105 protein-coding genes and 1 tRNA gene (2 of these 106 running past the window's edge) are annotated in these 114430 nt (G+C 67.9%); 55 read left to right on the forward strand and 51 right to left on the reverse strand.

Annotated features, from left to right (window positions below; all coding sequences use genetic code 11):
• From flgA to AB4083_RS12805, 4 genes are all read left to right on the forward strand, one after another.
• A protein-coding gene (gene flgA, locus AB4083_RS12790; RefSeq protein ID WP_441608221.1) for a flagellar basal body P-ring formation chaperone FlgA crosses the window boundary here: on the forward strand, nt 1–594 show its 3' portion. The gene continues 96 nt to the left of window position 1, outside the view; the window shows 594 of its 690 coding nt (coding positions 97–690); the start codon falls outside the window, past its left edge; it ends in the stop codon at nt 592–594.
• An 85-nt stretch (nt 595–679) separates the two neighbouring features.
• Nucleotides 680–988 (forward strand): flagellar biosynthesis anti-sigma factor FlgM, encoded by a 309-nt coding sequence (gene flgM, locus AB4083_RS12795; RefSeq protein ID WP_441608223.1) that lies wholly within the window; start codon nt 680–682, stop codon nt 986–988.
• The gene (locus tag AB4083_RS12800) at nt 985–1428 is read left to right on the forward strand and encodes a flagella synthesis protein FlgN (RefSeq protein WP_441608225.1); all 444 of its coding nucleotides are present in this window, start codon (nt 985–987) and stop codon (nt 1426–1428) included. Before flgM ends, AB4083_RS12800 begins: the two co-directional genes overlap by 4 nt.
• 95 nt (nt 1429–1523) lie before the next feature.
• Entirely contained in the window at nt 1524–2804 is a 1281-nt protein-coding gene (locus AB4083_RS12805) for an EAL and HDOD domain-containing protein (protein WP_441608227.1), read from the forward strand.
• A gap of 105 nt (nt 2805–2909) precedes the next feature.
• On the opposite strand, the gene glpK is transcribed toward AB4083_RS12805, so the two are convergent.
• From glpK to rsmD, 10 genes are all read right to left on the reverse strand, one after another.
• Entirely contained in the window at nt 2910–4409 is a 1500-nt protein-coding gene (glpK, locus tag AB4083_RS12810; RefSeq protein ID WP_441608228.1) for a glycerol kinase GlpK, read from the reverse strand.
• 12 nt (nt 4410–4421) lie between these two features.
• On the reverse strand, nt 4422–5270 hold the full coding sequence (locus tag AB4083_RS12815) for an MIP/aquaporin family protein (RefSeq protein WP_441608230.1): 849 nt from the start codon (nt 5268–5270) through the stop codon (nt 4422–4424).
• A 57-nt stretch (nt 5271–5327) separates the two neighbouring features.
• Entirely contained in the window at nt 5328–6827 is a 1500-nt protein-coding gene (gene glpD, locus AB4083_RS12820; protein WP_441608231.1) for a glycerol-3-phosphate dehydrogenase, read from the reverse strand.
• Nucleotides 6828–6858: 31 nt separating this feature from the next.
• A complete protein-coding gene (locus tag AB4083_RS12825; RefSeq protein WP_441608233.1) occupies nt 6859–7884 on the reverse strand; it encodes a TMEM43 family protein in 1026 nt (341 codons plus the stop codon).
• Nucleotides 7881–8735, reverse strand: coding sequence for an MBL fold metallo-hydrolase (locus AB4083_RS12830; protein ID WP_441608234.1), 855 nt, complete (start codon nt 8733–8735; stop codon nt 7881–7883). The genes AB4083_RS12825 and AB4083_RS12830 overlap by 4 nt, the downstream gene beginning before the upstream one ends.
• A gap of 72 nt (nt 8736–8807) precedes the next feature.
• Nucleotides 8808–10544 (reverse strand): gamma-glutamyltransferase, encoded by a 1737-nt coding sequence (gene ggt / locus AB4083_RS12835; RefSeq protein WP_441608235.1) that lies wholly within the window; start codon nt 10542–10544, stop codon nt 8808–8810.
• Complete coding sequence (locus tag AB4083_RS12840; protein ID WP_441608237.1) at nt 10541–10798, reverse strand: YfhL family 4Fe-4S dicluster ferredoxin; 258 nt, start codon at nt 10796–10798, stop codon at nt 10541–10543. Before AB4083_RS12840 ends, ggt begins: the two co-directional genes overlap by 4 nt.
• 129 nt (nt 10799–10927) lie before the next feature.
• On the reverse strand, nt 10928–11431 hold the full coding sequence (locus tag AB4083_RS12845; RefSeq protein WP_441608238.1) for a hypothetical protein: 504 nt from the start codon (nt 11429–11431) through the stop codon (nt 10928–10930).
• Nucleotides 11432–11596: 165 nt separating this feature from the next.
• Nucleotides 11597–12100: a pantetheine-phosphate adenylyltransferase gene (gene coaD / locus AB4083_RS12850; RefSeq protein ID WP_441608239.1), complete on the reverse strand. Its 504-nt coding sequence runs from the start codon at nt 12098–12100 to the stop codon at nt 11597–11599.
• Nucleotides 12101–12151: 51 nt separating this feature from the next.
• Entirely contained in the window at nt 12152–12712 is a 561-nt protein-coding gene (gene rsmD, locus AB4083_RS12855) for a 16S rRNA (guanine(966)-N(2))-methyltransferase RsmD (RefSeq protein WP_441608241.1), read from the reverse strand.
• A 104-nt stretch (nt 12713–12816) separates the two neighbouring features.
• Here rsmD and ftsY point away from each other — a divergent pair, with 104 nt between their 5' ends.
• The 11 genes from ftsY to AB4083_RS12910 all read left to right on the forward strand — a co-directional run bounded on the left by ftsY (nt 12817) and on the right by AB4083_RS12910 (nt 21041).
• Entirely contained in the window at nt 12817–13977 is a 1161-nt protein-coding gene (gene ftsY, locus AB4083_RS12860) for a signal recognition particle-docking protein FtsY (protein WP_441608243.1), read from the forward strand.
• A 15-nt stretch (nt 13978–13992) separates the two neighbouring features.
• Nucleotides 13993–15075: an AsmA family protein gene (locus AB4083_RS12865; RefSeq protein ID WP_441608244.1), complete on the forward strand. Its 1083-nt coding sequence runs from the start codon at nt 13993–13995 to the stop codon at nt 15073–15075.
• Complete coding sequence (gene mutY, locus AB4083_RS12870) at nt 15072–16118, forward strand: A/G-specific adenine glycosylase (protein WP_441608245.1); 1047 nt, start codon at nt 15072–15074, stop codon at nt 16116–16118. The genes AB4083_RS12865 and mutY overlap by 4 nt, the downstream gene beginning before the upstream one ends.
• Nucleotides 16119–16129: 11 nt before the next feature.
• A complete protein-coding gene (locus tag AB4083_RS12875; RefSeq protein WP_441608247.1) occupies nt 16130–16408 on the forward strand; it encodes an oxidative damage protection protein in 279 nt (92 codons plus the stop codon).
• Between the two features lie 73 nt (nt 16409–16481).
• A tRNA-Phe gene (locus AB4083_RS12880) sits at nt 16482–16557 on the forward strand.
• 294 nt (nt 16558–16851) lie between these two features.
• A complete protein-coding gene (locus AB4083_RS12885; RefSeq protein ID WP_441608249.1) occupies nt 16852–17028 on the forward strand; it encodes a type II toxin-antitoxin system HicA family toxin in 177 nt (58 codons plus the stop codon).
• Nucleotides 17029–17046: 18 nt separating this feature from the next.
• Nucleotides 17047–17475: a type II toxin-antitoxin system HicB family antitoxin gene (locus AB4083_RS12890; RefSeq protein WP_441608250.1), complete on the forward strand. Its 429-nt coding sequence runs from the start codon at nt 17047–17049 to the stop codon at nt 17473–17475.
• Between the two features lie 55 nt (nt 17476–17530).
• The gene (locus AB4083_RS12895) at nt 17531–17776 is read left to right on the forward strand and encodes a 2-hydroxyacyl-CoA dehydratase (protein WP_441608251.1); all 246 of its coding nucleotides are present in this window, start codon (nt 17531–17533) and stop codon (nt 17774–17776) included.
• A gap of 355 nt (nt 17777–18131) precedes the next feature.
• Complete coding sequence (locus tag AB4083_RS12900) at nt 18132–18560, forward strand: PepSY domain-containing protein (RefSeq protein WP_441608252.1); 429 nt, start codon at nt 18132–18134, stop codon at nt 18558–18560.
• A 373-nt stretch (nt 18561–18933) separates the two neighbouring features.
• Complete coding sequence (locus AB4083_RS12905) at nt 18934–20586, forward strand: M28 family metallopeptidase (protein WP_441608254.1); 1653 nt, start codon at nt 18934–18936, stop codon at nt 20584–20586.
• A gap of 248 nt (nt 20587–20834) precedes the next feature.
• Nucleotides 20835–21041, forward strand: a complete 207-nt coding sequence (locus AB4083_RS12910) for a hypothetical protein (protein WP_441608256.1) — start codon at nt 20835–20837, stop codon at nt 21039–21041.
• Between the two features lie 2 nt (nt 21042–21043).
• Here AB4083_RS12910 and ybaL read toward each other — a convergent pair whose 3' ends face one another.
• From ybaL to AB4083_RS12925, 3 genes are all read right to left on the reverse strand, one after another.
• Complete coding sequence (gene ybaL / locus AB4083_RS12915; RefSeq protein ID WP_441608258.1) at nt 21044–22702, reverse strand: YbaL family putative K(+) efflux transporter; 1659 nt, start codon at nt 22700–22702, stop codon at nt 21044–21046.
• A gap of 353 nt (nt 22703–23055) precedes the next feature.
• Nucleotides 23056–24867 (reverse strand): DNA helicase RecQ, encoded by a 1812-nt coding sequence (recQ, locus tag AB4083_RS12920; RefSeq protein WP_441608259.1) that lies wholly within the window; start codon nt 24865–24867, stop codon nt 23056–23058.
• A 96-nt stretch (nt 24868–24963) separates the two neighbouring features.
• Entirely contained in the window at nt 24964–25305 is a 342-nt protein-coding gene (locus AB4083_RS12925; RefSeq protein WP_441608261.1) for an MGMT family protein, read from the reverse strand.
• A 111-nt stretch (nt 25306–25416) separates the two neighbouring features.
• Between AB4083_RS12925 and AB4083_RS12930 the strand changes: the two genes are divergently transcribed.
• A complete protein-coding gene (locus AB4083_RS12930) occupies nt 25417–25821 on the forward strand; it encodes a hypothetical protein (protein WP_441608263.1) in 405 nt (134 codons plus the stop codon).
• A 15-nt stretch (nt 25822–25836) separates the two neighbouring features.
• On the opposite strand, the gene AB4083_RS12935 is transcribed toward AB4083_RS12930, so the two are convergent.
• Together AB4083_RS12935 and AB4083_RS12940 are read right to left on the reverse strand one after the other, a co-directional pair.
• Nucleotides 25837–26955, reverse strand: a complete 1119-nt coding sequence (locus AB4083_RS12935) for an anion permease (protein ID WP_441608264.1) — start codon at nt 26953–26955, stop codon at nt 25837–25839.
• A 10-nt stretch (nt 26956–26965) separates the two neighbouring features.
• Nucleotides 26966–27595, reverse strand: a complete 630-nt coding sequence (locus AB4083_RS12940; RefSeq protein ID WP_441608266.1) for a DUF47 domain-containing protein — start codon at nt 27593–27595, stop codon at nt 26966–26968.
• A 154-nt stretch (nt 27596–27749) separates the two neighbouring features.
• On the opposite strand from AB4083_RS12940, the gene AB4083_RS12945 reads away from it, so the two are divergent.
• Complete coding sequence (locus AB4083_RS12945) at nt 27750–29072, forward strand: hemolysin family protein (protein ID WP_441608268.1); 1323 nt, start codon at nt 27750–27752, stop codon at nt 29070–29072.
• Between the two features lie 6 nt (nt 29073–29078).
• Here AB4083_RS12945 and AB4083_RS12950 read toward each other — a convergent pair whose 3' ends face one another.
• Nucleotides 29079–29834 (reverse strand): RNA methyltransferase, encoded by a 756-nt coding sequence (locus AB4083_RS12950; RefSeq protein WP_441608269.1) that lies wholly within the window; start codon nt 29832–29834, stop codon nt 29079–29081.
• A 173-nt stretch (nt 29835–30007) separates the two neighbouring features.
• Between AB4083_RS12950 and AB4083_RS12955 the strand changes: the two genes are divergently transcribed.
• The gene (locus AB4083_RS12955) at nt 30008–30811 is read left to right on the forward strand and encodes an inositol monophosphatase family protein (protein WP_441608271.1); all 804 of its coding nucleotides are present in this window, start codon (nt 30008–30010) and stop codon (nt 30809–30811) included.
• 103 nt (nt 30812–30914) lie between these two features.
• Here the strand turns inward: AB4083_RS12955 and hda are convergent, their stop codons facing one another.
• The 4 genes from hda to AB4083_RS12975 form a co-directional block, all read right to left on the reverse strand.
• The gene (hda, locus tag AB4083_RS12960) at nt 30915–31625 is read right to left on the reverse strand and encodes a DnaA regulatory inactivator Hda (RefSeq protein WP_441608272.1); all 711 of its coding nucleotides are present in this window, start codon (nt 31623–31625) and stop codon (nt 30915–30917) included.
• Nucleotides 31622–32797 carry an AI-2E family transporter gene (locus AB4083_RS12965; RefSeq protein ID WP_441608273.1) on the reverse strand — a complete coding sequence of 392 codons (1176 nt, stop codon included), beginning with the start codon at nt 32795–32797 and terminating at the stop codon, nt 31622–31624. Before AB4083_RS12965 ends, hda begins: the two co-directional genes overlap by 4 nt.
• Before the next feature lie 88 nt (nt 32798–32885).
• Nucleotides 32886–33446, reverse strand: a complete 561-nt coding sequence (locus tag AB4083_RS12970) for a CDP-alcohol phosphatidyltransferase family protein (protein WP_441608275.1) — start codon at nt 33444–33446, stop codon at nt 32886–32888.
• 25 nt (nt 33447–33471) lie between these two features.
• Nucleotides 33472–34449, reverse strand: coding sequence for a DUF2066 domain-containing protein (locus AB4083_RS12975; RefSeq protein WP_441608277.1), 978 nt, complete (start codon nt 34447–34449; stop codon nt 33472–33474).
• Between the two features lie 94 nt (nt 34450–34543).
• Here AB4083_RS12975 and purM point away from each other — a divergent pair, with 94 nt between their 5' ends.
• The 3 genes from purM to AB4083_RS12990 all read left to right on the forward strand — a co-directional run bounded on the left by purM (nt 34544) and on the right by AB4083_RS12990 (nt 37066).
• Nucleotides 34544–35572: a phosphoribosylformylglycinamidine cyclo-ligase gene (gene purM, locus AB4083_RS12980; protein ID WP_441608278.1), complete on the forward strand. Its 1029-nt coding sequence runs from the start codon at nt 34544–34546 to the stop codon at nt 35570–35572.
• Between the two features lie 76 nt (nt 35573–35648).
• Nucleotides 35649–36314, forward strand: coding sequence for a phosphoribosylglycinamide formyltransferase (gene purN / locus AB4083_RS12985; protein ID WP_441608280.1), 666 nt, complete (start codon nt 35649–35651; stop codon nt 36312–36314).
• Nucleotides 36315–36352: 38 nt separating this feature from the next.
• Complete coding sequence (locus AB4083_RS12990; RefSeq protein WP_441608282.1) at nt 36353–37066, forward strand: DUF3108 domain-containing protein; 714 nt, start codon at nt 36353–36355, stop codon at nt 37064–37066.
• Nucleotides 37067–37143: 77 nt separating this feature from the next.
• Here AB4083_RS12990 and murA read toward each other — a convergent pair whose 3' ends face one another.
• Nucleotides 37144–38403, reverse strand: coding sequence for a UDP-N-acetylglucosamine 1-carboxyvinyltransferase (gene murA / locus AB4083_RS12995; RefSeq protein WP_441608283.1), 1260 nt, complete (start codon nt 38401–38403; stop codon nt 37144–37146).
• Between the two features lie 40 nt (nt 38404–38443).
• Entirely contained in the window at nt 38444–38683 is a 240-nt protein-coding gene (locus AB4083_RS13000; RefSeq protein WP_441608285.1) for a BolA family protein, read from the reverse strand.
• A gap of 248 nt (nt 38684–38931) precedes the next feature.
• Between AB4083_RS13000 and AB4083_RS13005 the strand changes: the two genes are divergently transcribed.
• The 12 genes from AB4083_RS13005 (at nt 38932) to ptsP (ending at nt 49190) form a co-directional block, all read left to right on the forward strand.
• Nucleotides 38932–39945 carry a KpsF/GutQ family sugar-phosphate isomerase gene (locus AB4083_RS13005; protein WP_441608286.1) on the forward strand — a complete coding sequence of 338 codons (1014 nt, stop codon included), beginning with the start codon at nt 38932–38934 and terminating at the stop codon, nt 39943–39945.
• 141 nt (nt 39946–40086) lie between these two features.
• The gene (locus tag AB4083_RS13010) at nt 40087–40632 is read left to right on the forward strand and encodes a KdsC family phosphatase (protein ID WP_441608288.1); all 546 of its coding nucleotides are present in this window, start codon (nt 40087–40089) and stop codon (nt 40630–40632) included.
• Nucleotides 40629–41231 (forward strand): LPS export ABC transporter periplasmic protein LptC, encoded by a 603-nt coding sequence (gene lptC / locus AB4083_RS13015; protein ID WP_441608289.1) that lies wholly within the window; start codon nt 40629–40631, stop codon nt 41229–41231. Before AB4083_RS13010 ends, lptC begins: the two co-directional genes overlap by 4 nt.
• 1 nt (nt 41232) lies before the next feature.
• Nucleotides 41233–41823: a lipopolysaccharide transport periplasmic protein LptA gene (gene lptA, locus AB4083_RS13020; protein WP_441608291.1), complete on the forward strand. Its 591-nt coding sequence runs from the start codon at nt 41233–41235 to the stop codon at nt 41821–41823.
• A gap of 3 nt (nt 41824–41826) precedes the next feature.
• A complete protein-coding gene (gene lptB / locus AB4083_RS13025; protein WP_441608292.1) occupies nt 41827–42546 on the forward strand; it encodes an LPS export ABC transporter ATP-binding protein in 720 nt (239 codons plus the stop codon).
• Nucleotides 42547–42697: 151 nt separating this feature from the next.
• Nucleotides 42698–44167 (forward strand): RNA polymerase factor sigma-54, encoded by a 1470-nt coding sequence (locus AB4083_RS13030; RefSeq protein ID WP_441608293.1) that lies wholly within the window; start codon nt 42698–42700, stop codon nt 44165–44167.
• Nucleotides 44168–44325: 158 nt separating this feature from the next.
• Entirely contained in the window at nt 44326–44652 is a 327-nt protein-coding gene (hpf, locus tag AB4083_RS13035; RefSeq protein ID WP_441608295.1) for a ribosome hibernation-promoting factor, HPF/YfiA family, read from the forward strand.
• A 154-nt stretch (nt 44653–44806) separates the two neighbouring features.
• Nucleotides 44807–45757 carry an HPr(Ser) kinase/phosphatase gene (gene hprK / locus AB4083_RS13040; RefSeq protein WP_441608296.1) on the forward strand — a complete coding sequence of 317 codons (951 nt, stop codon included), beginning with the start codon at nt 44807–44809 and terminating at the stop codon, nt 45755–45757.
• 5 nt (nt 45758–45762) lie between these two features.
• The gene (rapZ, locus tag AB4083_RS13045; RefSeq protein ID WP_167256616.1) at nt 45763–46665 is read left to right on the forward strand and encodes an RNase adapter RapZ; all 903 of its coding nucleotides are present in this window, start codon (nt 45763–45765) and stop codon (nt 46663–46665) included.
• Nucleotides 46666–46702: 37 nt separating this feature from the next.
• Complete coding sequence (locus AB4083_RS13050; RefSeq protein WP_167256615.1) at nt 46703–47095, forward strand: PTS sugar transporter subunit IIA; 393 nt, start codon at nt 46703–46705, stop codon at nt 47093–47095.
• The gene (locus AB4083_RS13055; RefSeq protein ID WP_441608298.1) at nt 47088–47357 is read left to right on the forward strand and encodes an HPr family phosphocarrier protein; all 270 of its coding nucleotides are present in this window, start codon (nt 47088–47090) and stop codon (nt 47355–47357) included. The genes AB4083_RS13050 and AB4083_RS13055 overlap by 8 nt, the downstream gene beginning before the upstream one ends.
• Before the next feature lie 102 nt (nt 47358–47459).
• Nucleotides 47460–49190, forward strand: a complete 1731-nt coding sequence (gene ptsP / locus AB4083_RS13060) for a phosphoenolpyruvate--protein phosphotransferase (protein WP_441608299.1) — start codon at nt 47460–47462, stop codon at nt 49188–49190.
• 104 nt (nt 49191–49294) lie between these two features.
• Here ptsP and AB4083_RS13065 read toward each other — a convergent pair whose 3' ends face one another.
• A complete protein-coding gene (locus AB4083_RS13065; RefSeq protein ID WP_214569598.1) occupies nt 49295–50176 on the reverse strand; it encodes a LysR family transcriptional regulator in 882 nt (293 codons plus the stop codon).
• 88 nt (nt 50177–50264) lie between these two features.
• Here AB4083_RS13065 and AB4083_RS13070 point away from each other — a divergent pair, with 88 nt between their 5' ends.
• Nucleotides 50265–51290: a YeiH family protein gene (locus AB4083_RS13070; protein WP_441608301.1), complete on the forward strand. Its 1026-nt coding sequence runs from the start codon at nt 50265–50267 to the stop codon at nt 51288–51290.
• Nucleotides 51291–51297: 7 nt separating this feature from the next.
• On the opposite strand, the gene tsaB is transcribed toward AB4083_RS13070, so the two are convergent.
• Nucleotides 51298–51987: a tRNA (adenosine(37)-N6)-threonylcarbamoyltransferase complex dimerization subunit type 1 TsaB gene (tsaB, locus tag AB4083_RS13075; RefSeq protein ID WP_441608303.1), complete on the reverse strand. Its 690-nt coding sequence runs from the start codon at nt 51985–51987 to the stop codon at nt 51298–51300.
• 222 nt (nt 51988–52209) lie between these two features.
• Between tsaB and AB4083_RS13080 the strand changes: the two genes are divergently transcribed.
• The 3 genes from AB4083_RS13080 to AB4083_RS13090 all read left to right on the forward strand — a co-directional run bounded on the left by AB4083_RS13080 (nt 52210) and on the right by AB4083_RS13090 (nt 54571).
• Nucleotides 52210–52641 carry a YciI family protein gene (locus tag AB4083_RS13080; protein WP_441608305.1) on the forward strand — a complete coding sequence of 144 codons (432 nt, stop codon included), beginning with the start codon at nt 52210–52212 and terminating at the stop codon, nt 52639–52641.
• Between the two features lie 31 nt (nt 52642–52672).
• Nucleotides 52673–53092, forward strand: coding sequence for a VOC family protein (locus AB4083_RS13085; protein ID WP_441608307.1), 420 nt, complete (start codon nt 52673–52675; stop codon nt 53090–53092).
• 219 nt (nt 53093–53311) lie between these two features.
• Complete coding sequence (locus tag AB4083_RS13090) at nt 53312–54571, forward strand: RNA polymerase sigma factor (RefSeq protein ID WP_441608309.1); 1260 nt, start codon at nt 53312–53314, stop codon at nt 54569–54571.
• A gap of 65 nt (nt 54572–54636) precedes the next feature.
• Here AB4083_RS13090 and AB4083_RS13095 read toward each other — a convergent pair whose 3' ends face one another.
• The 7 genes from AB4083_RS13095 to hrpA all read right to left on the reverse strand — a co-directional run bounded on the left by AB4083_RS13095 (nt 54637) and on the right by hrpA (nt 68993).
• Nucleotides 54637–56562 carry an ATP-dependent DNA helicase gene (locus tag AB4083_RS13095; RefSeq protein ID WP_441608311.1) on the reverse strand — a complete coding sequence of 642 codons (1926 nt, stop codon included), beginning with the start codon at nt 56560–56562 and terminating at the stop codon, nt 54637–54639.
• Nucleotides 56563–57132: 570 nt separating this feature from the next.
• Nucleotides 57133–57657, reverse strand: coding sequence for a tetratricopeptide repeat protein (locus tag AB4083_RS13100; protein WP_441608313.1), 525 nt, complete (start codon nt 57655–57657; stop codon nt 57133–57135).
• A 2-nt stretch (nt 57658–57659) separates the two neighbouring features.
• Nucleotides 57660–59981, reverse strand: a complete 2322-nt coding sequence (mrcB, locus tag AB4083_RS13105) for a penicillin-binding protein 1B (protein WP_441608315.1) — start codon at nt 59979–59981, stop codon at nt 57660–57662.
• Nucleotides 59982–60142: 161 nt separating this feature from the next.
• Nucleotides 60143–60988, reverse strand: a complete 846-nt coding sequence (locus AB4083_RS13110; RefSeq protein WP_441608317.1) for an SDR family oxidoreductase — start codon at nt 60986–60988, stop codon at nt 60143–60145.
• A gap of 11 nt (nt 60989–60999) precedes the next feature.
• Nucleotides 61000–62706 carry a hypothetical protein gene (locus tag AB4083_RS13115; RefSeq protein ID WP_441608319.1) on the reverse strand — a complete coding sequence of 569 codons (1707 nt, stop codon included), beginning with the start codon at nt 62704–62706 and terminating at the stop codon, nt 61000–61002.
• 87 nt (nt 62707–62793) lie between these two features.
• Nucleotides 62794–64929, reverse strand: coding sequence for a RelA/SpoT family protein (locus AB4083_RS13120; RefSeq protein ID WP_441608320.1), 2136 nt, complete (start codon nt 64927–64929; stop codon nt 62794–62796).
• A gap of 50 nt (nt 64930–64979) precedes the next feature.
• The gene (gene hrpA / locus AB4083_RS13125) at nt 64980–68993 is read right to left on the reverse strand and encodes an ATP-dependent RNA helicase HrpA (RefSeq protein WP_441608322.1); all 4014 of its coding nucleotides are present in this window, start codon (nt 68991–68993) and stop codon (nt 64980–64982) included.
• A 134-nt stretch (nt 68994–69127) separates the two neighbouring features.
• On the opposite strand from hrpA, the gene AB4083_RS13130 reads away from it, so the two are divergent.
• The 4 genes from AB4083_RS13130 (at nt 69128) to AB4083_RS13145 (ending at nt 78200) form a co-directional block, all read left to right on the forward strand.
• The gene (locus tag AB4083_RS13130) at nt 69128–69595 is read left to right on the forward strand and encodes a Dps family protein (RefSeq protein ID WP_441608323.1); all 468 of its coding nucleotides are present in this window, start codon (nt 69128–69130) and stop codon (nt 69593–69595) included.
• Nucleotides 69596–69866: 271 nt separating this feature from the next.
• Nucleotides 69867–72470 (forward strand): glycosyltransferase family 2 protein, encoded by a 2604-nt coding sequence (locus AB4083_RS13135; RefSeq protein WP_441608325.1) that lies wholly within the window; start codon nt 69867–69869, stop codon nt 72468–72470.
• A gap of 203 nt (nt 72471–72673) precedes the next feature.
• Entirely contained in the window at nt 72674–74440 is a 1767-nt protein-coding gene (locus tag AB4083_RS13140) for an autotransporter assembly complex protein TamA (protein ID WP_441608327.1), read from the forward strand.
• A 10-nt stretch (nt 74441–74450) separates the two neighbouring features.
• A complete protein-coding gene (locus AB4083_RS13145) occupies nt 74451–78200 on the forward strand; it encodes a translocation/assembly module TamB domain-containing protein (protein ID WP_441608329.1) in 3750 nt (1249 codons plus the stop codon).
• Between the two features lie 196 nt (nt 78201–78396).
• Here AB4083_RS13145 and AB4083_RS13150 read toward each other — a convergent pair whose 3' ends face one another.
• The gene (locus AB4083_RS13150) at nt 78397–79860 is read right to left on the reverse strand and encodes an MFS transporter (RefSeq protein WP_441608330.1); all 1464 of its coding nucleotides are present in this window, start codon (nt 79858–79860) and stop codon (nt 78397–78399) included.
• Nucleotides 79861–80165: 305 nt separating this feature from the next.
• Between AB4083_RS13150 and AB4083_RS13155 the strand changes: the two genes are divergently transcribed.
• Nucleotides 80166–83501 (forward strand): GH92 family glycosyl hydrolase, encoded by a 3336-nt coding sequence (locus AB4083_RS13155; RefSeq protein WP_441608331.1) that lies wholly within the window; start codon nt 80166–80168, stop codon nt 83499–83501.
• Nucleotides 83502–84141: 640 nt separating this feature from the next.
• Complete coding sequence (locus AB4083_RS13160) at nt 84142–84444, forward strand: hypothetical protein (RefSeq protein ID WP_441608333.1); 303 nt, start codon at nt 84142–84144, stop codon at nt 84442–84444.
• Nucleotides 84445–84754: 310 nt separating this feature from the next.
• Here AB4083_RS13160 and AB4083_RS13165 read toward each other — a convergent pair whose 3' ends face one another.
• The 3 genes from AB4083_RS13165 to AB4083_RS13175 all read right to left on the reverse strand — a co-directional run bounded on the left by AB4083_RS13165 (nt 84755) and on the right by AB4083_RS13175 (nt 87640).
• Complete coding sequence (locus tag AB4083_RS13165) at nt 84755–85786, reverse strand: NADP-dependent oxidoreductase (RefSeq protein ID WP_441608334.1); 1032 nt, start codon at nt 85784–85786, stop codon at nt 84755–84757.
• Between the two features lie 82 nt (nt 85787–85868).
• Entirely contained in the window at nt 85869–86471 is a 603-nt protein-coding gene (locus AB4083_RS13170) for a TetR/AcrR family transcriptional regulator (protein ID WP_441608336.1), read from the reverse strand.
• Between the two features lie 11 nt (nt 86472–86482).
• The gene (locus AB4083_RS13175; protein ID WP_441608337.1) at nt 86483–87640 is read right to left on the reverse strand and encodes an alpha/beta fold hydrolase; all 1158 of its coding nucleotides are present in this window, start codon (nt 87638–87640) and stop codon (nt 86483–86485) included.
• 312 nt (nt 87641–87952) lie between these two features.
• Here AB4083_RS13175 and AB4083_RS13180 point away from each other — a divergent pair, with 312 nt between their 5' ends.
• On the forward strand, nt 87953–90007 hold the full coding sequence (locus tag AB4083_RS13180; RefSeq protein ID WP_441608339.1) for a M13 family metallopeptidase: 2055 nt from the start codon (nt 87953–87955) through the stop codon (nt 90005–90007).
• A 380-nt stretch (nt 90008–90387) separates the two neighbouring features.
• Entirely contained in the window at nt 90388–90819 is a 432-nt protein-coding gene (locus AB4083_RS13185; RefSeq protein WP_441608341.1) for a universal stress protein, read from the forward strand.
• A 6-nt stretch (nt 90820–90825) separates the two neighbouring features.
• Here AB4083_RS13185 and AB4083_RS13190 read toward each other — a convergent pair whose 3' ends face one another.
• The gene (locus AB4083_RS13190) at nt 90826–91659 is read right to left on the reverse strand and encodes a helix-turn-helix domain-containing protein (RefSeq protein WP_441608342.1); all 834 of its coding nucleotides are present in this window, start codon (nt 91657–91659) and stop codon (nt 90826–90828) included.
• A gap of 160 nt (nt 91660–91819) precedes the next feature.
• On the opposite strand from AB4083_RS13190, the gene AB4083_RS13195 reads away from it, so the two are divergent.
• Both AB4083_RS13195 and AB4083_RS13200 read left to right on the forward strand, forming a co-directional pair.
• Nucleotides 91820–92815 (forward strand): alpha/beta fold hydrolase, encoded by a 996-nt coding sequence (locus AB4083_RS13195; RefSeq protein ID WP_441608344.1) that lies wholly within the window; start codon nt 91820–91822, stop codon nt 92813–92815.
• 88 nt (nt 92816–92903) lie between these two features.
• On the forward strand, nt 92904–93095 hold the full coding sequence (locus AB4083_RS13200; protein ID WP_441608345.1) for a hypothetical protein: 192 nt from the start codon (nt 92904–92906) through the stop codon (nt 93093–93095).
• Nucleotides 93096–93192: 97 nt separating this feature from the next.
• Here the strand turns inward: AB4083_RS13200 and AB4083_RS13205 are convergent, their stop codons facing one another.
• From AB4083_RS13205 to AB4083_RS13220, 4 genes are all read right to left on the reverse strand, one after another.
• A complete protein-coding gene (locus AB4083_RS13205) occupies nt 93193–93495 on the reverse strand; it encodes a DUF6881 domain-containing protein (protein ID WP_441608347.1) in 303 nt (100 codons plus the stop codon).
• Nucleotides 93496–93530: 35 nt separating this feature from the next.
• Nucleotides 93531–93788, reverse strand: coding sequence for a hypothetical protein (locus tag AB4083_RS13210; protein ID WP_441608348.1), 258 nt, complete (start codon nt 93786–93788; stop codon nt 93531–93533).
• Between the two features lie 9 nt (nt 93789–93797).
• Entirely contained in the window at nt 93798–94358 is a 561-nt protein-coding gene (locus tag AB4083_RS13215; protein WP_441608350.1) for a hypothetical protein, read from the reverse strand.
• A 520-nt stretch (nt 94359–94878) separates the two neighbouring features.
• Nucleotides 94879–95202 carry a hypothetical protein gene (locus AB4083_RS13220; RefSeq protein ID WP_441608352.1) on the reverse strand — a complete coding sequence of 108 codons (324 nt, stop codon included), beginning with the start codon at nt 95200–95202 and terminating at the stop codon, nt 94879–94881.
• A gap of 306 nt (nt 95203–95508) precedes the next feature.
• On the opposite strand from AB4083_RS13220, the gene AB4083_RS13225 reads away from it, so the two are divergent.
• Both AB4083_RS13225 and AB4083_RS13230 read left to right on the forward strand, forming a co-directional pair.
• Nucleotides 95509–95652, forward strand: coding sequence for a hypothetical protein (locus AB4083_RS13225; RefSeq protein WP_441608354.1), 144 nt, complete (start codon nt 95509–95511; stop codon nt 95650–95652).
• 220 nt (nt 95653–95872) lie between these two features.
• Nucleotides 95873–96382, forward strand: a complete 510-nt coding sequence (locus AB4083_RS13230) for a hypothetical protein (protein WP_441608355.1) — start codon at nt 95873–95875, stop codon at nt 96380–96382.
• Nucleotides 96383–96447: 65 nt separating this feature from the next.
• Here the strand turns inward: AB4083_RS13230 and AB4083_RS13235 are convergent, their stop codons facing one another.
• Nucleotides 96448–97419, reverse strand: a complete 972-nt coding sequence (locus AB4083_RS13235; RefSeq protein ID WP_441608357.1) for an MBL fold metallo-hydrolase — start codon at nt 97417–97419, stop codon at nt 96448–96450.
• Nucleotides 97420–97656: 237 nt separating this feature from the next.
• A complete protein-coding gene (locus AB4083_RS13240; RefSeq protein WP_441608359.1) occupies nt 97657–98517 on the reverse strand; it encodes a LysR substrate-binding domain-containing protein in 861 nt (286 codons plus the stop codon).
• A gap of 120 nt (nt 98518–98637) precedes the next feature.
• Here AB4083_RS13240 and AB4083_RS13245 point away from each other — a divergent pair, with 120 nt between their 5' ends.
• The 4 genes from AB4083_RS13245 to AB4083_RS13260 all read left to right on the forward strand — a co-directional run bounded on the left by AB4083_RS13245 (nt 98638) and on the right by AB4083_RS13260 (nt 102909).
• A complete protein-coding gene (locus AB4083_RS13245; protein ID WP_441608361.1) occupies nt 98638–99579 on the forward strand; it encodes an alpha/beta fold hydrolase in 942 nt (313 codons plus the stop codon).
• Between the two features lie 191 nt (nt 99580–99770).
• Nucleotides 99771–99914, forward strand: coding sequence for a hypothetical protein (locus AB4083_RS13250; RefSeq protein ID WP_441608362.1), 144 nt, complete (start codon nt 99771–99773; stop codon nt 99912–99914).
• Between the two features lie 59 nt (nt 99915–99973).
• Entirely contained in the window at nt 99974–100117 is a 144-nt protein-coding gene (locus AB4083_RS13255) for a hypothetical protein (protein WP_441608364.1), read from the forward strand.
• 263 nt (nt 100118–100380) lie between these two features.
• The gene (locus AB4083_RS13260; RefSeq protein WP_441608406.1) at nt 100381–102909 is read left to right on the forward strand and encodes a glycoside hydrolase family 3 C-terminal domain-containing protein; all 2529 of its coding nucleotides are present in this window, start codon (nt 100381–100383) and stop codon (nt 102907–102909) included.
• Between the two features lie 148 nt (nt 102910–103057).
• Here AB4083_RS13260 and AB4083_RS13265 read toward each other — a convergent pair whose 3' ends face one another.
• The 3 genes from AB4083_RS13265 to AB4083_RS13275 form a co-directional block, all read right to left on the reverse strand.
• On the reverse strand, nt 103058–104269 hold the full coding sequence (locus AB4083_RS13265; protein ID WP_441608365.1) for a diguanylate cyclase: 1212 nt from the start codon (nt 104267–104269) through the stop codon (nt 103058–103060).
• Between the two features lie 83 nt (nt 104270–104352).
• The gene (locus AB4083_RS13270) at nt 104353–104811 is read right to left on the reverse strand and encodes a GNAT family N-acetyltransferase (RefSeq protein ID WP_441608367.1); all 459 of its coding nucleotides are present in this window, start codon (nt 104809–104811) and stop codon (nt 104353–104355) included.
• A gap of 3 nt (nt 104812–104814) precedes the next feature.
• Nucleotides 104815–105612 carry a helix-turn-helix domain-containing protein gene (locus AB4083_RS13275; protein WP_441608369.1) on the reverse strand — a complete coding sequence of 266 codons (798 nt, stop codon included), beginning with the start codon at nt 105610–105612 and terminating at the stop codon, nt 104815–104817.
• Nucleotides 105613–105753: 141 nt separating this feature from the next.
• Between AB4083_RS13275 and AB4083_RS13280 the strand changes: the two genes are divergently transcribed.
• Together AB4083_RS13280 and AB4083_RS13285 are read left to right on the forward strand one after the other, a co-directional pair.
• Nucleotides 105754–106674, forward strand: a complete 921-nt coding sequence (locus AB4083_RS13280) for an NAD-dependent epimerase/dehydratase family protein (protein WP_441608371.1) — start codon at nt 105754–105756, stop codon at nt 106672–106674.
• A gap of 80 nt (nt 106675–106754) precedes the next feature.
• Nucleotides 106755–107498 (forward strand): N-acetylmuramoyl-L-alanine amidase, encoded by a 744-nt coding sequence (locus AB4083_RS13285; RefSeq protein ID WP_441608407.1) that lies wholly within the window; start codon nt 106755–106757, stop codon nt 107496–107498.
• A 90-nt stretch (nt 107499–107588) separates the two neighbouring features.
• Here the strand turns inward: AB4083_RS13285 and AB4083_RS13290 are convergent, their stop codons facing one another.
• From AB4083_RS13290 to AB4083_RS13315, 6 genes are all read right to left on the reverse strand, one after another.
• Entirely contained in the window at nt 107589–107990 is a 402-nt protein-coding gene (locus tag AB4083_RS13290; RefSeq protein WP_441608373.1) for an OsmC family protein, read from the reverse strand.
• Between the two features lie 14 nt (nt 107991–108004).
• On the reverse strand, nt 108005–109363 hold the full coding sequence (gene murD / locus AB4083_RS13295) for a UDP-N-acetylmuramoyl-L-alanine--D-glutamate ligase (protein WP_441608375.1): 1359 nt from the start codon (nt 109361–109363) through the stop codon (nt 108005–108007).
• A 9-nt stretch (nt 109364–109372) separates the two neighbouring features.
• Nucleotides 109373–110716 (reverse strand): UDP-N-acetyl-alpha-D-muramoyl-L-alanyl-L-glutamate epimerase, encoded by a 1344-nt coding sequence (murL, locus tag AB4083_RS13300; protein WP_441608376.1) that lies wholly within the window; start codon nt 110714–110716, stop codon nt 109373–109375.
• Complete coding sequence (locus tag AB4083_RS13305; protein ID WP_441608378.1) at nt 110713–111192, reverse strand: endonuclease domain-containing protein; 480 nt, start codon at nt 111190–111192, stop codon at nt 110713–110715. The genes murL and AB4083_RS13305 overlap by 4 nt, the downstream gene beginning before the upstream one ends.
• 98 nt (nt 111193–111290) lie before the next feature.
• On the reverse strand, nt 111291–113903 hold the full coding sequence (locus AB4083_RS13310; protein ID WP_441608380.1) for a bifunctional aspartate kinase/diaminopimelate decarboxylase: 2613 nt from the start codon (nt 113901–113903) through the stop codon (nt 111291–111293).
• 199 nt (nt 113904–114102) lie between these two features.
• Nucleotides 114103–114430 carry the 3' end of a fumarate hydratase gene (locus tag AB4083_RS13315; RefSeq protein WP_441608382.1) on the reverse strand. The gene runs 1187 nt beyond the window's last position, so 328 of the gene's 1515 nt are visible here — the last part of the coding sequence; its start codon lies beyond the right edge, outside the window — the gene reads right to left on this strand; it ends in the stop codon at nt 114103–114105.

Consider the following 114430-nt stretch of genomic DNA (forward strand, 5'->3'; position numbering starts at 1 on the left):
GAGCAATGGCTGCGCCAGCATTTCGAGCAGCCGGGCAACCGGGTGGTGGCCACGGCGGAGCCGGCGGATACGCGCCTGCAGCCGCCGACCTGCGCCCAGCCCTGGCAGGCCGCCCTGCCCGACGGCGCGCGCGCCGCGCCGCGCATGAGCGTGGAAGTGCGCTGCCCCAGCACCGGCTGGCGCATGCAGGTGCCGGTGAAACTGCAGCTGTTCCGCACCGTGCTGGTGGCCAATAAACCCTTGCAGCGCGGCGACGGCGTCACTGCCGCCGACGTGCGCGGCGAGGAGCGCGACGTCACCCGCCTGGGCTATGGCTATATCGATGGCCTGGACCAGCTTGCCGGCCGCCTGCTGTCGCGTCCGCTGGGCGCCGGCGCGGTGCTGGCGCCGGCCGCGTTCGGCGGCCGCCAGACCGTGCGCGCGGGCGACCGCGTGCAACTGATCGCCCGCCTGGACGGCATCGAGGTGCGCGCCTCCGGGGTGGCCCTGGGCGGCGGCGACACCGGCGCCCGCCTGCGCGTGCGCAACGACAGTTCCGGCCGCACCGTGGATGCCATGGTGCGCGACCCGGGCGTGGTCGAGGCCCTGCCATGACCGCGCCCGCCGACCCCGCTAAAGTTCACCCGCCCGCCGCCGATAACCGGTTTGAAGGGTCGACAAGCCCTCAAGGACACGCCTCATGAACACCACCATCACCTCCAATGGATTGCCGGTACTTCCGCAGGCCAAGGGCAACCAGAATGCCCAGGCCCAGGCCAGCCAGCCGGCGACCGAGGCTGCTCCCGCGGCCAAGGCGGACGACAGCGTGAAGCTCACCGAGTCGGCGCGCGCACTCACCGCGGCGCAGGGCGACAAGGCCCCGGCCATCGACACCAAGCGCGTGGAGCAGATCCGCGCGGCGATCGCCGACGGCAGCTACCGCGTCGACGCCGGCAAGATCGCCGACGGCCTGATCTCGATGGAAGGCCAGCTCAACGGCAAGCCATGAGTACCGACCTGCGCCACGAGATGGTCGACGCCTTCGACGCGGTACTCGGCGACATGCGCCAGACCGCGTCGCGGCTGACCGCCGCACTGGCCGCCGAGCGCGACGCGCTGGAGCGGGCCGATGCCGACGCGCTGCATCTCGCGGGGCAGGACAAGCAGACCCAGCTCGAACGCCTGGAACAACTGGACGCCGAGCGCCAGCAGCTCGCGCGCGCCATCGCCGCCACCACGCCCGCGCAGCGCGCGGCCTGGGACGGCGTGATGGCTGCGCTCACCGACTGCCAGCACGCCAACCAGAACAACGGCCAGATCGTCGGACAGCGCCTGCGCCAGGTGCGCCAGGCGCTGGCGGTACTGACCGGCGGCGCCGAATCGGGCGTGTACGGCCCGGGCGGCACCTTGCGCATCGATCACCGCTCGCTTTCATTGGCGGAAGCCTGAGCTTGAAACGCCCCACCTGAAGGACCTGCCGCACGCGGCGGGCGAACCCCCACGGCCCTGCCTTGAGCGCAGGTCCATCGCTGGCCGACGTCTCCATGACCGATACCGCTGTAGAAGCCGCCCAAGCCCAGGCCCAGGCCGCCGCCCTCGCCGGCACCGCCGCCAGCGCGCCGTTGCCGGTGGTGCGCATCCCGATGCTCGACCGCGATCGCCAGCTGATGGCGTACGAGCTGCTGCTGCAGGAAGACGGCGAAGACGAGCGCGCGCTCGGCCACCGTCTGCTCTCCACCATCATCGACGGCTCGGTCACTCAATGGGCGCGCGGCAACCGCGTGTTCGTGCGCCTGCCGGGCGAGCTGGTGCTGGAGCAGGCCGACCAGGTGCTGCGCCATCCGCGCATCGGCCTGGTGGTGTCGCCGCGCGCCGTCCACGACGTGCTGCTGCTCGAACGCCTGCGCCAGCTCTCGGCGCGCGGCTGCGCGCTGCTGCTCGATCTGGAAGGCGCCGCCAGCGACCTGCCCGGCGGCGACGAACTGCACGTGCTGCTGGACCTGGCGCGCTACGTGCGCCTGGACGCCAGCCGCCTCGACGAGGCCGCCCTGCGCGAGCGCTGCGAAGCGCTGCATGCGCGCGGGCTGCACGTGGTGGCCGGCCACGTCAACGATCACGACACCTGCAATCGCTGCATGGGCCTGCCGTTCGCCGGCATCCAGGGCCCCTACCTGCTGCGCCCCGAGAAAGTGGACATGCCGGTGCTCAGCGCCAACCGCCTCAGCGTGCTGCGCCTGCTGCGCGCGCTGGACGAGGACGGCAACGGCCCGGTCGAACTGGGCCAGATCATCCGCAACGACGTGATCCTCAGCTACAAGCTGCTGGGCTGCGTGAACTCGGCTTATTTCGCGCTGCCGCGCCAGCTGAAGTCGGTGGAGCAGGCGGCGATCTTCTTCGGCCTCACCCGCATGCGCAACTGGATCAGCACCATGGCGCTGAGCGGCATGGACGACCGCCCGCCGGAACTGCTGCGCGCCGCGCTGATCCGCGCGCATATGTGCGAGCAGCTGGCGCAGAGCCTGTCGCGCGAGCAGCGCGAGATGGCCTTCACCACCGGCCTGTTCTCGCTGCTGGAAAGCCTGATGTGCGCACCGATGGAACTGCTGCTGCAGCACCTGCCGCTGGCGCCGGATATCCGCTGCGCGCTGCTGGAGCAGCAAGGCCCGTTCGCGCCGCTGCTGGAACAGGTGCAGCGCTGGGAAGCCGGCGAGCTGCGCGGCGGAGAGGCTTCGCCGCAGCATATCCGGCGGATGGCGGCGGCGTATCTGGAGGCGATCCGCTGGGCGGATCATGTGCATTCGTTTGCGGAGCAGAAGCCGCATTGAGCAGCGTAGGTTGGGGTGAGCGCAGCGAACCCCAACGTCGTCGCCACGCATACACCTCGTTGGGGTTCGCCTTCGGCTCACCCCAACCTACGCCGGGTGCGGCCATCAATCCGGCGTGAACTCCATCGTCGCCCGCACCGCCTTCTTCCAACCGCGGTAGAGCTTCTCGCGCTGCTCCTGCGCCATCGCCGGCTTGAATTCCCGGTCCACCGCCCAACGCCGGGCGATCTCCTCGCGGCTCTGCCAGAAGCCCACCGCCAGCCCAGCCAGGTACGCCGCGCCCTGCGCCGTGGTTTCCTGCACCTTGGGCCGCAGCAGGGTCACGTCGAGAATGTCGGCCTGGAACTGCGCCATGAAATCGTTGGCGATGGCGCCGCCGTCGGCGCGCAGCTCCTTCAGCTCGATGCCCGAATCGCTCTGCATCGCTTCCAGTACGTCGCGGGTCTGGTAAGCCATCGATTCCAGCGCGGCGCGAATGAACTGCTCCTTGGTGGTGCCGCGCGACAGGCCGAACACCGCGCCCCGCACATCGCTGCGCCAGTACGGTGCGCCCAGGCCGACGAAGGCCGGCACGAAGTACACGCCTTCGCTGTCGCGCGCACGCTCGGCGTAGTCCTGCGAATCGCTGGCCTTGCCCAGCATGCGCAAGCCGTCGCGCAGCCACTGGATCACCGAGCCGGCTACGAAGATGCTGCCTTCCAGCGCGTATTCGACCTTGCCGTCGATGCCCCAGGCGATGGTGGTGAGCAGGCCGTTCTTCGACGCGACCGCCTTCTCGCCGGTGTTCATCAGCATGAAGCAGCCGGTGCCGTAGGTGTTCTTGGCCAGGCCCGGTTCGAAGCAGGCCTGGCCGAACAGCGCCGCCTGCTGGTCGCCGGCGATACCGGCGATCGGCACTTCGCGGCCGAAGAAATGCTTAGGCAAAGTCTGGCCGTAGATCTCGCTGGACGACTTCACCTGCGGCAGCATCGCGCGCGGGATGTCGAGCATCTTCAGCAGCTCGTCGTCCCATTGCCGCTGGTAGATGTCGTAGATCAGGGTGCGCGAGGCATTGGTGTAGTCGGTGACGTGCACCTTGCCGCCGGTCAGGTTCCAGATCAGCCAGGTATCGATGGTGCCGAACAGCAGCTCGCCGCGCTGCGCGCGCTCCTGCGCGCCGTCGACGTGATCGAGGATCCAGCGCACCTTGGTGCCGGCGAAATACGCGTCGATCAGCAGGCCGGTCTTGCTGCGCACCAGTTCGTCGTAGCCTTCCTGCTTCAGCCGCTCGCAGATCGCGGCGGTCTGGCGCGATTGCCACACGATGGCGTTGTGAATCGGCTGGCCGGTCTGCTTGTCCCACACCACCGTGGTCTCGCGCTGGTTGGTGATGCCGATGCCAGCGATGCGCGACGGATCCACGCCGGTCTGGTTGATCACCTCGGTCATGGTCACCAGCACGCTGGTCATGATCTCGCGCGGGTTGTGCTCCACCCAGCCCGGCTGCGGGAACACCTGCGGGAACTCGCGCTGCGCGGTGCCGACCACATGGCCGTCGTGGTCGAACAGGATGGTGCGCGAGCTGGTGGTGCCCTGGTCGATCGCCAGGATATAGGTCTTGTCCATGCAGCGCCCCGCTCAGGCCGAAGGGTTGGAAGGGGAAACCGGTTTGCCTTGCGCTTGCGCGATGCGCTCTTCTTCCAGCGCCCGCACGCGCGCCGGCAGGAACGGATGCACCAGCAGCTGGTACGCGCCGGCGCCGACCACGCCACCAAGCAATGGACCGACGATCGGCACCCACCAGTAGTTGTTCGGGCTGGGCAAGGCCGAGCTGCCCCAGCCGGCGAAGAAGGCGAACAGGCGCGGGCCGAAGTCGCGCGCGGGGTTGATCGCCCAGGCTTCGAGATAGCCCATCGAGGCGCCGATGGTGGCGACCAGCAGGCCGATCATCAGCGCGCCGGAATTGGCGCCGGGCGCGATCTCGTTGTAGCGCTCGGTGATGGCGAAGATGCCGAACAGCAGGAAGGCGGTGAGGATGACCTGGTCCAGCAGTGCATGCATCGGCGTGATCGCCAGCCCCGGATGGGTGAAGAACACGCCCGCCGCGCCGCCGGCTTCGCGGGTCAGGCCATGGGTCTGGTTGTAGTGATCGATCACCGGACCGAACAGCACGTAGACGATGCCCGCGCCGAGAAAAGCGCCGATCACTTGCGCGACCGTGTACGGCAATACCTTCTTCCATGGGAAGCCGCGGAACAGCGCCAGCGCCAAGGTCACCGCCGGGTTGGCATGCGTGCCGGAGATCGAAGCGGTGGCATAGATGGCGATAGTCACTGCCAGGCCCCAGGCGATGCACACGCCCCAGTAGGCGTTCTGGTAGGGACTGGGGTCGTACAGCACGTACATGCACGCTACCGAATCACCGAGGCCGATGATGATGAACATCGCCAGCGCTTCCGAAATCAATTCACCGATCGTTTGCCGCATGCCTTCCCTCTCCTGGAATGCACCGCGGCGTGCGCGCCGGGTGCGTGAATCGGAACCTCAGTGCGCGCCCGCCGCCTTGGCGAAGTAAGCGGCCAGTCGCGCCGCGCCATCCTCGCCGACATGCAGGCCCAGCTTGGTGCGCCGCCATAGCACGTCCTCGGCGCTGCTCGCCCATTCGTAGCGGCGCAGGTAATCCACTTCGCTGGCGTAGAGATCGGCGCCGAAATGCTCGCCCAGTTCGGCCAGCGCAGCCGCATCGCCGATCACGCGGACCGACTGGCTGCCGTAGGTATGCGCCAGCCGCCAGGCCATCGCCTCGCCCAGCCATGGCCGCGTCGCGCGCAACTGCTGCGCGAGGCCGGCGACGTCCTGGATATCGCCCCCGGGAAGCGGATGGCCCTTGCCGGTCCACGCCGGCTCGGTATTGCCGAGCAGGGGCGCCAGCTTGTTCACCGCTTCCTCGGCCAGCTTGCGAAACGTGGTGAGCTTGCCGCCGAACACATTCAGCAAAGGCGCGCCCTTGGCCGGCTCGATCTCCAGCAGATAGTCGCGCGTCACTTCCGAGGCCTTGCCGCTTTCGTCGTCGAGCAGCGGACGCACGCCGCTGTAGCTCCACACAACATCCGCCGGTGCGATGCTGCGCTTGAAATAGCGATTGACCGCATCGCACAGATACGACACCTCCTGCGCATCGATGCGCGGATGCGCCGGGTCGCCGCGATATTCGACGTCGGTGGTGCCGATCAGGGTGAACTCGCGCTCGTAGGGAATGGCGAACACGATGCGCCGGTCAGGTTGCTGGAAGATGTACGCGTAGCGATGCTCGTACAGCCGGGACACCACGATATGGCTGCCCTTGACCAGGCGCAGGCCGTGGTCGTGGCCTTCGGCGGTGACCTCGTCGAGGAAATCGACGGCCCACGGGCCGGTGGCATTGACCAGCGCGCGCGCCGCCACCTCGGTGACCTTGCCGTCCGCACCCTGCAGGCGCGCCAGCCAGCGCTCGCCGCTGCGCCGTGCGCTGACGCAGCGCGTATGCGTCATCACGCGCGCGCCGCGCTGCACCGCGTCCATCGCATTGAGCACGACCAGGCGCGCATCCTGCACCCAGGCATCGGAATAGACGAAGCCGGTCAGGAACTCCTCGCGCAAGGGCTGGCCGACCGCATGCCTGGACAGGCGTACGCGCCGCGAGCCGGGCAGGCTGCGGCGGCCCCGCTGCAGGTGGTCGTAGAGGAACAGGCCCAGCCGGATCATCCACGCCGGCCGCAGGTGCGACTGGTGCGGCAGCACGAAGCGCAGCGGCCAGATGATGTGCGGCGCCACGCGCAGCAGCACCTCGCGCTCGGCCAGCGCCTTGCCGACCAGGGCGAACTCGAACTGTTCCAGGTAGCGCAGGCCGCCGTGGATCAACTTGGTGCTGGCGCTGGAGGTATGCGCGGCGAGGTCGTCCTGCTCGCACAACCAGACGCTCAAGCCCCGGCCGACCGCATCGCGCGCGATGCCGGTGCCGTTGATGCCGCCGCCCACCACCAGAACATCGACTTGCTCCGTCATGCCTCGTCCCGTGTGCGGGGTGGATCAACGATTAATGCGCAGCCCTTGCGTGCAGGCGCCACACCACGATGGCCAGTCCGGCCACCGCCAGCACGAACCAGTACGCGCTGGCCTGCAGATCCTTGCCCAGCCACATCACTCCGGCTACGGCGCCGGCCAGCAGCACGCCGGCACCCAGCGCGATCAGCGGCGTGTGGTGGTCGGACATGCGGCTGCGCAACAGCAGGAAGATGCCCAGGCTGACCAGCAGCACGGCGAGGATCCGCCGCGCCACCGCGAACACCGGCGGCTCGGGCACGTCCGGCAATACGTCGATCAGGCGGCGGTCGCCGACCTGCACGTCGTAGCCCTTGCCGTCCGCCGCGTCGCTGGCGGGCACCAGCAGGTCGCCCTGCGGGCGCGCGAAGACCGTGAGCAGTTGCACCGGCACGGCTTCCCAGCTCACCCGCAGGTCGCCCAGGCGCGGGTGTTCGGGGCTGGAGCTGGTGACCAGGTAATCGCCGTAGCTGGAAAAACTGGCAGCGAGATTGGCCGGCAAGGCCTTCAGATCCGGGCCGACCAGATCGCCGCCGGGCAAGGCGTGCAGCAGCGCGGGCGCCAGCGCATAGCCGCCGACCTTCACCAGGCCGGCATCGAATTGCATGCCCTGGATCGGGAAGGCGCCGGGGTTGGCGTGGCCGGCGGGCTTTTCGAAACGGCTGGCGTCGAGCGGACGGTCGACCCAGTCCTGCTCGTAGTGCACGTCGGTGCCGACGCGTACTTCGCGCCACTGGAACATTTCCACGTGGCGCACCAGCACCGGCGTGGCCATGCGCTGGTTGAATTCGGGATCGAGCGGCGGCTCCACCACGTTGAGCTTGCCGCTGACGCGGACCATATAGCGGTCCTTGCCGATGTCCGGCCGCGCATCGCCCTGCACGTCCAGCACCTGGCCGCCATGGCGCTCGGCCGCGACGCGATGCTCGATGGCGGCCTGCTCGGTCATCGCCACCACGCCCAGGCCGGCCAGCACCAGCACCGCGCCGGCGAGGCCGGCGAGCCACTGCCGCGCGCTCACGGGCGCACCAGCCCGGCGACATCGCGCCGCTCGTCGGCGGTGCCGTAGCGGCCGCGCTCGTCGCGCACCACGCGCGCGATGGCGCAGTCGTGGTCGTGGGTGAAGAACAGTTCGATGCCGCGCGCGAGCTTGTCTTCGAGGAAGACCCGCTTCTCGTCGATGATTTCCTCGGGATAGCGGTCGTAGCCCATGGTGATCGGCAGGTGCACCCAGAAGCGTCCGGGGATCAGGTCGGCGCAGAACACCACGCCGCCCACTTCGGCCAGCATCAGCCCGGGCGTATGGCCGTCCGAATAACTGAAGCGCACCGACGCGCCCAGCGTCTGCGCATGTTCGCCTTCAACCAGCTCCAGCCGCCCGCTGTCCTGCAGCAGCGCCTGCAGTTCGGGAATGAACGAGGCACGGTCGCGCGGATGCGGCTGCTGCGCGCGGCGCCAGTGTTCGGCGCCCACCACATAAGTAGCCTTGGGGAACAGCAGGCTCGGCGGCTCGCCTTCTTCCCAGGCGGCGAGCAGGCCGCCGGCGTGGTCGAAGTGCAGGTGCGAGAGCACCACCACGTCGATGTCTGCATGCGACAAGCCGGCCTGCGCCAGCGATTCGAGCAGCACGTGGCGTTCTTCCACCACGCCGTAGCGTTCGCGCAGCGCGGGTTCGAAGAAGGCGCCGATGCCGGTTTCGAACAGCACGTTGCGGCCGTCCAGGCCCTTGGCCAGCAGGCAGCGGCAGGCCAGCGGAATACGGTTCTGTGCGTCCGGTGCGATCCAGCGCGACCACAGCGCCTTGGGAGCGTTGCCGAACATGGCGCCGCCGTCGAGCTGTTGCGAGTTACCGGTGAGCGACCACAACTGCATGGAAATCCCCTGCCCTGCCACTTGTCTTATGGCACCGGCGCGCGCCCCCTTTGCAGCGCGCCGGCGAACTGCTTACTGCACCTTGCCCAGGCCCGACGGACGGCGCGGATCGCTGGCCGCATCGAGCTTGCCGCTTTTCAGATCCCAGGTGACCACGTTCATATAGCCCCACGGCTGCCGCTGCTTGAGCGTATAGCCCATGCGGGTCAGCGCGTCGGTGGTGGCGGCGTCGAACACGCCTTCTTCCACATCCACGCGGTCCGGCATGTACTGGTGGTGGAAGCGCTTCTGGCCGGCGATGCCAAGTGCGTCCTTGCCGTCGATAAAGGCCATGATGCCTTCCAGCACCTGGGTGATGATGGTCGAACCGCCGGGCGAGCCGATCACGCCGATGCGGTCGGCGCCGAACACGATGCTCGGCGTCATCGACGACAGCATGCGCTTGCCCGGCTCCGGCGCGTTGGCGGCGCTGCCGAGCAGGCCGTAAACGTTGGGCTTGTTCGGCACCAGCGCGAAGTCGTCCATCTCGTCGTTGAGCAGCACGCCGGTGCCTTCGGCGACGAAGGTGGAACCGAGGGTGTAGTTCACCGTGAGCGTGACCGAAGCGATATTGCCTTCGCGGTCGATCACCGAGAAATGCGTGGTGTGCATGCCCGGATCGACACCGGTGCTGGCCGGCAGCATCGCCGAGGGCGTGGCCTTGTCCGGCAGGATGGTCTGGCGCAGGCCGGCCGCGTAGTAAGGCGACAGCAGCATGTCCAGCGGCATCTTTACGAAGTCCGGATCGCCCAGATAATCGTTGTGGTCGCGGAAGGCGCGGCGCATCGCCTCGATCACCAGATGCGTGCGGTGCGCGTCGTCCAGCTTGCCGAGGTCGAAGCCGGCGAGAATGTTGAGGATCTCGGCCACCGCCACGCCACCGGAGGACGGCGGCGGCGCGGTGACGATGCGGTAGCCGCGGTAGTCGACCACGATCGGCGCGCGCTCTTTCACCTGGTAGCTCTCCAGGTCCTTGGCGGTCCAGTGGCCGCCGGCAACCTGCACGGCGGCGACCAGCTTCTGCGCGACGTCGCCGCGATAGAAACCGTCGTGGCCTTTTTCGCCCAGCACTTCCAGCGTGCGGGCCTGGCCGGGATCGCGCCAGGTCGCGCCCTTGGCCGGCACCTTGCCGCCGGGCAGGAACTTGGCGGCGGAGGCGGGCCAGCGCCGGATGTCCTGCTGGCGTTCCTCGAGCGCATTGAGCAGGCGGCTGTCCGGTTCGAAGCCGTCGCGCGCCAGGCGCACGGCCGGCGCCAGCGATTCCTTCAGCGGCAGCTTGCCGTAGTGCCTGGCCAGCCAGGCCAGGCCGGCCGGCTCGCCGGGGATGCCGGCGGAGAGCGGGCCGTTCAAGGCGGCGTCGCGATTGGGCGAGCCATCGGCGTCGAGGTAGTCCTTGGCGTTCACCGCGGCCGGCGCGGTCTCGCGCGCGTCGATGAAGACCGCCTTGCCATCCGAGGCGCGATGCAGCACCGCCATGAAGCCGCCGCCGATGCCGGAGCTTTCCGGCTCCACCACCGACAACGCGGAGGCCACCGCGATCGCCGCGTCGAACGCGTTGCCGCCCTTGGCGATCACTTCGAGGCCGGCTTCGGTGGCATGGAAGTTGGCGCTGGCGATCGCGGCCTTGCCCGGCCCCTTTACGGCGGCAGGCGCTTTCGTTGCGGCGGGAGCGGTACGCGGACCATCGGCAAAAGCGGAGCCACTGACCAGCAGCAGGCCCAACAGCACGGCGCGGGCGCGCAGCGCCGGCCACATCACGGAAAACCTCATGCCTGCCCCTCTTTCATCAACTGGCGGTACTTGAGTTGAAGCTGGTCCTGCGTCTCGGTGTGCTCGGGGTCGACCAGGATGCATTCGACCGGGCAGACCTCGATGCATTGCGGTTCGTCATGATGCCCCACGCACTCCGTGCACAACGCCGGATCGATCACGTAGTACTCCTCGCCCAGCGAGATCGCCTTGTTCGGACAGACCGGTTCGCATACGTCGCAATTGACGCAGGTATCGAGGATTTTCAGGGACATCGCACGAGTGTACACGGTAGCGCCGGATGCCGCGGCGCAGCAATCGGCCCAAGACGCGGATTTCGCCCAAGAAAAAACCCGCGGCATGCGCATGCCGCGGGTTCTCGAAACGCCGGCTGTGGCCCGGGCTTACATCGCCACGAAGCGCAGCTTCGCGCCGGTCGGCTGCAGCGCGGTGGTGACGCGCGCCTCGTCGGCCTGGTCGCCGATGAACAGGATGATCACGTCCTTGAACGAACCCGGCTTGGCGTCCTTGAAGGCTTCGATGATCAGGTCGGCGGTCTTGGTCGATTCCGGACCGGCGAATACCAGCATATTGCCCGGCAGCACGCCGCGGGCGACGGTGTCCTGCACATTGGAGAGCTGGCGGTCGCGCTTGGCCTTGTCGTCGTCGCTGTCGCCGGCGTTGACCAGGTAGGGGTACGGGCGATCGGCGGTCATGCCCTGCATGTTCTTCTGCACGATCTGGCCGAGGTACGTGTTCCAGGCCTTGCCGTCGTTCGGATCGGTCGGCTTGGAAACCTGCGCGGTCTGCGCGGCGGCCTGGTTGGCGTTGTCGTCGCCGCCCTTGTCGCAGCCGGCAAGCGCCAGCGAGCCGAGCGCGATGGCGGCGAGGAGTGCGTACTTATGCATGGTGGTCACCCTGAGGTCTTGGATGGAGTCTTGGAAGTCTGGACGTGGATTCCCGGAAGACGGAACCCTCCGGCGCCGCCGACGGGAGCCGGCATGACTTGCCTGTCCCTGTCCGCAGGATGGCCGGGAGCATACACGAGCGCCCCCGGTGCAAACCACAGCGTTTCAGGCACGGCGCTGGCGCATCGCCTGCTGTACCGCCGGATGCACGAAGCCCGAGATATCGCCGCCCAGGCGGCCGATCTCGCGCACCAGTGACGACGAGATGAAGCTGTACTGCTCGGCCGGGGTGAGGAACAGCGTTTCCACGCCCGGGATCAGATGGCGGTTCATGCTGGCGAGCTGGAATTCGTATTCGAAGTCCGACACCGCGCGCAGGCCGCGAATGATCACGCCGGCATGGATCTCGCTCACGAAATCGGCCAGCAGGCAGTCAAAGCCGCGCACTTCCACATTGCGCAGGTCGGCCAGGGCCAGCCGTGCCAGCGCGATGCGCTCGTTGAGACTGAAGCCCGGGCCCTTGCCGCCCTTGTTCTGGCTTTCGGCTACCGCCACCACCACGCGCTCGAACAGCGGCGCGGCGCGCGCGACCAGGTCGGCATGTCCGTTGGTGATCGGATCGAAGGTGCCCGGATAGACGGCGAGACGCGTATTGACCGGCGGATTCACGTGGGCTTCGGCGCTGGCGAAAAGGACCGGTAGCTTAGCGCTTGGGCTGGATCAGGCAACCCGGCGATAGAGGGCGTAATGCACTTCGCCTGCCTGGCCCTCGCGATGCGGCTGCCATGTGGACGGCAAAGTCAGTGCTTTGCCGCGCGGAGCTTCCACGTAGATCCAGGCCGAGGGCGACAACCAGCCGCCCGCTTCCAGCCGGTGCGACAGCGGTTCCCACAGCTCCAGCGCGAACGGCGGATCGAGGAAGACCACGCCATACGGGCGCGCCGGACCTTGCAGATACGCACCCGCATCCACCGCCGCCACTTCGCCGCCGGCCGCCTTCAAGCGGGCCAGATTGGCGCGCAAGGCGTGCGCCACGCGCGGGTCGCGCTCCACGAACTGCGTACGCGCCGCGCCGCGCGACAAGGCCTCGATGCCCAGCGCACCGGTGCCCGCGCACAGGTCCAGGCAATCGGCGCCGGCGATCACCGGCGCCAGCCAGTTGAACAGGGTTTCGCGCACCCGTTCGGCGGTGGGGCGCAGGCCCGGCAGCTCGGGCACGTCGAGGCGGGAATTGCGCAGCGTGCCGCCGATGATGCGGATGCGCCCGGCCGTGCCGCTCATGTGAACCGCGGCCGCGACGCGACGTGCCGGACACTGGCGGAGAGTCGGGGAGGAAAAGTCCGGGGTGGTAGCATGGGCGGCATTGTCTTCGAATCCCCGCCGCAATGCTCAAGTTCTGGAAGAAGAAACCCGCCGAGACGCCCACGCCGCCACCGGCCGAAGCGCCAGCGCCCGCTGCGGCAACGGATGCCCCGGTCGCGGCCATGCCGCACGATGCGGACGCTGCTTCGCTGGACACGCCCGCGCTGGGCGAAGCGCTGTCGGAAGCCGCGCCGCCGGCCGAGCCGGAGACCGAAGAACAACCCTTCGAAGTGCCGGCCTTCGAAGCGCCTGGCGCCGAAGCTGCCCCCGCCAGGCGCAGCTGGCGCGAGCGCCTGTCCGGCAGCTCCTTCGCGCGTGGCCTGAGCTCGCTGTTCAGCCGCAATCCCAAGCTCGACGACGCGCTGCTGGATGAGCTGGAAACCACCCTGATCACCGCCGACGTCGGCATCGAAGCCAGCACCTCGCTGGTGGAAGACCTGCGCAAGCGCATGCACAAGCGCGAGTTCGCCGACGCCGCCGCCCTGCTCACCGCGCTGCGCAAGGACCTGGTGGCGTTGCTGGTGCCGGTGCAGCGCCCGCTCGAGGTCAGCGGCCACCAACCTTTTGTGGTGCTCACCGTCGGCATCAACGGCGTGGGCAAGACCACCACCATCGGCAAGCTGGCGCGCCGCTTTCGCGACGAACATCGCTCGGTGCTGCTCGCCGCCGGCGACACCTTCCGCGCCGCCGCGGTCGAACAGCTCAAGACCTGGGGCGCGCGCAACAACGTGCCGGTGATCGCACAGGGCCAGGACGCGGATTCGGCCAGCGTGATCTTCGACGCGCTGCAGGCGGCCCGTTCGCGCGGCGCCGACGTGCTGATCGCCGACACCGCCGGCCGCCTGCATACCCAGGGCGGCCTGATGGACGAGCTGGGCAAGATCGCCCGCGTGCTGAAGAAGATCGACGCCGAAGCGCCGCACGAAGTGCTGATGGTGATCGACGGCACCACCGGCCAGAACGCGATCAGCCAGGTGCGCCAGTTCCGCCAGATCGTCGGCGTGACCGGCCTGGTGGTGACCAAGCTGGACGGCACCGCCAAGGGCGGCGTGGTGTTTGCGCTGGCCCGCGAGTTCGGCCTGCCGATCCGCTATGTCGGCCTCGGCGAAACCGCCACCGACCTGCGCGTGTTCGAGGCGCAGGCTTACGTGGATGGCCTGCTGCCCGCGAGCATCGGTGCCTAAGCCCATGCGCCAGCCATGCGACTGAACCTGCCGCGCTGGCTGCGCATCACCCTCTGGAGTGCCGGGGGTCTGGCGCTGGTGGCGTTGCTCACCGTGGTCGTCTCGCTCTACCTGCTGCTGCAGCCGAGCCGCTTCACCGCATTGCTGCAACGTGAGGCGAGCAATGCCGGCCTGATTCTCAATCTGGCCAGTCCGGCCAGCCCCACGCTGTTTCCACGACCGGCGCTGGAGCTGCAGGGGCTGACCCTCAGCGCCAAGGACGCGAGCATGCCGATCCTGCTCGCCGCGCGCGGGCGCCTGCAGTTGCCGTGGCGTGCGCTGCTGGGCAAGGAGACGGTGATTTCGCGGCTGGAGATCGATTCGCCGCGGATGGATCTGGACGCCCTGCAAGCGTGGCTGGCCAGCTTGCCGCCGCGCCCCGCAAGCGAGCCGCCGCAGATCCCGCGCATCGATGCGGGCGTGCGCGTCACGCGCGGCAGCCTGGTGCGCGGCAACGAGCTGCTGCTGGGCGATGTGTCGCTCGATAGCGGCAGCCTGATTTCCGGCCAGCCGTTCCCGCTGTCGATTTCCGCCAAGGACGCCGCGGGCGAACCGCTGCAGCTGGACCTGTCGGCGACGCCGCGCCTGAAGGGCGACACGCTGCAACTGGATGCGCTGGGCGTGCATTTCTCGCAAGGCAGCACTCTGACCCTGCAACTGGCCGGCGATGCGCACTGGCACGGCGCGGCCGATGCCTCGCTGCGCCTGCGCGGCAAGCTCGATCACGCCGAGGCCGGCGTCTACGACACCTCGCTGGTGCTGACCCCGGCCAACCAGGTCGACCCGCTGCTGCTGGCGGTCAAGCTCGACGGGCCCGGCAACCACGCTGACCTGCGCCTGCCGCCGCTGGCGCTGGCCGACTGGTGGGCCCAGCTCAATCATCCGCAGGGCCCGCGCCTGAGCGTGCCGCCCGGCACCGGCACCACCGAGATCGCCAGGCTGGAAACCGGCGGCGTCAGCATCGAAGGCCTGACCATCAAGGCCGGCGTCGCACCGGTCGCGGCAGCTTCCGCCGCCACGCCCGCCGACAGCAAGAACGCGACGCGCGCACCCAAATGAGCAAACCCGCAGCACCCGATTTCGCCACGCGGCTGCTGGCGTGGTTCGACCGCCATGGCCGCCACGACCTGCCCTGGCAGCATCCGCGCGACGCGTATCGCGTGTGGCTGTCCGAGGTGATGCTGCAGCAGACCCAGGTCGCCACGGTGATCCCCTACTTCCAGCGCTTCATCGACGCGCTGCCCACGCTGCGCGACCTGGCCGCGGCGGACGAGGACACCGTGCTCGCGCTGTGGTCGGGCCTGGGCTATTACCGCCGCGCCCGTTTCCTGCATCGCGCCGCGCAGCTGTGCGTGGAACGCCACGGCGGCGAACTGCCGCGCGACTTCGACGCGCTGGCCGACCTGCCCGGCATCGGCCGCTCCACCGCCGGTGCGATCCTGGCGCAGGCGCACGGGCTGCGCTTCGCCATCCTCGACGGCAACGTCAAGCGCGTGCTGACGCGCCACCTCGGCATCCACGGCCATCCCGGCCAGAGCGCCGTGGAGAAGGAACTGTGGCGGCACGCGGAGGCGTACACGCCGGCCGTGCGCATCGCCGATTACACGCAGGCGATCATGGACCTGGGCGCCACTGTCTGCGTGCGTTCCAAGCCCAGATGCGAGGACTGCCCGGTCGCCGCCGACTGCGTCGCGCGACGCGACAAGCTCACCGCCCAGTTGCCCAGCGCCAAGCCCGGCAAGAGCGTGCCGACCCGCTCCACCGTGATGCTGCTGCTGCGCGACGAGCGCCGCCGCGTGCTGCTGGAACGCCGCGGCCCGCAAGGCGTATGGGCCGGCCTGTGGAGCCTGCCCGAGGCCGACGGCACCGAGAACGCATGGCGCAAGGCGCAGCAGCTCGCGCGCATCGACGATGCGCAGGCGCTGACGCCGTTCGTGCACGTGTTCAGCCATTACCGCCTGCAAGTCGAACCGCTGCTGTTCGATGGCGCGACAGCGCACAGCGCGATCGCCGATAATCCCGGGCTGCGCTGGTGCGACACCGGCGACCTCGCCGCGCTCGGCCTGCCCGCCCCCGTGCGCACCCTGCTGCAAAGTCTTTGAAGGAAGCCGCCATGAGCCGTACCGTCCGCTGCGCCAAGCTCGGCACCGAGGCCGAAGGCCTCGACTTCGCCCCCTGGCCCGGCCCGCTCGGCCAGCGCATCTACGCGCAGATCTCCAAGCCGGCGTGGCAGGAATGGCTGGCGCATCAGACCATGCTGATCAACGAATACCGCCTCAACCCGCTGGACCCGAAGGCGCGCAAGTTCCTGGGCGAGGAGATGGAGAAATTCCTGTTCGGCGGCGAGGTCGCACAGCCCGAAGGCTACGTCGCGCCGGACGCGGATTCTTGACGGCTGCGGCGAACTTCGGTTTAATGCGCGGCTCCACGCGGTACCGATGACCCCTCCGGTCGTCAGCACTTCTGGCCGAGTAGCTCAGTTGGTAGAGCAGGGGATTGAAAATCCCCGTGTCGGCGGTTCGATTCCGTCCTCGGCCACCATCTTCAAGCGGTTTTCCAGCGTTGCGCTGAAGCAGCCGCTCAAAAAATCTCACGTTTGCGAAGAACTTGATCATCTGCTCGATGAGCGATGCGTAGCGCTGGTGGCGTCGTATTCGCTGCATCGCGCGACTGCGCTGCAGAGTCGCAGCGGAATCACCCGCGCCCTTTTTGACAGCCTCGTAAGCGCATGCCCAAAAGAAGGCTTCGCTCCACCGATCGGCCCGCGCCAGCCTCTAGCCTGTCCAGTCCCCGCCCCACTCATTGACCGATACACACTTGGTGTGTATAAATGCCATGAACAGCGTCGACCTGCTCAAATTCCTCAGATCCAGGGGCTTCGCTGTCATCAGCGTTCGCGGCAGCCATCACAAGCTGCGCAATGCCGCCAATATCACGCTGATCATTCCTCATCCCAAGAAGGACCTGGGCACGGGACTGGTCGCAGCAATACTCAAGCAGGCCGGCCTTTGAGCCCTGCCCGAGGTACCTATGCGTTATCCCGTCGTCATTGAAACCGGCAACGATAAAACCGCCTTCGGCGTGATCGTCCCCGACTTTCCAGGTGTATTCAGCGCCGGCGACACGCTGGACGAGGCGCTGGCGAATGCCGAAGAGGCCATGCTGTTCGCGCTCGAAGACCTGGTGAGCGAAGGCAAGGACTTTCCGGGCGCTTCGAATCTCGCCGACCTGATCTCAGGCCGGGACGCCAAGGGCGGCCCCGGGCATTTCCCGCCGAACAAGTGGGCCTGGCATGTCATCGACGTCGACACGTCCAGGCTCACGGCGAAGGCCATTCGGGTGAATATCACCGTCCCGGAGCCGCTGCTCAAGATGATCGACCGCTACGTCGCCGAGCATCCCGGCGAGTCGCGCAGCGGCATCCTGGTGCGCGGCGCCCAGGCCATCATCAATCGCTAGCATGCGCCGATGCGACTGCTACCTTCCCTCCCTCCCGATAAGAACTCCCGCAGCAATGCCCACTCGCATTTCTGACGACATCTGGCGTCAGTTCCAACAGGAACTCGCCGCTGTCGATCACAAGCCTTCCGCTCCGCTGTCGCGCGACGAACTGGCACGGCTGAGTCCGGAACAGCGCATGGCGCTGGCCCGGACCGAATTCATGGACATCAAGCGCAAGTACGGCTTGAAGGTCGACGACGTGCTCACCTTCCTCCCGGAGGAGGAAGTAGTGACCTATCTGCAGCAGCTGATGAATTGATCATGCGTCGGCAAGTCTCATAGGACTTGTCTGATTCATTGGCGCCGCCCTCCCCGGCACGATGCTCACGTGCCCGCGGCGAGGTCATGTTGCACGTGCCCCCTTGCCAGCCCGACCCTCGTCGCGGGCCACTTTCCTACAGCCGGGGATGGCCGGTACTGGCGAGCACGCCAGCGGTGGCGAGCTCGTCGGAGCGACTCGCCACCGGGAATTTCCTTCCGTTTTCCCCCAGCACCTTCAAGCGACGCGCGGTTCAGCGCAGCTTTCGCTTCGTGCACATCACGTCTCCATTCACCGCAGGTTGGGTCCGCCGAGGAACACTCGACGACCACCCCACCGCAAACAGGAGACGTCGATGAAGCTTCATCACTCTTCATGGACCGCAGCACTGGCGCTCGCCGTAGCGCTGGCCGCTCCGCTCGCGATGGCGCAGGACGCGCTGACCGAACGGCAGGTGCAGAACCAGCTCGAGCAGCAGGGCTTCAAGAAAGTCCACGACCTAAAATTCCGCGACGGCATGTGGCGGGCTCATGCGAAGAGCGCGGACGGACGCAGCGTCACCGTCAAGGTCGATCCGCGCACCGGCGAGGCCTATCCGGACGAGCAGGTTTCGCGGCTGAGCGAAACCGATGTGCGCGCCTCGCTCTCCACCGCCGGCTACACCCACGTCCACGACGTGGATTTCAAGGACGGCCTGTGGCGCGCCAAGGCAGAGAATCCCGCCGGCGCCGACGTGAAGCTGCAGATCGATCCGCATACGGGCAAGGTGATCGGCACCGATTGAGTCCCATCCAAAAAGCAGAAGCGCCGGTGGCAGCTGCCCCGGCGCTTCTGTTTTGGTTGGTATCCGTCCCCGAAAGCCATTCGCGTCAGGCGAACGGCGAGAAAAAATGGGCGGCGCTCACTTCCGAGTGGATTGCGTCGAGCCTGCTATCCCTAGCCCCCTGTCGACACGCCGCGGGAAGTCGAACAATTGCTCCCCGGTGCGGATGTTAGAGAGCCTGCGCACACGCGTTTTGTGATGCAGTTCCATCCGGTAGGAACTGTCTCTAGGACTCTTTGACATTGTCTCGATCCAAAGGAAAACCGGACCGGCGCCTCGCTCTCGCCAACGCACGCTTCTATGATTGAGTCCGTTTTCCCCACAGGTAACGCCCGTGAAACGACTCGCCCTTTCGCTCCTTGCCCTGTCCATCTCCAGCGCCGTGCTGGCGGCCGAAGCGCCGACGTTCGATCCGCATCGCCTCTCGGCCGACGTGAAGACGCTGTCCTCCGATGCGTTCGAAGGCCGCGGCCCGGCCACGGCCGGCGAGACCAAGACCATCGATTACCTGATCGCCCAGTACAAGGCCGCCGGCCTGCAGCCGGGCGGTGACTTGAAGAACGGCAAGCGCGAGTGGACCCAGGCGGTGCCGCTGCTGCGCGCGGAGATCGCGGGCACGCCGGCGTTGTCGGTGACGGTGGACGGCAAGCCGCAGGCGCTGACCCAGGGTGAGCAGATCGCCGTGCGCGCGGCGATGGACGGTTCCAAGCAGGTGGCGATCAAGGACGCGCCGCTGGTCTTCGTCGGCTACGGCGTGAAGGCGCCGGAGCGCAACTGGGACGACTTCAAGGGCGTGGACCTGCACGGCAAGATCGCCGTGGTGCTGGTCAACGATCCGGATTTCGAAACCGGCCAGGGCGACTTCGGCGGCAAGGCCATGACCTACTACGGCCGCTGGACCTACAAGTACGAGGAAGCAGCGCGCCAGGGCGCGGCCGGCGTGCTGATCGTGCACGAGACCGAGCCGGCGTCCTACGGCTGGAACACGGTGAAGAACTCCAACACCAATGCGATGTTCGACATCGTGCGCGACAAGCCCGCCGCGACGCATCCGCAAGTGGAGGCCTGGATCCAGCGCGACTTCGCGGTGGACCTGTTCAAACGCGCCGGCCTGGATTTCGACGCGCTGAAGAAGCAGGCGCAGACGCGCGAGTTCAAGCCGGTGACGCTGAAGGGCGAGAGCTTCTCCGCCAACTACAAGGTGGACAGCAAGGTGATCACCTCGCACAACGTGGTGGGCCGCATCGACGGCGCCAAGCGTCCGGACGAGACCGTCATCTACAGCGCGCACTGGGATCACCTGGGCGTCGGCGCGCCCGATGCGAAGGGCGACAAGATCTACAACGGCGCGGTGGACAACGGCACCGGCACAGCCGCGCTGGTGGAACTGGCGCGCGCGTTCAAGAGCGCGCCCAAGCCCGAGCGTTCCATCGTGTTCCTCAACGTGACCGCCGAGGAAAAGGGCCTGCTCGGCTCCGAGTACTACGCGGCCAATCCGCTCTACCCGCTGGGCAAGACGGTGGGCGTGATCAATCTCGATGCGCTCGACCCGCACGGCCCCGCGCGCAACTTCACCATTTCCGGCAGCGCCAAGCTCGACCTGCTGGACGACCTGATCGCCACCGCCAAGCGCTGGAACCTGGCCTACTCGCCGGACCCGAAGCCGGAAGCGGGCCACTTTTTCCGCTCCGATCATTTCTCCTTCGCCAAGCGCGGCGTGCCGGCAATCTCGTTCGGCTCGGGCAACGACTGGGTCGACGGCGGCCTCGCCGCGGGCAAGCAGGCCGAGGACGATTACACCGACAAGCACTACCACCAGCCCTCGGACGAGTGGGAAGCCGGCTGGTCGTTCACCGGCATGGCACGCGACCTGCAGATCCTCTACACGCTGGGCAGCGAGCTGGCCAATTCCAGCCAGTGGCCGGATTGGAGCAAGGATTCGGAGTTCCGCGCGGCACGCGATACCACCGCCGCCCAGCGCAAGTAAGCACCGGTATCTGCAGCACCCGAACGGCCCGCACATGCGGGCCGTTCGTTTTTCATTAGCGCGTGGATGGCGAATTCACGAAAAGCCACAAAGCCGTCTTCGGCCAATCACCATCCCGTCATAGGCCGCGCGCACGCTATGCGGACACCGTCCCCCAACGGCAAGACCGCTCGATGCTCGCCCAATACGTATACCCCGCCAAGGCAGGGCTGTTCCGCATCGTCCGCCATGGACGCCGCTGGCGCAGCATGTTCGACATGCAGGAAACCGGACGCCACGACAGTGCCGAACAGGCGCTGGCGTCGTTGCGCGAGTCGTGGCCGCACGCGCGCTTGCCGGCGTTGCTGGATGAATGGCGTTATCTGCGGCAGGAGGCCGCGCTGACGCATGGGCGCGATCCGGATGAGCCGGATGAGCCGGATGAGCCGGATGAGCGCTGGCGGATGGCGGGCTGAGATCAGGCCGGCGCCAGCCCTTCCGTCATCGCCCGCGCCAGCTCGCGCTCGCCCAGCACCACCATATCCGCACCCTGCTTCTGCAGATGCTCGCGGCATTCTTCCGAATCCGCCCGCGCGATGATGCGCAACTGCGGATTCAACTGCCGCGCCGCACGCACCACCTCGCCGCTCTCGAAGGCCTGCGGCAAGGTCACCAGCAGGGCTTTCGCTTCCGGCAGATTGGCCGCGCCCAGCACCTCATCGCTGGACGCATTGCCCACCAGCGTCTCGATGCCCTGCTGCTGCAAGGTATCGACATGGTCCTTCTCTTCCTCCAGCACCAGCAGCGGCAGGCCGGTCGCATGCACGGCCTCGCCCAACAGTTGGCCTAACTTGCCATAGCCGGCGACCACCACGTGGCCGCTCAGCGCCGTCGGCTGCAGCGGCGCGGCGGCAGCGCCGCCCTGCTCCGCTTCGCTCGCCGCCGCGCGCGCATCCATCCGCGCCTTGGCGCGATCGAGCAGCTTGAACAGCAGCGGATTGATCAGGATCGACAGGATCGCCGCGGCCAGCAGCACGTCCTGCGCTTCCTTGGTGACCAGGTTCTGGGTCACGCCCACGCCGATCAGGATGAAGGAGAACTCGCCGATCTGCGCCAGGCTGGTGGCGATGGTGAGTGCGGTGGTGAGCGGCTTACGGAACGCCAGCACGATGCCCAGCGCGGCCACGGACTTGCCGATCACGATGATCGCCAGCGCGGCCAGCACCACCAGCGGTTCGGACAGCAGCACGTGGTAGTTGAACAGCATGCCGATGGAGACGAAGAACAGCACGGCGAAGGCGTCGCGCAGCGGCAGGGTTTCCTCCGCCGCGTCGTGCGAGAGTTTCGATTCGCCCATCATCATGCCGGCGAAGAACGCGCCCAGTTCGAACGACACGCCGAACAGCCCCGCGGCGCCGAACGCCACGCCCAGCGCGATCGCCAGCACGGCCAGGCGGAACAGTTCGCGCGAGCCGGTCTGCGCGATCACCTGCAGCAGCCACGGAATCAGGCGGCGCCCGACGATCAGCATCACCGCCACGAAGGCGACCACCTTGCCGATGGTGATGCCCACGGTCATGGCGATCTCGCCGAACGACATCGACTGCCCCGCATTCAAGGACGCGCCGATCGCCGGCAGCAGCACCAGGGCCAGCACCATCGCCAGGTCCTCGACGATCAGCCAGCCCACCGCGATGCGGCCGCGCTCGGTGTCCATCAGGCGGCGTTCTTCCATCGCGCGCAGCAGCACCACCGTGCTGGCCACCGACAGCGCCAGGCCGAACACGAAGCTCTGCATCAGCGGCCAGCCCAGCGCCCAGCCCAGCAGCATGCCCAGCACGGTGGCCACCGCCATCTGGCCGAGCGCGCCGGGAATCGCGATGGATTTGACCGAGAGCAGATCCTTCAGCGAGAAATGCAGGCCCACGCCGAACATCAGCAGCACCACGCCGATCTCGGCGAGCTGATGCGCGAGATGGCCGTCGGCGACGAAGCCCGGGGTAAACGGTCCGCACACCACGCCGGCGAGCAGATAGCCGGCCAGCGGCGGCAGGCGCAGGCGATGCGCGATGGCGGCGAAGAAGAAGGCGAGCACGATGCCGCCGACGATGGTGCCGATAAGAGGGGCGTCATGCATGGCGGCGGTCCTTCCGGTGATGAGCGCGGTGATGAGCGGGTACCCGGGTGCTGCGGCAGCGCGGGGGCGCCGTGGTGGACAAGCAGGCTCGTCGTGGCGCGTTTATGAGTTGTAAGGGCTGGCGGCGCACGGCACAAGCGCGAAGGCGATTTTTCGGCCGCAGGCTCGGTCTTGTCGCGACCTCACTTCCTCGTCATCCGGGCGCAGGCCGGGATCCAGTGGCGACATGCTGCATGGAACCCTTGGCGTCGAACGTCTGCGCTTACTCTTTTCGCATGACCGAACGGCGTCGCTACTGGATCCCGGCCTGCGCCGGGATGACGAGCGAAAAGTCGCGTCCGCCGTACCGCCTGTCACTCCTGCGCATTGATCACCGCCAGGAAATCCTGCCCATAGCGCTCCAGCTTCGCCTTTCCCACGCCGCTGATCGAACCCATCTCGTCCTCGTTCGCCGGCAGCTCGCGCAGCATCGCCAGCAAGGTGGCGTCGTGGAAGATCACATAGGCCGGCACGCCATGCTGCTTGGCCAGCTTTGCGCGCAGGGCGCGCAGCGCATCCCACATCGGCTGCTCGTACGCCTCGATGCCCAGGCTGCTGCCGGTGACGAGCTGGCTGTCGCGGCGGCGGCGCGAACGGCGCTCCGGCCGGGTGTCTTCGCGCAGCAGCACCTGGCGGTTGCCGACCAGCACCTCGCGGCTGCTGCGGGTGAGGCGCAGCGTGCCGTATTCGCCCTCCGCTTCCAGCAGGCCCGCGGCGAGCAGCTGGCGGAACACCGAGCGCCACTGTTTCTCGTCCATCTCTGCGCCGATGCCGTAGGTGCTCAGGTGGTCGTGGCGCAGCTGGCTCATGCGCTCGCTGTCGACGCCGCGCAGGATGTCGATCACATGGCCGGAACCGAAGCGCTGGCCGCTGCGGTACACCGCCGACAGCGCCTTCTGCGCGGGCACCGTGGCGTCCCAGGTTTTCGGCGGCTCCAGGCAGTTGTCGCAGTTGCCGCAGGGGCCCTGGTAGGTTTCGGCGAACGCGCCGAGCAGGCGCTCGCGCCGGCATTCGGTGGCCTCGGCAAAAGCGAGCAGCGACTCCAGCTTCTGCCGCTCCACGCGCTTGCGTTCGTCGGCGGATTCGGACTGGGCGATCATCTGGCTCATCGTCACCACGTCCGACAGGCCGTAGATCATCCAGGCCTCGGCCGGCAGGCTGTCGCGGCCGGCGCGGCCGGTCTCCTGGTAATAGCCTTCCATGCTGCGCGGCAGGTCCAGGTGCGCGACGAAACGCACGTCCGGCTTGTCGATGCCCATGCCGAAGGCAACGGTGGCGACCATCACCACGCCGTCCTCGCGCAGGAAGCGCTGCTGGTTCGCCGCCCGCGTGGCCGCATCCAGGCCGGCGTGGTAAGGCAGCGCGGCGACGCCGGCTTCGGCCAGCCAGGACGCGGTCTCGTCCACCTTGCGGCGGCTCAGGCAGTACACGATGCCGGCTTCGCCGCGATGGCCCTCGAGGAAATCCGCCAGCTGCCGCTTCGCGTTGTGGCGCAGGCCGACGCGGTAGCGGATGTTGGGGCGGTCGAAGCTGGACAGGAACTGGCGCGCGTCCTGCAGCGCCAGGCGCTCGACGATCTCGTCGCGCGTGCGCTGGTCGGCGGTGGCGGTGAGCGCGACCCGCGGCACCTGCGGGAAGCGCTGGTGCAGCACCGCCAGCTCGCGGTATTCGGGGCGGAAGTCGTGGCCCCACTGCGATACGCAGTGCGCCTCGTCGATGGCGAACAGCGCCACTTCGGTGCGTTCGAGCTGGCTCAGGAAGCGTGCCGTGAGCAGGCGCTCGGGCGCCACGTAGAGCAGGTTCAGCTCGCCGGCCAGCAGCTGCCGCTCGACCTCGCGCTGGTCCTCGGCGGACAGGCTGGAGTTGAGATAGGCCGCGGCCACGCCGGCTTCGCGCAGCGCGTCGACCTGGTCCTGCATCAGTGCGATCAGCGGCGACACCACGATGCCCGTGCCCTGCCGCAGCAGCGCGGGAATCTGATAGCACAGCGACTTGCCGCCGCCGGTCGGCATCAGCACCAGGGCGTCGCCGCCCTGCGCCACCTGTTCGACGATGGCTTGCTGCTGGCCGCGGAAACTGGTGTAGCCGAAGACGGTATGGAGGATGTCGAGAGGAGAGGAAGACATTCCTCGAATGCTAGCAAATGCGCTCGCCCTTGCTCCCGGCGTTTGGCGCTTCGTCGTGTAGGCCGGCTCCGATATCGCGGTCGGCGCGGCAAGCGCTCAGTCGCCCGGCATGCCCCACAACACGTGGTCGATATCCGCATCCAGCCCGAAGCGCGACAACGGCACCTTGCCGTTCTTCACTTCCACGCCTTCCGCGCGCAACCGCCGCGACTGCTCGCGAAAACCTCGGCTGCCCGGCGCAAACGCGATCTGTCCGCTGGAGCGCAGCACACGAAACCACGGCAGCTCCATCCCATCAGGTACCTCGCCCAGCGCGCGGCCGACCAGGCGGGCGCGGCCCGGCAAGCCGGCGCGTGCGGCGATGGCGCCATAACTGGCGACGCGGCCCGGGGGAATGGCGGCGATGGCCGCGAAAATGCGGGCGTGGGCTTCGTTCATGGCGTGACCGGGGTGAGACGGCATGAAGGCATATAGCAGTAAGTCTTAGCGCGCGCAGTCACAAAGTCGTGGCAGAGTAGCCCAACCCGTTCTTCCACCGGGAGCCGCATCATGCGCCACTTCGAAGCCGTGCGTTCCCTGATTGGCGCCCAGCATCGGCTGCGCCACAACGGGCCCTACCTGATCAGTTTCGACTTGCCGCTGCCGCAGGGCCGGCACCAGGGCATCTACCTGGCGGAACTGGAGGACGAGGCCGGACGGCGCTTCCTGCGCATTTCCACCCCGATCGGCCCGTTCGCCGGCGCGGACGCGCGGCGCTGCCTGCGCTTCAACTGGGAGCAGCGCGTGGGCTTCCTCGCGGTGGCCGACCTGGACGGCTCGCCGTTCCTGCACCTGTGCGAGAACCGGCCCTACGAGCTGCTCTCGATCGACGAGCTGCAGGGGGTGATCCACGAGCTGGGTGCGCTCGGCGACGAACTGGAGCAGGTCGTCGCCGACGGCGGCGACGATTTCTGACTTAAAGCAGCTGACTCAAAGCAGCGCCTGCGCCAGCCGCACCCCGCCATAGGCCAGCAAGGCGGTGACCGGCAGAGTGAGGATCCAGGCCCACACCATCCGTTCCACCACCGACCAGCGGATCGCGTTCCAGCGCTTGGCCGCGCCGACGCCCATGATCGAGGCCGACACGTTGTGGGTGGTCGACACCGGCACGCCGAAGGCCGAGGCGGTGAGGATCACCGCGGCCGAGCTGCCCTCGGCGGCGAAACCGTTGATCGGATGCAGCTTCACCATCTTGTGGCCCAGCGTCTTGATGATGCGCCAGCCGCCGCCGGCGGTACCGCTGGCCATGGTCAGCGCACACACCACCGCCACCCACGCCGGCACGTCGAAACCGCCATCGGCCGAACCATGGATGCGCAGGAAACCCAGCCACGACGGCAGGCCGTCGAACTGCCCGGCCGTGGTGGCGCCGGCCAGGGCCAGGGCGATGATGCCCATGCTCTTCTGCGCGTCGTTCATGCCGTGGGCCAGGCCCATGGCGCTGGCCGAGACGATCTGCGCCTTGCCGAAGAAGCTGTTGACGAACGGGGTACGGCCGAAGCGGCGCAGGAAACCCTGGCGGCTGGAGAACCAGCCCAGCAGCGCATACAGCGCGCCCATCAGCAGGAAACCCATGACGAAGCCGAGCAGCGGCGACACCACCATCGGCACCACCACCTTGGGAATCACGCCTTTGCCCTGCCACCAGTGGGCGCCGCCTTGCGACCAGATGATCGAGGCGAAGTTGTCGCCCGAAGCGGCGATCGCCGCGCCCACCAGCGCGCCGACCAGGGCGTGGCTGGAGCTGGACGGCAGGCCCAGCCACCAGGTGAACAGGTTCCACACCGTGGCCGCGCTGAGCGCGCAGATCAGCAGCTGCGAACCGGCCGCCACCACGTGGGTGTCGATCAGGCCGGCGGCAATCGTCTTGGCCACCGCGGTGCCCCACAGCGCGCCGATCAGGTTGGTGATGGCGGCCAGGATCACCGCCTGGCCCGGGCTCAGCACCTTGGTCGCCACCACCGTGGCGATGGAGTTGGCGGTGTCGTGGAAACCGTTGATGTAGGTGAAGACCAGGGCGATCAGCACCACCGCGAGAACCATGCTCATCGCGGGCGCCTCAGGAGTTCTTGAGCACGATGGAGTACACGATGTTGCCGACGTCGCGGCACTTGTCGATGGCCTTCTCGATCAGCTCGAACAGGTCCTTGGCCAGCATCGCGCGCATCGCGTCGTTGCCTTCCACGTACAGCGTGCGGTACGGCGCCAGCAGCATGCGGTCGCCTTCGGATTCCAGCGTCTGCAGGCGGTCCTGCAGCTTCTTCACCGGGTCGATGCGCAGGCCGCGGCGCAGCTCGCCGATCATGTCCGAGACCACCCCGCTGGCCTGCTCCAGTACCTGGGCGCGCTGGGCGAAATCCACGTCGGCCAGGCGCGAGGCGACGATCTCGTAGCGCTCGGCGAACTTCTCCACCGTCTTGGGGATCTTGTACAGCGCCGAGTTCAGCGCCTCGATGTCCTCGCGGTCCAGCGCGGTGACGAAGGTGTTGACCAGTTCCTCGCTGATCTGCGCGGCCAGCGCCTTCTCGCGCGCCCGCGCCGAGGCGAAGGCGGCCATCACCGGCGCGCGGTCGGTATGGGTGACCAGTTCATGCAGGGCGTGGGCGCTCTCCCGGGCCGCCTCCGCGCTTTGTTCGAGCAGGCCGTAGAACTTGTCGCCTTTGCCGAAGATCGTCTGCAGTGAAAACATGCGCGGAGTGCCTGGAAGTCAATGGGAAAAAAGGGAATTTGACGGATATGTTACAGGACAGCCCGGAGCCCCGGCAGCACGCCCCCGCTGCCGGCCCCGCCCCCGTAGGCCTTACACTGCCCGGCATGCCCCGACCCGCTACCGCCTCCCGCCGATGCTGACCGAGATCGCGACCGTCTTCGTGCTCGCGCTGTTCAACGGCTTTTTCGCCCTCTCGGAAATGGCCCTGGTCGCCTCCCGCAGGAGCCGCCTCAAGCAAATGGCCAAGACCAGCCGGCGCGCGCGGGTGGCGCTGCGCCACGCCGAGGCCCCCGAGCATTTCCTGTCCACCGTGCAGGTGGGCATGACCCTGGTGATCCTGATCACCGGCGCCATCGCCGGCGACGCGCTGGGCGACCATATCGCCGAGGCCCTGCACGGCGGCCGGGCCACCTGGCTGGAGCCCTACGCCAAGGTGATCGGCCTGGTGCTGGGCTTCGGCCTGATCTCCTTTATCCAGATCGTGATCGGCGAACTGGTGCCCAAGCGCCTGGCGCTGTCGGCGCCGGAGAAGGTCTCCAGCTACGTGGCCATGCCGATGCTGGTGCTGTCGCGCATCACCGCGCCGTTCGTGTGGCTGCTGAACCTGTGCAGCACCCTGCTGCTGCGCCTGCTGCGCGTGACCCAGCGCAGCCGCGATGCGGTGACCGAAGAGGAAATCCGCCTGCTGGTGGCCGAAAGCGCCGAACAGGGCGTGCTGGACGCGGACGAGCACAACATGGTCAACCGTGTGCTGCGCCTGGGCGACCGTACGGTGGACAGCGTGATGACCCCGCGCACCCGCATCGCCTGGCTGGACGTCGCCGCCGCCACGGAAGAGAACGACGACGTGCTGCGCGATACGCCCTACTCGCGCTACCCGGTCTACCGCGGCGACGAAAGCGATGTGGTCGGCGTGGTCGAGGTGAAGCATCTGCTGCGCAATTTCCGCCACGGCTCGCCGGACCTGTTCGGCCGCATGGCCAAGCCGCTGTTCGTGCCCGCCACGGCGCGCGCGCTGGACCTGCTGGAGGAATTCCGCGACGCCGAGACCCAGCTCGCCCTGGTGGTCGACGAGTACGGCGATATCGAAGGCCTGGTCACGCTCAACGACCTGCTCTCGGCGGTGGTCGGCGCCAGCCAGCGCGGCAGCCAGGGCGGCGATGAAGCCGCGCCGATCGTGCCGCGCGAGGACGGCAGCTGGCTGGTCGACGGCTCAATCCCCATCGACGACCTGCGCGAACTGCTGCACGTGGACCGCCTGCCCGGCGAGCAGGAACACGAATACCGCACCGCCGCGGGCATGGTGATGGCCGTGCTCGGCCATATCCCGCAGACCGGCGAAGTGTTCGCCTGGCAGGGCATCCGCTTCGAGGTGGTCGACCTCGACGGCGCGCGCATCGACAAGCTGCTGATCACCCCGGCGCGGCGCCATGACCCGGCCGACGACGAGCAGTAGCCCGGCTTAGTCCTTTGCGCGCGCGATGCGCGCCATGCGCTGCGCGTCGGCGAAGATGCCGTGCAGGATGCGCAGCTCGCGCTCGTCCATCTGCGCGCGCTGAAACAGCTTGCGCAGCCTGAGCATGATCGTGGTCGGCGCGCGGCCCTTGTGGAAATCGATCTCGTCCAGCAGCTCCGACAGGTGGTCGTAGAAGCGTTCCATGCGCGCCGCATCGGCCGGCGGTTCGGCATCGTCGCGCACCGGCGCCGCCGGCACCTCGCCGCCGAGCAGGGCCACGCGCAGCTCGTAGGCCATCACCTGCACCGCCTGCGAGAGATTCAACGAGCTGAAATCGTCCACGCTGGGAATGCGCACCATCGCGTGGCAGCGCGCCAGCTCCTCGTTCTCCAGACCCGTGCGCTCGTTGCCGAACACCAGCGCCACCTGCTCGCCGCGGCCGGCGGCGGCGAGCACGCGCAAGGCAGCCTCGCGCGGGGACAGCTCTTCCAGGTCCACGCCGCGCCGCCGCGCCGACAAGCCCAGCGCCAGGCTGCAGCCGGCCAGGCCGTCGACCAGGCCGTCGTGCACGCCCGCTTCGGCCAGTACCTCGTCCGCGCCGGCCGCCAGCGCCGAGGCCTCCGCGTGCGGGAAGCGGTGCGGGGCGACCAGGGTCATCCGGTTGAAGCCCATGGTGCGCATGGCCCGCGCCGAGCTGCCGATGTTCCCCGGGTGCGAGGTGCGCACCAGGACGAAGCGGACGAGGGAGGCCAGATCGGTCATGAGCTGTGGCATGGCGGGTGACGAAGGGGGCGCAAGGATAGCGGGAACCGGCGTCCGGGGCCGCGCCGCGGCTGCATTCACTCGTTCCACTCCCTGGCTCCATTCCCTGGCTCCCGTCTCGCCGCCCTGCTAGACTTCGCGGCCGCTCCCCGTTCTTTTGAAAAGTCGAAGCCATGCCCAGACCCGCCGTCAACGTCGCGGTGCGCGCCGCTCGCGCCGCTGGAAACGTGATCCTGCGCTATATGAACCGCATCGACGGTCTCAATATCGTCGAAAAACAACGCATGGACTTCGCCTCGGAAGTCGACCGCCTGGCCGAAGCCGAGATCGTCAAGGAGCTGCGCCGCGCCTATCCGAGCCACGCCATCCTCGCCGAGGAAAGCGGCCAGATCGGCAAGGGCCCGCTGACCTGGGTGATCGACCCGCTCGACGGCACCCACAACTACCTGCGCGGCATCCCGCATTTCTCCGTGTCCATCGCCCTGCTTGAAAAGGGCGAGCCGATCTACGGCGTGGTGTTCGATCCGCTGCGCGGCGAGCTGTTCACCACCAGCAAGGGCGATGGCGCCTACCTCAACGACCGCCGCATCCGCGTCAGCCGCCGCGAGGACCTGGGCGGCGCGATGATCGGCACCGGTTATCCGTACCGCCAGCGCCAGCACCTGGAAACGCAGCTCAACATGACGCGCGTGCTGCTGGGCCAGGCCGAGGACATCCGCCGCTCCGGCTCGGCCGCGCTGGACCTGGCCTACGTGGCCGCGGGCCGCTACGACGGCTATTTCGAGATCGGCCTGAAGCCGTGGGACATGGCTGCCGGCGTGCTGCTGGTGCGCGAAGCGGGCGGCCGCTGCGGCGATTTCGCCGGCCGCGACGGCTTCCCGGCCAGCGGCAACATCATCGCCGGCAACCTGCACGTGGTGCAGGCGATGACCCAGATCATCGGTGCGCAGGCGACGCCGGGGCTGCTCAAGGCGTAGGTTGGGGTGAGCCACCGGCGAACCCCAACATCGCCGCATCCATACGTATCACTTTGTTGGGGTTCGCCTATGGCTCACCCCAACCTGCGTTGATCGCCTTAAGTCAGCCCTGGTCCTTGAGGAAGCCACGCAGGAACGGCACCGTGATGCGCCGCTGGGCGGCGAGCGAGGCCTGGTCCAGCCTGTCCAGCAGGTCGAGCAGCGCACCCAGGTCACGTACGTAGCGGGCGAACAGCCAGTCCAGCACGCTGTCGTCCAGCTCGATGCCGCGGCCGGCGGCCTGGCCCTTCAGCACCACGCGGCGCTCCGCGTCATCCAAAGGCTTCAGCACCGCCTGCTGGCAGGCGCCCAGGCGCGAGCGCAGGTCCGGCAGGCCCAGGCCCAGCTGGGCCGGAATCGCCTCGGCGGCGAACAGCATGGCTAGCCCTTCGGCGCGGGCCTGGTTATAGACGTCGAACAACGCGTGCTCGGCCTCGCGGTCGCCGGCGATGGCGCCCAGGTCGTCCAGCGCCAGCAGCTCGCTGCCGGCGACGCCGCGGATCGCCGCGGCGCGCTGGCCGAGTGCGCCCAGCGGCAGGTACTGCACGGTGCGGCCGGCTTCGCTGGCGGCCTGGCAGGCGGCCATCAGCAGGTGGCTTTTGCCGCTGCCGGCGGGGCCGCTGAGGTACAGCCAAGGCGTGCTTGGAGTCGCGGCCAGCTCGCGTACCGCGGCGACCGTGGCTGCGTTGGAACCGTCATGGAAATGCTCGAAGCGCTGGCGCCGCGGCCAGCGCAGCGCCAGCGGTAATTGAGGCACGGGCAACTGCGGAATCATGAGTGCCGGTCGTCCCGATCCTTCCGGGGATGTTCTTTCACGTCCACCTCGATACCGTCCTCGCCCTGCTCCACCACCACTTCCATCTCCGCGATCACCGGGTCCTGCCGCCCTTCCTCGGTATAGAGTCCGCTATGCCGGTATCGCTGGCTGAGATAGCGCAGCACCACCAGGATGACCGAGGCCGCCGGCAGCGCCAGCAGGATGCCGAGGAAGCCGAACAGATAACCGCCGGCCAGCACCGCGAAGATCACCGCCACCGGATGCAGGCCGATCTTCTCGCCGACCAGGCGCGGCACCAGCACATAGCCTTCCAGCAGCTGGCCGACCACGAACACGACCACCACCAGCGCCAGGTGGGTCACGTCGCCGTACTGCACCAGCGCCGCGATCAGCGCCGCGCCGAAGCCGACGATGAAGCCCAGGTACGGCACGAAGCTGAGCAGGCCGGCGACCATGCCGATCAGCGGCCCCACCGACAGCCCCAGGATCGACAGCCCCGCACCGTAGAACACGCCCAGCGCCAGCATCACCAGCAGCTGGCCGCGCACGAAGGCGCCCAGCACCAGGTCGGCCTCGCGCGCCAGGTGCGCGATGGTCGGCTCGATCGAGCGCGGCAGCATGTTGTCGACCCAGGCCACCAGCCGGTCCCAGTCGCGCAGCAGGTAGAACGCCACCACCGGGATCAGCACCAGGTTGGTCATCCAGGCGATCACGCCCAGGCCCGAGCGGGTGACCTTGCCCAGCACGGTGGACACCACGCTGCCGAGCGAGCCCAGATGGTCCTTGATCTCCGCGATCAGGCGGTCGGTGTCGAACGCGTTCGGATCCAGCCGCAGCTTGGTCTGCAGCCAGGGCAGCGCGGTGTTGCGGATCCAGTCGACGTAGTGCGGCAGGCTCTCCACCAGGTTCTCGACCTGGCGCGAGATCAGCGGGATCAGCAGCAGCAGCGCGCCCACCGTCACCAGCAGCAGCACGAAGAACACCACGCTCACCGCTACGGTGCGGCCCATCCCCAGGCGTTCCAGCCGGTCGGCCAGCGGGTCGCCCAGGTAGGCGAACATGCCGGCCACCGCGAACGGCATCAGCACCGGCGCCAGCAGCCAGAGCAGGTAGAGAATCACTGCGGTGATCGCCAGCAGCTGCCAGCGGCGGTAAATGTCTTGGGTCATTCGTCGCGGCTCGTCGTGGGAGGTGGCGAGGGCGGCTTGCCGGGCGGCATGGCCTCGGGCGCCAGTTTGACTGATGCGCGCTGCGCTGTCAGCGCAGCGCCGCCCGGGCCCGGCGCGACCAGCGCCAGACGTAGTCCGCGCCGCTGGCCAGGCACAGCGCGGCCACCAGCCAGGCGAGCGCGAGCATCGACGGCAGCGGCCAGCCCACCTCGGCGGCCAGGATCCCCAGCAGGTACAGAATCTGCAGCAGGGTGCAGGCCTTGGAGACCAGGCTGGGCTCGGGCCGCAGCGGGCCGATCAACAGGCGCCAGGCCAGCGCACCGACGGCGATCACCGCATCGCGCCCGCACACCAGGGCCGCCAGCCACCAAGGGGCGAGCCCGACCACGGCCAGCAGCACGAAGCATGTCACCAGCAGCAGCTTGTCCGCCGCCGCATCGAGGATGCCGCCAAGCCGGCTTTGCCAGCCAAAGCGCCGCGCCAGGAAACCATCCAGGCCGTCGGTAAAGCCGGCCAGCGCGATCAGGCCGAGCGCCAGCCGCGGCTCGCGCGCCAGGATGGCCCAGCCGACCGGCGGGACCAGCAGGACACGCAGCAGCGTGATGGCGTTGGGCAGGTGGCGCCAGGGTGAGCGCGGCTCGCTATGCATCGCCGCGCCCCGCGCCGCCGTGGACTCAGTGCACCCAGCGCAGGCTGGCGTCGGCGCCGCTGTGGGCGTCGCCCTCGAGCAGGCGGCCGCCGGCGGTGAGGTTGCCGGCCATCACGTTGAGCGGCAGGCCGGTCTTGACCGCGAACAGCAGGCCGTCGTTCTGCGCGCTCAGGGTGACCACCTCGCGCACCATCGGGTCGGCGCGCAGCGTGGCCAGCAGGTTGGCGTAATCCAGCGCGGAAGCGACCCCGCTCACCCACAGCTTGCCGGCGATGTTGCCGGAGCCGATCACGTTGAGCTGCTTGCCCAGCCGGTCGGACAGCGCATTGCCGGCGTCGATCAGGGTCTGCTGGGTGGGTGCGCCGGTGCTGTTCCACTTCTGCTGCGGGCCGCCGGAGACCAGGTTCCAGTCCGCGCCGTCGGCGCGCAGCTGGCCGAGCAGGACCAGGCCGGTCTTGTACTGGCGGGCCAGGCCGAAGATCTGTTCGGGTTCCGCGGTGGCTACCGCCGGGCCGTCGGTGGTCTTGCCCGGATCGGCCAGCACCACGTTGTAGCCGCGCTGGGCCACGGCCTGGGACAGCGGGGCGAGCGCGTCCTTGTCCATCACGTTGCCGCTGGCGTCGCGCACCAGCAGCAGCACCGGCGGCTTGCCGGTGGTACCGGCCACGCCCATCTGCGACACCGCCCGCTGCACCGCGCCGGAGTCGAAGCTGACCTGCAGCGCCAGCCCGCCGGCGGCGCGCTGGTACTGGTACTGCTGCACGATGCCGGAGGCCGATTTCAGGGTGTCGTCGTAGCCGGGCTTGCCGCGCAGGTCCTGCCCGCCGGCGGTGCGCGCCAGCACCTGGCTGAGCGCCACGCCGAAGGCCTCGTCGCGCTTGGCCTCGCTGGTGTCGGTGACCGGCACGGTGACGGTGTACGGCGAAACCTGGCCCTGGGCATGCGCCGCAGGGATCAGCAGAGCCAGCAGAAGGCCGACGAACAGCAGGCGTGACAGGCGCATAGGCTCGGATGGCAGGCGGTGAAAACGCTCCGCAGTCTGCCCAATCCGGCCCCCAGCGTCTATCATTGGGCGTTTCTCCACGCCGGTTCCTGCCATGTCCGACGCACTCACCTACCGCGCCGCCGGTGTCGATATCGACGCGGGCAATGCCGTGGTCGAACGCATCAAGCCCCTGGTCAAGCGCACCTTCCGCCCCGAAGTGATGGGCGGCCTGGGCGGCTTCGGCGGCCTGTTCGACCTGGCCGGGCGCTACAAGGAGCCGGTGCTGGTATCCGGCACCGACGGCGTCGGCACCAAGCTCAAGCTGGCCCAGCAGCTGGGCCGCCACGACACCATCGGCATCGACCTGGTCGGCATGTGCGTCAACGACGTGCTGGTGCAAGGTGCCGAGCCGCTGTTCTTCCTGGACTATTTCGCCACCGGCAAGCTGGACGTCGATACCACGGTCGCCGTGGTCGGCGGCATCGCCAAGGGTTGCGAGCTGGCGGGCTGCGCGCTGATCGGCGGCGAGACCGCCGAGATGCCGGACATGTACCCGCCGGGCGAATACGACCTGGCCGGGTTCACCGTCGGCGCGGTGGAGAAGTCCGCGCTGATGAGCGGCGAGGCCATCGTGGCCGGCGACGTGATCCTGGGCGTGGCCTCTTCCGGCCCGCATTCCAACGGCTATTCGCTGATCCGCAAGATCGTCGAGCGCGCCGGCAGCCCGCTGGAGCTGGACCTCGGCGGCGTGACGCTGGCCGATGCGCTGATGGCGCCGACCACGATCTACGTGAAGCCCATGCTGGAGCTGCTGCAATCCGCCCCGGTGCACGGCATGGCCCACATCACCGGTGGCGGCCTGAAGGAAAACATCATCCGCGTGGTGCCGGAAGGTCTTGGCGTTTCGCTCGAGGCGTCCGCCATCGTGCTGCCGCCGGTGTTCGACTGGCTGATGCGCGAAGGCAAGGTGGCGCGCGAGGAAATGTGGCGCACCTTCAACTGCGGCGTCGGCTTTACCGTGATCCTGCCGCGCGATGCCGTGGCGGCTGCGTCGGCGCTGCTGCACAAGCATGGCCTGGCCAGCTCGGTGATCGGCGAAGTGGTCGCCGCGCAGGGCGACGAGCGCGTGCAGATCGGCTGAGCCGGTTCGCTTTTTTTCTCTTCCATCGCCGCGCCGATCCCTTGCGATCGCGCGGCCCGAACGCCCGGCCCCGCGCATGTCCTCTCCTCTTCGCATCGCCGTCCTCGCTTCCGGGCGCGGCAGCAACCTGCAGGCCCTGATCGCCGCGCGCGACGCGGGCAGCTTGCCGGTGGAGTTCGTACTGGTCGGCAGCGACAAGGCGCAGGCCGGCGCGCTGGAACTGGCGGAGTCGGCGGGCATTGCGCGCCTGGTGTTGAACCCGAAGGCCTATCCGTCGCGCCGCGCTTTCGACCTGGACCTGTTCGCGCGGATCGAAGCCACGGGCGCCGACCTGCTGGTGCTGGCCGGCTACATGCGCATCCTCGACGGCGAGGCGCTGCACCCTTGGGTGGGACGCATGATCAATATCCATCCTTCGCTGCTGCCGAAGTACCGCGGCCTGCATACGCATCGCCGCGCGCTGGAAGCCGGCGATCTGGAGCACGGCGCCAGCGTGCATTACGTCACCGCGGAGCTGGATGGCGGGCCGGTGATTGCGCAAGCACGGATCGGCGTGCAGGCGGGCGACGATGAAGACCTGCTCGCGCAGCGGCTGCTCGCTTATGAGCATCGGCTGCTGCCGGCGGTGGTGCGCTTGATTGCGGCGGGCCGGTTGGCTTATGCGGCGCCGGATGGCGTGGCGCTGGATGGCGAGCGCCTGTCCGCTCCGCTGGAACTGCACGGCGAAGAACTCGCGCGCTAAAACGAGGCGTTCAGCCAGCGAGCGTAGACTGCCCCGCCATGGCCAATCTGACCCTCCCCCGCAAGTTCTTCGCCGGCCTCGCGCTGGCCCTCTCCGCCACCGCCGCATTCGCCGCGACGACACCCGCGCCGTTCACCGCCACCTACCAGGTGCTGCAGGGCGACCAGGTGATCGGCGAGGCCGTGATCAGCCTGAAGTCCGCCGGCAGCGAATGGGAATTCAGCAACCAGACGCGCGGCACCGGCGGCATCGCCGCGGCGCTGGGCGCCAGCTCCAGCGAGACCACGCACTTCCGCTGGAACAACGGCGCACCGGAAACGGTGAGCTACGACTACCGCATGAACGCGGCGATCAAGAGCAAGCAGCGCACCACCCGCGTCGACTGGAACGCCAGGCAGGTGAGCGTCGACGACGGCAAGGGCGCCGAAACCTACGCCGCCGCGCCGGGCCTGGTCGACCGCAACACCGCGCCTTACGCCATCGGCCTGGCGCTGCATGACGGCAAGCAGGCAGTGACCTTGCCGGTGGCGGTGAAGCGCAACGTCGAGAACCAGCAGTTCAAGGTCGCCGGCAACGATGACGTGAAAGTGCCGGCCGGCAGCTTCAAGGCGCAGCGCGTGGAGCGCACCGACAAGGACCAGAGCTTCAGCGCGTGGTACGTGCCGCAGAAATACCTGGTGCCGGTGAAACTGACCCAGAGCGACGGCGGCAACCTCACCCTGCAGCTGGTGAGCTACAAGGCCGGCCGCTGAAACGAAAAAGGGAGCGCGCGGACAGCGCACTCCCTTCTTAAAAAAAGCCGGCGACGACGCCGGCTTTTTTCGTTCGCTCAGGACGGCAGGCGACGGATCTTCGCGCCGAGCACGCCGAGCTTTTCCTCGATGTTCTCGTAGCCGCGATCGATGTGATACACGCGGTCCACCGTGGTATCGCCGTCCGCCACCAGGCCGGCCAGCACTAGGCAGGCGGAAGCGCGCAGGTCGGTAGCCATGATCGGCGCGCCGCTCATCTTGTCCACGCCCTTGATGATCGCGGTATTGCCTTCCAGGCGGATGTCCGCGCCCAGGCGCTGCAGCTCGTGCGCATGCATGAAGCGGTTCTCGAACACCGTCTCGGTGATCACGCCCACGCCCTCGGCCACGCAGTTGAGCGCGGTAAACTGCGCCTGCATGTCGGTGGGGAACGCCGGGTACGGCGCGGTGGTGATGTTCACCGCCTTCGGACGGCGGCCCTGCATGTCCAGCTCGATCCAGTCCGGGCCGGTATTGATGTGCGCGCCGGCTTCCTCGAGCTTGGCCAGCACCGCGTCCAGCGTGTTGGCGCGCGCGTTGCGGGCACGCACCTTGCCGCCGGTCATCGCCGCGCCGACCAGGAAGGTGCCGGTCTCGATGCGGTCCGGCAGCACTTCGTACTGCGCGCCGTGCAGGCGCTCGACGCCGTGGATGGTGAGAGTGGAGGTGCCGGCGCCTTCGATCTGCGCGCCCATGGCGATCAGGCAGTTGGCCAGGTCGACCACTTCGGGTTCCTGCGCCGCGTTCTCGATGATGCTGGTGCCCTGCGCGAGCGCGGCGGCCATCATGATGTTCTCGGTGCCGGTGACGGTGACCATGTCCATCACGATGCGCGCGCCCTTCAGGCGGCTGGCCTTGGCCTTGATGAAGCCGTTCTCCACGCTGACCTCGGCGCCCAGCGCCTGCAGGCCGCGGATGTGCTGGTCCACCGGGCGCGAACCGATCGCGCAGCCGCCGGGCAGCGAGACCTCGGCCTGGCCGAAGCGCGCCACCAGCGGGCCCAGCACCAGGATCGAGGCGCGCATGGTGCGCACCAGGTCGTACGGCGCCACGTGGCGGTCGGTGGAGCGCGGATCGACGTGCATCTTCATGCGGTCGTCCAGCACCAGCTGCACGCCCATCTGGCCGAGCAGCTCGATGAAGGTGGTGACGTCGTGCAGGTGCGGCACGTTGCTGATGGTCACCGGCTCGTCGGCGAGCAGGCAGGAAGCGAGGATCGGCAGCACCGCGTTCTTGGCGCCGGAAATGCCGACCTCGCCGTTGAGCGGCACGCCGCCGCTGATCAGGATCTTGGCCATTCTTGTCCTTGGGGGTGTTCGTGGAACCGGGCGACGGCCGTCAACGGCGCGCCGCGGCTTCCTCGGGGGTCAGGGTCTTCAGCGCCAGCGCGTGGATCGCGCCGCCCATCAGTTCGCCCAACGTGCTGTAGACCAGCCGGTGACGCGCCAGCGGCAGCTTGCCGGCGAACTGCGCCGCCACCACCTGCGCCTCGAAATGCACGCCGTCGTCGCCGGAAACCTGCGCCTGCGCACCGGGCAGGCCTTGTTCGATCATTGCCTGTATGGTGGCAGCGTCCATCGGGAATCCAGTCGGGGTCACTAGCGCCTCAGCTCGTGGGAATCCTTGCATCAGGACCACATCGGCGCCGACCGTGACGATAAAATGCGAATATGCCATGGTAATGGAAATCCGCTGTCACAGAAACGACGCGCCGTCCGCCGGAGCCGCTTCGCCGCAGCCAAGCCTTTGAATCGAACGGGAAGCCACGGCTGAACCCGCCCGCCGCCAGCGGCCCCACCGCCGCCCGGCACGCCACCCGAGAACGCATGAACGTCCATCTCGCCCCGCCCGCCAAGCCCGCCCTGCTCGACGCCGACGCCCTGGTGCGCAGCGCCCGCACGGTGATCGCCACCGAGGCGGCTTCGATCCGCGCACTGGAATCGCGCATCGGCCCCAGCTTCGTGGAAGCCTGCCGCCGGATCCTCGGTTGCGCCGGGCGCGTGGTAGTTACCGGCATGGGCAAGTCCGGCCATGTCGGCCGCAAGATCGCCGCCACGCTCGCCTCCACCGGCACGCCGGCGTTCTTCGTGCATCCGGGCGAGGCCAGCCATGGCGACCTCGGCATGATCCTGCCGCAGGACATCGTGCTGGCCCTGTCCAACTCCGGCGAAACGGACGAAGTGCTGTTCATCCTGCCGGTGCTCAAGCGCCAGGGCATCCCGCTGATCGCCATCACCGGCAACGAGCGCTCCTCCCTGGCCGAACAGGCCGACGTGCACCTGGACGCCAGCATCTCGGCCGAGGCCTGCCCGCTCGGCCTGGCCCCGACCGCCAGCACCACCGCCGCCCTGGTCATGGGCGACGCGCTGGCCATCGCCCTGCTGGAAGCGCGCGGCTTCACCTCCGAGGATTTCGCCCGCTCGCATCCGGCCGGCACCCTGGGGCGCCGCCTGCTGCTGCACATCAGCGATGTGATGCATACCGGCGACGGCATTCCGACGGTGGCGCCGGACGCCTCGCTCACCGCCGCGCTGATGGAAATGACCCGCAAGCACCTGGGCATGACCGCCGTGGTCGATGCCGAGCGCCGCCTGCTCGGCGTGTTCACCGACGGCGACCTGCGCCGCGCCCTCGACGACGAAGGCGTGGACCTGCGCGGCGCCACCGTGGCCGAACTGATGACCCGCGGCCCCAAGACCATCGGCGCCGACAAGCTGGCGATCGAGGCGGCGCAGGTGATGGAGAAGCACCAGATCCACGCCTTGCTGGTGGTGGACGAGCGGCATCGGGTGGTCGGCGCGCTGAACATTCATGATCTGCTCCGCGCGCGCGTGGTGTGATGCGCGCGATGTGATGCGCGCGGCGCGATGACGGACTGGCGCGGCCTGCCGCGCCGCCGGACAACCTTTCGCCGCCTCATGCGTTCTGCCGGCCGGGCCGATAGCCCGACCGTTATCCCGAGCCCCTGACCAGACTTCCCCGTGGCCCATTATCTCGACCATCTGCCCGCCGAACTGCTCGCCCGCGCCGCCAGGATCCGGCTCGCGGTCTTCGACGTCGATGGCACCCTGACCGACGGCCGCCTCTGGTACGGCGAGGACGGCCGCGAGACCAAGGTGTTCCACGTGCACGACGGGCTGGGGCTGAAGCTGCTGCAGACGCATGGCGTGCAGGTGGCCCTGATCACCGCGCGCATCAGCCACCCGGTCGCGCTGCGCGCCGAGGAGCTGAACATCGCCCACGTCTACCAGGGCCAGCGCGACAAGCTGGCCTGCCTGCGCGAACTGCTGGCCGCGCTCGGTCTGGAAGCCGACCAGGCCGCCTTTGTCGGCGACGACCTGCCGGACCTGGCCCCGATGCGCCAGGTCGGCCTGGCGGTGGCCGTGGCCAATGCCCATCCGTGGGTGGCCGAGCAGGCGCACTGGCGTACCAGCAAGAGCGGCGGCCTGGGCGCGGCGCGTGAAGTGTGCGACCTGATCCTGCTGGCGCAGGGCAAGGCCGAGCAGGAACGGGGGCGCTGGCAGTGAATCTGCGCGACTACCTGCGCGACCGTCGGCTGACGGTCGCGATCGTCCTGATCGGCGGCGGCGCCGTGCTCAGCCAGCTGCTGCTGTGGTGGCTGGGGCCAGCGCCCAAGCCCAACGATTTCATCGGCCCGCCCCGCTCCGGCTACACGCTGGCCGACTTCAAGGGCTCTGTGTACGGCGAGGACGGCCACCCGAGCTTCCGCGTCACCGGCCCACGGCTGGACCGGCGCGAAGGCGATGACTCCCTCTACCTGGACTCGCCCAAGTTCGAGCTCCCCGCCAAGCAGCCGGGCGTGCCCGACTGGCTGGGCGAATCCCGCTACGGCTGGGTGGACAAGAGCGGCTCCCTGCTGAAGCTGCAGGGGCCGGTCTACATGCATCGTCCCGCCTACGGCGACACGCCGCAGGCCGAGCTGCACACCTCCGAGGTCACCGCGTGGCCGAAGGAGAACCGCATGGAAACGGCCGAGCCGGCACAGTTGACCCAAGGCGCCACTAGAATGAGCGGCGTCGGCATGCGTGCCAACCTCACTGACAATCACCTGGAGCTGCTCGATGACAGCCACGGCTCGTTCCCGCCGCGCAAACGGAAGTCCTGAATTGAAGGGTGGCCTGCTCGCGGCCGGCCTACTCGCGCTGGCCGCCGTCGCCTTGCTGCCGGCGGTCGCCTTCGCCAAGAAGGACGACCGCAGCCAGCCGATGGATTTCACCGCCAAGTCCACCAATGCGTACAACGCGCCCAACAGCATCACCACGCTGACCGGCAACGTGAAGCTGACCCAGGGCACGCTGCTGATCACCGGCGCCGAAGCCAAGGTGTACCTGGACAAGGACACCCAGATCTCGCGCGTGGTGGTCACCGGCAATCCGGCGCACATCCAACAGCTGGACGAGAACAACAACCTGATGCAGGGTGACGCCGCCCAGCTCGACTACGACAACATCAACGGCATCGCCGTGCTCACCGTCAACGCCAAGGTGACCCAGCAGGGCCGCGGCGAATTCCACGGCGACAAGATCACCTACAACACCAACACCAGCCTGATCACCGGCGAGTCCGGCGGCGACAGCCTGGTGCACGGCACCTTCCTGCCCAAGCCGAAGCCTGCCGCCGCGGCACCCGCCGCCAAGCCGGCCGAGGCCAGTTCGGCCGCCAAGCCGGCAACGGCGACTTCGGCCGCGAGTAAGTAATCGATGCTGTCCGCCGAAGGCCTGCAGAAACGCTTCCGCGCGCGCCAGGTGGTGCGCGACTTCGCCTTTTCCATCCGCGAGGGCGAGGTGGTGGGCCTGCTCGGTCCCAATGGCGCCGGCAAGACCACCTGCTTCTATATGGTGGTGGGCCTGATCGAGGCCGACGCCGGCACCATCAAGCTGGACAAGTACGACATCACCGGCCTGCCCATGCATGCGCGCGCCAAGCTGGGCATCGGCTACCTGCCGCAGGAACCTTCGGTGTTCCGCCGGCTCAGCGTGGCCGACAACATCATGGCCGTGCTGGAGCTGCGCGAGAACCTCGGCGCCAAGCAGCGCGCCACCGAGCTGGAAAGCCTGCTCGACGAGCTGAAGATCGCCCACATCGCCGACCAGCGCGGCATCAGCCTGTCCGGTGGCGAGCGCCGCCGCGTGGAGATCGCCCGCGCGCTGGCCGCTGAGCCGCGCTACATGCTGCTGGACGAACCCTTCGCCGGCGTCGACCCGATTTCGGTGGGCGAGATCCAGCGCATCGTGCGGCACCTGAAGGAACGCGGCATCGGCGTGCTGATCACCGATCACAACGTACGTGAGACGCTGGGCATCTGCGATCGCGCCTACATCCTCAACGATGGCGAAGTGCTCTCGCGTGGCACGCCGGCCCACATCCTGGCCGACGAGAAAGTGCGCGAGGTCTATCTCGGCCGCGAGTTCAGGCTGTAAGCCTTCCCTGATGGCGCGACCTGCGCGCGCCGTCACATTCAGCCATTCGGCCTACACCAGGATCAGCGGCAACCTCTGGCCGCTCCTGCCCCTTGGGGGTTAGGATGATCCGAAGCTCATCCAAGCCTTTGGGCCCATTCAAAACAGTGGCATGAAACCCGGACTGCAGTTTCGCCTTAACCAACAGCTCACCCTGACGCCACAATTGCAGCAGGCGATCCGCCTGTTGCAGCTGTCGCAGCTGGAGCTGGAAGCGGAGTTGCGCCAGATCGCCGAGAGCAACCCGCTGCTGGAGTTCTCCGAAGACGCCGCCAACGAAGGCGACGGCGAAGCAGACGGCGAGGCCGCCACCTTCGACGCCCCCACCGAGGCCGCCACCTCGGCCAACGACGGCGACAGCGGCGACGAACCGGCCGACTGGAGCCAGTCCGGCGGCAACGCCGAGGAACCCATCGACTTCTCCGCCGGCGGCAGCGGCAATGGCAGCCGCAACAGCGGTGGCGACGAAGACCACTTCGAACCGCAGAACGCCGCGCCCGAGACCCTGCAGGAACACCTGCTGTGGCAGCTCAACCTCACCCACCTGAGCCTGCGCGAGCGCACCATCGCCGCGATCATCATCGATGCGCTCAATGCGGACGGTTACCTGGGCGAGACGCTGGAATCGGTCACCGCCGCGGTCCCGGCCGACCTGAAGGCCACGCTCGAGGAAGTCGACGCCGTGCGCCGCCAGGTGCAGCGCTTCGACCCCACCGGCGTGGCCAGCCTGGACCTGCGCGACTGCCTGCGCGTCCAGCTTGAACAGTTCGATCCGCAACTGCCCCAGCGCGAACTGGCGCTGCGTATCGTCGACGGCGAACTGGAGCTGCTGGCGCGCAACGACATCGCCCGCCTGTCGCGCCGCCTGCGCGCCGACGACGAGGAAACGCATGCCGCGGCGATGCTGATCCGCAGCCTCGACCCGCGCCCCGGCGCCGCGCTCGACGTCACCCCGGTGGAGTACGTTGCGCCGGACGTCTACGCACGCAAGGACAGCGGCCGCTGGCGCGTCAGCCTCAACCCGGACTGCCAGCCGCGGCTGGGCCTCAACCAGCACTACTGCAACCTGATCGCACAGGCCCGTGGCGAAGACGCCAGCTGGATGCGCGGCCAGCTGCAGGAGGCGCGCTGGCTGATCAAGAGCCTGGAATCGCGCGCCGAGACCCTGCTGAAGGTGGCCGAGGCGATCGTGCGCCGCCAGAGCGCCTTCCTCGACTACGGCCCGGAAGCCATGCACCCGCTGGTGCTGCGCGAGGTCGCCGAGGAAGTGGGCATGCACGAGTCCACTATTTCCCGCGTCACCACCCGCAAGTACATCCATACGCCGCGGGGCACCTTCGAGCTGAAGCATTTTTTCTCCAGCGGCGTGTCCACCGAGGACGGCGGCAGCGCGTCTGCCACCGCCATCCAGGCCATGCTGCGCAAGCTGATCGACGCGGAGGACGCGCGCAAACCCCTGTCCGACCAGGCCATCGCCGAGGAATTGCACCGCAAGGGCATCCAGGTGGCGCGCCGGACCGTCGCCAAATATCGGGAGGCTATGCGAATTCCCAGCTCCAGCGAGCGCCAGCGGGCCGGTTGACCCGCGACGGTCCGCCGCGCTTTTTGCGCCTGGGCGGGGAACTTGGCGGGACGGAAAGCGTCCCCATACCAAGAGATGACTGTGATGTGTCGGCGACCACCCGGCACCGGCGCATCGACCCACGCCGCGTCACGCGGCAGTACCAGAGGAGGCGCACCATGCAAGTCCAGCTCAGCGGCCAGAAGATCGAAATCACCCAGGCCCTACGCGAACGCGTGACCGGCCACTGTGAGCGACTTACCCGCCTCGAAAGCAGACTCCTCGAATTGACCGTGGTCCTCTCGCTGGACAAGCTCCAGCAACGATGCGAGGGCACGCTCAAGGTCCCCGGCGCCGCGTCGCTGCACGCGGAAGCCACCGAGTCCGACATGTACGTATCGATCGACAACATGTTCGACAAACTGGTCGCGCAGCTGCGCAAGCACCGCGACAAGGTATGCGACAAGCACCAGCGTGAAGTCCGCGAAGACCGCCAGTACGGCTGACCCTCGCCGGCCCGCCCCGCCCAGCCGGGGCGGGCCTTCACCTCGAATCCTGCCTTTGCTGCCCCGTTGCGGCGCACCAATCCGCCCGAACTGGCACAATGTGCGCCAACGCCGCCGGCCCCTGCCGGGCATCACGCGGTGCAAAGGATTCGGTTTGGACCGGCTTACCGCCCGACAACTCTACGATGGCGTGCACGAGCGCATGGCCTTGCGCTGGGTCGCCGGCATGCGCGGCGAGTCGCGGGTGCTCGAACGCGGGGTGACCGCTACGCGGCGTCCCTCGCTGATCGGCTATCTCAACGTCATCTATCCGAACAAGATCCAGATCATCGGCACCGAGGAACTGAACTTCCTCGACGCCCTGGATTCCCGCCAGCGCTGGGAAGCGATCAACAAGATCGCCGCCTACCAGCCGGTGGCGATGATCGTCACCAAGGACCAGGCGATCCCGCCGGACCTGCGCGAAGTCGCCGAGGAAACCAACACCCCGCTGTGGATCAGCTCCAAGCGCGGCCACGAGCTGCTGACCTGGATGCAATACCACCTGGCGCGCATGCTGGCGCCGAAAGTCACCCTGCACGGCGTGTTCCTCGAAGTGTTCTCGATCGGCGTGCTGATCACCGGCGAGTCGGGCTCGGGCAAGAGCGAGCTGGCGCTGGAACTGATCAGCCGCGGCCACCGCCTGGTCGCCGACGACGCCACCGAATTCACCCTGATCGCGCCGGACGTGATCGACGGCAACTGCCCCGAACTGCTGCAGGATCTGCTGGAAGTGCGCGGCCTGGGCGTGCTCAACGTGCGCGAGATGTTCGGCCACACCGCCGTCAAGCCGTCCAAGTACCTGCGCCTGGTGGTGCACCTCAAGCCGATGCGCGAGGGCGAGGACACCGACGGCCTCACCCGCCTCACCGGCGACGTCGGCCATCGAGACATCTTCGAGGTGGCGGTGCCGATGATCACCATTCCGGTCGCGCCCGGCCGTAACCTGGCGGTGCTGGTGGAAGCGGCGGTGCGCAACCATATGCTGAAAAGCAAGGGCATCGATCCCGCCCAGACCTTCATCGACCGGCAGGCCCACCAGATGCGCCGCCTGCCCCCGTGGTGACACGCATGAGCAATGCTTTCCTGACCTCCGATATCCACCAGCCCGACGCGATCCACCTGATCGTGCTCACCGGCATGTCCGGCGGCGGCAAGACCGTCGCGTTGCGCGCGCTGGAAGACCTGGAGTTCTACTGCGTCGACAACCTGCCCACCGCGCTGCTGCCGGAGCTGGTCGCCGCGGTCAGCCATGGCGCGGTCGCCGGGCGCCGGCAGAACATCGCGGTCGGCGTCGACGTGCGCAACCGCGGCGAGGATTTCCTGCGCATGCCCACCGTGCTGTCCGAACTGGCGGCGGCGGGCGTGCAGGTGCACCTGGTGTTTATCGACTGCCGCGACGAAGTGCTGATCAAGCGCTATTCGGAAACGCGCCGGCGCCATCCGCTGTCGGTGCTGGGCCTGTCGCTGTCCGACGCGATCGCCGAAGAACGCAAGCTGCTGCGCCCGCTGATCGCCATCGCCGAGAAGGTGATCGACTCCAGCGAATTGAACGTGCACCAGCTGCGCCGCCTGATCGCCACCGACTACGCGCAGGCCACCGACGGCCTGACCCTGATGTTCACCTCGTTCGCCTACCGCCGCGGCCTGCCGCTGGACGCCGACTTCGTGTTCGACGCGCGCTGCCTGCCCAATCCGCACTGGGAACCGCGCCTGCGCCCGCTGTCCGGCAAGGACGCGCCGGTGCGCGAATACCTGGAAGCGCAGCCGCTGGTGGAAGAATACTTCGACGACACCGTGCGCTGGCTCGATGCCTGGCTGCCGCGCTTCGCCTCCGACGACCGCAGCTACGTCACCGTGGCGATCGGCTGCACCGGCGGGCGGCATCGTTCGGTCTACCTGGTGGAGCGGCTTGCCGCCCACTACCGTGCGCGCCACGAAGGCGCCCTCACCTTCCATCGCGAGCTCGAGTGATGAAGGCCCTCCCTTTCCTAACCGCAGGTATCCGGCCATGAGCGTCGGCGTGCTGCTGATGACCCACGAGGCGGTCGGCCATGCGCTGATCTCCGCCGCCCACCACGTGCTGCCCAAACTGCCGCTGCAGGTCGAAGCGGTGGAAGTGCCGCCCTCGGCCGATCCGGACGTGATGCGCACCCTCACCGCCAGGCATGCGCGCGAACTGGACACCGGCGACGGTGTGCTGGTGCTGGCCGACCTGTACGGCGCCACGCCGTGCAATATCGGCCTATCGCTGGGCAAGCTCGGCGTCCATCTGCGCTGCGTGTCGGGCTTGAACCTGCCGATGCTGCTGCGCGTCCTCAACTATGCCGAAAAGCCGCTCGACGAACTGGCGGAAGTGGCCGCCAGCGGCGGTCGCGGAGGAATCTTCATCGACCATGCTTGAAAAAGAGATTGTCGTAACCAACAAACTGGGGCTGCACGCCCGCGCATCGGCCAAGCTGGTGCAACTGGTGCAGGGTTTCAAATCCACCGTGTGGCTGATCAGCAAGGGCCGCGAGGTCAATGCGCAAAGCATCATGGGCGTGATGATGCTGGCCGCCGGCATCGGCACGCCGCTGACCGTGCGTGCCGAAGGCGCGGACGAGCAGCTCGCGCTGGACGCGGTGGTGGAGTTGTTCGACCGGAAGTTCGACGAAGGAGCCTGAGGTGGAGCTAGCCATGGCACGTAGGACACGAAGCTTGCATCGCCGCACGCCGCAAGGCGCGCCGCAGGCTTCGTTGCCGCGCGTCCGCCATGGAGCCCACGCATGAGGCACGTGCTGCCCGGCTCCAACGCCTCACGCGGCATGGCCCTGGGCCGCGCGCGGCTGGTGCAGCCGAGCCGTTACCTGGTCGACACGCGGCCGCTGGCCGAGGAAGAAGTCGACACCGAGCTGGAAAAACTCCACCGCGCGCTCGACACCGCCCGCCAGGAACTGCGCGAACTGCGCGGCAAGCTGCACGGCGCGCTGGCGCGCGAGGTCAATGAATTCATCGACGCGCACAGCCTGCTGCTGGACGACCAGGAACTGCTGCGCGGCCTCGACGACCTGGTGCGCGTCGGCCACTACCGTCCCGGCGCCGCGCTGAAGAAGCAGCGCGACCGCCTCGCCGCGGTGTTCGAGGCGATGGACGATCCCTACCTGCGCAGCCGCAAGGAAGACGTCGACCAGGTCATCAACCGCGTCATCTCCGCCCTGCAGCGCCAGACCAGCCGCGAGGAGCGCAAGCTCGCCGCGCGCGTGGGCGAGATCCTGATCGCCGACACCATCGCCCCCGCCGACATGGCGCACCTGGCCGGCAACGGCCTGCTCGGCGTGGTGGCCAGTTCCGGCAGCCCGTATTCGCACAGCGCGATCCTCGCGCGCAGCCTGGACCTGCCGATGCTGGTCGGCGTGCGCGACGCGCTCGCTACCATCCACGACGACGACCTGATCCTGCTCGACGCCGAACGCGCCGAAGCGGTGGTGCATCCGACCGCGCAGGACCTCGCCCGCTACCGCGCCTGGCAGCGCGAGGCGCAGCTCGAAGGCCGCCGCCTCGCCTCGCTGGCGAACGCGCCCACGCGCACCCGCGACGGCACCGACATCCGCCTGCTGGCCAACGCCGAAACACCCACCGATATCGCCATGGCGCGCGCGCGCGGCGCCGACGGCGTGGGCCTGTACCGCACCGAATTCCTGTTCCTGCGCCACAAGGGCCTGCCGTCCGAGGACGAGCAGTTCATCGCCTATCGCGACCTGGTGCTGGGCATGGGCGGCCTGCCGGTGACCATCCGCACGCTGGACCTGGGCGCCGACAAGGCCGACGCCGCGGGCCTGGCGCTGCGTGGCGAAGAGAATCCCGCGCTCGGCGTGCGCGGCGTGCGCCTGTCGCTGCGCTATCCGGCGGTGTTCACCACCCAGATCCGCGCGATCCTGCGTGCCGCCTGCTACGGCCCGGTGCGCGTGCTGGTGCCGATGATCACCCAGCCGGACGAGCTCATCGCGGTGCGCACGCTGTTCAAGCTGGCGCGCCAGGACCTCAAGCGCGAGAACATCGACCTGCCGGAGAAGCTGCAGCTCGGCGCGATGATCGAAGTGCCGGCCGCCGCCATCAACGTGCGTTCGCTGCTGGAGCATGCGGACTTCCTGGCCATCGGCACCAACGACCTGGCCCAGTACGTGCTCGCCTCCGACCGCGGCAACGATGCGCTGGACAATATCTACAACCCGCTGCAGCCGGCCCTGCTGCGCTTGATCTCCTACGTGATCACCAGCGGCCGCCGCGCCGGCAAGCCGGTCAGCCTGTGCGGCGAGATCGGCGGCGACACCAAGTTCACCGCCATGCTGCTGGCGCTGGGCCTGTGCGAATTCAGCATGCACTCCAGCCAGCTGCTGCACGTGCGCGACCGCATCGCCGCGCTCAACCACAAGGGGCTGCGCCGGCTGGCCCCGGCGATCCTGCGTTGCCGCACGCATGAGGAAGCGGAAGACCTGCTGTCGCGCATCACCTGCTGAAGCGCATTGACCAGACGCGTAGGTTGGGGTGAGCCAAAGGCGAACCCCAACAGACCTTTACGCCGTCGCATCGTTGGGGTTCGCTGCGCTCACCCCAACCTACGTCAGGCTCGCGCGTTGACCAGAAACGCATCGAGCAACGCCCCGCGATACTTCTCCCGATGCGTCAGCAGGAACAGCTTGCGGCGCAGATCCAGGAACGGCGTGTGCAGCGCTTCCAGCCGCCCGGTCGCCAGCGCGTCGGTGACGGCCACCGCCGGCAGGCAGGCGATGCCCAGCCCGGCCACCACCGCCTGCTTGATCGCTTCGATCTGATCCAGCTCCAGCACGGTCTCGCCCGGCGGCAGTTGCGCCAGCACGCGTTCGTTGTTTGCACGCGTGGCCGAGCCGGGTTCGCGCAGCACCCAGCGCGCGCCGGCGAAATCCTGCGGCCGCAGCTGGCCGCGGCGTGCCAGCGGGTGATCGGGCGAGGCGCAGACCACCAGGATGTCGTCGCGCCACGGCTCCATCTCCAGCGCCGGATGCACCACCGGTCCTTCCACGCAGCCCACGTCCAGTTCATGCGCCAGCAGCGCGGCGGCGATCGCGTCGGTATTGGCCACGCGCAGCCGGATCGCCACCTGCGGGTGTGCCCGCACGAAGTCGCCCAGCAGCGCGCCGACCAGGTAATTGCCCACCGTATTGCTGGCGCCGATACGCAGCTCGCCGGCCAGCGAAGCGGCGCCGCCGCGGCCGAGCCGGCCGAACTCGGCATAGCGCTCCAGCAGCTCCTGCGCCAGCGGCAGCAGCTCGCGGCCGCGGGTGTTGAGCCGCAGCCGGCCGCGCTCGCGCGCGAACACCGGCGCATCGAGCTGCCGCTCCATCTCGGCCAGCGCCATGCTCGCGGCCGGCTGGGTCAGGTGCAGCGCCTCGGCCGCGGCACGGACGCTGCCGAGCCGGGCGATCTGCACGAAGACCTCGAGCTGCCGCGGGCTGATATTAATCATCAGCTCATCTTATGTCATCGATCAGATATTTAAAGTTTTCCTGATCGACTGGCACCGGGACAATGCCTCGACTTCGAGGAACCCCGTCATGAGCGCCACCAGCCTCCCCGCCAACCCCGCCCCCTCCTTCGGCCAGCGCACCCCCGGCCTGCTGCTGGCGGTGCTGATCGCGCTGGCGGCGCTGGGCCTGGGCCGGGTGGCACCGCTGGTGGGCGGGCCGGTGTTCGGCATCGTGCTGGGCATCCTGGTGCGCAACATGTTCGCGCCGGGCGGCCAGTTCACCCCGGGCATCCAGTTCGCCGGCAAGCAGGTGCTGCAGTGGTCGATCATCGCGCTGGGCTTCGGCCTCAGCCTGGACCAGGTCGCCCACACCGGCCTGGAGTCGCTGTCGGTCACCCTGGTCACCATCACCGTGGCCTTCCTGGCCGCCTGGGGCCTGGGGCGCGCGCTCAAGGTGCAGGACAAGCTGAAGATCCTGATCGGCGTGGGCACCGCCATCTGCGGTGGTTCGGCGATCGCCGCGGTGACCCCGATCATCAAGCCGGACGAACATGACACCGCGTTCGCCATCTCCACCATCTTCCTGTTCAACCTGGTCGCGGTGCTGCTGTTCCCGCTGCTCGGCCACGTGCTGCATTTGTCGGACATGGGCTTCGGCCTGTGGGCCGGCACGGCGATCAACGACACCTCGTCGGTGGTCGCGGCCGGCTACAGCTTCAGCAAGGCGGCGGGCGACTACGCCACCATCGTCAAGCTCACCCGCGCCACCCTGATCATCCCGATCTGCCTGGTGCTGGCCCTGCTGGTGGCCTGGCGCGAGAAGAAACAGGGCGCCAGCGATTTCAGCCTGGCCAAGATCTTCCCCTGGTTCATCCTGTGGTTCCTGGTCGCCTCGGGCCTGCGCACGGCCGGCCTGGTTCCGGCCGCGATCCAGCCGGCGATCCATATGGCCGCCGAATTCCTGATCATCGTGGCGCTGACCGCGATCGGCCTCTCCGCCAACCTGCGGCGCATGGCCTCGACCGGCGCACGGCCGATCCTGCTGGGCCTGGGCGTGTGGGCGGCGGTGTCGCTGAGCAGCCTGCTGGTGCAGCTGGTGATCGGACAGCTCTGAACGAAGGTCAGGCCTTGCCCTGTTCGACCAGGGTCAGCGCGACCTTGTCGCGCAGATAGACCGGCAAGGCCAGCTCCGGCGCCAGTGCGTGGCCGGCGCGGAATTCGCGCACCGCCAGTTCCGCCACGTGCTCGGCCTGCGGAAAGCACTGGCCGCGTTCGGACAGCACCGGCGCGGCGATCCGCTCCAGCAGCACGCCCGCATAAGTGGCCCAGCCCGAGCCGACCACGTGCCAGCCCTCGGCCCGCGGCAGGTTCAATGCTTCCGGCGGGCACACCCGCTCCTCGTCGAGCGCGATCAGGCCGCCGTCGCCATCGCGCCGGTAGGCCGCCGCGTAGATCTCGCCCATGCGCGCATCGATCACCGCCAGGATCGCGCCATCGCTTTCCGGCGCCTCCAGCGCCAGCGCCGCCAGCGAGGACACCGTCACCACCGGCCGGTCCAGCGCCAGCGCCATGCCCTGCGCCAGCGAAATGGCCAGGCGCACGCCGGTAAACGCACCCGGCCCGCGGCCCACCGCGATCGCATCCAGCGCATGCCGGCCCAGGCCGGCCTCGGCCAGCAGGCTGTCGGCCATCGGCAGCACCAGTTCGGCGTGGCGGCGGGGAGCGATTTCGCTGCGGGCGATCACCCGGTCGCCATGGACCAGGGCGACGGAACAGGCTTCGGTGGAGGTTTCGATGGCGAGCAGATTCATAGGGGCACCATGGTAGCCGCTGGCGTCATGCCAGGTCGCCCATCACAGCGCCCGCGCAGGGCGCGCAGCGGGCGTTCCGGGGCCGCTTCGGGGCATGGCGGCGGCGGCGGGCGGGTCCGCTCGAATTCTCGTCTGGACATGTCGATTTCCTGCGCAGCCATTCGTCGCCTGAGCAAGAGACCCGCTCCATGGGCTCCAACCCACCCAAAGAGGAGATGCCCCATGCGCTTCATGCTGATGGTCCGCGCCACCCAGGATTCCGAAGCCGGCGTGATGCCGGGCGAAGAAATTCTCACCGCCATGGGCAAGTACAACGAGGAGCTGGTCAAGGCCGGCGTCCTGCTTGCCGGCGAAGGCCTGCACCCGAGTTCGCGCGGCGCCCGCGTGCGCTTCTCCGGCAGCCGGCGCAGCGTGATCGACGGCCCGTTCACCGAGACCAAGGAGCTGATCGCCGGCTTCTGGCTGATCCAGGTGAAGTCGCTCGAAGAGGCCATCGAGTGGGTGAAGCGCTGTCCGAATCCGTTCGACGGCGAATCCGACATCGAGATCCGCCGCGTGTTCGAAGCCGAGGATTTCGGCGCCGAGTTCACCCCCGAATTACGGGAGCAGGAAGAACGCCTGCGCGCCGAAGTAGCCGCCCGTTCCACCCACTGACCCTTTGCCACGCCCACCAGGAACCAGACCCATGATCATCCAGCCCTATCTCCATTTCGAAGGCCGCTGCGAGGAAGCGATCGAGTTCTACAAGCAGGCTGTCGGCGCCACCGTCGAGATGCTGATGCGCTACCGCGACAGCCCCGAACCGCCGGTCACCGGCTGCGAGCCGCAGGGCGACTACCAGGAAAAGATCATCCATTCGTCCTTCCGCATCGGCGAGAGCGTGGTCAACGCCACCGACGGCTTCAACAGCGGGCAGTCCAGCTTCAAGGGCTTCTCGCTCTCGCTCACCGTCGGCAGCGATGCCGAGGCGAACAAGCGCTTCGACGCGCTCGCCGTGGGCGGCCAGGTCACCATGCCGCTGAGCAAGACCTTCTTCACCTCCAGCTTCGGCATGCTCACCGACAAGTTCGGCGTGAACTGGATGATCCTGACCGTGCCGCAGTAATCCCCAAAGTTGGAATCCTTCTCCCTCCGGGAGCACGCGGGGAGCGCACAGGGATGTGCGCGGCTGTGAGGAGCGAGGAAGGTGGCGGCAGCCGGATGAGGGTACGGGCGGAGCGGTGCACATCACTCTTGCGCTCCACCCTCACCCCTCTCCCGATGGGAGAGGGGCTTCGCCGGCCGTCTTGCGTCTTGAGACGCCAGGGTGCTCTGATCGGCGCCCATGAGCGCCTCCGACATCCATCGCACCATCGACGCCGTCTGGCGCATCGAATCGGCCAGGCTGATCGCCGGCCTCGCCCGCATGGTGCGCGACGTCGGCCTGGCCGAGGAACTGGCCCAGGACGCGCTCGTCGCCGCGCTGGAACAGTGGCCCACGGGCGGCGTGCCGGACAACCCGGGCGCCTGGCTGATGACCACCGCCAAGCATCGCGCGATCGACCGCCTGCGCCGGCACAAGCTGCTGGAGCGCAAGCACGAGGAAATCGGCCGCGACCTGGAAGCGGACCAGGAGCTGGCCTATTCCGAAGTGGAACTGGCCGCCGACGACCATATCGGCGACGACATGCTGCGGCTGGTCTTCACCGCCTGCCATCCGGTGCTGTCGACCGAAGCGCGCGTCGCACTCACCCTGCGCCTGCTCGGCGGCCTCACCACCGACGAAATCGCACGCGCCTTCCTGGTGCCCGAACCCACCGTGGCCCAGCGCATCGTGCGCGCCAAGCGCACCCTGGCCGAAGCGAAAGTGCCGTTCGAAGTGCCGCGCGGCGACGAACTGCACGAGCGCCTGACCTCGGTGCTCGGCGTCATCTACCTGATCTTCAACGAAGGTTATTCGGCCACCGCCGGCGACGACTGGATGCGCCCCGCCCTGTGCGAGGAAGCACTGCGCCTGGGCCGCGTGCTGGCCGAGCTGGTGCCGCGCGAACCGGAAGTGCACGGCCTGGTCGCGCTGACCGAAATCCAGGCCTCGCGCGCCAAGGCGCGCACCGGCCCCACCGGCGAACCGATCCTGCTGCTGGACCAGAACCGCGCGCAGTGGGACCGCCTGCTGATCCGCCGCGGCCTCGCCTCGCTGGAACGCGCCGAACGCCTGTCGGAACAGCGCGGCGTCTACACCAGCCAGGCCGCGATCGCCGCCTGCCACGCGCGTGCGCGCACCGCCGAAGCCACCGACTGGCGGCGCATCGCCACGCTGTATGCGGAGCTGGCGCAGATCGCGCCCTCGCCGGTGGTCGAGCTCAATCGCGCGGTGGCGGTGTCGATGGCCGCGGGGCCGGCGGCCGCGCTGGTGATCGTGGAAGGGCTGGTCGGCGAGCCGTCGCTGAAGAACTACCACCTGCTGCCCAGCGTGCGCGGCGACCTGCTGCGCAAGCTCGGCCGCACCGAAGAGGCCAAGCGCGAGTTCGAACGCGCCGCATCGCTCACCCGCAATGCGCGCGAGAAAGACCTGTTGCTGGAACGCGCCAAATCTTGCGAGTAGGTTGGGGTGACAACCCCAACGTCGGCCCGATATGCGCTACGCGATGTTGGGGTTATCACCCCAACCTACGTCGTCGCGCTCTCCGCGAAGAACGCCTGCACCTCACCGAGTTCCTTGGTGCGCGGCATCGGCGGCAGGCTCGCCAGAAACAGCCGGCCGTAGCCCTTGCTGCTCAGGCGCGGATCGCACAGCACCAGCACGCCGCGATCGTGCACGTCGCGGATCAGGCGCCCCACACCCTGCTTCAGCGCAATCACCGCATTGGGCACCTGCCAGCCCATGAACGGATTGATGCCCGCCTGCTCCAGCGCATCCAGCCGCGCCTGCAACACCGGATCGTCCGGCGCGGCGAACGGCAGCTTGTCGATCACCACCACGCTCAGCGCCTCGCCGGCCACGTCCACGCCTTCCCAGAAACTCGCCGCGCCGAGCAGCACGCCATGCCCGCTGGCGCGGAAATCCTCCAGCAGCCGATGCCGCGGCGCCGTGCCCTGCACGAACAACGGCCACGGCACGCGACCTTCCAGCAGCTCGGCCGCGCGGCGCAAGGCGCGATGCGAAGTGAACAGCAGGAAGGCGCGGCCGTTCGAAGCGTGCAGCACCGGCAGCACCGCCTCGACCACGCGTTCGGTGTAGTCGCGCGCGGCAGGGTCCGGCAGGCCCGGCGGCAGATAGCACAGCGCCTGGCGTGCGTAGTCGAATGGACTGTCCAGGCTCAGCGTGACCGGATCGTCCAGCCCGAGCTGCCGCGCGAAATGCCCGAACTGCCCCGCCACCGACAAGGTGGCCGAAGTATGGATCCACGCCGCCTGCGCGCGCTCGCGCAAGGCGCGCATCGGTGCGGCCAGATCCAGCGGCGTCGCATGCAGGGCGAAGCCGCGCGGGAACAGCTCGTACCAGCGCACGTCCTGCTCGTCCGCCTGCTCCACGATGCGATCCAGCCGCTCGCTGTAGAGCGCCGCGCGCTCGTGCGCATTGGCGAAGCCGCGCGAACGCTCGGCCTGCGACGCCAGCACGTCGGTCAACGCGGCGAGCAATTCGCGCACATCGTGCAACGCCGCGGACACCGCCGACGCCTGCTCCAGCAGATGGAACGGCCCGCGCTCCGGCAACGCATCCAGCGCCAGCCGCAGCTTGCGCACCGCATCGCGCAGCGACTCCACCGGCTCCAGCACCAAGCCGATCGCACCGGTGATGCCATTGCATTCGCCCAGCGCGTCCTGCGCCAGCTCCGTCAACTGCCGCGCACTGATGCTCTGCGAAAAAAACTGCCCCGCCAGCTCCGGCACCTGATGCGCCTCGTCCAGGATGAAGGCCTGCGCACCCGGCAGGATCTCGCCGAAACCTTCCTGCTTCAACGCCAGATCGGCGAACAGCAGATGGTGATTGACCACCACCAGGTCGGCCTCCTGCGCCTCGCGCCGCGCCTTCACCACATGGCAGTCGTCGAAGAACGGACACTCCACGCCCAGGCAGTTCTCCGGCGTCGAAGTAACGCGTGGCCACATCGGCGATTCCTCCGGCACCTCGGCCAGCTCCATCCGGTCGCCGTGGCGCGTACGCGCCGACCACGCACGGATCGCCGCCAGCTGCGAGGCCTGCACGCGATCGAAACTGGCGCCTTCGCGCACCGTCTGGTCCAGCCGATACAAGCACAGGTAATTCGCACGCCCCTTCAGCAGCGCCATCTTCAGGCGCGTACCGAGCACCGAACGCACCTTCGGCAAGTCGCGGAAATACAGCTGGTCCTGCAGCGCCTTGGTCCCCGTCGAAATGATCACCCGCTCACCCGAGAGCAGCGCCGGCACCAGATACGCATAGGTTTTACCGGTACCCGTGCCCGCCTCGGCGATCAACGTCTCGCGCTCGGCAATCGCATGCTCGACCGCCCGCGCCATCGCCTGCTGGGCGGCGCGCGGAGCGAAGTTGGGCAGTTCGCGGGCGAAGGGGCCATCCGCGCCGAGCAGCGCGGATACGTCGGTATCGGTCATGGCGGCAAGTATCGCCGACGGAGCAAGCACACGTCATGCAACCCCACCCAACACCGAGAGCCAGCGGCACAGCCGCTGCGTTCCGCTTGCGCGCTTTTGCCGTCGCTTCTGATCTTCGCTCTTGATCCTGGCTCTTGATCTTCCGGGTCCCCTTGGCGCCGGCGGTGAGGGCTGGACGAAAAGGCCCCGAAGGGGGCGAGGACATGGATGTCCTCGCCTTTTTGCCAGGGCAGGATGCCCTGTCAAAAAGCCCGGCCAGCCCTCACGGACCCGCAGCAGCGAAGCTGCGGAGGGCGCCAAGCAGGGTGCCCTTCTCTTTGCTTAGCTTTCTCTTGGGCAAGCAAGAGAAAGTAAGTCGCCCCGCGGCAGCGGGGCGAAACACTCGCCGAAGGCGAGACAACCTGGCGTCACCACGACAATCAAGCGACACCGCTACTGGATGATTCGCTTCGCTCACCCCTTCGGGGCCGCCCTGCGGGCGTTCTTCGCGCTACGCGCTCGTCCGGCCTACGCCGGAATGACGAGCAAAGGAGATCCGGCCTACGCCGGAATGACGAGTGAAGCCACGCATCAGTAGCGTGGCACCCCTTCCACATGGCATTGCTTCACCCACTTGCCCGCCGTCGCGGCAGCCGCCTGATCCCCCGCCCGATCGCGCAACTCCCCAATCGTCTGCCAGTTGCGCGCGCACAACGGCCCCAGCCGCGGCCCGATCTCCCACGACTTGCGCGCCAACTGCTCAGCCACCGCGTAATCCTTCAAGCGGATCGCCAGCTCGGCGCGATCCTGCAGCAAGTCCGGCGAATTCGGACTGAGCTTGATCGCCGAATCCAGCTTCGCCGCCGCCGCATCGAACTGCCCCGCACGCACATCGGCCTGCGCCGCGTCCTGCAACGACGCCACGCCGGGATCGCGCAAGGGATGCACGTCGATGATCGACTTTTCCTTCTCGCCCGCCGACTGGATCGACGCCAGGATGTCGCCATCCGAACGCGTCGGACGCGTCGCCTGCGACGGAGCGCTGGGCTGGTTGCATGCGGCCAGCGCAAGCGTGGCCAGGACGGTGGAAGCGAACAGCAGACGGCGGTACGACATGATCAATCTCGGATGGGAGCGGTGGAGGCCGGCGCCGGCGTCTTGTCGTCGCCGAACCAGTTCTGGACGCGCTGCCAGAAGCAGCCTTCGGAATCCTGCGCAAGGCTACCGGCAACCACCGGAAGCTGGCGTGCGCCCTCGCAGGAAGGATCGGTGCGCTTGCCGTCGGCCGGATTGACCCAGGCCATTTCCAGGCCTTCGCCGGGCGCGGCGGACAGCGGCTTGGACGGCAGCTTGCGGAACAGTTCCTGCCATGCGCGCAGGCTGCCGGTGGCGCCGTAGAGTCCGCTGGGTTTGTTGTCGTCGCGGCCCATCCAGAACACCGCCAGATGATCGGCGGTGAAGCCGGCGAACCAGCTGTCGCGCATCTCGTTGCTGGTGCCGGTCTTGCCGGCCGCGTTGAGGTTGGGCAGGGTCTTGCCGATCGCCGCCGCGGTGCCGGAACGCACCACCTGCTGCATGGCCCAGGTCACCTGGCGCACGGCAAGCTGGTATTCGCCGTTGCCGGTCTTCACTTCGTAGCGCTTGACCGTCTTGCCGTCGGCGTCGACCACGCCGCGCACCGCTACCAGCGGCAGCGCATGGCCGTCCGCGGCGATGTACTGATACAGCTGCGCCACCTGCAGCGGCGGGATGCCCTGTGCGCCGAGCAGCAGCGAGGGGCTGGGATTGACGTCTTCCAGGCCGAACGATTCCAGGAACGACTTGATCCGCGGCAGGCCCACTTCCAGGCCGAGATGGATCGTCGCCAGGTTCCACGAATGCACCAGCGCGTCGACCATCGGCACCGAGCCGTGCACGTCGCCTTCGTCGTTCTTCGGCGTCCACTGCGTGCCGTCGGGCTGGCGCATGCTGATCGGCGTGTCTTCCACCGGCGAGCCGAGATTCCAGCGCTCCGGCTGCGCCAGCGCCACCAGGTACACCAGCGGCTTGATCAGCGAGCCGATCGAGCGGCGCGCGTCGATGGCGCGGTTGAAGCCCTGGTCGCCCGGGTCCTTGCTGCCGACGATGGCCAGCACGCTGCCGGTCTGCGCATCGGTGACCACCGCCGCCGCCTGCGCCGCTTCGCCGCGCTTGCCCAGGCCGTTCATCGCCGTGGCGATGCCCTGCTCGGCGTAGAGCTGCGCGGCGGGATCGAGCGTGGTGTAGATGCTGAGGTTGCCGGCGCTGAGCGTGGCGTCGTCGAAATCGTTGGTGATCTGCGCGCGCACCAGCTGCATGAAGGCCGGGAAGCGGTTATGCGGCAGCTGGCCGTTGCTGACGATGCCCAGCGGCGTCGCTTCCGCCGCCTTGACCTGGTCCGCCGGCAGCAGGCCCGTCACGGCGAACTGCTCCAGCACCAGGTTGCGGCGCGTCAGCGCGCGCTCGGGATAGCGGCGCGGGTCGTAGTAGCTGGGGCCTTTCACCATGCCGATCAGCAAGGCCATTTCCTGCGGCCGCAGGTCTTCCATGCGCCGGCCGAAATAGAACTCCGAGGCGGCCGCGAAACCATGCACCGCCTGCCCGCCCTGCTGGCCGAGGAACACCTGGTTGACGTAGGCCTCCAGGATGCGGCCCTTGTCGTAGTGCGCCTCGATCAGGATCGACATCAGCGCTTCGTTGAACTTGCGCGTGAAGTTCTGCTCGCGGTCCAGGAACAGATTGCGCACCAGCTGCTGGGTCAGGGTGGAGCCGCCCTGCACGGTATGGCCGGCGCGCAGATTGGCGAAGCTGGCGCGCAGGATGGCGGAGAAGTCGATGCCGATGTGGTGCTTGAAGTCGCGGTCCTCGACCGCCTGCAGCCCCCCGATCAGCATCGGCGGCACGTCGGCCAGGCGCACGATGCGGCGCTCTTCCTGCTGCGAGCCATACACCGTGGCGATGCGCGCCGGGTCCAGGTGCGCCACGTCCAGCGCCTTGCCGCTGGCGGCGTCCTTCACCGAGGTCACCGCGCTCTTGCTGAGCGCCACGCGGATGCGATGCGGCAGCTCGCCGCCATCCGGGCCGGCGTAGCCGCGCGAGGAGATCACATAGGTGGAACCGTCCTTGGCCCAGGTCCCGGCGACCTGGCCATGCCCGTCATTGCCGTAACCGGAGAAGGTGAGTTCCAGCTCCAGCGCAGCGGGCGTCATCGGCGCGCCGGCTTCCAGCGGCAGCGCGCGGGCGTAGACGCGGGTGGGGACGGCGAACACCAGGTCGTTGAAGCGATCCTGCACGCGCTTGTTCAGCACCAACGTGTAGGGGAGCACGAAGCCGAAGAACAGGCCCAGGCCGATCCAGAAGGGAATGCGCACCCAGGGCCAGATAGCGCTGGCAAGCAAGCGGAGTCGGGTCAGAAAGGCCAACGGGGGGAATCCTGAACGATAAGGGGTCGATCATAGGGGGTGCTTCCCGGCGCGCATATGAACGCAAACAGCCGGATCCGGGCGCAGGTTGGGGTGAGCCGCAGGCGAACCCCAACATGACGTCCGCGCACTGTTGGGGTTCGCCTGCGGCTCACCCCAACCTACGCCGGGTGTTTTTCCCGCCCCCAGCACGCCGCATCCGGCCGGAACGGCCGCGGAAAAATGCCCAGCAGCTGCTGCACGTCGCTGTTGTCGGCGATCAGGTCGCTGTCCAGCCGCGCCAGCGGTCCGCGCAGCCTCGGCACCGCATGCCGGCCCAGCCGCAGCAGCCAGGCCGGCAGCGGCACCGGCAGCGTGGCCACCGGCAGGCTGCGGCGCACGCGGACGAACATCTCGCCGGCAGGCAGGCGCTCGCCGCCGCCCAGCGGGATGATCTTGCCGGCGGCCACCGGCGTATCCAGCGCGGCCAGCACCGCCTGGGCGATATCGTCGGCATGCACCGGCTGGCGCTGCCCGCGCCCGGCCGGCAGCGGGAACACCCGCGTGCGCAGCGCGCGGCGGGCGATCGGGGTGAGGCTCTTGTCCAGGCCGGCGCCATACACCAGGGTCGGCCGGAACACCGTCCAGGCGCAGCCGCGGCGCTCGCAGATCGCGGCCAGCGCCGCCTCGGCATCGCGCAGCTGGCGCGACAGCGCGCGCTCGGCCGGCACTGCGGATTCGCGTTTGCTTTCCGCGCTCATCGAACTGGTGGCGATCACCCGCGGCGCGCCGTCGAAGTGCGCGCCCAGCATCCAGTCGGCCAGCCCCTGCAGCGGACCGAAGCTGACGATGGCGGAAACCTCGGCGATCGCCGGCACGTCGTGCGGCAGATCGCCCTGCAACCAGGTCACGCCCGCGCCGTCGCGCGGACGGCGGCTGACCGCCAGCACCTCCGCGCCGCGCTCGCGCAGCCGCGGCAACAGGAAATGCCCGATCTGGCTGCTGGCGCCGAACACGAGAACACGCATCGGCGTAATGCTCAGCCGCCGGCCTGCAGGCGCGCGGCGATGCCGCTCAGCCGCGGATTGCCCGGCGCCAGCTTGCGCGCGCGATCCAGCGCCTGCGCCGCCGCGGGACGATCGCCGCCGCCCAGACGCTCCTCCGCCTGATCCATCCAGGCATTGGCCAGGCGCTGGCGCAGCTCGGTCTGGCCGGCCTCGCCCGGCGCCAGGTCGGCGAGATCGTTGAGGCGCTCGCCGGCCTGCTGCAGGTTGCCGCTGGAGAGCGACTGGTTGAACTGCTGCACCACCGTCGCCGGCAGTTCCTGCAGGCCGCGGCGCGCCGCTTCGTTATTGCCGTCGATGGCCAGCGCGCGCCGATACAGGTCGTAGGCGCTCTCGCCCGGCGGCAGCATCACATTGCCGCTGCGCGCGGCCGCTTCGGCCTGGCGCACCAGCCGCGCCAGTTCGGCGTTCTGCTGCGGGCTGAGTTCGGCCTGCGCGTCCGCCTGCGGCAGTTCGCCGGGCACCATGCCCGCGCCGCCGGGACGGCGCGTGGTGTCGTTCAAATGCGCGCGCGCCGCGGCCAGTTCCGCCGACTTCGGCGCCAGCTCGGCGGCCTGGTCCAGCAAGCGGCTGGCCTGGGCGGCGTCGCCGCTGTCCTGCGCGGCATTGGCCTGCACCACCAGCGCCTGCGCGACCTGGCCGAGCCCGGCCTTGGCCTGGGCGCTGTCCGGGTCCAGCGTCAGCGCTTCCTTGAAATGCGCCAGCGCGGTATCGCTGCCGCTGCCGGTGATACGGCCGGCACGCAGCGCGGCCTGTCCGAGGCGGATCGCCTCGGACAGCTGGCCGTCGTCTTCCTTCTGGTCCTGCACCAGCGCGGCGCGCAGCGAGGGCAGCTCGCCGTAGTTGGGCAGCAGCGCGGCCAGGCGGTCGACACTGGCGCTGGCCGCGGCGCGGTCACCGGCGTCGATCTCCTTGTGCGCCTGCACGGCAAGCGCATCGCCGACCTTGTCCAGTCCATGCGAAGCCACCGCATTGCCGGGATCGGCCGCGAGGATGCGCTTGTACAGCGCGCCCGCATCGGCCGGCCGGCCATCGGTCATGGCCTGCTGCGCCTGGTCGACCAGGGTGCCGGCCTCGAACGTAGCGCTGCGCGCCTTGGTGATCGCCTGGCTCAGGCGATCCACGTCGCTGCCGCCGCCGAGCAGTTCGCGCGCGGCATTGGTGGCCTGCTCCGCTTCGTCCGGCTTGCCCGCGGCCAGCGCCGCATCGGCCTTGGCCACCTCGGCCAGGCCGACCTTGCGCAGGCCGTCGCGGGCGCGGTCGTTGTCCGGCTCCAGCGCGCGGGCGGCCTCGAACAGTTCGCGCGCGCTGCTGCCTTCATTGCCGTCCAGGCGGCCATCGCGCAGCGCCTGCTCGGCGCGGCCGAGCACGTCGTTGAGTTCCGTGGTGGGCAGCAGGCCGCGCACGCGGTCCTGTTCCAGATAGAAGGTGACGCCGAGGCCGATCGCCACCAGCAACAGCAGCGGCCATAGCCAGCCGCGCTTGCCGGAAGCAGCGCGCGAACCGCGCCCATGGCCGGGGTGCGCGTGGCGCTGGCCGGCGTCCAGGGTCACCTTGGGCAGGCCGTCGTCGGCCGGGCGCGCCTGCCGCGCATCGCTGGCGTCGAGCTGATCGAGATTGCCCAGGGTGGGTTCGGTGCGCCCGTGCGGATCGGATTCGTGCTGGTCTCTGCGTCCGTTCATGGTCCACACAAGTGTTTAGACGGCGGGAGCTTAGCACCGCGTCATGGCCTCGCCGCGTGCCGGCTCGCGCGCTGCAGAAGCGGGGCTTCAGCCGCCGCCGACGCGCCTGGCATCCACCACATTCGGCAAGGCCACGACCCGGGCCAGCAAGGTCGACAGCTGCTCGAAGTCGCGCACGCGCAGGGTGAAGCGCATCTCCACTTCGCCGGTGCGCACGAACACCCGGCTGGACGAGGCGATGATGTGGGTGCCGGCGTTGCTGATCACGCTGGTCACGTCCTTCTGCAAGCCCTTGCGATCGTAGCCGCGGATTTCCACGTCCACTTCGTAGGCTTGCGCCGCAGACTTGCCCCACTCCACCTCGATCACCCGGTCCGGATCGCGCCGCGCCAACCGCGCCAGGCTCGGGCAATCCGCCCGGTGCACCGACACCCCGCGCCCGCGCGTGACGAAGCCGCGCACCGGATCGCCCGGCAGCGGCTGGCAGCAGCGCGCCAGCGTGGTCAGCAGGTTGCCCACGCCCTCGATGCTCAGCGCGCTGTGATCGAGCGTGCTGTGGCGCGAAGCGACCGGCAGCTGCGACTGGGTCATTTCCAGCGGCGGCGTTTCGCTCTCCTGCAGCACGCGGGCGATCTGGCCGGGCGTGATCTCGCCCAGCGCCAGCGCCACCAGCACGTCGTCGAGCTGCTTGAAATGGAAATGCGCCGGCAGCTTGTTGAGATCCGGCGCCGGCAGCGCCAGGCGCTTCAGTTCGCGCTCGAACATCGCGCGCCCGGCGGCGAGGTTGGCGTCGTGCGCGCTGCGGCGGAACCAGGCGCGCACCTTTTCGCGGGCGCGCGAAGTGTTGAGATAGCCGTGGTGCGCGGACAGCCAGTCGCGGCTCGGATCGCCCAGCTTGGCGGTGAGGATCTCGATGCGGTCGCCGCTGTGCGGCTGATGGGTGAGCGGCACGATGCGCCCGTTCACCTTGGCGCCGCGGCAGCGATGTCCCACTTCCGTGTGCACGTGGTAGGCAAAATCCAGCACGGTGGCGCCGCGCGGCAGATCGACCACTTCGCCGCGCGGGGTGAGCACGTAGACGCGGTCCTCCAGCAGCTCCGTATGCAGCTCCGCGGCCAGGTCGCCTTCGCTTTCGGCCTTCGGTTCCAGCAGGCGGCGCATCCAGGCGATCTTCGCCTCGAACTCGCTGTCGGCGCTGCCGCCTTCCTTGTAGCGCCAGTGCGCGGCCACGCCCAGCTCGTTGACGCGATGCATCTCGTGGGTGCGGATCTGCACTTCCAGCGTCTTGCCGCTGGGGCCGATCACCGCGGTATGCAGCGAGCGGTAGTCGTTGCCCTTGGGCCGCGCGATGTAGTCGTCGAATTCGCCGGGCAGGTGCGGCCACAGCGTATGCACCACGCCGAGCGCGCCGTAGCAGTCACCCACGCTGTCGACCAGCACGCGGATCGCGCGGATGTCGTACAGGTCGGAGAACTCCAGCGACTTGCGCTGCATCTTTTTCCAGATGGAATAGATGTGCTTGGGCCGCCCCGCCAGCTCGGCGCGGATGCCGGCCGCGTCGAGCGAGCGCCGCAGCTGGTGCAGCGATTCGCGGATAAAGCCCTCGCGATCGGTGCGCCGCTCGTCCAGCAGCCTTGCGATGCGCCGATAGGTGTCCGGCTGCAGGTAGCGGAAGGCCAGGTCTTCCAGCTCCCACTTCAGCTGCCAGATGCCGAGCCGGTTGGCCAGCGGCGCATGGATGTCGCGGGTCAGTCGCGCCAGTTCGATGCGCTCGGCTTCCGGCATCGCGCTGGCCCCGCGCATGCGCGCCAGCTGCCGCGCCAGCAGCACGAACACCACGCGCAGGTCGCGGATGATCGCCAGCAGCAGGCGGCGCAGACCCTCCGAACCATTCTGGGCGGACTGCTGCGCATGCAGCGCCCACACCTTCTCCGCCGCCAGCTGGCCCTGTACCAGGCGCTGCAGTTCCGGCGCCAGGGTCGGTTCCCGCTCGGCCCATGCGGCCGGTTGCGCACGCGCCAGTTCGAACCACAGCGCCGCGGCCTGGGTCTGCGCATCGCAGCCGAGCATGGCCAGCAGGTCGAGCACGTCCACGCATTCGGCTTCATGCCCCATGCGCCCGCTGCAGGCGTCCAGCGCCTGCGCCAGCACGGGCGCCGGCGCGGCGGCGCGCTCGCGCCACTGGGCCAGGCTGGGTGCTGCGGTGGGGACGGCTTGGACCACGCGGGATGTCCTTAGCGAGTACCGCTCATTCTAGGGCCTGCGCCGGCGTTTCAGCCCAGCACGTCGAGCGCGCGCGCCAGCCGCTTGGCCGAGACCGGTTCGGCGGTCTTCAGCTCCTGCGCGAACAGCGACACCCGCCATTCCTCGATCAGCCAGCGCAGCTCCGCCAGCGCCGCCGGCGCGGCGCCGGCCGCGCGATGCTTCAGGTATTGCCGCCAATACGGCAGCACCTGCAGCATGCGCTGCTGGTCCTTGGCCGGGTCCTGGCGCAGGCGTTCGGCGCGCAGGCGCATGGCCTTGAGGTAGCGCGGGAAGTGCGCCAGCCGCGCGTTTGGCAGCTCGCGCAGGAAGCCCGGCTCCAGCAGGTGCGCGAGCTGTTCGCGCAGATCGTCGTAGCTGGCGCGGGCGAAGCCGAGCAGCGGCGGTTCCAGCCAGGGTTTCAGCTCGGCCTGGGCCTCGATGATGGGTTCGGCCAGCTTCAGCCGTTCCACCGCCGCGCCGAACAGTTCGCGGTTGGCCTGGGTGTGCAGCGTTTCGAACGCACCGCCGGTGCGTGCGTCCAGCACGTGGTGTTCCAGCAGATCGGCGAAGCCGCCTTCGGCGAGGTCCTCGCGCAGGCTGTCGACGCTGCCCAGCGGCGCGTATTTCAGCGCCAGCGGATTGCCCACCGGCAGCCGGCGGCGCGCCTGTTTCATCTCGCTGGCCAGCGCATTGCGCAGCAGGCGCACCACGCCGCCGCGATGCGCCTCGCGCGCCTCGTCGCTGCGCTCGAACACGCGCAGCGCCACGGCATCGCCCAGGTCGACCAAGGCAGGAAACGCCATCAGCCCGCCGTCGGAACGCACCTGCGCCGGGATGTCCTCGAAATCCCAGCGCGTCACGTCCTCGCGGGTCAGTTCCAGGTCGGTCTTGCGCGAAAACGCTTCGCGCGCCTGCCCTTCCCACTGCCCGCGCATGGCCGCCAGGTCGCGGCTCGCGACAAGCGTGCGGCCGTTCTCGTCGTGCAGGCGGAAGCGCATGCGGAAATGCGCGGTCAAGCCAGCCGGATCGAATTCGCTCGCCGCGATATCGACGCCGGTGGCACGCTTGAGGAAAGCCGCCAGCGCCTTGGCCAGCGGCTCGTCGCGCGGTGCTTCCGCCTCGACGAAGGCACGCGCGAAGTCCGGCGCCGGCACGAAGTTGCGGCGCAGCGGCTTGGGCAGGCCGCGGATCAGTTCGGCGACCTTCTCGCCGAGCAGGCCGGGGACCAGCCATTCGCAGCGCGCGGCCGGGAGTGCATTGAGCATGGCAAGCGGGAGATGCAGCGTGACACCGTCCGCTTCGTCGCCAGGGACAAAACGGTATTCGAGGCGATAACGCTGCGGCGGAATATCGAGAGAAGCAGGAAACGCCTTGGGATCCAACCCCGCGCCACCCGCCATCACATCGTCCAGCGACCAGCGCAACGCCGCCTGCTCCGCCGGCCGCGCACGGCTGTACCACGCATCCAATCCGCGGCTGCTGGCGATCTCCTGCGGCAGCTTGCCTTCGAAGAACGCGGCCAGTTCGTCCTCGTGGCGGATCAGGCCTTCGCGCCGCTGCTTCGCTTCGATGCCCTGCGCATCCTCCATCACGCGCAGGTTGGCGCGCACGAAGTCGGCACGCGCATCGATATCGCCGCGCGCCAGCGCCTCCCGCAGGAAGATCTCGTGCGCCAGCGGCGGATCCTGCTGCTGGAAGGTCACCGGGCGGCGCTCGACCAGGGTCAGGCCGAACAGGCTCACCTGCTCGTAGGCCACCACGGTGCCGCGCTTGCGCGACCAGTGCGCGTCGCGGCAACTGGCCTTCAACAGATGCGCCGCCTGCTGCTCGATCCACAGCGGCTCCATGCGGGCGCACATCATGCCCCACACCTTGCCGCCGATATCCAGGATCTGCGCGGCGAAGATCCAGTTCGGCGGCGCTTTCGACAGCGCCGAGCCGGGGAACACCTGGAAGCGGCGTTCGCGGGTGCCGCGGTAGAGGCCTTTTTCGTCCTTGTGGCCGACCTGGGTGGGGAGGCCTGCCAATAGGCTTCGATGCACGGCCTCGTAGAGACGCTGCTCTTCGCCCTCGCCTGCACTTTCCTGAGCGGCAGGAGCGGGAACTGGCGAACGCTTGTCGAGAACAGCCTTCTTCGCAGGCGAATTCTTGCGCGCGGCAGGAGCGGCCTGGGCCGCCTGAGCGGCCGCGGACGACGCCATCTTCCATCCCAGCTCTTCGGCCACCAGCAACAACTGCCGATGCAGCTCCCGCCACTCCCGCATCCGCATGAAGCTGAGGAAATTGCGCGAACACCAATCGCGCAGCTTCGACTGCGTCAGCTCCTTATGCGACTCGTCATAAGCCCGCCAGAGATTCAGCACGCCGGCGAAGTCGGACTTCGGATCCGCAAACTGCGCATGCGCCTGATCCGCCTGCTGCCGTGCATCCGCCGGCCGCTCGCGCGGGTCCTGCACGCTGAGGAACGCCACCAGCACCAGCAGCTCGCGCAGGCTGCCCAGCTGGTTCGCCTCCACCAGCATGCGTGCCAGCTGCACGTCGATCGGCAGCCTGGCCAGCGTGCGGCCGACGGGGGTCAGCTTCTTCTGTTCGTCGATCGCGGAGATTTCGGCGAGACGCCGATAACCATCGGCCACCACGCGCGGGTCCGGCGCCTCCAGAAACGGAAACTCGTCCACCTCGCCCAGCTCCAGCGACAGCATGCGCAGGATCACGTTGGCCAGCGAGGAGCGCAGCAGTTCCGGGTCGGTGAACGCGGCGCGCGCGGTGTAGTCCGCCTCGTCGTACAGGCGATAGCAGATGCCCGGGCCCACGCGGCCGCAGCGGCCCTTGCGCTGGTCGGCGGCGGCGCGCGAGATCGGTTCCACGTGCAGGCGTTCGAGCTGGCTGCGCTGGCTGTAGCGCTTGACCCGGGCCAGGCCCGAGTCGATCACGTAGCGGATGCGCGGCACGGTCAGCGAGGTCTCGGCCACATTGGTGGTCAACACCACGCGGCGTTTCGGGCCGGGCTTGAACACCCGATCCTGGTCGGCGGCGGACAGGCGCGCGTACAGCGGCAGGATCTCGGTCTCGCGGTATTGCCGGCGCGACAGCAGCAGGTGCGCGTCACGGATCTCGCGCTCGCCGGGCAGGAACACCAGCACGTCGCCGCGCGGGTCTTCGCGGGTGAGTTCGTCCAGCACCGCGGCGATATGTTCGGCGCCGCCCTGCTGCATGTCGCGGCCGCGACGCTCGCCCAGCTCGTCCAGCGAGCGCCAGCGCACGTCCACCGGATAGGCGCGGCCCTCCACCGACACCACCGGCGCGCCGCTGAAATGCTCGGCGAAGCGCGCGGTGTCGATGGTGGCGGAGGTGACGATGATCTTCAGGTCCGGCCGCTTCACCGCCAGCCGCTTCAGATAGCCGAGCAGGAAATCGATATTGAGGCTGCGCTCGTGCGCCTCGTCGATGATGATCGTGTCGTAGGCCGACAGCCACGGATCGCCCTGGGTCTCGGCCAGCAGAATGCCGTCGGTCATGAACTTCACCAGGCTGCGCTCGGAGACCTGGTCGTTGAAGCGCACCTGGAAACCGACCTGGTCGCCGAGCTGGGTGCCCAGTTCCTCCGCCACGCGCCGCGCCACCGAGCGCGCGGCCAGACGGCGCGGCTGGGTGCAGCCGATCATGCCGGCTTCGCCGCGGCCGGCGGCCAGGCACAGCTTGGGCAGCTGGGTGGTCTTGCCCGAGCCGGTCTCGCCGGCGATCACCACCACCTGGTGGCGGCGGATCAGCTCGGCGATCTCCTCGGCACGGGCGGTGATCGGCAGCGCCTCGTCCAGCCGGATCGGCGGCTTGGCCTCGGCACGGGCGCGGCGCTTTGCCGCGGACCGCTCGATGTCGGCGGCCAGCGCCTCCAGCTTTTTATCGTCGGCACGGCGCGACAGGCCGCGCCAGCGCCCCAGCAGGCGGCCGAAATCGCGGCTGGAAACGCCGGCCAGCGCCTGGCGCAGCGTGCGCAGGCGGGCATCGGTCGGAACGGGGCGGGAGGCAGGTGTGTCGCTCATCGGACCGCACATTGTACCGGCAGCACGGCCCCGATAGCCCACAGCTATCGGGCGCATCGGAAGCATTCATTTCTTCCTGACAGGATGCCCTACTAAGCTCGACGACAGACTTTTCAACCCGAAGGAGTACGCCCATGGCCATCGATATCGGTATCGCCAAGAAAGATCGCGAACAGATCGCCAAGCAGCTTTCGAAGCTGCTGGCCGATACCTACTCCCTGTACCTGAAGACCCACAGCTTCCACTGGAACGTCACCGGCCCGCAGTTCAACAGCCTGCACGCCATGTTCGAGACCCAGTACAACGAGCTGTGGCTGGCCGCCGACGAAGTAGCCGAGCGCATCCGCACCCTGGACGTGTTCGCCCCCGGCTCCTACAGCCAGTTCGGCAAGCTCACCACCATCAAGGAAGAAGCCGGCGTGCCGGAGTGGAAGGACATGGTCGGCCAGCTGGTCGAAGGCCACGAGATCGCCGCCCACACCGCCCGCGAGACCATCAAGGCGGCCGACGCGGCCGGCGACGAAGGCACCGCGGACATGGTCACCGGGCGCCTGAAGGAGCACGAGAAGACCGCCTGGATGCTGCGCTCGCTGCTGAAGTGAGGGCCATAGGCCCTCACGGCGTAGGTTGGGGTGAGCCACAGGCGAACCCCAACAAGTGCCCGGGGCTTGCAGAACCGGGCATCGTGGCGACGACCGACCTCCGTTGGGGTTCGCCTGCGGCTCACCCCAACCTGCGCCAGCCTGGGATGGCCGCTCCGCCCTGACCTCGCGCTGACCACCCGCGGCAGGCTTTTATTGAGCCTGCTGCCCAGCCTCGGTAAGCTCCTCAAGCTTTGGCGCCTCGTGTGAGAGGCAACCACGGGGATCGTTCTTGAGCGCTACCGCTGCAGCAGCCACCCATCCCAGCCGACCCACGCTGCTTTCAGCCATCCTGCTGGCGCTGATCGTCGCGGCCCTGAATGTCGGCCTGTGGTGGTGGGGCAACCTCCCGAACGGCCCGGAAGACTGGAAAGGCCCGATCGGCGGCTTCGCCCTCTCCGCCTTCCAGCGCTACCAGAATCCGCTGAAGAACGATTTCCCCAGCGAGGACGAGATCGAGGGCGACCTCAAGCTGCTCAGCCGCTACACCTCGCGCGTCCGCACCTATTCCACCCTGCAGAATCCCCAGGTCTACCGCCTGGCCGAGCGCGACGGGCTCGACGTCATGGCCGGCGCCTGGATGGACCGCCGCCTGGACAACAACGAGCTGGAGCTGGACGCACTGATCGCCCAGGCCCGCCGCTACCCCAATTCGATCACCCGCGTGATCGTCGGCAACGAGGTGCTGTTCCGCGGCGACCTCACGCCCGAGCAGCTGATGGCCTATGCCGACCGCGCCCGCGCGGCGCTGAAGCAGCCGGTGTCGATCGCCGAACCGTGGCATATCTGGGCCCAGCATCCGGAGCTGGCCGACCACGTCGACTTCATCACCGTCCACCTGTTTCCGTATTGGAACGGCGTCCCTCGCGAAAAGGCCATCGGCGAGGCGTTCGACAGCTACAAAGCGCTGCAGCAGCTGTTCCCCAACAAGCACATCGTGATCGGCGAGATCGGCTGGCCGTCCAACGGCGACCGCTTCAAGTACGCCCAGCCCTCGGTCTCGGACGAGGCGATCTTCCTGCGCCTGTGGTTCAACAAGGCTAAGAAAGAGAAGGTCGACTACTACGTGATGGAAGCCTTCGACCAGCCCTGGAAGGAAAAGCTGGCCGGCCGCACCGAAGCGTACTGGGGCATGTTCAACGCCGACCGCCAGCCCAAGTTCCCGTTCACCGGTCCGGTGACCGAAGACACCGGCTGGCCGTGGAAGGCGCTCGCCGCCGGCCTGCTGGCGCTGGTCCCGATGATCTGGTTCGGGCGCCGCTTCGAGCGCTTCAAGCTGATGGGCCGCTTCTTCTTCGCCGCGCTGATCCAGCTCGCCTGCGGCCTGGTGGTGTGGTCGGCGACGCTGCCGTTCAATTTCTACCTGAGCTGGATCGACTGGACCATGCTGGTCCTGCTGTTCCCGGCGCAGATCGCGATCCTGGCCATCCTGCTGATCAACGGCTTCGAGTTCACCGAAGTGCTGTGGCGCCGCTCGTGGGTGCGCCATGCCGGCATGCTGCGGCCGGATCCGCCGGCCAGGCAGCCGTTCGTGTCGATCCACCTGGCCTGCTACAACGAGCCGCCGGAGATGGTGATCGTCACGCTCGATTCGCTGGCCGCGCTCGAGTACGAGAACTACGAAGTCCTGGTGATCGACAACAACACCAAGGACCCGGCGGTGTGGCAGCCGGTGCAGGAATACTGCGAAAAGCTCGGCCACCGCTTCCGCTTCTTCCATCTGGAACCGTGGCCCGGCTACAAGGCCGGCGCGCTGAACTTCGGCCTCAAGGAAACCGATCCGCGCGCCGACGTGGTGGCGGTGATCGACGCCGACTACGTGGTGCGGCAGGACTGGCTGGCCACCCTCACCGGCCATTTCCACGACCCCAAGGTGGCCGTGGTGCAGTGCCCGCAGGCGCACCGCGACTTCGAGCACAACCGCTTCCGCCGCATGACCGCGTGGGAATACGACGGCTTCTTCCGCATCGGCATGCACCACCGCAACGAGCGCAACGCGATCATCCAGCACGGCACCATGACCATGGTGCGCCGCTCGGCGCTGGAAGGCACCGGCGGCTGGTCCGAATGGACCATCTGCGAAGACGCGGAGCTGGGCCTGCGCCTGATGCACGCCGGCTACGAGCTGGTCTACGTCGACGAGCTGATGGGCAAGGGCCTCACCCCCGCGGACTTCAAGGCCTACAAGAGCCAGCGCTACCGCTGGGCCTTCGGCGCGATGCAGATCCTCAAGGGCCGCTGGGAATGGATGACGCGCAAGGGGCCGCTCTCGGTCGGCCAGCGCTTCCACTTCCTCACCGGCTGGTTCAGCTGGTTCGCCGATGCGCTGCATTTGATCTTCACCCTGATGGCGATCTTCTGGACCGCCGGCATGGTGGCGGCGCCGAAGCTGTTCACCTTGCCGATGCAGCTGTTCCTGATCCCAGTGATCGGCTTCTTCTTCGCCAAGGCGATCTTCGGCATCGTGCTGTACCGCGCCCGCGTGCCCTGCAGCTGGTACGACACCTTGATGGCCTCGCTGGCCAGCATGGGCCTGTCGCATGCGATCGCCCGCGGCATCCTGCACGGCCTGACGCGCGAGAAGACTTCGTTCGTGGTCACCGCCAAGAGCCGCCGCCTCGGCGGCAGCAACTTCGCCGCCTTCGCGCCGGTGCGCGAGGAAATGCTGATGGCGATCGCCCTGCTGCTGTGCGTGGTCGGCATGGGCATGGCCTACGGCACGCTGTTCATCGAAAGCAAGCTGTGGATGTTCATCCTCGGCGCGCAGTCGATTCCCTACGTGTCGGCGGTGGTCGGCGCGTGGATCGCGCACAAGGCGGGCGACAAAGCCGGTTGATCCCGCCACAGCGGCGTAGGTTGGGGTGAGCGAATGCGAACCCCAACATGCGTGGCGGGTGGCGAGTGCGTTGGGGTTCGCTCGCGCTCACCCCAACCTACAAAATCACGAACCGACAGCGCGAGGTTGCGGTCTCACCCCCACCCGCTAAGCTCAGAGCAGGCGATGCACTCGCCTGCTGCCCCAATGGATGGAACCCACGCATGCGCCGACAACGACGCCTGGGCCTGGCCGCCCTGCCCTTGCTGCTGCTGAGCCCGTTCGCGCGGGCCGGCGTGCAGCTGGTGGTGGACGGGGTGGACGACACGCTCAAGGCGCCGGTGATCGCCGGTGTCGAGCTTTCCCAGTACGCCAATCGCGAAGTGAGCGAGGCCCAGGTACGGCGCCTGTTCGAGCGCGTGCCGGAACAGGTGCGCAATGCGCTGGAGCCTTACGGCTACTACGACGCAAGTGCGAACGGCGAGATCCAGCAGGTCGGTGCCGACTGGCGCATCAGCCTGCATGTAAAGCCCGGCGAGCCGGTGCTGGTCAGCGCAGTCGAGGTCAAGCTCGACGACGAGGCGATCAAGATCCCCGCCGTGCGCCGCGCCGAGCGCGCCGTCGAGCGCTTGAAGGGCCAGCAGCTCAATCACGGCACCTACACCACCACCCGCGATGCGCTGGCCGGCGCGCTCACCGCCAACGGCTATCTCTCCGCGCGCATGGTCACCCATCGCGTGGAAGTCAATCGCGGCGCGCGCAGCGCGACCATCGCGCTGGCATGGGAGGCCGGCAAGCGCTACCGCTACGGCCAGGTGCACTTCGAGGGCTCGCAGTTCAAGCAAGGCTTCCTGCAGCGCTACGTACCGTTCAAGAGCGGCGACTATTTCCAGCAGGACCAGTTGCTCCAGCTGCAGCAGGCGCTCAACGGCGCCGACTATTTCTCGGTGGTCAACGTGCTGCCCGACGTGGACGAGGCAAAGGACGGCGTGGTCGACGTCACCGTGCAGCTCGCCCCGGCCAAGCGCACCATCTATACCGGCGGCCCCTTCGTCGGCACCGACACCGGCGCCGGCGTGCGCGCCGGCATGGAACGGCGCTGGATCAATCGCAGCGGCCACAAATGGAAGAACGAACTGGTGCTGGCGCAGCGGCTGAAGACGCTGTCCACCCTGTATTCCATTCCGATGCCAGGCGACAACCAGCGCTCGTTCAACTTCGGCGCCAACTTCCGCGACGCCAATACCGACACCTCCAAGTCGCGCACGCTCGAACTGGTCGCCAACGAAAGCCGCCTGTGGCACGGCTGGACCCGCACCATCGGCCTGCACGCGCTGTCCGGCACCTTTACCGTGGGCAAGCAGGCCGGCGAGAACGACAACGTCGAAGGCATCGAGCACGGGCGCAGCACGCTGCTGTATCCGGAGGCTTCGCTGTCGCGCAAGCAGGCGGACAACCCCACCTTCGTGCGCAAGGGCTGGTCGATCGACATCTATGCGCGCAGCACCGTCGGCAGCTTGCTGTCCGACGCCAGCTTCAGCCAGATCGCCGCGGATGCGAAATGGATCCGCGCCTTCACCAGGCGCGACCGCCTGATCCTGCGCGGCAGCGTCGGCTATACCTGGACCAATGACTTCGACGCGCTGCCGCCGCAGCTGCGCTTCTTCGCCGGCGGCGACCGCTCGGTGCGCGGCTACGGCTTCCAGACCATCGGCCCGCGCAACAGCTACGACCGCGTGATCGGCGGCCGCAACCTGCTGGTGGCCAGCTCCGAGGTGGAGCACTACTTCACCCGCAACTGGGGCATGGCCGCCTTCGTCGATGCCGGCAACGCCTTCGACGGCACCGACTACCGGCCGCGCGTAGGCGCCGGCCTCGGCCTGCGCTGGCTGTCGCCGGTGGGCATGATCCGGGTGGATCTCGGCACGCCGATCAACGACAAGCGCGAACACGGGGTGCAGTTGCACCTCGTAATCGGGCCGGACCTGTGAGGACATGACGATGACCAGGTGGCTCAAGCGCATCGGCATCTTCCTCGGCATCCTGCTGCTGATCCTCGCTGCCGCGCTGTGGTGGTTGCTGGGCAGCGCCTCCGGCCTGCGCTTCGCATTGGCACGCGCGCAAGCCTTCACCGATGGCGCGCTCACCGTGCAGCAGGCGGATGGCCAATTGGCCGGACCGCTGCTACTCAAGGGCCTGCGCTACGCCGACGGCCAGGGCATGGAAGTAAAAGTCGCCACCGCCACGCTCGACCTGCGCCTGTGGCCGCTGCTGCGCAAGCGCGCGCACGTGCTGAATCTCGACGTCGACGGCATCGAGGTCGCGCTGCCCAAGCCGAAGGAAGAAGAGAAGCCCAGCGAAAACAGCTTCTCGCTGCAGCCGCCGCTGGACATCCTGCTCGACCGCGTCCACGTCGGCGCCGTGCGCATCGTCCAGGCCGGCGAGCCGCTGTTCGTCTCCAACCGCCTCGACCTGGCCGGCCAGTGGACCGCTGCCGGCATCGAGTTGCGCAAGCTCAACCTGCTCGCCCCGGATGGCCACGCCGATCTCAATGGCGCCCTGGTCATCGCAGCGGGCGAAAAAGGCGACGGCAGCACAGGCTTCGCGTGGAAGGTGGCGGGCGTGGAATACGCCGGCAGCATCGAGGCGCATGGCGACGGCAAGCGCATCAAGACCGAACTCAAACTCACCCAGCCCACCGCCCTGCAACTGTCGCTGGACGTGGCCCAGCGCGGCGACTATGACTGGAACGCGCGCCTCGACGCGCCACGCTTCAACCCCAAGCCCCTGCTCGGCGACAGCTCGCTCACCGCGCTCGGCCTCGCCCTGCAAGGCAGCGGCGACCGCCACGGCGGCTCGCTGCAAGGCAAGGTGGAGCTCAACGACTACCAGCTGCTGCTGCAACCGCTGCGCGGGCGTTTCAGCGACGACTTCAAAACGCTGCAACTGCAACAGCTCGTGCTGGGCTCGCCGCAGATCAAGGGTCAGCTCGAAGCCAGCGGCACGGTGCAGCTCGGCGCGCAGCCGGTCAGCGGCGACCTCGTCATCGCATGGAAAGACCTGCTGCTGCCCGCCTCGCTCACCGGCCAGGACCTGGCCAGCCAGGGCAGCCTGAAAGCACGCGGCAGCGCCGATGCATTCCATGCCGAAGGCGATGTCGACGTCGGCCCGCCCGGCAAGCTGGCCAAGCTCGCGCTCAATCTCGACGGCACCCCGAAACTCATCACGCTGCACACGCTGGAACTGAAGCAGGCGCAAGGCGGCATGCAGGCCAAGGGCACGCTGACCCTGCAGCCCGCCCTGGCGTGGCAGCTCGAAACCACGGCGAACAAGCTCGATCCCGGCCAGCTGCTGGCCGGCTGGAACGGTGCGCTGGATTTCGACATCGCCACCAACGGCACCCTGCCCGACAACCAGCCCGATGCCACCTTCGATATCCGCAAGCTCGCCGGCACCCTGCGCGAGCGCCCGGTGCGTGCGCAGGGCAAGCTGCATCTCACGCCGCAGCAGGTGGTCGATGGCAAGCTCGAACTGGCCTCCGGCGGCAGCACGGTGAAGCTCGATGCCAAGCCCGGCGCAAGCAACGACGTGCAGCTCGACCTGGCCATCGCCTCGCTGGGCGACTGGCTGCCGGATGCGCAAGGCCGCGTGCAAGGCGATCTGCGCCTGCGCGGCAAGGCGCCGAAGTTTTCGCTCGACGGCAAGCTGCAGGGCAACGGCATCGTCTACGCCGGCCAGACGGTCGACAGCCTGCACCTGAGCGCCAACCTGCCCGATCTGAGCAACCCCGGCGGACAACTCGATCTGGAAACCGGCGCCGCCAAGCTCGGCGGCCTGGATTTCAAGCGCATCGAGCTGCGCGGCGAAGGCACCTCCGCACGTCACAGTCTTACGCTGCAGGCCAGCGGCCAGCAGCTCTCTACCCGCGTCGCGCTCAATGGCAGCATCAAGGGCAGCGCGTGGAACGGCACGCTGTCCACGCTGGACCTGGAGCCGCAGGGCATTCCGCGCTGGCATCTGCAGCAGCCCTCGCAGCTCGCTTACGACAGCGGCGCGATGAGCCTGTCCGAGCTGTGCCTCACCGCCGGCGATCCGCAACTGTGCGTTGCCGCGAAGCAGGACAAGGCCGGCAATCTCGACGCCAACTACCACCTGCGCGATCTGCCGCTGGCCCTGCTGATGACCTTCGCCGGCCCCGATGTGCCGATGCGCGCCGACGGCACTCTCGGCGGCAGCGGCAGCATCCGCCGCAATGCGGCCGGCGCTCTCAGCGGCAGCGCGTCGATCAGCTCGCCGCGCGGCACCGTCACCTATGTCGACCGCGCGGACCAGCCGCTGCTTTCCTACAACGAACTGGCCCTGCAGGCGCAGCTCAGCCCGTCCAGCCAGAACGCCACGCTGCGCGCCGGCCTCAACGACGGCGGCCGCATCGATGGACAGGTCTCGATCAATGGCGCGCAGCAGGCGCTGGGCGGCCAGCTCGAACTGCACCTCAACAATTTGAAGTTCATCGAGCTCTTCAGCAATGAAGTGGCCGAGGTGAAAGGCGCCGCCAACGGCAGCTTCCGCTTCGCCGGCACGCTGGCGCAGCCGCTGGTCTCGGGCCAGGCCGCCGTCACCGGCTTCGCCGCGGAAGTACCATCGGCCGGCCTCAAGCTCAGCCAGGGCCAGCTCACCGTCAGCACCACCGACGCGAAGCAATTCCTGATCGGCGGCAGCGTGCAGTCCGGCAAGGGTTCATTGCGCGTGGACGGCCATGCCGGCATCGGCGAAGGCGCGAGCACCGCGATCAACATCAAGGGCAGCGAGTTCACCGCCGCGGACATTCCGGCCGCCAAGGTGATCGTGTCGCCCGACCTGCAGATCACCCAGGACACCAAAGGCATCAATGTCGGTGGCGACGTCACCCTCGATACCGCCGACGTCGACGTCTCCCGCCTGCCCGGCGCCGGCGCCACCCAGGCCTCGCCCGACGTGGTGGTGATCGACCAGCAACAGCAGGCAGAGCAGGCCAAGGCCCTGCCGATCACCGCCTCGGTCAAGGTCAACCTCGGCCGCAAGACGCACCTGGTCGGCTTCGGCCTCGACGGCCGCCTCAGCGGCACGCTCACCGTCAACGAGCGCCCCGGCCGCGCCACCAGCGGCCAGGGGCAGATCACCGTGGACGGCATCTACAAGGCTTACGGGCAGAGCCTGCAGATCGAGCAGGGCCGGTTGCTGTTCGCCAGTACGCCGATCGACAACCCAGGCCTGGATATCCGCGCCGCGCGCAAGCTCAATCCGAATGCCACCATCGACGAGGGGCAGAAAGTCGGCCTGATGGTTTCCGGAACGGCGCAGCGTCCTGTGCTGACCGTGTTCTCCAATCCGGTGATGGAGCAGTCGGATGCGCTGTCCTATCTGATCACCGGCAAGCCGCTGTCGCAGGTGAAGGGCGGCGAAGGCGATATGGTCGGCGCTGCCGCGCAGGCCTTGGGTTCGGCGGCGGGCGATCTGCTGGCAAAGAGCGTGGGCAGCAAGCTGGGCATCGACGATGTCGGTGTGTCCAGCAACGAGGCGCTGGGCGGTACGTCGGCGTTTACCGTGGGCAAGTATCTGTCGCCGCGCTTGTACCTGAGCTATGGCGTGGGGCTGTTCGAGCCGGGCCAGGTGGTCACGCTGCGTTATCGGCTCAGCCATCGGTGGAATTTCGAGGCGCAGAGCGCGACGGATTTCAATCGCGCGAGCCTGAACTACCGCCTCGAAAAGTGAATCCCTTCTCCCCTGCGGGGAGAAGGTGGCGGCAGCCGGATGAGGGGGCGCTCTAGCGATAACGTTTCTACGGAGTGACGAAAAGCTTCTGAGCTTTTCCCGACCCTCAGCTCACCACTCCGCCCGCCCCTCACCCCACCCCCCCTACAAAAATTTGTACCCGGGGGAGAGGGAGCCCGGAGGGTGTCGCCAGCCTTCAATGCGCCGACATCGCTGCTTCCGATACCGCACCCTCGCGCGGCCGCAGCAACGTCGCACCCAGCACCGCACCCAACGCCGCGAAACACGCACCAGCCAGAAACGCCCCGCGATAACCCACCAGCAACGCCACGGCGCGCTCGGCACCACCGGCCAACGCTGTCCCCGTCTGCGACGCCGCCAGGCTGGCCAGCACCGCCAGGCCCAGTGCACCGCCCATCATGAAAGCGGTATTCACCAGGCCCGAAGCGAGTCCCGACTCCGACGCCTCCACGTCGTTCATCGCCGCCAGCAGCAGCGGATTCAACGCAATGCCTGCGCCCAACCCCAACAGGATCATCCCCGGCATGATGTCGATCAGGTAATGCCCGTCCTGCGGCGCCCGCGCGAACAGCAGCAGGCCGAACGCCGCCAGCGCGAGACCCGCCGCCAGCGGCTTGCGGATGCCGAAGCGCATCACCAGCTTGGCCGAGATGCCCAGCGAGAACACTGCCATGATCAGGTTGGCCGGCAGGAAGGCCAGGCCCACTTCCATCGGCCCATAGCCGAGCACCAGCTGCATATACAGCGCGGACAGGAAGAACCACGCGAACATCGCCGCCGCCCACAGCACACCGACCGTGTTCGACACGGCGATATTGCGCCGCAGGAACAGGCGCAGCGGCATCAGCGGCTTGCTCACGCGCGCCTCGATCACGAAGAACAGCACCAGCAGCACCACCGCGCAACCCAGCTCGCCCAGCGTGCGCGCCGAGGTCCAGCCCAGCTCGTTGCCGTTGACGATGGCATACACCGCCAGCATCAGCGCGCTGGTCACCGTCACCGCACCGCTCACATCGAGATGCCGCGTATCGGATGCACCCTTGGTCGAAGGCAGCAGCTTCGGCGCGAACAGCATCACCGCCACGCCGATCGGCAGGTTCACCAGGAACACCCAATGCCAGGTCAGCGTGCTGGTCAGCACGCCACCGAGCATCGCCCCCAGGCTGCCGCCGCCGGCGCAGACGAAGCCATAGATGCCCATCGCCTTCGCGCGATCGGCCGGCTCGGTAAACAGATCCATGATCAGCGACAGCGCCACCGCGGTGACCACCGCGCCGCCCAACCCCTGCACTGCGCGCGAGGCGATCAGGAAACCCTGCGTCTGCGACAGGCCGCAGGCGAGCGAGGCCAGCGTGAACAGCCCGATGCCGAGCAGGAAGAAGCGCAGATGGCCATACAGATCGCCCAATCGCCCGCCCAGCAGCAGGAAGCCGCCGTAGGTCAGCATGTAGGCGTTCACCACCCAGGCCAGCTCGATGTCGCTGAACTTCAGGTCGGTTTTGATCGAGGGCAGCGCCACGTTCACGATGGTCGTGTCCAGCACGATCATCAGCACGCCCATGCACAGCACCAGCAGCGCGATCCAGCGTCGGCGCTCGTGGTGCTCGGCGTGCGTTCCGGGGGAAACATCGTTAGTCATGTCTGGCTCGCTTGAAGGGGTATGGCCGGCGCATCTTGCACCGGGTTCTTGAGGATGACGAATGTCCAGGCTTGGAATCGACATCCGCGACGGTTGGCATAAGCAACCGGTCTCATCGCTCAATACCGCAACCCACTCATGCCGTGTTGGGGTTCACTTCGCTCACCCCAACCTACGCCGTGCGCCAACGCAGGCCCGGCACATTGCTGCGCTGCGATTTGACACAGCTCATTTAGAACGATTCAAATCGGGACTTCCGCGCCCGGTCCCCTCGCACCGCGCGCCCCAGAGGGGAAGACCTCCGCATGCGCCACCGGCTCCGCATCTCCGCTCCGCGTCTCCTGACCTGCGTCCTCCTGCTCGCCCTGCCACTGGCCCATGCCAGCCAGGACGGCGTCTTCTTCAGCTCCTTCGAACCAGGCGAGCCCGCGCCCGCCGCATCGAAGTCGCCACTGGCCACCGACATCGCCGGCGGCCCGGATAAAACCGTCGTACTTACCGCCAAGCCAGGCGTCGGCTTCACCGGCCTGCACTCGCTGCACTACCGCGGCCAGGGTGGCAAACCACAGGAGGGCGCGCTGTTCGACGTCAACCTGCCGGTTGGCGCGCACACGCAACTCTCCTACCTGCTGTTCCCCGTCACCGCCGGCGACAACCTCGCCAACCCGTCGACCTATACCGCTGTCGACCTGATCTTCGATGACGGCACCCGCCTCTCCACGCATGCCGCGCACGACCAGCGCCACGTCGCCGCCAGCGCCCGCGCGCAAGGCGAAGGCCGCACGCTCTATCCCAATCAATGGAACCGCCTGGTCATCGATCTTGGCGCCGTGGCGCCAGGCCGCACCATCAAGCGCATCATGCTCGCACAGGATGGCCCGGCCGGCACGGTGGAAGGTTTCCTCGACGACCTGCGCATCGGCGACGCACCCGCGGACACCGCCACGCGCCCCAGCGACTACGTCAGCACCCTGCGCGGCACCAACTCCAACGCCAACTTCTCGCGCGGCAACAACGTGGTCGCCACCGCCCTGCCCCATGGCTTCAACTTCTGGGCGCCGGTGACCGACGCCGGTTCCGACTGGATGTACCAGTACCAGCAGCGCAACGGCGACGACAACCGCCCGCGCCTGGAGGCCCTGGTGCTGTCGCACGAGCCCAGCCCGTGGATGGGCGACCGCCAGACCTTCCAACTGATGCCGGCCAGCGTTGCCAACGGCGCGCCTACCGCCAACCGCAAGGCACGTGCACTGAGCTTCAGCCACGCCAACGAAGTGGCACGCGCCGATTACTACAAGGTGAGCTTCGACAACGGCATCGTCAGCGAAATCGCGCCCACCGACCACGCCGCGATGTTCCGCTTCAGCTTCCCCGCCGCACGCGGCCAGCTGGTGTTCGACAACCGCAGCGACCAGGGCGGCATCGCGCTCGATCCCTCCGGCCGCAGCTTCAGCGGCTACTCGGACGTGAAAAGCCGCCTGTCCACCGGCGCCACGCGCCTGTTCTTCTATGCCGAAGTCGACCAGCCGGTCAGCGAAAGCGGCAAGCTCAGTGGCGAAGGGCGCGATCACGTCGCCGCCTGGTTCGGCTTCGATACCTCGAAGAACAAGACGGTCAACCTGCGCATCGCCACCTCGCTGATCAGCGTCGAGCAGGCCAGGCACAACCTAGCCTTGGAGATCGCTCCGGCCGACACCTTCGACAGCGTCCGCGAACGCGCCCGCCAGCGCTGGGACGAACAGCTCGGCATCGTTGCGGTGCAGGGTGCCAACCACGACGAGCTGGTCACGCTGTATTCCAACCTGTATCGCCTGTTCCTCTATCCCAACTCGGCATTCGAGAACACGGGTGACCAGGCGAAGCCGGTCTACCGCTACGCCAGTCCGTTCTCCGCCAACACCGGCGACAACACGCCCACCCGTACCGGTGCGCGCGTGCTCAGCGGCAAGGTCTACGTCAACAACGGCTTCTGGGACACCTACCGCACCGCCTGGCCGGCCTACACCCTGCTCGCGCCGCAACAAGCCGGCGAAATGATCGACGGCTTCGTGCAGGAGTACCGCGATGGCGGCTGGATAGCGCGCTGGTCCTCGCCCGGCTATGCGGACCTGATGGTCGGCACCAGCGCCGACGTGGCCTTCGCCGACGCCTGGCTCAAGGGCATCCACAACTTCGACGTGCGCGGCTTCTATCAGGCCGCACTGAAGGACGCGACCGTGCTAAGCCCGATTGCCGGCACCGGCCGCAAGGGCCTGGAGCGCTCCAACTTCAACGGCTACGTGGATACCGGCACCAAGGAAGGCCTGTCCTGGTCGATGGACGGCTATATCAACGACTTCGCCATCGGCAACCTCGCCGCCGCACTGGCCGCTGGCAACGACGCGAAAGACCCCTACCGCGCCAACTACGCCGCCGACGCGGCGTACTTCCACTCGCGCGCGCAGGACTACGTCAACCTGTTCAACCCCGGGATCGGCTTCTTCGTCGGCCGCGACGCCAAGGGCGAATGGCGCTACACCAAGGCGCAGTTCGACCCGCTGCGCTGGGGCGACGACTACACCGAAACCAATGCCTGGAACATGGCCTTCCACGCCCCGCACGACGGCGCCGGCCTGGCCGCGCTGTACGGCGGCCGCGACAAGCTGGCGGCGAAACTGGACCAGTTCTTCGCCACTCCCGGCGAGTTCCACGTCGGCGGCTACGGCGAACCGATCCACGAAATGCTGGAAGCACGCGACATCCGCATGGGCCAGTACGGCCACAGCAACCAGCCCTCGCACCACATCCTCTACATGTACGCCTACGCCGGCCAGCCGTGGAAGACGCAGGACAAGGTGCGCGACCTGCTGTCGCGCGTCTATGTGGGCAGCGATATCGGCCAGGGTTATCCCGGCGATGAGGACAACGGCGAGATGTCGGCGTGGTACGTGTTCAGCGCCGCGGGCTTCTATCCGCTGCGGATGGGCGCGCCGGAGTACGTGATCGGCGCGCCGTTCTTCCCGCATATGGACATCAAGCTCGACAGCGGCAAGCACATCGTGATCGATGCGCCGCAGGTGAGCGACCGCAACCGCTATGTGAAGAGCCTGAGCGTCAACGGCCAGACATGGCACAAGCTCACCCTGCCGCACGAGTTGCTGGCCAAGGGCGCGACGCTGAGTTTCGAGATGGGACCGGAGCCTTCGCATTGGGCCAGTGACGAAGCGGCACTGCCCACTTCGCTGAGCGGCGCGACCGGCCCGAAGCCGTTGCGCGACTTCACCGATGGCGGCAAGGGCGAGCGCGATGCCACGGGTGTGGCCAAGTTGGATGCGTTATTCGACAACGACGGGCGCACCGACAGCACGCTCGCCGCGCACGCGGTGGTGCGTTGGCATGCGCCGGCGGCGGCGAAGGTGGCGATGTATACGCTCACTTCGGCCAGGGAGGGCAATGCACCGGGCGATTGGACGCTGGAAGCTTCGAACGACGGCAAGCAGTGGACCGTGCTCGATAGCCGTCATGGCGAGCGCTTCCCATGGCCTGGACAGACGCGCGCGTTCGGCATTGGCAAAGCTGGCAGCTATACGTGGTATCGAGTGAGTTTCGGCAACAGCACCACGACATCGCTGGCCGAACTGGAACTGCTCGGCACGGAGTAAAAACGACCGGCGTAGGTTGGGGTGAGCCGCAGGCGAACCCCAACGATGTCGTGCGTCTGGGGGTGGTCATGTTGGGGTTCGCCGATGGTTCACCCCAACCTACGCCGTATCGGCGTGCACTATCGGAATCCACCTACAGACAACCCGAAATTGCTCTGATAGCGTGGTTGATGTTGCCCGCGGAGTGTTTTCCTCGCGTCGCGGGCAACCATGGCAGCAATGCTGTGAGAAGCGCGAGCCAAGGGTGCACGAACACCCTTGACCCGCTGACCATCACCAACTGACAGAGAGTCGATCATGGCTACCCCAGATCATACGGCACCGACGCGCTCGTCGATCCCCAGGACGACACACCCACCGAACATCCGGGCCGTCCGGCGACATCGCGGACACGGTTGAAGAACCGCGACCTAAGAGTTTTCGCAGGAATTATTCCGAGCCGTCCTACCCGGCACGTCGCCCTGCGCGACGGCGAAAGCTGCTGACGCCGCAACCCACTTCCTCAATCCAGCCGCCCGGCGCCCAGTCTTTGGGCTGTCGGTGAATCTTCGAGTCCGTAAGGTCGGCGGCACGTCGAGCTGTTGGCGGCGTGCCGTTTTACGGCGCGGGGATGCGGCGCAACCAACGCAAGGAGCAACGCATGAGTACGCTGGGCGAACCGTGGCTGACCCGCCACACCCATTACTACGCGGACCCTGAGGCAACGGCCACGGATCTGTTGAACGACGCCACCGAATGGTTGCAGTACGCGCGCCACACCACCGCCTTGCTTGCCGAACTGATCGACGATGCCGACAGCGTGGATGAAAGCCATCTCGCGGTGACGATGGGCGGTGTCAGTGCGCTGGTTGAGCTGGGGATGCGTTGCGCAATCCAGGCGCATGGGAAACTGCTATGGCAGCAGTCGCAAACGGAGACCGTCGAGGACTCCTGCAACACATGAGAAGAGACGCTTGAGCGCTCTTAAGGCCAGCCCCTCTCCCTCCGGCGACCCGAAGGTAGTCCCCGTGGGAGAGAGGGGCTGGGGTGAGGGTTCGGGCGGAATGAAGCGCACCACTCCGCCCGAACCCTCATCCGCCTGCCGGCACCTTCTCCCGGAGGGAGAATGATTTCGACTTGGAATGTCGGCGCGGGCTGGCGTAGGTTGGGGTGAGCCGCAGGCGAACCCCAACATGGCCACGTCCAGACGCTTGGCATCGTTGGGGTTTGCCTGCGGCTCACCCCAACCTGCGCCGTTGCGTTGTTGCGCCGACTTAGTCGGCCACCTTCACCACCAGCTTGCCGAAGTTCCTGCCTTCGAGCAGCCCGATAAACGCCAGCGGCGCATTTTCCAACCCATCCACCACATCCTCGCGCACCTTCACCTTCCCCGCCGCAATCCACTCGCTCATCTCGCGGAAAAACTGCTCGAAGCGCTTGCCATAGTGGTCGAGGATGATGAACCCCTCCATCCGCACGCGCCTCTGCAGCACGGTGGACATCACCAGCGGCAAACGATTCGGCCCCGCCGGCAACGACTTGTCGTTGTAGTGCGCGATGATCCCGCACACCGGCACGCGCGCATGGTTGTTGAGCAGCGGCACCACCGCATCGAACACCTCGCCACCCACGTTCTCGAAATACACGTCGATACCGTTGGGGCACGCCTCCGCCAACTTCTTCGCCAACTCCGGATCGCGCCGATCCAGGCATACATCAAAACCCAGTTCCTCCACGGCGTATTGGCACTTGTCCGCACCACCGGCAATGCCAACCACACGCGCGCCCTTCAACTTCGCAATCTGACCGACCGCCGAGCCAACCGCACCGGTGGCAGCCGCCACCACTACCGTCTCGCCCGACTTCGGCTGGCCGATATCGAGCAAGCCGTAGTGCGCGGTGAACGCCGGCATGCCAAGACCACCCAGCGCCAGCGACGGATGCTCCATGTCGCCCAGCGGCAACAGATCCTTGCCGTCCGACAAGGCGTAGTCCTGCCAACCGGCATTGCCCAGCACCAGGTCGCCCACTTTGAAGTGCGCATGCTTGGACACCACCACCCGGCTCACCGTACCGCCCGCCATCGGCGCGCCCAGCTTCACCGCCTCGGCGTAGCTCGTGCCGACCACGTCCATCAGGTTGCGCATATACGGATCGAGCGAGAGATACAGCGTGCGCAGCAGCACCTGGCCTTCGGCGGGCTGCGGCAGCGGCACTTCTTCCAGGCGCAGGTCCTGCGGCGTCGGCGCGCCCTTGGGATGCGCGGCGAGCACGAGGCGGCGGTTGACGGTGTCGTTCTGGGGCATGGGGAATCACTCCTGTGGGGAATTAGACCGATCGTCTAGTCATAGGGCACAAAAAAGCGGGATCGCTTGCGCGCGTCCCGCCTCAAACTTTGTCGTGCAGGCCGAGCAGTTGCCGCGTGCCGGTCATCGCCGTGTCGAGCGGCGCGCGATCGCGCGCGATCTTCGCCAGCAGGCTTGCGCCCAGCCAGCTCTGGTAGAGCATCGCCGCCACCGCCGGCGCAGCGAGCACCGGGGCGACCGAACCATCCGCGCGCCCTTGTTCGATGCAACGCGCCAGGCGCTCGATCACGCCACCGGTGCCGCGCTCCAGCGCCGCGCGCATGCTCTCCGAGAGATCGCACACTTCCGCGCCGAGCTTCACCGCCAGGCAGCGGCTCTGTGCTTCGTCGCCGGTCTGCGCATCGAGCCAGTCGTTGAAGTACGCCAGCAGCCGTTGCGCCGCCGTACCCTGCTGGGACAGCAACGCATCGGTGTGGGCCAGATAGCTGCCGAAGTAGTCCTCCAGCACGGCTTCGCCGAAGGCCTCCTTCGAACCGAAGTAGTGATAGAACGAGCCCTTCGGCACCCGCGCCGCGGCCAGCACCTCGGCCAGCCCGACGGCGGTGAACCCCTTGCTCAGCAACAGCGGCCTGGCCACATCGAGGATGTGCTGGCGGACGTCGGTGGCCGGGGCTGCAGGGTTCATGGGCGCGCACTTTAGCGAGCGCTAGACCGATCGTCTAGTATCTCCCCGGCCGTATCGCCACCATCCTTCGCAGCCAGCGGCAGCGCGTACTGCACCAGCGAGACCAGGGTCTTGCCCGGCTCCTCGATCATCACTTCGTGCGCCGAATGCTCGAACCACACCAGGCGCTTGGACGGTGCACGCACCTTCTCGAACCAGGCCGCGGCGAGGTGCGAGGAGACGTTGTGGTCATGCCGCCCCAGCAACAGGATCAGCGGGCAATCGAGCCGCTCCACCTTGCTCTCGTCCAGCGTCAGCACCTGGCTGAGCAACTTGCCCACCGAGTAGTCGGCCGCCTCGAACACCAGGTTGACGTCGCGATCGCTGTACTCCGGCGACAGCGCCATCGCGGCGGCCTCCGCCTCGCCACCGTTGCGGCCATACACCATGCCGCCGTAGTGGTTGAGCCATTTGCGCTGCAACTGCAGCGCCGCCAATGGCACCGGCCGGTTGCCTTCGGCATAGGGCGCGATGGAACGCAGCTCCTTGATCGCATCCGCGTCGCCGGCCTTCTGCGCCTCTTCCATATCGAAGCGCCAGCCTTCGCGCTCGCTGGCCTGCATATCCGACACCTGGCCGACGCCGATATACGCGTACAGCCACTGCGGATGCCGGCGCGCCACTTCCAGGCCGAGATACGAACCCCAGGAATGCCCGAGCACGAAGATCTTGTCGCGCTCGAATTCCTTGCGCAGCCAGGCCACCATCTCCTCGGCATCGGCCACCATCCGCTCCGGCGTCATCGTCGGCGCGACCGCCGCCGGATCGTTCGCCGCATACGTGCTGCCGGCGCCGCGCTGGTCCCACTGCACCACGGTGAAGTAGTCCTCCCAGCCGCGCTGGAAATACCAGCTGGTGGGCATCGCCACCCAGCCTGGACCGCCGTGGATCATCAGCAACACCGGGTTGCGCTTGTCCATGCCGCGGATGCTCACCCACTGGTCGATGCCGCCGATGCGCACCTTCTCGTGCCGCTCGATGCCTTCCGGCGTCACGATGCGGCGCAGGTCGCCGATGATCTTGATGGCGGCGGCGCGATTGGCCGGCGGCGGCGCCTCCTGCGCGTCCAACGCAGCAATGCCGGCGCACAGCGCCAGCGCGGCAAAAAACGGCAATCCCGGAAAACGCATGGGCATCCTTTGAGGTGATGGCGCGGCTCGCCACGCAGGAAATGGCGGATGGGGAAGCGTTCCGCGCTGAATAGCCATCGAGCAAGCGCCATGCCAGTGCCCACACCCGGGCGCAAGCGCGACAAGCTCGCATGGCGCCATGCCAACCGCAACGGCCAGCCTTGCCCACCGCCCTGTCCGCGGACGACCGCGCGGACGTCCGGCTTTGCGCCGTGCCGACGCCGTCCTAGCCCATTGGTCATGCCCACCGGCTCACAGTGGCGGCGCTATGGTGAGCCACCATTTTTTTGCCAACCCCCAAGGAGCTTCGCCATGAAGTCGACCCGCTGGATTCTTGCCGCCGCCATCGCGGCCGCCTGCGCCACCGCGCACGCCGCCCCTGCGCCCGCCTCCGCCTCGGGCGTGGACCTGCCCGGCATCGACCACGCCGTGAAACCCGGCGACGACTTCAACGGCTACGCCAGCGGCAACTGGGCGAAGACCGCGCAGATCCCGGCCGACCGCTCCAGCACCGGCATTTTCTTGAAGGTGTTCGAGAAGGCCGAGAACCGCAACGCCGAACTGATCCGCGACGTCGGCAAGAGCAACCCCAAGGCCGGCAGCAACGAGCGCAAGATCGCCGACTACTACGCCGCCTATATGAATGAGGCAGCGATCGAAAAGAACGGCCTCACCCCGATCAAGGCGGAGCTGGCCGAGATCGATGCGATCAAGAACAAGACCGACCTGTCGCGCGTGCTCGGCGGCACGCTGCGCGCCGACGTCGATCCGATCAATGCCACCAACTGGTCGACGGAAAACCTGTTCGGCCTGTTCGTCACGCAGGGCCTGGAAGATCCCTCGCACAACGTGCCGTACCTGCTGCAGGGCGGCCTGGGCATGCCCAATCGCGACTACTACCTCAACGACGACGCCCAGATGAAGGGCAACCGCGACAAGTACCGCGCTTATATCGCCGGCCTGCTCAAGCAGAGCGGCGCAGCGGATGCCGACGCCAAGGCCACCGCCATCCTCGCCCTGGAAACCAAGATCGCCAAGGCGCAGGCCAGCATCGTCGACAGCGAGGACGTGCATAAGGCCAACAACCCGTGGGCGATGGCCGACTTCGCCAAGAAGGCGCCGGGCCTGGACTGGAACGCCTACTTCGCCGCCGCCGGCCTGACCGGCCAGAAGACGGTGATCGCGTGGCAGCCGGAAGCGATCCGCCAGATCTCCGCATTGACCGCCAGCGAGCCGCTGCAGACCTGGAAGGATTGGCTGAGCTTCCACACCCTCAACCACAGCGCCGCCCTGCTGCCGAAGGCCTATGCCGACGCGCAGTTCGAGTTCTACGGCCACACCTTGTACGGCACGCCGAAGCAGCGCGACCGCTGGAAGCGCGCCGTCGGCTCCACCGGCGACGCGCTGGGCGATGCGGTGGGCCAGATCTACGTGCAGCGCTACTTCCCCGCCTCGTCGAAGGCGCGTGTGACGCAGATGGTCGACAACCTCAAGGCCGCGTTCAACGAGCACGTCGACACGCTCGACTGGATGAGCCCCGCCACCAAGCAGAAGGCCAAGGCCAAGATCGCCACCCTTAAAGTGGGTGTGGGTTATCCGGAAACCTGGCGCGACTACGCGTCGCTGGATATCCGCGCGGACGATGCGCTCGGCAATTCGCTGCGCGCGCGGGAGTTCGAGTACAAGCACCAGCTCGCCAAGCTCGGCCAGCCGGTGGACAAGGGCGAGTGGTGGATGACCCCGCAGACGGTGAACGCGGTAAACCTGCCGCTGCAGAACGCGCTCAACTTCCCCGCCGCGATCCTGGAAGCGCCATTCTTCGATCCCAAGGCCGACGATGCCGCCAACTACGGTTCGATCGGCGCGGTGATCGGCCACGAGATCAGCCACAGCTTCGACAACACCGGCGCCGAGTTCGACGCCGACGGCCGCCTGGCCAACTGGTGGACGCCGGAAGACCAGGCCCACTTCAAGGCCGCCGGCCAGAAGCTGGTCGAGCAGTACAGCGCGTACGAGCCGCTGCCGGGCCTGCATATCAACGGACAGCAGACGCTGGGCGAGAACATTGCCGACGTGTCAGGCCTGGCGATTGCGCATGCCGCTTATGTGAAGTCGCTGGGCGGCAAGCCGGCGCCGGTGATCGAAGGGCTGAGCGGCGACCAGCGCTTCTTCCTGGCGTTCGCGCAGTCGTGGCGGACCAAGACGCGCGACGCGGCGTTGCGGGCGCAGGTGATCGGCGATGGGCATTCGCCAGGGTCGTTCCGCGCGCAGACGGTGCGCAACCTGGACGCGTGGTATGACGCGTTCAAGGTGCAGTCGGGGCAGAAGCTTTATCTGGATCCGAAGCAGCGCGTAAAAATCTGGTAAGGGTTAAACCCTTCGGATGGGAGAGCCGCGTTCGAAAGAACGCGGCTTTCTTTTTGGGTATGGCGAAAGGTGGAGCGGTGCCTCAAGACAAAGCCCCTCTCCCTCCGGGAGAGGGGTTGGGGTGAGGGTACGGGCGGAGTGGTGCGCCCCACTCCGCCCGTACCCTCATCCGGCTGCCGCCACCTTCCTCGCTCCTCAGAGCCGCGCACATCCCTGTGCGCTCCCCGCGTGCTCCCGGAGGGAGAAGGATTCCAACTCGAAGGAAATCAATACACCAATCGCACCACTTGCAACCACGCTCCAATCAGCGGATAGAGGAACCGTCACCCGCCCTCGCCGCGCCCCACCGCACGGCTGGCGAGCCCACCAGGGAGACGGCCATGTACACGCACATTCTCATCCCCACCGACGGCTCCGACGCCGCCGCCCATGCCATCGACACCGGCATCCGCCTCGCCGCGCAATTGCACGCCCGCGTACACGCCCTGCACGTCCTGCCGCCGCTACCGGCGGTGAGCTTTATCGCCGACATGGTCCAGGGCGATGCCTGCAAGCACCGCTCGGTGGCGCACGCGCTGGAATACCTCGACGAAGTGCGCGAGAAAGCCGAGGCTGCCGGCGTCCCCTGCGACGCCGAATACGTCTTCGACAACCGTCCCTACTCGGCCATCGCCGGCGCCGCCACCAAGCACCATTGCGACCTCATCGTGATGGATGCGCATACGCATAACGGCATCGAGCGCTTGATGCTCAGCAATGTCACGCACAAGGTGATCCTGTGTTGCGACGTGCCGGTGCTGGTTTGCCATTAGGCGTGGCTAGGGATGCTGCTCCGCCAACTGCCGGCAGCGCGCCGCCGTAGCCTCGTCCATCGGGAAGCAGCACTCGATGTGCAGTTCTTCCAGCGTCACGTCGCGCGGCGTGCCGAAGGTGGTGATGGTCGAAAAGAAATGGAGCTGCTCGCCGTCGCCTTGCAGCACTGTAGTCATCAAAGGCGACGGCGCAGTGGACAGATCACGCGTACGCCAACTCGCCGGCACGCCCGGATAAGCGAGCACTTCGTCCAGCAGTTCGCGCGCCTTGCTGTCGGACGGCGCCGCGGCCACCTCGTTGTGCAGGTGGCGCACGATGCTCTCGGCGATCTCTTCCCAGTTGACCACCGCCTGGCGGAAGTCCTCCGGGTCGAACATCTGCCGCAGCATATTGGTGTGCTTGCTCGGCTTGCCGTGCATCACGTAGTCGCCCACGCGCTCGGCCGCGCGATTGGCGCCCAGTACGTCCCAGTGGCGATTCAACAGGAACGCCGGATACGGCTCCTGCTGCCGCAGGATCGCGTCGATGGCGTTGCGGATCTGCGCCATCGCCGGCGTAGCCAGTTCGGTTTCCGGATATTTCGGCGCGAAGCCTGCCGCCACCAGCAAGGCATTGCGCTCGCGCAGCGGCATGCCCAGCGTATCGGCCAGGCGCGCGAGCATCTCGCGGCTGGCCTGGGCCTTGCCGGTTTCCACGCAGCTCAGGTGACGGGCGGAGATACCGGCCTCCAGCGCGAGGTCGAGCTGGCTGAGGCGGCGCGCGGCGCGCCATTCGCGTAGCAATCCACCCACCGCGGAAGCGGGGATGGCCATCGGCAAGGCGGCGTGGGCTCGGTTCATGGGGCGCGAGCATACGGCGCGGCTTATCCCGAAACCAATGACCTGCCAGGTCATGCCGTCTTGACCTCGCAGGTCATTGCCGCCATGGCGTCCGAAGCGAATCATCGCCCCCCATCAGCCGTCCCCTACCCACACGCACGACCGTTCGGAGAGCACCGCCATGCATCGCAGACAGTTCCTCGGCCTCGCCGCCGGCACCCTGGCCGCCAGCGCGCTCGCCGCCTGCGCACCCCGCGTCGCCCAGAAAGCGATGGCCGCCGCCGGGGGGACAGGTACCGGCAGCCTCGACAGCGTGGCCGCCTTCAACGCTGCACGCCGCTTCGCCAGCAACCGCTTCGGCGAGATCGCCTACGTCGAGCGCGGCAGCGGTCCGGCCGCGCTGTTCCTGCACGGCTTCCCGCTCAACAGCTACCAGTGGCGCGGCGCCATCGACCGCCTCTCGCCCTACCGCCGCTGCGTGGCGCCGGACTCGATGGGCCTGGGCTACACCCGCCCCGCGCCCGGCCAGGGCGTGACACCAGCCGACCAGGTGCAGATGCTCACCACCCTGCTCGACCAGTTGAATATCGGCAGCGTCGACCTGATCGCCAACGACAGCGGCGGCGCGGTCGCCCAGCTGTTCATCACCACCCATCCGGAACGCGTCCGCACCCTGCTGCTGACCAACTGCGACGTGGAACCGGACAGCCCGCCGCCCGCCGTGCTGCCGGTGCTGGAAGCCGCGCGCCGCGGCAAGTTCGCCGACGAATGGCTGGTCCCCAACGTACTCGACAAGAACTTCGCCCGCTCGCCCAAGGGTCTCGGTGGCGCAACCTTTACCTACCCCGCGCGCATGGCCGACGAAACCTTCGACATGTACCTGGGGCCGATCGTCGCCTCGCCTCAGCGCAAGGCGCTGGCCGATGCGTATGCGCTCGGCCTCGATCCGAATCCGCTGGCCGGCGTCGAGCCGCTGTTGAAGAAGAGCCGCATCCCCACCCGCATTATCTGGGGCACTGGCGACACGATCTTCAAAGGCTCCGATCCGGATTACCTCGACAAGACGCTGGGCAACTCCAAGGGCGTGCGCAAGATCGAAGGCGCAAACCTGTTCTTCCCCGAGGAATTCCCTGACGTGATTGCGGAAGAAGCGAAGAAACTGTGGGGCATTGCCTGACACAGTTGGCGCGAGGGCCTACACGTCGCGATAGCAACCGGCGGCGTACTTTGCGCGAATGACTACACCGCGGGAACAGCTTGAGCTCATGCTCGATGGCATCGCGCAGCAGGTTCCACACCTGCTGCGCGAGACCGGTGATCGGGATGAATTCTGGAACGCGTTCGCCACTCTCACCGACCCGCCACTGACTGCGGCTGGGCCCGAGGATTTCGATTGGGTGAGTGCGCGGATTACGGAGATGCTGGCAGCGTGTGGGGTGACGCCGCCGGAGGCGTAACTCGGATCAATTCGGCCACACCTTCCTCATTCCATTTGATTTAAGTGAAGAGGAATCGGGACGATCCGCAGCCCAGCCACCTTGCAGCCCTCGTTCGTTATCCATGACCAGGCCTCGCCGGCTGCGTCAGGAACCCATCGTTCCACGCACGCTCAAACTCAACCCTGGTCATCCGCTGCGCGACGAATTCCGGATCGGCATCTATTTCCTCCAGCGAAGGCGCAGGTTTTTCATCCAGCCGCGTATCGCCCTCCGCAAACCTCGCACTGGCCAGCGCCACGCGGCCATCCGCAAAACGCTCCAGCTTGCGGCGCGTGTAACCATCCTGGCCGACTTCCAGCAGGATCTCGATGGGATAGCCGAGTCCCACACCCTTCGATAAGACTCTGATGTACTCCACAGGCTTCACCTCCGCACTGGCCGGCGCCCCCGGCTTTACGCCAATGACATCGCATTGATGGCGATACCGCATAGCAGGATCGCGCCGAGCGTAACGCCAAGCGCTACGTACAACTTCGTCCCGCGCGGAAACACGGCCATCATCAGAAATGCCAACGCCACCTGATAATGGCCACGCGCCATTGAGGGTTCGCCCAGCGTCCACGGATGGGTCACCGCCAGATACGCAATAACGAAAAGCGTGATGCCAAGCCGCACCCTTGGACTGAGATTCCAGACTTTCGGTATGGCCATGACTTCCCCTCAGTCGCACAGGCCCGGGGCATCCGCCCCGATGAATTTCGCCTGCCCCAGCACGACCTGGAGCAAAGGATAAGGCCACTGCTCGAACGTCAGCTTGCCGCCCAGAACGGGGCAACTGGATGTCTTGAAGAGTTGGGACTTCTCCAGCGGCATCATGCCCATCTTGAACTTGAGGCCACGTTTGAAGGGATTATGCGTGGTCAGTACCATCCCGCCATCAGGCGTCTGCTTAAGATTGATGACCAGCGTTTTCTCAGGATGGCTTATCGACGGCACGGCGCGCAGGTTGGCCAGCTCGTCGCCGGACTCATCGGCTTCCACATAAATCGTCTGCCCGGCCACCACGAAAATACCGAAGGGCTGCACGGTTCCGGGGAAGACGTCGAACGTGTGATCGTAGGTACCAACGTCTTTCTGCTTCAGCACGACATGCAGGTTGTGCTGGCAGACGGTCTGCTCGCACATACGCTTCCTTGCCGCCGCGTCCTTTGGCGTTTGATCAGCCACAGCGATCTGTGCGGCCAGCAAGCAGCAGAAGACCCAAAGTCCCTTCTTGAACATGCCTTTCCCCTGGTCGTACCCCTGTATCCGGCATGCCTGCCAAGCGCTGCGAGGGCCGGCCCCTTGCACTAGCGTGCCTGACTTCGATGAGTCGATCCAGTTGCCGTAAAGGAGCACGAGGGGGACGGAGTAGTCGCTAGTCGAAACAGTACTCGCCACTAGCGTTACCGTCCAAGACCACATTCACGCAACCAAGCATACCCACGGTGGCCGAACAGGTGCCGCTCGCCGGAGTGTCCTTGGGAGTGCGAAATGGCGCGTCGCACCTGCCTTGGCATTGGCTGTTGTCCGTGCAAAGTGTTCCGCCGTCCGTCGCGGGCCGAACGCAACCTTCATGGCCTATCCCGATTTCGGTCGGCTGCCCACCCGAACGCAAGCATTGCTCAAGCGCCTCGACACTGAGCCTTCCCACGGGTCTTGGAGAAGAGCCCATCGCCGCGCAACCCGCGAGCATTACCGCACTCACGATGCCAAGGCCCTTCCATCCAAGCATCTCGCCCTCCCCGTCTGGCCCGAACCTTCAGACCTGCGGCTCGGCGTCCCTATATTGCTCCAGATGCCGCCGATGCAGCGACCTCACCGACGCGATGCAAACCACCGCATGCGGAATCGAGCGCAGATAAAGCAGCCAGTTCTCGTCATCGCACTTGTAGAACCAGTTGCCGGCGTCGCCATCCCAGCGTGCGGCATCGGTGCGCTCCTGCAGCGACTGCATCACGCTGCGGGCCTTGCCGGGCACGTCGAAGGTGACGCCGTAGCCGAGGTCGTCGTCGAACTTCAGGGCGGGGTCGTCGAACAGGATCTTGAGGTGATCCTTGAGCTCATCGACGGTTTCGATGCGCATACCGTGAAACTCCTTTTCAGCGGTGGCCGGGGGTTGTGGCCGGGCGATTTTACCGAGGCGTATCGACCGGCCGCGTGACCGGGAACCCACTATCCGCGGCGCCATGGCGGTTGGCGATCAGGCCTGCACGGGTTGTCCGCCGGTTTGTTCGGACAAGCCTGTCCACCTGTCCGCGGACAGGCGCCCGATGCGATGACAGTTTCGAGAAATGGCTCAACCGCGCGGGTTGCGAGCCATCCCATCGGTTGGCACGCCCCTTGCCATATCTACCTCGAAAGCCTCAGTCACCCACCAAGGAGAGATGTCATGAAAGTCGAGACCATGCTGCTGAAAGGCTTCTTCGCCGCCGGTCTGCTGGTTTGCGCCCTGGTCCTGGGCGGCATGCTGACCACGCATGCGTCGGCGCCGGAATCGGTTGCCAGCAACGCCGCTGTCGCTGCCCACCGCTGATACGGAAACACCTGCATGCGACTGACCACCCACCTCGCCGGCGCGCCGTTCCTTGCCAGGGTCCGCGCGCCGGTATCGGTCGGCGATGTGCCGGCGATGACGAGCCTGGTCAGCATTCGGCAGTGAAGCGAAAGAAGCACGCGTAACACGCTCCTTTACGCCCCGAGAGCCTCCGAAATCACGGCCCCTACCGGCGCAGGATGTTTCACCACGATCCTGCTTGACCGTAGTCGAGCCCTTCGATGAGGATGTCGCTCACCAGAACCGGGGGGTTCCCATGCCACGTAAACCGCCGATCGTCATCCTGACGATCATCCTGAGTGCGTTGATCCTGCTTACCGCCATCGTTGGCATGTTCAACGCGATCCAGGCCTGGCAGTTTCTAGAGCGCGGAGAGATATCGCTGCTCAGCTATCTGTGGCATCTCGTCCGTGCGGCGGGGATCTTGCTGCTGACCGCGCTCACCTTGTATGCCGGATTCCGCCGTCCCTCCTGGGGGCATGTGATCACGATAGCGTTCGCCGCTTTTCTGCTGTTGCTGGCGGCGATGGCCGTCATCTATCCGAACCCGCATCCCATGTTTCCGATCCACGGCGCCGCCGAGGAAGCGGGCGCGCGCTTCGGCCGGGGCTTCATGATCGTCGCCTTGCTCGCCTATGTGTGGCGCCTGGTGCTGGGCAAGAACGCACGCAGCTACTACAGCCAGGCCACATCGCGTACCGAAGTGTGAGCCGCTGAAACGCAAGAGGGCCGCGCTCGCGCGCGGCCCTCGACGGCACAGGCCGTGCCGCTACCTCAATGGATTTCGGCGTAACTCACCGGCAGCCACCGGTAAGCCTTGCCATCCGCCACCACGTGCCCGATGCCCGGGAACGCGATATGCGCACCGGCCACCAGGTAACCGCCCTTCGCCACATCCGCCAGGATGCGCTCGCGCGACTTCTCGGCCACGCCGATGTCGCTGTCGAACTTGATCGACACATCCGGATGCGCGAACTGCACCGCCTGCACGTGCAGCGTGTCGCCCCACACCAGCAGCTTCTGGCCCTTGCTCTCGACCACGTAGCCGGTGTGACCCGGGGTATGGCCGCTGAGGCTGACCGAACGGATGCCCGGCACCAATTCGGCGTCGGCGGCGATCGGCTTGAAATGGCCAGCCTTCACGTACGGGTTCAGTGCCGTCTGCGCATGGTCGAAGGCTTCGCGCGCATCGGCCGGCGCCTTGTCTTCCTGCGCCTTGCTCAGCCAGAAATCCGCATCGGCCTTGCCCGCGCGCACCGTGGCGTTCGGGAACACCGCCTTGCCGTTGGCGACCAGGCCGCCCACGTGGTCCAGGTGCATGTGGGTGATGTAGATCTCGTCGATCTGCTCGGGCGTGTAGCCGGCGGCCTTGATGCGCTCGACCAGCTTGCCCAGGTCGCTGCCCATGAAAGCGCCGGCACCGGTGTCGATCAGCACCAGCTTGCTGCCGGTGTTGACCAGATAGCCGTTGAAACTCCATTCGTAGGCATGCGTCTGGTCCGCCGCCTTCAGCGCTTGCTGGATGGTCGCCGCCTTGGTCTGGTCGAGCAGCTGGTCGCTGTCCAGGGTGTGCGTGCCGTCGGACAGCGCCGTCACCTCGAAGTCGCCCAGCATCATGCGGTAGTAGCCCGGCGCACTGGTCTTGGCCAGCGGCGCGGCGGCATGCGCGGGCGCCAGGGCGAGTGTGCCGCCGAGCAGGATGGCAGCGGACAGGGCAGTGCGGGCGAAAGTGGAACTGATGCTCATCGTTCGTTCCTGATCGTGAGGGGGTGAAGCCGGTGGCGGCTGGTGGCCGCGAGCCGGTGGATGCCACATGGGCATGATTGCGTGCGCTTCAACTCCCTGCCGGGCGTATCCGCGCAACCTGTGCGTGGGAGCACGGCGTTCGCCGGTTCTTGCGGCGTAGGTTGGGGTGAGCGCAGCGAACCCCAACGTTGCGGCACGGCACGAGTCTGTTGGGGTTCGCCTTTGGCTCACCCCAACCTACGCCAGTGCTTCGAGCCATTGGCGGAACGCGGCTACCGCCGGGGCATCCGTGGCGTCGCGTGCGCTGACCAGGTAATACGCACCCGGCGCATCGATGGCTCGCTCACCCAGGCGCACCAGCGCGCCGGAGGCGATGGCGTCGGCGACCAGCACGCTGCGCCCCAGTGCCACGCCATGCCCCGCCTCGGCCGCCTGCAGCAGCAAGGCGGAATCGCTGTACACCGGCCCGGCCGGTGCCGGTGCCGGCGCCGCCGCGCCGAGCCAGCGGTCCCAGGACTGGAAGTCGTCACGCAGCAGCGTGGCGCCTTCAAATGTTTCGCCAACCAGCTTGTGCTTGCGCGCATAAACGGGCGCGGCCACCGGAAAGACCGACTCCCCGAACAGCTTCTGCGCATGCAACCCAGGCCAGCGGCCATCGCCATAGCGGATGGCCAGGTCCGCCTGCTCCGCATCCAGGTCGAGCAAGGCGGTGGTGGCGTGCAGCTTGAAGTCCACTTGCGGGTGCGCGGCGAGGAAGGCGCCCAGGCGCGGCATCAGCCAGCGGCTCACCAGCGATGGCGGCGCGGTCAGGGAAAGCCGTTGCGCATCGCGCACGCGCAGCGCCTCGCCCAGCGCGGAAAGCTGTGCCAGGAAGGGCTGCGTGGCCTCCAGCAGGCGCTCGCCGGATGCCGTCAATACAACTTCGTGACGCTGCCGGCGGAACAGCGCCGTGCCATAGAACGCCTCCAGCGCACGGATCTGATGGCTCACCGCGCTGGCGGTCAGATGCAGCTCCTCGCCGGCCAGGGTGAAGTTGCGCAGGCGAGCCGACGCCTCGAAGGCGCGCAGCGTATGCATCGGCGGCAGCGTGTATCGCATCGTGGTCCGTGGCGTGAATGGCATTCATGGCGCGATGAAGATTCGTCGCTTCACCGCCCCGCTCCCGCGCCGAATACTCGGCGCGCCCCGCACGGGGCGCCTCATCTTGCCGGAGAACCCATGAAGACGCTCGTATCCCTGCTGTGGCTGTTCGCACTCGCCTGCCTCGCTCCCGTGGCTGGCGCCGCCACCTTGAAGGAAGGATGGCAGGCAGTGGATGGCCTGCAACTGTTCTATCGCGAAGGCGGTTCGCCGGCCGATCCCACCGTGGTGTTCCTGCATGGCTATCCGCTGTCGTCGATCCAGTACGCACGCGTGATGGAGCAGTTGGCGGACCGGCATCTGCATGTGATCGCGATGGACTATCCCTCCTTCGGCTATTCGGATGCGCCGGACCACCAGCACTACCGCTACACCTTCGACCACCTCGCGCAGACGGTGGCGCATTTCCTCGCCGCGCGCGGCATCCATCGCTACAGCCTGTACATGCAGGACTACGGCGTGCCGGTCGGCTTCCGCCTGATCGCGGCCGATCCATCGGCGGTCACGGCGGTGATGGTGCAGAACGGCGTGATCCATCTCGACGGGTTTCCAGCCGCGCAGGACCCGCAGGGCCAACTGCACCGCCATTGGCGCGCACGCGATGCGGCACTGGACCGGCGCCGCAGCGCCTACGCCGCCAGCCTTGCTTATCCCGGTGCCCGCGGCTGGGACGACGAGGACCATGCCGGCCCCGACGCCTGGGCACTGATGCGCGCCGCCACCCAGCGCCCCGGCGTGGTCGACGCGCGCAACGACCTGTGGTTCGACTACGGCAGCAATGTCGAGCGCTATCCGGCCTGGCAGGCGCTGCTGCGCGGCTTGCAGGTGCCGGTGCTGGTGCTGTGGGGCAAGCGCGATCAGTACTTCACCGTGCCCGGCGCCTGGGCCTACCGCCGCGAAGCGCCGCAAGCGCAGGTGCATATCCTGGATTCCACGCACTTCGCCACGCTGGATGCACCGGATGAAGTGGCCCGCCTGGTCGGCGATTTCCTGCAGCGCCAACCGCAGGCGACGCGCTAGGCCAACGTTCGCGTCCGCTGTCCGACCGTCTGTCCGGACACGGTCGTCCACCTGTCCGCGGACAGCTCTGCGGTGTTTTGGCATTTCGACGAAATGGCTCAACCGTGCGGCTTGCCAGCCATCGCCGTGGTTGGCACGCCCCTTGCCATATCTATCTCGAAAACCTCAATCACCCACCAAGGAGAGATGTCATGAATATCGAGACCGTGATGCTGAAGGGCTTCTTCGCCGCTGGCCTGCTGGTTTGCGCGCTGGTCCTGGGCGGCATGCTGACCACCCACGCCGCAGCCCCGCAGGCGATCGCCGCCACCGCCGTTGCTGCTGCCCATAGCTGAGCCGACGCGCAAGACGGCGCGAACGCATTCAACCGCACGTTGCGCCAAGGAGAACGGTCATGAAATTCGAAAACATCATGCTGCATGGTTTCTTCGCCGCCGGTCTGCTGCTCTGCGCCCTGGTCATGGGCAGCATGCTGACCACCCATGTCTCGGCGCCGGAATCGGTGGCCAGCAGCGCCGCGGTTTCCACCGGCCGCTGAGCCGGTACGGCAAGACGGCGGCGCGCTCGAACCCTGCCGCGCCGCCAGGCATCCGAGCGGGGGCTTCCCGCTCGCCAGCCGCGCTGATGGATGGCTGGCCGAAGACGTCATTGCCCCGTCCAAAAAAATAGCCATGGCAGACTCGGCGCTCCCCTGCCCAGCGAGGAGAGCCCGTGCAGCCGTCGTATCGTTCCCGCCTTCGTTTCCCTCGGCATCTGGCCGTGCTCGCACTGGGCCTGGCGCTCGCCGGCCACGCCGCCGCCATGGATGCCGCCCAGGCCGACCGCCGCGCCGCCGAGCTGGTCGCGCGCATGACGCTGGCGGAGAAAATCGCCCAGTTGCAGAGTTCGGCGCCGGCCATCGCGCGCCTGGACGTGCCGGCCTACGACTGGTGGAGCGAGGGTTTGCACGGCACGGCGCGGGCCGGTTACGCCACGGTGTTCCCGCAGGCGATCGGCCTGGCGGCGAGCTGGAATGCGCCGCTGCTGCATAAGGTGGGCGATGTGGTGTCGACCGAGGCGCGCGCGAAGTACAACCTCGCGGGCCGCGGCGATCATCCGCGTTATCACGGGCTGAGCATCTGGTCGCCGAATATCAATATCTTTCGCGACCCGCGCTGGGGACGCGGCCAGGAGACCTACGGCGAGGATCCTTTCCTGACCGGCACGCTGGCCACCCAGTTCGTGCGCGGCATCCAGGGGGACGATCCCGCGCAGTTGAAAGCCACCGCCACGCCCAAGCATTTCGCCGTACACAGCGGGCCGGAGAAAGGCCGGCACGGTTTCGATTCGCGCACCCCGCCGCATGACCTGGAAGACACCTACCTGCCTGCGTTCCGCATGGCGGTGATGGAGGGACAGGCTGCCTCGGTGATGTGCGCCTACAACGCGCTGGAGGGCACGCCGGCATGTGCCTCGCCGTTGCTGCTGCAGGAGCGCCTGCGCCGCGATTGGCGTTTCGCCGGTTATGTCGTCTCCGACTGCGATGCGGTGGACGACATGACCCAGTTCCATCACTACAAGCCGGACAATGCCGGCTCCTCCGCGGAGGCGGTGGCGGCCGGTACGGACCTCGATTGCGGTATCGCCTATGCCGCACTCGGTGAAGCCGTGCGCAAGGGCCAGGTGAGCGAAGCCACGCTCGACCAGGCCGCGCGCCGCCTGTTCGCTGCGCGCTTTCGGATGGGCATGCTCGATGCTGCCGGCGGGCCATACGCCAAGCTGGGAGCGCAGGACATCAACTCGCCGGCCCATCGCGCACTGGCGCTGCGGGCTGCGCGCGAATCGATCGTACTGCTGAAGAACGAGCGCGGCGTGCTGCCGCTCAAGAGCGCTGCGCGCATCGCGGTGATCGGGCCGAATGCGGATGCGCTCAATATCCTGGAAGCGAACTACCACGGCACGGCAGTCGATCCGGTGACGCCGCTCGCTGGCCTGCTCAAGCGCTTCGGCGAAACACAGGTGAGCTACGCCCAGGGCGCGACGTTGGCGCAGGGTGTCTCGGTCCCGGTGCCATCCACTGCGTTGCGCACGGGCGGCAAGGATGCGGCTCCCGGTTTGCGCGGCGAGTACTTCGACAGCACCGAATTCGCCGGCAAGCCTGCGCTGGTGCGCACCGACCGCCGCATCGATTTCGACTGGGACGAAGTGGCGCCGGCGGCATCGCTCGACGCCAACCGCTACGCCGTCCGCTGGAGCGGCGACCTGCTGCCGCCCGGCGCGGGCGACTACAACCTCAACCTGCATATCGACCGCTGCTTCGACTGCAAGGGCCACGACCCGGTGCGCCTGTACGTGGACGGCAAGCTGGTGCTGGACGATCACGGCAAGGACTACGACCTCAACGTGCCGCTGCATTTCGCCGACACGCGCCCACGCCCGCTGAGGCTGGAGCTTCGCCATACCGGCGAGGACCAGGGCATCCGCCTGCAGTGGAGCGCACCGGCGGAAGCCCAGTTGCGCGAAGCGAAGGAAGCGATCGCCAAGGCCGATGCGGTGGTGGCGGTGGTCGGCCTGTCGCCGGATGTCGAAGGCGAGGAGCTGCAGGTCAGCGTGCCTGGTTTCGCCGGTGGCGACCGCACCGATCTATCGCTGCCCGCCACGCAGCAGAAGCTGCTGGAAACGGCCGCCGCCAGCGGCAAGCCGCTCGTCGTCGTCCTGACCAGCGGCAGCGCGGTGGCGCTGAACTGGGCGAAGCAGCATGCCGATGCCATCGTGGTGGCGTGGTATCCCGGCGAGGAAGGCGGCACGGCGATTGCCGACGTGCTGGCGGGCAGCTACAACCCGGCGGGGCGGTTGCCGGTCACCTTTTATGCCTCCGCCGACGATCTGCCGAAGTTCGACGATTACCGGATGGAGGGGAGGACGTATCGCTATTTCCGTGGCACGCCGCTGTTCGCATTCGGCGATGGCTTGAGTTACACGCGGTTTGCTTATGAAGCACCGAAGTTGCCGGCCGGGAAGCTCAAGGCGGGTGACAAGCTAGGTGTCGACGTGCAGGTGCGTAATGCCGGCGAACGGGATGGCGATGAAGTGGTGCAGGTGTATCTGAGTTCGCCGGCGCCGGGCGCGCCGCGGCATAGCCTGGTGGGCTTCCAGCGTGTGGCGTTCAAGGCGAGCGAGTCGAAGCTGGTGCATTTCGAGATCGATCCGCGGCAGTTGAGCACGGTGGATGCGCTGGGCGAGCGGAAGGTGGTTCCTGGCAAGTACACCTTGTTCGTGGGCGGGCGGCAGCCTGCCGACAATGCAGGCACGGCGTTCGTGATCGAAGGAACGCGAGCCTTGCCGCGCTGACCTCCCGTATTCCGCCACACCGGCGTAGGTTGGGGTGAGCGCCAGCGAACCCCAACAGGCCTCGCACCTTGATGCATCGTTGGGGTTCGCTGGCGCTCACCCCAACCTACGCCGTGACATCGATTCCAGCAGAACGGCGCCGGGACGACTACCTGGCAGGTAATGAGCCTAGCGGCGGCGCCGACACTACGTCTGCCGTTTCCGCTGGACGGAAGCCGGCCCATTCCACGCGGTTGCGGCCGCGGTGCTTGGCGCGATACAGCGCCGTGTCGGCGGCGGTGATCAAGCCGTTGAAGTCCATGCCGGTGCCCCCGGCCACGCCCACGCTGGTGGTGACGGGAATCCGCAGTTCGCCATGCACCGCTGGCAAGGCGGCCACGCGCGAACGCACGTCCTCCGCCGCGACGATCGCCTGCGCGGCGTCGATGCCCGGCAGCACCAGCAGGAACTCCTCGCCGCCATAGCGCCCCAGCAAGGCACCCTCGGGCAGTTGCACCGCGTGCACGATCTTTACGAAATGGCGCAGCACGTCGTCGCCGGCAGCATGGCCCCAGCTGTCGTTGACGGCCTTGAAGCGGTCCAGGTCCAGCAGCAGCACCGATGAGGTGCGCCCCTGCGCGCGGCAGGCCTCGACCGCCGCGCGGCCGTCTTCGATCACCGCGTTGCGGTTGCGCAAGCCGGTGAGGCCGTCGGTGCGCGCCATGCTGCGCAGGTCCAGGGTGAGCCGTTCGGCCAGCATCAGGGTGAAGCCGGTGCTGACCAGGAAGGTGCAGAAGATCGCAAACAGATAGTTGGCGGTGACCAGTTGGGTGGCCAGCAACACCTGCGAGGTGGTGGTCGGCGCCACCATCACGATCGAGCGCATGGCGTAGAACACCGCATCCGCCGCGAACACCAGCGCGGTGAACACGCAGCTCACGCGCAGGTCGCGCGGCGAACGGCGCAGCAACACCCAGATCATCCACGCATCCCACACCACGCTCCTGGCGCCGAACGCCAGCGCTTCGACGCGCTGGCCCGGCGGCATCAGCAGGAACGCCACCTGCATGGCGAGGAAGGCGCCCGACAACAGCAAGGGCCAGCGCCAGCGCAGCGGATAGCGCACGTGCACGGCGATGCCCATCAGCATCGCCGCGTTGGCGATGGCGATCAGCACGTTGCCGACGATGGCGGAGAGGAAGGTCTCGCGTTCGTCCAGGCCCTGCGCCAGGCCGGCCAGGGTGATGATCCAGAACGCCGCCGCCCAGATCGGCAATGCGGGCAGCCCGCGCAGCACCAGGCCCAGCAGGGTGAAGCTGAGGGAAATGGTCGCCCCGACGGCGAGTCCGATGACGCCGAGCGTAAGAAGGTCCAGATGCATCGCCGCCCCCGCGCCGTAGCGGCGCCCCCGAAAGTGCAGACAGCCGCATTATTGCCCAGCTGAGGGATGGCGCGTGTGCAGGCTTACAGCAAGCGGGTCATGAACACGCTGTTGGGGTCGTCGACGTAGTCGGCGAACGGCCCGCAACGGGCGAAGCCGAAGCTGGCGTAGAGCCGGCGCGCCGGTTCGAACGCCGCCATCGAGCCGGTTTCCAGGCTGAGCCGGCGATAGGAGCGTGCGGCCGCCTCGTCCAGCAGATGACGCAGCATGGCCGCCGCCACGCCGCGGCGGCGCTGCGCGTTGGCAGTGCGCATGGATTTGATCTCGCCGTGGCCCGCATCCAGTTGCTTGAGCGCGCCGCAGCCCAGCAGTTCGCCGCCGTCCCAGACGGTCCAGAAGCTCAGTTCCGGCCGGCGCAGGCCGGCCAGGTCCAGGGCGTGGATGCTTTCCGGCGGCGAGTGGCGCGCCATGTCGCGCAGGTGTTCCTGCAGCAGGTCGATGATGCGGGGGTCGGTAAGCTGGCGATCGAGGCGGATGTCCATGGCTCAGAGCTGCCGCGGCGTCACGCCGAGCAGCCGGCGCATCCAGCGCGCCATATGGCTCTGGTGGGCGAAGCCGGCCAGCAAGGCGACTTCGCTGGCCGGCAACGAGGCGGCGCACAACAGCTCGCGCGCCCGCTCCACCCGCCGCTGTACCACGTAGCGATGCAGCGACACGCCGTGGCGCGCCTTGAACGCGCGCTGCAGATAGGAGCGGCTGACGCCGGCCACCTCGGCGAGCCGGTCCAGCGAAAGCTCGCCATCCAGGTGCGCCTCGACGAAATCCGCCACCCGCCGCACCTGCGCCGCGGACAATGCGGCGGGCGCCACGGATGGCACGGCATGCGCATCCAGCAGGCGCACCGCCAGCGCGGTGCCCAGGCTGTCCAGGTAGAGGCGGCCGCTGGGGAAGCCGGCACGCACTTCGGCATCCATCGCGCACAACACGGCGCCCAGGCCTTCGTCACGCAACAGGTGGCGAGTCGCCAGAGAGGCGCGCGCGCCGCACTCGCGCACCTCTTCGGCAACGCGTTGCAGGAAGCTGGTGGGCAGGCGCACTTCCAGCGTCTTGCTGGGCGCATGCGCGTCGAAGCCGCCGATGCTGCGCGCGGGGGTCAGATCGATGTCGCCGCGCTGGCGCGCAAAGCGCTGGCCGGTTTCGCGGCATACGGTCCAGGTGTGTCTGCTCAGGTGGAAGCTGACGCGGTGTTCGGCGATCGCGGCCAGTTCCACATGGCCGACGGGGTTTTCGCGGCGCAGGGCGCGGATGCCGGCAGACGGCCAGGAAGCGGTTTCGGTGGACATCGACGGACTCTACGCCCGCCGCGGCGGGTCCCGCCAGCGCCGGCGCCGAACGTGCGCAAACGCGACGCCGAACGTGCGCGACGCCAGCCCGCCGCCGGTTCTAAAAATGCGCTCCTTCCTGCCCATGCGAGACCGCAACTCATGCCCTGCTCCCACCTGATCGTCGGCGCCGGCCCTACCGGCACGCATACGGCGCTGCTGCTGGCCGAAGCCGGCGACAGCGTCACCCTGGCCACTCGCCGCGGTAACGGTCCGCTGCATCCGAACATCGCCCGCGTGGCGCTGGACGCTACCGACGGCGAGGCGCTGGCCCGACTCGTCACCGGCCATGCCACTCTGTTCAATTGCGCGATGCCACGCTACGACCGCTGGCCGCAGGACTTCCCGCCGATCGCGGCAGCCATGCTGCACGCGGCACGGCAGGCCGGCGCCGCGCTGGTGATGCTCGGCAACGCGTACGGCTATGGCGAGGCAGCTGGCCCGCTGACCGAAGATCTGCCGATGGCCCCGCACACCGCGAAAGGCCGCGTGCGCGCCGCGATGTGGCAGGACGCGCTGGCCAGCGGCGTGCGCGTCGCCGAAGTGCGCGCCAGCGATTATCTTGGCCATCACGCCAGCTCGCTTTACACCTTGATGACCTTGCCCGCCTTGCTGCGCGGCGAACGCGCCGTCTATGCCGGCGACCTGGATGCACCGCACAGCTGGAGCTTCACCCGTGACGTGGCGGCAACACTGGTGGCGGCAGCGCGCGACGAGCGCTCCTGGGGGCGCGCCTGGCATGTACCGTCGCACGATCTGTCGGCACGCGAACTCTCGCAGCATTTCGCCGCCGCGGCCGGCCTGCCCGCGCCGGTGCTGGAACGCATGCCGCTGGCGGCGTTGCGCACGCTGGGTGAAACGGACTCGATCCTGGCCGAAGTGGTCGAGATGGCTTACCTCTACGAGCAACCCCTGCGCCTGGATGCGCAGGCGACGCGCGCCATGCTGGGCATCGCCGCCAGCCCGCTCGAACAGGTGCTTGCCGACACCTTGGCGCCAACCACAACCGCGGACGCGGCTTGACGCCATCGAGATGCTGCGGCAGCTTGCGAACGGTTTTCCTGCCGCGAGTGACCGCCTTGTCCCGCTCCGCTTGCGCTTCCCTGTTCCGCGCCACACGCCGCGGCCTGCTGGTGCTCCCGCTGGCCTGGCTGGCCGCCTGCGCGCCGCTGCCGGCGCGCAACCCGCTGGCGACCTGGGTGCCCTCGCCCAATCACGATATTCGCCGGCCGGTGGTGATCGTGCTGCACTTCACCGACCAGCACTCGGTGCGCGAAAGCCTGGACACCCTGCGCACCGCCAACAGCGGCGGGCCGGTGAGCGCGCATTATCTGATCGGGGCGGATGGCGGCATCTACCAGCTGGTGGCGGACGAGCAGCGCGCCTGGCACGCCGGGCCGGGGCGCTGGGGCACCATCACCGACCTCAATTCGGCTTCGATCGGCATCGAGCTGGACAACGACGGCCACTCGCCATTCGCACCGGCGCAGATCGACAGCCTGCTGCGCCTGCTGGCGGACCTCACCACGCGCCTGCGCATTCCGCGCACGCAGATCATCGGCCATGAAGACCTCGCGCCCGGGCGCAAGGACGATCCCGGCCCGCTGTTTCCGTGGAACCGCCTGGCCGCCGCGGGCTATGGGCTGTGGCCGCAGGGGCCGCTGGTGGATCCGCCGGAGGGCTTCGATCCGTGGATGGCGCTGGGCTTGATCGGCTATGCGCTGGACAACCGGCCGGCGGCGCTGCGTTCGTTCCATCACCATTTCCGCGGGATGGATGGCGACACGCTCGATGGCGACGATCTGCGAGTGCTGTACGCGCTGTCGAAGCAGCTGGGCGCGCTGTAGGTTGGGGTGAGCCGCAGGCGAACCCCAACATTGCGTAGCGCACGAAGGTGGTGAACGTTGGGGTTCGCCTGCGGCTCACCCCAACCTACGTCAACCGCCGCGTTCGCTGCTGATCTGCGCGCCTTCGCGCAGCGCCTTGGTCACCGGCGTGTTGGCCACGATTTCCAGCAGGCGGTTCCACTGCTCATCGCTCAGCGGCTGGTCCGAATGCAGCACGCGCTGGATATGCAGCTTGCCTTCCTCGTCGCGCGTCAGGCTCAGCTCCGCGCGGAATTCGCCCAGATTCCAGCCCTTGCGCTGGGCATACATGCGCAGCGTGATCGCCGTGCAGGCGGCCAGCGCGGACAGATACAGATCGAACGGCGCGGGCGCCGCGCCCTGCCCGCCCAGCGCCTTGGGCTCGTCGGTGTCCAGCGCGTGATGGCCGGCCTGGATGTGGTGCAGGTAATCGGTGTCGGTGGAGACGATGGAGGCGGAGGCGACGTGGCTCATGGGGATTCCTTCGCTCAGGCGATGCCGAGCCCGGCAATGCCGGTGATCGTGCGGCCATCGAACCCGGCGAGATCGGCGAAATGCCGGCCGCGTTCGGCGTAGTCGTGGAACTGGTCGAAGCTGGGCGCGCCGGGGGAAAGCAGGATGCAACCGCCGGTGGGCGTCAGCCTGCGCGCTTCGTCCACCGCTGCATCGAGCTTGGCCACTTCAAGCAGCGTGGTCGCCACCTGTGCTTCGCGCAGCGCAGCGGCGACGCGTGGACCGTTGGCGCCGCTGCACACGATGGCGTGCGGCGGATGCGCCAGCGCGGCGGCGACGAAATCCGACCAGTCCAGGCCGCGGTCGTGGCCACCGGCCAGCACGGTCACTGCGCGGCCCTGCAGGCTTTCCAGCGCGGCCAGCGTGGCTTGCGGCGTGGTGCTGATCGAATCGTTGATCCAGACGATGCCGTCGCGCTCGCCCAGCGGCTGCAGGCGATGCGGCAGCGGCACGAAGCTGGCGAGCGCGGGCGCGGCGGCGACCGCGTCGTAGCCCATCGCCTCCAGCGCGGCGAGCGCGGCGCAGGCGTTGAGCGCGTTGTGCGCGCCGGGAGCGGCGAGGCGCTTTGCTTCGAAGATGTTGTCGTCGCCGCGGCGGATAAAGCCGTTCGCGACGTGCCAACCGTGCGCTTCACCAAACAGCAGGCGTGCGGGATGGGCGGCGGTCTTGTCCAGCAGCGACGGCTGCAGCGCGTTCACCAGCAGGTGCTGCGAGACGTCGGCGAGCTTGAGCTTGTCGGCCACATAGCGTTCGCGCGAGCCGTGCCAGTCGAGATGCTCCTCGTACAGGCTGGTGATCACGCCCAGCGCCAGCGGGCCGGCTTCGCCGGTCTGGAAGCTGGACAGCTCGATCGCCCACAGCTCGGCGGATTGGCCGAGCAGTTCCAGCAGCGGCATGCCGATATTGCCGGCCAGCGCGGTGCGCACGCCGAGCGCGCGCGCCAGGTGCGCGAGCAAGGCGGTGGTGGTGCTCTTGCCCTTGGTGCCGGTGACGGCGACGACCTTGGCTTGCGGGTTTTCGCCGAACCACAGCGCGGTGCCGGAGGTGACGTGCAGGCCCGCTTCTTTCGCCGCGAGCAGCGCGGGCTTGTAGGCGGAGACGCCGGGCGACTTCACCACGATGTCGAACGCGGCGAGGTCGATCGCATCCGGCTCGCGGCCGTGCACGTGGAGCGCGGCATCGAAAGCCTGCGCGGCAGCTACTTCCGCCTCGCTGCAGAACAGCGTCAGCGGCAGTTCCGGCAAGCGTTGGCGCAAGGCCGCGATGGCGGCGCGCCCCTCGCGGCCGAAGCCCCAGATGGCGACGCGCTTGCCGGCCAGCTCAGCGATGCGCATGCGGGCCGCTCAGGCGAAGAAGTCGAGCGCGCCGCGCAGGCGCGCGGGGATGCGCTGCTCGGGCGAAGCCTGCAGCCACGGCTCCAGCGCCAGTTCGGCGACGTCGAGCTGCGGCAGGATCTCGCTGCGGAAGCGCGCGACCAGCGCGTCTTCCTGCCACTCCGGCCGCTGGCCCAGCGCATACATCGCGGCGCGCGCCTCGGCGCCTTCGCCCACGCATTCGAACGGCTTGTGGTCCTGGTATTCGAGCAGCGCGTCGAAGCCGGCGGCCTGGCTATCGTCGTCCAGCAGGTTGCGGCCGAAGATCTGCAACAGGCGTGGCTTGGGCAGGAACGGCGCCAGCGCGAGGAACACGAAATGGCATTTCGGACACTGCCCGCACCAGCGATCCGCCGGCTTGGGGCCGAGGATGCGGAAATTGCGGTTGCAGCTGGAGAACACGTCGAAGTACGGCGTGAGTTTGGCGAACGCGCGCGTCACCGCCAGTTCCGAGTACGGGCGCAGCAGCGAGAAGTAATCCAGGTCCGCGGCGACCTGGGCATGCAGCCAGTCGCCAAGCAGCTGCTCGAAGGCGTAGCCCTTGCTCCACTGGTGATTGACCTGCTGGCCTTCGTATTCGAGCGTGGCGGCCGAAGCCGAGCGCTCGTTGGCGAAGGCGATGCTGTCGTGCCCGTAGAGGATCGCGGCCAGGGCCAGGATCGCCGAGTTCACCGCGGTCACCGGGATATGCCCGTTCCACGCGCCCAGCCGATTGAGATCGAACAGCTGCGGCGCCAGCTCGCGCTGGATGTTGAGCGTGGGCAGGCCGGTACGCGCCGCGCAGGCGGCGATCAGTTCCGAATTGCCCACCCACACCGCGGTGGCTTCGCCGCCGACGGACTTGATCGCTTCCACCGCGACCAGCGAATCCTTGCCACCACCGATCGGCACCAGCGTGCGTTTGGGCAGGTTGAGCGCGGGAGCCGGCGCCTGTGCAGCGCCGCCGCGCGGGAAGGCGATGCGACCGCGCAGGTCCAGTCCGTTGCGGTAGGCGAATTCGGCCAGCCCATGCAGGTACAGCGCATCGAGCAGGTCGGCGGTGGCGTCGTCCAGCGGACCTTCCGCCACGTCGATGCGCGGCGGCACGCCGGCCTTGTAGTAGCTGACACCAGCGACCAGGTGCAGCAGCTGCAGCGCGCGCGCGAAGGCAGCGGCATGCGCGGGCGGCACGGCAGGGGCATGCGGGAAACGCACGCGCTCGACCAGCTCCTCGCCATTGTCGAAGGCATAAGCCAGCTCGGCCACGCCGTCGGCGTAGCTGCAGCGGACGAAGCGGAAGACCTGGGTGAGGCGGGGTTGGATGGGGGTGGTCACGTTTGGGTGGCTCCGTTGGTCACCTTGCCGGCCAGCACGGGCGGCGAGGTGGCTGAATTCTCTTGGTGCATCGACGCATAAGGCTTGTCGCTAGCTGCCCCCTCTCCCCTCCGGGGAGAGGGCTGGGGTGAGGGGCCGGGGCTTGCGAAAGCCTCCATTAGAACCTCAAGCACCCCTTCCAGGTTGGCCAGAACATCATTGTTCCAGAAACGCAGGACGCGGTAGCCCATGGCTTGCAGTTCCCGTGTCCGGCGCTCGTCGTACACCACCTGCTCCGCATGCTGACCGCCATCGAGCTCGACGATCAGCCAGGCGTCCGTGCAAACGAAATCGACGATGTAGCTGCCGATCTGGTGTTGTCGCCGGAATTTCCATCCTTGCAGGTGTCTGGCTCGAAGGTGGCGCCAGAGCAATTGCTCGGCGTCGGTTTGTTTCTGGCGAAGATCACGTGCTCTGTCTGTGTTTAAGCGCTTCATCCTTGAACGCTCTGTCGGTGAGGTTGTGGCGAGCCCCGGCCCCTCACCCCGCCCTCTCCCCGGAGGGGAGAGGGAGAAGTGAAGTACTGAGGTATGTACTAATCGAGGATCACTTCCTCGGCCTCGTCCCGCATGTTGTACGGCGACGACATCACCTTGCCGTACGCACCGGCCTGCGCCACCAGCACCACGTCGCCCTCCTGCGCTTCCGGCATGCGGCGATCCGTGCCTAGTACGTCGCCGCTTTCGCAGATCGGGCCGACCACCTGGAACAGGCCGGTGGCCGGTTCGTCCAGGCGGCTGAGGTTGACGATCTCGTGCCAGGCTTCGTACAGCGCGGGGCGGATCAGGCTGTTCATGCCGGTGTCCACGCCGAGGTAGCGCCAGGCGCCCTTGCCCTTCTGTTGGGTGACGCGGGCCAGCAGCACGCCGGCGTCGGCCACCAGGTAGCGGCCCGGCTCCATCCATAGCTGGTAGTGCGGATAGGCGGCCTTTACGCCGCGCAGCACGCGGTCCAGGGCGGCGATGTCCAGCCGCGCCTCGCCCGGATGCGAAGGCACGCCGAGGCCGCCGCCGATATCGAGGAAGGCCACGCTGCCGATGCGTTCGGCGAGGCTGGCGAGCTGGCCGTAGACCTCGCCCCAATGGCCTTCGTCGAGGATGCCCGAGCCCAGGTGGGCGTGCAGGCCGCGCACGATCACGCCGTGGGTGTCGGCCAGGCGCAGGAACGGGTCGATCAGTTCCACCGGCAGGCCGAACTTGCTGCCGCTGCCGCCGGTGCGCACTTTCTCGTGGTGGCCCAGGCCGCGGCCCAGGTCCACGCGCAGCACGATTTCGCGGCCGCGGAACAGTTCGCCCCAGTTTTCGAGCTGGTACAGCGCATCCAGCGAGATGGTGGCGCGCGTGGTCAGTGCCCACTCGTAGTCGGCGCGCGGCGCGAAGTTGGGCGTGAACAGCAGCGGCGCCGATTCGGGCACCGCGGCCATCACCGCCTTCATCTCGCCCGGCGACACGCATTCGAAGCCGAAGCCTTCCTCGGCCAGCGCCTTGAGGATGGCCGGATGCGTGTTGGCCTTGACCGCGTAGTGCAGGCGATCGACCGCGCCCAGCGATTTCAACTCGCGCGCCTGCTGGCGCACGGTGGGCAGGTGGTAGACGTAGCGCGGCGTGCGCTCGGCGCCGAGCTTGAGCAGGCGCTCGCGCTCCGCCGTGCGCCACCACGAAGCCGCCGGGGTAAGCACGTCGCCGCTGCCGTACAGCGCCTGCCAGCTCGGGCCGAACAAGGCGCTGTCGTCGGTGCGCAGCGCGCCGGCGGCGATCAGCAGCTCGTGCAGATGCGGCAGCAGGTCGTCCACCACGTTCTCGTCCACCACGAAGGTGAGGTTGAGATTGTTGGACGACTGCGAGATCAGGTGCACGCGGATCTGGCCGAATTCCGCCAGCACGCCGGACAGCGTATGCAACATCGAGCGCATGCCGCGGCCGACCAGGGTGATCGCCGCGCACGGCGCGATCACCTTGACCCGGCACACCTTGGCCAGGTCGCTGGCGAGCGCGGCGATGGCGTCGGAGTCGAGCAGGTTCTCGGTGGGGTCCAGCGACACGGTGACGTTGGTCTCGGCCGAACCGATCAGGTCCACCGACAGGCCGTGCTGCTTGAACTGCGCGAACACGTCGGCGAGGAAGCCGACCTGCTGCCACATGCCCACCGATTCCATCGACACCAGGGTGATGCCCTTGCGCGCGCTGATCGCCTTGACGCTGGGCGCGTGCTCGCGCACCTCGGGGCCGATCACGGTGCCTTCCAGCTCGGGCCGGTTGGTGTCCTTGATCAGCATCGGCACGCGCGGCTCGCGCAGCGGCGAGAGACAACGCGGATGCAGCACCTTGGCGCCGGTGGAGGCGATTTCCTGGGCTTCTTCGTAGTCCAGCCGCTGCAGCAGGCGCGCGCCCGGCACCTGGCGCGGGTTGGCGGTGAACATGCCGGCCACGTCGGTCCAGATTTCCACGCGCTGCGCTTTCAGCAACGCACCGAAGTACGAAGCGGAGGTATCCGAGCCGCCGCGGCCGAGCAGCACGGTGCGGCCCTGCACCTCGCGGGCGATGAAGCCCTGCGTGATGAACACCTCGCCCAGCTCCGCCAGCCGCGCGTTGAGCGCCGGGTCCGGACGCGCCTCGACCATCGCCGAGAGCAGCTTGGTGCGCTCGTTCTGGTTCGGCAGCGCGACCGCGGCGAGGCAGTCGCGCGCATCCAGCCACTCGGTGGACAAGCCGCTATGGCTGAGGAAGGCGGCGCCCAGCGCGCTGGACATCAGCTCGCCGTGTGCCTGCACCAGCGCGGCCCAGGCCAGCTCGCCGAGCGCGCCCGGACCTTCCTCGGCGAGTTTCGCCAGGTCGGACAGGCGCTGTGCGAGCGTTGCCGGAACCGCCAGCTGCATGTGATCGAGCAGGTCGTAATGACGCTGGGCGATCGCTCGTGCAGCCTCGACCCGTTTGCCCTGGTGTTCCTGGGCGCACATCTGTTTGAGTGCGTCGGTGATGCCGGTGAGCGCGGACACGACCACCAGCACGCGGGCGCCTTCGGCGCGGCGGCTGGCGACCAGCTCACGGATGTTCTGCCAGCGTGGCAGGGTGGCGACACTGGTGCCGCCGAACTTCATCACGATCCAGGATGCGTCGGCAGGAAGCGACGCGGGGCTTTGCGGGTTCACGGATACCTTCGGTGGTGTGGTGGGGGAAGTAATCCAGGGAGTGTTGCGCTGCACCAGGCAAAATTGCAATGGGATGCAGGGCGAAAATCGGCCAGACGCCAGCGTAGGTCGGGGCGAGCCGCAGGCGAACCCCAACGATGCGTATCCGGACGTCTGGACGTCCATTGGGGTTCGCCTGCGGCTCACCCCAACCTACGCCTCAGGCGACGACGACGGGAATCTTGCCGATCCGCGCCTGCCATTCCTTCGGGCCGGTCTGGTGCACCGAGGTGCCAGCCGAGTCGACGGCCACGGTCACCGGCATGTCCTTCACCTCGAACTCGTAGATCGCTTCCATGCCGAGGTCGGCGAAGCCCACCACGCGCGAGGACTTGATCGCCTTCGACACCAGGTACGCGGCGCCACCTACGGCCATCAGGTACACCGACTGGTGCTGCTTGATCGCCTCAATCGCCGCCGGGCCGCGCTCGGCCTTGCCGACCATGCCGAGCAGGCCGGTCTGCGCCAGCACCTGCTCAGTGAACTTG

The sequence above is a fragment of the Dyella sp. 2RAB6 genome, assembly GCF_052115385.1.
In the GTDB taxonomy this organism is placed as follows: domain Bacteria; phylum Pseudomonadota; class Gammaproteobacteria; order Xanthomonadales; family Rhodanobacteraceae; genus Dyella_D.

Bases quoted from the DNA above. Each gene is read 5' to 3' on its own strand.
- AB4083_RS13255 (WP_441608364.1), top strand. From the start codon at position 99,974: ATGAAATTCGAAAACATCATGCTGCATGGTTTCTTCGCCGCCGGTCTG.
- AB4083_RS12940 (WP_441608266.1), bottom strand. From the start codon at position 27,595: ATGTTTTCACTGCAGACGATCTTCGGCAAAGGCGACAAGTTCTACGGC.
- tsaB (WP_441608303.1), bottom strand. From the start codon at position 51,987: ATGAATCTGCTCGCCATCGAAACCTCCACCGAAGCCTGTTCCGTCGCC.
- AB4083_RS13055 (WP_441608298.1), top strand. From the start codon at position 47,088: ATGCTTGAAAAAGAGATTGTCGTAACCAACAAACTGGGGCTGCACGCC.
- glpK (WP_441608228.1), bottom strand. From the start codon at position 4,409: ATGGACAAGACCTATATCCTGGCGATCGACCAGGGCACCACCAGCTCG.
- AB4083_RS13265 (WP_441608365.1), bottom strand. From the start codon at position 104,269: ATGCATCTGGACCTTCTTACGCTCGGCGTCATCGGACTCGCCGTCGGG.
- AB4083_RS13155 (WP_441608331.1), top strand. From the start codon at position 80,166: ATGCGCCACCGGCTCCGCATCTCCGCTCCGCGTCTCCTGACCTGCGTC.
- AB4083_RS12930 (WP_441608263.1), top strand. From the start codon at position 25,417: ATGCGCCACTTCGAAGCCGTGCGTTCCCTGATTGGCGCCCAGCATCGG.
- ptsP (WP_441608299.1), top strand. From the start codon at position 47,460: ATGAGGCACGTGCTGCCCGGCTCCAACGCCTCACGCGGCATGGCCCTG.
- AB4083_RS12900 (WP_441608252.1), top strand. From the start codon at position 18,132: ATGAAGCTTCATCACTCTTCATGGACCGCAGCACTGGCGCTCGCCGTA.
- AB4083_RS13260 (WP_441608406.1), top strand. From the start codon at position 100,381: ATGGATGCCGCCCAGGCCGACCGCCGCGCCGCCGAGCTGGTCGCGCGC.
- rapZ (WP_167256616.1), top strand. From the start codon at position 45,763: ATGAGCAATGCTTTCCTGACCTCCGATATCCACCAGCCCGACGCGATC.
- AB4083_RS13145 (WP_441608329.1), top strand. From the start codon at position 74,451: ATGACCAGGTGGCTCAAGCGCATCGGCATCTTCCTCGGCATCCTGCTG.
- AB4083_RS12895 (WP_441608251.1), top strand. From the start codon at position 17,531: ATGCCCACTCGCATTTCTGACGACATCTGGCGTCAGTTCCAACAGGAA.
- AB4083_RS13030 (WP_441608293.1), top strand. From the start codon at position 42,698: ATGAAACCCGGACTGCAGTTTCGCCTTAACCAACAGCTCACCCTGACG.
- AB4083_RS13275 (WP_441608369.1), bottom strand. From the start codon at position 105,612: ATGTCCACCGAAACCGCTTCCTGGCCGTCTGCCGGCATCCGCGCCCTG.
- AB4083_RS12970 (WP_441608275.1), bottom strand. From the start codon at position 33,446: ATGCATAGCGAGCCGCGCTCACCCTGGCGCCACCTGCCCAACGCCATC.
- AB4083_RS12845 (WP_441608238.1), bottom strand. From the start codon at position 11,431: ATGCATAAGTACGCACTCCTCGCCGCCATCGCGCTCGGCTCGCTGGCG.
- AB4083_RS12990 (WP_441608282.1), top strand. From the start codon at position 36,353: ATGGCCAATCTGACCCTCCCCCGCAAGTTCTTCGCCGGCCTCGCGCTG.
- AB4083_RS12945 (WP_441608268.1), top strand. From the start codon at position 27,750: ATGCTGACCGAGATCGCGACCGTCTTCGTGCTCGCGCTGTTCAACGGC.
- ggt (WP_441608235.1), bottom strand. From the start codon at position 10,544: ATGAGGTTTTCCGTGATGTGGCCGGCGCTGCGCGCCCGCGCCGTGCTG.
- AB4083_RS12800 (WP_441608225.1), top strand. From the start codon at position 985: ATGAGTACCGACCTGCGCCACGAGATGGTCGACGCCTTCGACGCGGTA.
- AB4083_RS13130 (WP_441608323.1), top strand. From the start codon at position 69,128: ATGGCCATCGATATCGGTATCGCCAAGAAAGATCGCGAACAGATCGCC.
- ftsY (WP_441608243.1), top strand. From the start codon at position 12,817: ATGCTCAAGTTCTGGAAGAAGAAACCCGCCGAGACGCCCACGCCGCCA.
- AB4083_RS13220 (WP_441608352.1), bottom strand. From the start codon at position 95,202: ATGCGCATCGAAACCGTCGATGAGCTCAAGGATCACCTCAAGATCCTG.
- AB4083_RS13245 (WP_441608361.1), top strand. From the start codon at position 98,638: ATGAAGACGCTCGTATCCCTGCTGTGGCTGTTCGCACTCGCCTGCCTC.
- AB4083_RS12875 (WP_441608247.1), top strand. From the start codon at position 16,130: ATGAGCCGTACCGTCCGCTGCGCCAAGCTCGGCACCGAGGCCGAAGGC.
- flgM (WP_441608223.1), top strand. From the start codon at position 680: ATGAACACCACCATCACCTCCAATGGATTGCCGGTACTTCCGCAGGCC.
- AB4083_RS13250 (WP_441608362.1), top strand. From the start codon at position 99,771: ATGAATATCGAGACCGTGATGCTGAAGGGCTTCTTCGCCGCTGGCCTG.
- AB4083_RS12950 (WP_441608269.1), bottom strand. From the start codon at position 29,834: ATGACCGATCTGGCCTCCCTCGTCCGCTTCGTCCTGGTGCGCACCTCG.
- AB4083_RS13215 (WP_441608350.1), bottom strand. From the start codon at position 94,358: ATGTTCAAGAAGGGACTTTGGGTCTTCTGCTGCTTGCTGGCCGCACAG.
- recQ (WP_441608259.1), bottom strand. From the start codon at position 24,867: ATGTCTTCCTCTCCTCTCGACATCCTCCATACCGTCTTCGGCTACACC.
- AB4083_RS13290 (WP_441608373.1), bottom strand. From the start codon at position 107,990: ATGAGCCACGTCGCCTCCGCCTCCATCGTCTCCACCGACACCGATTAC.
- hrpA (WP_441608322.1), bottom strand. From the start codon at position 68,993: ATGAGCGACACACCTGCCTCCCGCCCCGTTCCGACCGATGCCCGCCTG.
- AB4083_RS12975 (WP_441608277.1), bottom strand. From the start codon at position 34,449: ATGCGCCTGTCACGCCTGCTGTTCGTCGGCCTTCTGCTGGCTCTGCTG.
- lptB (WP_441608292.1), top strand. From the start codon at position 41,827: ATGCTGTCCGCCGAAGGCCTGCAGAAACGCTTCCGCGCGCGCCAGGTG.
- AB4083_RS13185 (WP_441608341.1), top strand. From the start codon at position 90,388: ATGTACACGCACATTCTCATCCCCACCGACGGCTCCGACGCCGCCGCC.
- AB4083_RS13235 (WP_441608357.1), bottom strand. From the start codon at position 97,419: ATGAGCATCAGTTCCACTTTCGCCCGCACTGCCCTGTCCGCTGCCATC.
- AB4083_RS13200 (WP_441608345.1), top strand. From the start codon at position 92,904: ATGCTCGATGGCATCGCGCAGCAGGTTCCACACCTGCTGCGCGAGACC.
- hpf (WP_441608295.1), top strand. From the start codon at position 44,326: ATGCAAGTCCAGCTCAGCGGCCAGAAGATCGAAATCACCCAGGCCCTA.
- AB4083_RS13305 (WP_441608378.1), bottom strand. From the start codon at position 111,192: ATGAAGCGCTTAAACACAGACAGAGCACGTGATCTTCGCCAGAAACAA.
- AB4083_RS13070 (WP_441608301.1), top strand. From the start codon at position 50,265: ATGAGCGCCACCAGCCTCCCCGCCAACCCCGCCCCCTCCTTCGGCCAG.
- murD (WP_441608375.1), bottom strand. From the start codon at position 109,363: ATGCGCATCGCTGAGCTGGCCGGCAAGCGCGTCGCCATCTGGGGCTTC.
- AB4083_RS13080 (WP_441608305.1), top strand. From the start codon at position 52,210: ATGCGCTTCATGCTGATGGTCCGCGCCACCCAGGATTCCGAAGCCGGC.
- AB4083_RS13005 (WP_441608286.1), top strand. From the start codon at position 38,932: ATGAACGTCCATCTCGCCCCGCCCGCCAAGCCCGCCCTGCTCGACGCC.
- AB4083_RS13160 (WP_441608333.1), top strand. From the start codon at position 84,142: ATGAGTACGCTGGGCGAACCGTGGCTGACCCGCCACACCCATTACTAC.
- AB4083_RS12925 (WP_441608261.1), bottom strand. From the start codon at position 25,305: ATGAACGAAGCCCACGCCCGCATTTTCGCGGCCATCGCCGCCATTCCC.
- AB4083_RS13225 (WP_441608354.1), top strand. From the start codon at position 95,509: ATGAAAGTCGAGACCATGCTGCTGAAAGGCTTCTTCGCCGCCGGTCTG.
- AB4083_RS13280 (WP_441608371.1), top strand. From the start codon at position 105,754: ATGCCCTGCTCCCACCTGATCGTCGGCGCCGGCCCTACCGGCACGCAT.
- AB4083_RS12890 (WP_441608250.1), top strand. From the start codon at position 17,047: ATGCGTTATCCCGTCGTCATTGAAACCGGCAACGATAAAACCGCCTTC.
- AB4083_RS13140 (WP_441608327.1), top strand. From the start codon at position 72,674: ATGCGCCGACAACGACGCCTGGGCCTGGCCGCCCTGCCCTTGCTGCTG.
- AB4083_RS13240 (WP_441608359.1), bottom strand. From the start codon at position 98,517: ATGCGATACACGCTGCCGCCGATGCATACGCTGCGCGCCTTCGAGGCG.
- AB4083_RS13270 (WP_441608367.1), bottom strand. From the start codon at position 104,811: ATGGACATCCGCCTCGATCGCCAGCTTACCGACCCCCGCATCATCGAC.
- purM (WP_441608278.1), top strand. From the start codon at position 34,544: ATGTCCGACGCACTCACCTACCGCGCCGCCGGTGTCGATATCGACGCG.
- AB4083_RS13195 (WP_441608344.1), top strand. From the start codon at position 91,820: ATGCATCGCAGACAGTTCCTCGGCCTCGCCGCCGGCACCCTGGCCGCC.
- AB4083_RS12840 (WP_441608237.1), bottom strand. From the start codon at position 10,798: ATGTCCCTGAAAATCCTCGATACCTGCGTCAATTGCGACGTATGCGAA.
- AB4083_RS13065 (WP_214569598.1), bottom strand. From the start codon at position 50,176: ATGATTAATATCAGCCCGCGGCAGCTCGAGGTCTTCGTGCAGATCGCC.
- AB4083_RS13210 (WP_441608348.1), bottom strand. From the start codon at position 93,788: ATGGCCATACCGAAAGTCTGGAATCTCAGTCCAAGGGTGCGGCTTGGC.
- AB4083_RS13100 (WP_441608313.1), bottom strand. From the start codon at position 57,657: ATGTCGTACCGCCGTCTGCTGTTCGCTTCCACCGTCCTGGCCACGCTT.
- murA (WP_441608283.1), bottom strand. From the start codon at position 38,403: ATGGCCAAGATCCTGATCAGCGGCGGCGTGCCGCTCAACGGCGAGGTC.
- AB4083_RS12885 (WP_441608249.1), top strand. From the start codon at position 16,852: ATGAACAGCGTCGACCTGCTCAAATTCCTCAGATCCAGGGGCTTCGCT.
- AB4083_RS13115 (WP_441608319.1), bottom strand. From the start codon at position 62,706: ATGAACGGACGCAGAGACCAGCACGAATCCGATCCGCACGGGCGCACC.
- AB4083_RS13170 (WP_441608336.1), bottom strand. From the start codon at position 86,471: ATGAACCCTGCAGCCCCGGCCACCGACGTCCGCCAGCACATCCTCGAT.
- AB4083_RS12965 (WP_441608273.1), bottom strand. From the start codon at position 32,797: ATGACCCAAGACATTTACCGCCGCTGGCAGCTGCTGGCGATCACCGCA.
- AB4083_RS13050 (WP_167256615.1), top strand. From the start codon at position 46,703: ATGAGCGTCGGCGTGCTGCTGATGACCCACGAGGCGGTCGGCCATGCG.
- purN (WP_441608280.1), top strand. From the start codon at position 35,649: ATGTCCTCTCCTCTTCGCATCGCCGTCCTCGCTTCCGGGCGCGGCAGC.
- hda (WP_441608272.1), bottom strand. From the start codon at position 31,625: ATGATTCCGCAGTTGCCCGTGCCTCAATTACCGCTGGCGCTGCGCTGG.
- mutY (WP_441608245.1), top strand. From the start codon at position 15,072: ATGAGCAAACCCGCAGCACCCGATTTCGCCACGCGGCTGCTGGCGTGG.
- AB4083_RS13165 (WP_441608334.1), bottom strand. From the start codon at position 85,786: ATGCCCCAGAACGACACCGTCAACCGCCGCCTCGTGCTCGCCGCGCAT.
- AB4083_RS13190 (WP_441608342.1), bottom strand. From the start codon at position 91,659: ATGAACCGAGCCCACGCCGCCTTGCCGATGGCCATCCCCGCTTCCGCG.
- AB4083_RS12935 (WP_441608264.1), bottom strand. From the start codon at position 26,955: ATGAGCATGGTTCTCGCGGTGGTGCTGATCGCCCTGGTCTTCACCTAC.
- AB4083_RS13095 (WP_441608311.1), bottom strand. From the start codon at position 56,562: ATGACCGATACCGACGTATCCGCGCTGCTCGGCGCGGATGGCCCCTTC.
- AB4083_RS13180 (WP_441608339.1), top strand. From the start codon at position 87,953: ATGAAGTCGACCCGCTGGATTCTTGCCGCCGCCATCGCGGCCGCCTGC.
- AB4083_RS13090 (WP_441608309.1), top strand. From the start codon at position 53,312: ATGAGCGCCTCCGACATCCATCGCACCATCGACGCCGTCTGGCGCATC.
- AB4083_RS12865 (WP_441608244.1), top strand. From the start codon at position 13,993: ATGCGACTGAACCTGCCGCGCTGGCTGCGCATCACCCTCTGGAGTGCC.
- AB4083_RS13175 (WP_441608337.1), bottom strand. From the start codon at position 87,640: ATGCGTTTTCCGGGATTGCCGTTTTTTGCCGCGCTGGCGCTGTGCGCC.
- AB4083_RS12815 (WP_441608230.1), bottom strand. From the start codon at position 5,270: ATGCGGCAAACGATCGGTGAATTGATTTCGGAAGCGCTGGCGATGTTC.
- AB4083_RS12955 (WP_441608271.1), top strand. From the start codon at position 30,008: ATGCCCAGACCCGCCGTCAACGTCGCGGTGCGCGCCGCTCGCGCCGCT.
- glpD (WP_441608231.1), bottom strand. From the start codon at position 6,827: ATGACGGAGCAAGTCGATGTTCTGGTGGTGGGCGGCGGCATCAACGGC.
- AB4083_RS12805 (WP_441608227.1), top strand. From the start codon at position 1,524: ATGACCGATACCGCTGTAGAAGCCGCCCAAGCCCAGGCCCAGGCCGCC.
- rsmD (WP_441608241.1), bottom strand. From the start codon at position 12,712: ATGAGCGGCACGGCCGGGCGCATCCGCATCATCGGCGGCACGCTGCGC.
- AB4083_RS13110 (WP_441608317.1), bottom strand. From the start codon at position 60,988: ATGCGTGTTCTCGTGTTCGGCGCCAGCAGCCAGATCGGGCATTTCCTG.
- AB4083_RS13150 (WP_441608330.1), bottom strand. From the start codon at position 79,860: ATGACTAACGATGTTTCCCCCGGAACGCACGCCGAGCACCACGAGCGC.
- AB4083_RS13000 (WP_441608285.1), bottom strand. From the start codon at position 38,683: ATGGACGCTGCCACCATACAGGCAATGATCGAACAAGGCCTGCCCGGT.
- ybaL (WP_441608258.1), bottom strand. From the start codon at position 22,702: ATGCATGACGCCCCTCTTATCGGCACCATCGTCGGCGGCATCGTGCTC.
- AB4083_RS13085 (WP_441608307.1), top strand. From the start codon at position 52,673: ATGATCATCCAGCCCTATCTCCATTTCGAAGGCCGCTGCGAGGAAGCG.
- AB4083_RS12830 (WP_441608234.1), bottom strand. From the start codon at position 8,735: ATGCAGTTGTGGTCGCTCACCGGTAACTCGCAACAGCTCGACGGCGGC.
- AB4083_RS12910 (WP_441608256.1), top strand. From the start codon at position 20,835: ATGTTCGACATGCAGGAAACCGGACGCCACGACAGTGCCGAACAGGCG.